General features: G+C 65.9%; 96 protein-coding genes and 2 pseudogenes (1 of these 98 only partly in view). 59 read left to right on the top strand and 39 right to left on the bottom strand.

Features of this window, described 5'->3' with window-relative positions:
- Positions 1–6: 6 nt before the first annotated feature.
- The 10 genes from WJ35_RS17600 to WJ35_RS17565 form a co-directional block, all read right to left on the bottom strand.
- Complete coding sequence (locus tag WJ35_RS17600) at positions 7–933, bottom strand: 3-oxoacyl-ACP synthase (protein ID WP_011879895.1); 927 nt, start codon at positions 931–933, stop codon at positions 7–9.
- Positions 930–1970: a hypothetical protein gene (locus tag WJ35_RS30425; RefSeq protein ID WP_080484373.1), complete on the bottom strand. Its 1041-nt coding sequence runs from the start codon at positions 1968–1970 to the stop codon at positions 930–932. Before WJ35_RS30425 ends, WJ35_RS17600 begins: the two co-directional genes overlap by 4 nt.
- Positions 1967–2560 (bottom strand): GNAT family N-acetyltransferase, encoded by a 594-nt coding sequence (locus WJ35_RS30420; protein WP_011879897.1) that lies wholly within the window; start codon positions 2558–2560, stop codon positions 1967–1969. The genes WJ35_RS30425 and WJ35_RS30420 overlap by 4 nt, the downstream gene beginning before the upstream one ends.
- Entirely contained in the window at positions 2557–3666 is a 1110-nt protein-coding gene (locus WJ35_RS17590) for an acyl-CoA dehydrogenase family protein (protein WP_069239802.1), read from the bottom strand. Before WJ35_RS17590 ends, WJ35_RS30420 begins: the two co-directional genes overlap by 4 nt.
- Positions 3667–3694: 28 nt before the next feature.
- Complete coding sequence (locus WJ35_RS17585; RefSeq protein ID WP_059460734.1) at positions 3695–4903, bottom strand: pyridoxal-dependent decarboxylase, exosortase A system-associated; 1209 nt, start codon at positions 4901–4903, stop codon at positions 3695–3697.
- Complete coding sequence (locus tag WJ35_RS17580) at positions 4900–6519, bottom strand: acyl-CoA ligase (AMP-forming), exosortase A system-associated (RefSeq protein WP_069239592.1); 1620 nt, start codon at positions 6517–6519, stop codon at positions 4900–4902. Before WJ35_RS17580 ends, WJ35_RS17585 begins: the two co-directional genes overlap by 4 nt.
- A 50-nt stretch (positions 6520–6569) precedes the next feature.
- Entirely contained in the window at positions 6570–7517 is a 948-nt protein-coding gene (locus WJ35_RS17575) for a 3-oxoacyl-ACP synthase (protein ID WP_069239591.1), read from the bottom strand.
- Entirely contained in the window at positions 7514–8413 is a 900-nt protein-coding gene (locus WJ35_RS30415; RefSeq protein WP_224020415.1) for a 3-oxoacyl-[acyl-carrier-protein] synthase III C-terminal domain-containing protein, read from the bottom strand. The genes WJ35_RS17575 and WJ35_RS30415 overlap by 4 nt, the downstream gene beginning before the upstream one ends.
- Before the next feature lie 121 nt (positions 8414–8534).
- Positions 8535–8813, bottom strand: a complete 279-nt coding sequence (locus WJ35_RS17570) for an acyl carrier protein (protein ID WP_011879903.1) — start codon at positions 8811–8813, stop codon at positions 8535–8537.
- Between the two features lie 49 nt (positions 8814–8862).
- Positions 8863–10104, bottom strand: coding sequence for an acyl-CoA dehydrogenase family protein (locus WJ35_RS17565; protein WP_011879904.1), 1242 nt, complete (start codon positions 10102–10104; stop codon positions 8863–8865).
- 232 nt (positions 10105–10336) lie between these two features.
- On the opposite strand from WJ35_RS17565, the gene WJ35_RS17560 reads away from it, so the two are divergent.
- The gene (locus tag WJ35_RS17560; protein WP_011879905.1) at positions 10337–11176 is read left to right on the top strand and encodes a FadR/GntR family transcriptional regulator; all 840 of its coding nucleotides are present in this window, start codon (positions 10337–10339) and stop codon (positions 11174–11176) included.
- A gap of 32 nt (positions 11177–11208) precedes the next feature.
- On the opposite strand, the gene WJ35_RS32230 is transcribed toward WJ35_RS17560, so the two are convergent.
- Both WJ35_RS32230 and WJ35_RS17550 read right to left on the bottom strand, forming a co-directional pair.
- Positions 11209–11673: an amidase family protein gene (locus tag WJ35_RS32230; RefSeq protein ID WP_045579577.1), complete on the bottom strand. Its 465-nt coding sequence runs from the start codon at positions 11671–11673 to the stop codon at positions 11209–11211.
- A 1064-nt stretch (positions 11674–12737) separates the two neighbouring features.
- On the bottom strand, positions 12738–13118 hold the full coding sequence (locus WJ35_RS17550; RefSeq protein WP_059862328.1) for a helix-turn-helix domain-containing protein: 381 nt from the start codon (positions 13116–13118) through the stop codon (positions 12738–12740).
- Positions 13119–13480: 362 nt separating this feature from the next.
- On the opposite strand from WJ35_RS17550, the gene WJ35_RS17545 reads away from it, so the two are divergent.
- From WJ35_RS17545 to WJ35_RS30370, 27 genes are all read left to right on the top strand, one after another.
- Entirely contained in the window at positions 13481–14356 is an 876-nt protein-coding gene (locus WJ35_RS17545) for a branched-chain amino acid ABC transporter permease (protein WP_045579578.1), read from the top strand.
- 3 nt (positions 14357–14359) lie between these two features.
- Positions 14360–15433 carry a branched-chain amino acid ABC transporter permease gene (locus tag WJ35_RS17540; protein ID WP_045579579.1) on the top strand — a complete coding sequence of 358 codons (1074 nt, stop codon included), beginning with the start codon at positions 14360–14362 and terminating at the stop codon, positions 15431–15433.
- Entirely contained in the window at positions 15433–16167 is a 735-nt protein-coding gene (locus tag WJ35_RS17535; protein ID WP_045579580.1) for an ABC transporter ATP-binding protein, read from the top strand. The genes WJ35_RS17540 and WJ35_RS17535 overlap by 1 nt, the downstream gene beginning before the upstream one ends.
- Positions 16154–16924 carry an ABC transporter ATP-binding protein gene (locus tag WJ35_RS17530; protein WP_011879911.1) on the top strand — a complete coding sequence of 257 codons (771 nt, stop codon included), beginning with the start codon at positions 16154–16156 and terminating at the stop codon, positions 16922–16924. Before WJ35_RS17535 ends, WJ35_RS17530 begins: the two co-directional genes overlap by 14 nt.
- A gap of 8 nt (positions 16925–16932) precedes the next feature.
- Complete coding sequence (locus WJ35_RS17525) at positions 16933–18111, top strand: ABC transporter substrate-binding protein (protein ID WP_045579935.1); 1179 nt, start codon at positions 16933–16935, stop codon at positions 18109–18111.
- 52 nt (positions 18112–18163) lie between these two features.
- Positions 18164–19576: an amidase family protein gene (locus WJ35_RS17520; protein ID WP_045579581.1), complete on the top strand. Its 1413-nt coding sequence runs from the start codon at positions 18164–18166 to the stop codon at positions 19574–19576.
- Positions 19573–20127 carry an amino acid synthesis family protein gene (locus tag WJ35_RS17515; RefSeq protein WP_045579582.1) on the top strand — a complete coding sequence of 185 codons (555 nt, stop codon included), beginning with the start codon at positions 19573–19575 and terminating at the stop codon, positions 20125–20127. Before WJ35_RS17520 ends, WJ35_RS17515 begins: the two co-directional genes overlap by 4 nt.
- Positions 20128–20188: 61 nt before the next feature.
- Positions 20189–21226, top strand: a complete 1038-nt coding sequence (locus WJ35_RS17510) for a porin (protein ID WP_011879915.1) — start codon at positions 20189–20191, stop codon at positions 21224–21226.
- A 204-nt stretch (positions 21227–21430) separates the two neighbouring features.
- Positions 21431–21832, top strand: a complete 402-nt coding sequence (locus WJ35_RS17505; protein ID WP_224020417.1) for a hypothetical protein — start codon at positions 21431–21433, stop codon at positions 21830–21832.
- Between the two features lie 281 nt (positions 21833–22113).
- A complete protein-coding gene (locus WJ35_RS30405) occupies positions 22114–22365 on the top strand; it encodes a helix-turn-helix transcriptional regulator (protein ID WP_011879917.1) in 252 nt (83 codons plus the stop codon).
- Positions 22366–23117: 752 nt separating this feature from the next.
- Complete coding sequence (locus WJ35_RS17495) at positions 23118–23963, top strand: ParA family protein (RefSeq protein WP_045579937.1); 846 nt, start codon at positions 23118–23120, stop codon at positions 23961–23963.
- Between the two features lie 357 nt (positions 23964–24320).
- Positions 24321–24998: a lytic transglycosylase domain-containing protein gene (locus tag WJ35_RS17490; RefSeq protein WP_045579583.1), complete on the top strand. Its 678-nt coding sequence runs from the start codon at positions 24321–24323 to the stop codon at positions 24996–24998.
- Positions 24999–25045: 47 nt separating this feature from the next.
- Entirely contained in the window at positions 25046–25387 is a 342-nt protein-coding gene (locus tag WJ35_RS17485) for a TrbC/VirB2 family protein (protein ID WP_045579584.1), read from the top strand.
- Between the two features lie 16 nt (positions 25388–25403).
- Positions 25404–25724: a type IV secretion system protein VirB3 gene (locus tag WJ35_RS17480; RefSeq protein ID WP_011879923.1), complete on the top strand. Its 321-nt coding sequence runs from the start codon at positions 25404–25406 to the stop codon at positions 25722–25724.
- A 1-nt stretch (position 25725) separates the two neighbouring features.
- Complete coding sequence (locus tag WJ35_RS17475) at positions 25726–28194, top strand: VirB4 family type IV secretion/conjugal transfer ATPase (RefSeq protein ID WP_059475159.1); 2469 nt, start codon at positions 25726–25728, stop codon at positions 28192–28194.
- Positions 28191–29354, top strand: a complete 1164-nt coding sequence (locus tag WJ35_RS17470; protein WP_045579586.1) for a type IV secretion system protein — start codon at positions 28191–28193, stop codon at positions 29352–29354. Before WJ35_RS17475 ends, WJ35_RS17470 begins: the two co-directional genes overlap by 4 nt.
- Positions 29355–29370: 16 nt before the next feature.
- The gene (virB5, locus tag WJ35_RS17465; protein WP_011879926.1) at positions 29371–30066 is read left to right on the top strand and encodes a P-type DNA transfer protein VirB5; all 696 of its coding nucleotides are present in this window, start codon (positions 29371–29373) and stop codon (positions 30064–30066) included.
- A 209-nt stretch (positions 30067–30275) separates the two neighbouring features.
- Complete coding sequence (locus WJ35_RS17460; RefSeq protein WP_045579587.1) at positions 30276–30971, top strand: virB8 family protein; 696 nt, start codon at positions 30276–30278, stop codon at positions 30969–30971.
- Entirely contained in the window at positions 30968–31792 is an 825-nt protein-coding gene (locus tag WJ35_RS17455) for a TrbG/VirB9 family P-type conjugative transfer protein (protein WP_045579588.1), read from the top strand. The genes WJ35_RS17460 and WJ35_RS17455 overlap by 4 nt, the downstream gene beginning before the upstream one ends.
- Positions 31785–33011: a type IV secretion system protein VirB10 gene (gene virB10, locus WJ35_RS17450; RefSeq protein WP_045579589.1), complete on the top strand. Its 1227-nt coding sequence runs from the start codon at positions 31785–31787 to the stop codon at positions 33009–33011. Before WJ35_RS17455 ends, virB10 begins: the two co-directional genes overlap by 8 nt.
- The gene (gene virB11 / locus WJ35_RS17445) at positions 33008–34126 is read left to right on the top strand and encodes a P-type DNA transfer ATPase VirB11 (protein WP_011879930.1); all 1119 of its coding nucleotides are present in this window, start codon (positions 33008–33010) and stop codon (positions 34124–34126) included. Before virB10 ends, virB11 begins: the two co-directional genes overlap by 4 nt.
- Positions 34127–34135: 9 nt before the next feature.
- Positions 34136–34510 (top strand): hypothetical protein, encoded by a 375-nt coding sequence (locus tag WJ35_RS30385; RefSeq protein WP_011879931.1) that lies wholly within the window; start codon positions 34136–34138, stop codon positions 34508–34510.
- Complete coding sequence (locus tag WJ35_RS17440; RefSeq protein ID WP_045579590.1) at positions 34507–36225, top strand: type IV secretory system conjugative DNA transfer family protein; 1719 nt, start codon at positions 34507–34509, stop codon at positions 36223–36225. Before WJ35_RS30385 ends, WJ35_RS17440 begins: the two co-directional genes overlap by 4 nt.
- Positions 36222–38084: a PriCT-2 domain-containing protein gene (locus WJ35_RS17435; protein WP_045579591.1), complete on the top strand. Its 1863-nt coding sequence runs from the start codon at positions 36222–36224 to the stop codon at positions 38082–38084. The genes WJ35_RS17440 and WJ35_RS17435 overlap by 4 nt, the downstream gene beginning before the upstream one ends.
- 56 nt (positions 38085–38140) lie before the next feature.
- Positions 38141–39664 carry an LPD7 domain-containing protein gene (locus tag WJ35_RS30380; protein WP_080484368.1) on the top strand — a complete coding sequence of 508 codons (1524 nt, stop codon included), beginning with the start codon at positions 38141–38143 and terminating at the stop codon, positions 39662–39664.
- A gap of 8 nt (positions 39665–39672) precedes the next feature.
- Complete coding sequence (locus tag WJ35_RS30375) at positions 39673–40209, top strand: plasmid stabilization protein (protein ID WP_080484367.1); 537 nt, start codon at positions 39673–39675, stop codon at positions 40207–40209.
- Between the two features lies 1 nt (position 40210).
- Entirely contained in the window at positions 40211–41215 is a 1005-nt protein-coding gene (locus tag WJ35_RS30370; RefSeq protein WP_059475157.1) for a relaxase/mobilization nuclease domain-containing protein, read from the top strand.
- A gap of 249 nt (positions 41216–41464) precedes the next feature.
- On the opposite strand, the gene WJ35_RS17415 is transcribed toward WJ35_RS30370, so the two are convergent.
- Positions 41465–41896 (bottom strand): hypothetical protein, encoded by a 432-nt coding sequence (locus WJ35_RS17415; protein WP_011879938.1) that lies wholly within the window; start codon positions 41894–41896, stop codon positions 41465–41467.
- Between the two features lie 268 nt (positions 41897–42164).
- The gene (locus WJ35_RS31380) at positions 42165–42629 is read right to left on the bottom strand and encodes a hypothetical protein (protein ID WP_155121939.1); all 465 of its coding nucleotides are present in this window, start codon (positions 42627–42629) and stop codon (positions 42165–42167) included.
- A gap of 267 nt (positions 42630–42896) precedes the next feature.
- On the opposite strand from WJ35_RS31380, the gene WJ35_RS17410 reads away from it, so the two are divergent.
- Genes WJ35_RS17410 through WJ35_RS31375 form a run of 4 tightly spaced genes read left to right on the top strand, consistent with a single transcriptional unit; the run spans position 42897 to position 45382 of the window.
- Positions 42897–43358, top strand: a complete 462-nt coding sequence (locus WJ35_RS17410) for a hypothetical protein (protein WP_011879940.1) — start codon at positions 42897–42899, stop codon at positions 43356–43358.
- 9 nt (positions 43359–43367) lie between these two features.
- Complete coding sequence (locus WJ35_RS17405) at positions 43368–44060, top strand: protein mobD (protein WP_045579595.1); 693 nt, start codon at positions 43368–43370, stop codon at positions 44058–44060.
- Positions 44053–44727 carry a hypothetical protein gene (locus tag WJ35_RS17400; protein WP_011879942.1) on the top strand — a complete coding sequence of 225 codons (675 nt, stop codon included), beginning with the start codon at positions 44053–44055 and terminating at the stop codon, positions 44725–44727. Before WJ35_RS17405 ends, WJ35_RS17400 begins: the two co-directional genes overlap by 8 nt.
- Positions 44717–45382 (top strand): hypothetical protein, encoded by a 666-nt coding sequence (locus tag WJ35_RS31375; RefSeq protein ID WP_126221078.1) that lies wholly within the window; start codon positions 44717–44719, stop codon positions 45380–45382. Before WJ35_RS17400 ends, WJ35_RS31375 begins: the two co-directional genes overlap by 11 nt.
- A 189-nt stretch (positions 45383–45571) precedes the next feature.
- Here WJ35_RS31375 and WJ35_RS17395 read toward each other — a convergent pair whose 3' ends face one another.
- From WJ35_RS17395 to WJ35_RS17330, 14 genes and pseudogenes are all read right to left on the bottom strand, one after another.
- A complete protein-coding gene (locus WJ35_RS17395) occupies positions 45572–46405 on the bottom strand; it encodes a DUF932 domain-containing protein (protein ID WP_011879943.1) in 834 nt (277 codons plus the stop codon).
- Between the two features lie 582 nt (positions 46406–46987).
- A complete protein-coding gene (locus tag WJ35_RS17390; RefSeq protein WP_045579596.1) occupies positions 46988–48109 on the bottom strand; it encodes a sensor histidine kinase in 1122 nt (373 codons plus the stop codon).
- A 230-nt stretch (positions 48110–48339) separates the two neighbouring features.
- Entirely contained in the window at positions 48340–51105 is a 2766-nt protein-coding gene (gene treY, locus WJ35_RS17385) for a malto-oligosyltrehalose synthase (RefSeq protein WP_069239589.1), read from the bottom strand.
- Positions 51102–53339 (bottom strand): 4-alpha-glucanotransferase, encoded by a 2238-nt coding sequence (gene malQ / locus WJ35_RS17380; protein WP_069239588.1) that lies wholly within the window; start codon positions 53337–53339, stop codon positions 51102–51104. The genes treY and malQ overlap by 4 nt, the downstream gene beginning before the upstream one ends.
- Positions 53340–53349: 10 nt before the next feature.
- Entirely contained in the window at positions 53350–55503 is a 2154-nt protein-coding gene (gene treZ / locus WJ35_RS17375; protein ID WP_069239587.1) for a malto-oligosyltrehalose trehalohydrolase, read from the bottom strand.
- A complete protein-coding gene (gene glgX, locus WJ35_RS17370) occupies positions 55500–57626 on the bottom strand; it encodes a glycogen debranching protein GlgX (protein ID WP_069239586.1) in 2127 nt (708 codons plus the stop codon). The genes treZ and glgX overlap by 4 nt, the downstream gene beginning before the upstream one ends.
- 32 nt (positions 57627–57658) lie before the next feature.
- Positions 57659–59860, bottom strand: a complete 2202-nt coding sequence (gene glgB, locus WJ35_RS17365; RefSeq protein ID WP_069239585.1) for a 1,4-alpha-glucan branching protein GlgB — start codon at positions 59858–59860, stop codon at positions 57659–57661.
- Positions 59857–63265 (bottom strand): annotated as a pseudogene (treS, locus tag WJ35_RS17360) (maltose alpha-D-glucosyltransferase). Before treS ends, glgB begins: the two are co-directional and overlap by 4 nt.
- Entirely contained in the window at positions 63265–66666 is a 3402-nt protein-coding gene (locus tag WJ35_RS17355) for an alpha-1,4-glucan--maltose-1-phosphate maltosyltransferase (RefSeq protein WP_069239584.1), read from the bottom strand. Before WJ35_RS17355 ends, treS begins: the two are co-directional and overlap by 1 nt.
- Positions 66667–66864: 198 nt before the next feature.
- Positions 66865–67353, bottom strand: a complete 489-nt coding sequence (locus WJ35_RS17350; protein WP_045579604.1) for a phage protein NinX family protein — start codon at positions 67351–67353, stop codon at positions 66865–66867.
- 37 nt (positions 67354–67390) lie between these two features.
- Positions 67391–68182: an endonuclease/exonuclease/phosphatase family protein gene (locus WJ35_RS17345; protein ID WP_069239583.1), complete on the bottom strand. Its 792-nt coding sequence runs from the start codon at positions 68180–68182 to the stop codon at positions 67391–67393.
- Entirely contained in the window at positions 68173–70392 is a 2220-nt protein-coding gene (locus tag WJ35_RS17340) for a VTT domain-containing protein (protein WP_069239582.1), read from the bottom strand. Before WJ35_RS17340 ends, WJ35_RS17345 begins: the two co-directional genes overlap by 10 nt.
- Entirely contained in the window at positions 70389–70727 is a 339-nt protein-coding gene (locus tag WJ35_RS17335; RefSeq protein ID WP_069239581.1) for a hypothetical protein, read from the bottom strand. The genes WJ35_RS17340 and WJ35_RS17335 overlap by 4 nt, the downstream gene beginning before the upstream one ends.
- Positions 70724–71425: an MgtC/SapB family protein gene (locus WJ35_RS17330; protein WP_011879956.1), complete on the bottom strand. Its 702-nt coding sequence runs from the start codon at positions 71423–71425 to the stop codon at positions 70724–70726. Before WJ35_RS17330 ends, WJ35_RS17335 begins: the two co-directional genes overlap by 4 nt.
- Before the next feature lie 177 nt (positions 71426–71602).
- On the opposite strand from WJ35_RS17330, the gene WJ35_RS17325 reads away from it, so the two are divergent.
- Positions 71603–71845: a DUF6566 family protein gene (locus WJ35_RS17325; protein ID WP_011879957.1), complete on the top strand. Its 243-nt coding sequence runs from the start codon at positions 71603–71605 to the stop codon at positions 71843–71845.
- Between the two features lie 103 nt (positions 71846–71948).
- On the top strand, positions 71949–72656 hold the full coding sequence (locus WJ35_RS17320) for a succinate dehydrogenase/fumarate reductase iron-sulfur subunit (RefSeq protein WP_045579608.1): 708 nt from the start codon (positions 71949–71951) through the stop codon (positions 72654–72656).
- 286 nt (positions 72657–72942) lie between these two features.
- Here the strand turns inward: WJ35_RS17320 and WJ35_RS17315 are convergent, their stop codons facing one another.
- The gene (locus WJ35_RS17315; RefSeq protein WP_011879959.1) at positions 72943–73617 is read right to left on the bottom strand and encodes an HAD family hydrolase; all 675 of its coding nucleotides are present in this window, start codon (positions 73615–73617) and stop codon (positions 72943–72945) included.
- 227 nt (positions 73618–73844) lie between these two features.
- Between WJ35_RS17315 and WJ35_RS17310 the strand changes: the two genes are divergently transcribed.
- From WJ35_RS17310 to WJ35_RS17280, 7 genes are all read left to right on the top strand, one after another.
- On the top strand, positions 73845–75029 hold the full coding sequence (locus WJ35_RS17310; RefSeq protein ID WP_069239580.1) for a sugar transporter: 1185 nt from the start codon (positions 73845–73847) through the stop codon (positions 75027–75029).
- 895 nt (positions 75030–75924) lie between these two features.
- Positions 75925–76869, top strand: coding sequence for a catechol 1,2-dioxygenase (catA, locus tag WJ35_RS17305; RefSeq protein ID WP_011879961.1), 945 nt, complete (start codon positions 75925–75927; stop codon positions 76867–76869).
- A gap of 110 nt (positions 76870–76979) precedes the next feature.
- Positions 76980–78338 carry a Rieske 2Fe-2S domain-containing protein gene (locus tag WJ35_RS17300; RefSeq protein ID WP_069239579.1) on the top strand — a complete coding sequence of 453 codons (1359 nt, stop codon included), beginning with the start codon at positions 76980–76982 and terminating at the stop codon, positions 78336–78338.
- A complete protein-coding gene (gene benB, locus WJ35_RS17295; RefSeq protein WP_011879963.1) occupies positions 78335–78823 on the top strand; it encodes a benzoate 1,2-dioxygenase small subunit in 489 nt (162 codons plus the stop codon). Before WJ35_RS17300 ends, benB begins: the two co-directional genes overlap by 4 nt.
- A gap of 38 nt (positions 78824–78861) precedes the next feature.
- A complete protein-coding gene (gene benC, locus WJ35_RS17290) occupies positions 78862–79884 on the top strand; it encodes a benzoate 1,2-dioxygenase electron transfer component BenC (protein ID WP_069239578.1) in 1023 nt (340 codons plus the stop codon).
- A complete protein-coding gene (locus tag WJ35_RS17285) occupies positions 79881–80657 on the top strand; it encodes a 1,6-dihydroxycyclohexa-2,4-diene-1-carboxylate dehydrogenase (protein WP_069239577.1) in 777 nt (258 codons plus the stop codon). Before benC ends, WJ35_RS17285 begins: the two co-directional genes overlap by 4 nt.
- Positions 80658–80760: 103 nt before the next feature.
- Positions 80761–81171 (top strand): RidA family protein, encoded by a 411-nt coding sequence (locus WJ35_RS17280; protein ID WP_046426902.1) that lies wholly within the window; start codon positions 80761–80763, stop codon positions 81169–81171.
- A 345-nt stretch (positions 81172–81516) separates the two neighbouring features.
- Here the strand turns inward: WJ35_RS17280 and WJ35_RS17275 are convergent, their stop codons facing one another.
- The 4 genes from WJ35_RS17275 to coxB are packed head-to-tail and all read right to left on the bottom strand — an operon-like array spanning position 81517 to position 87254.
- Positions 81517–83187 (bottom strand): c-type cytochrome, encoded by a 1671-nt coding sequence (locus WJ35_RS17275; RefSeq protein ID WP_069239576.1) that lies wholly within the window; start codon positions 83185–83187, stop codon positions 81517–81519.
- Positions 83178–83579, bottom strand: a complete 402-nt coding sequence (locus tag WJ35_RS17270; RefSeq protein ID WP_043292611.1) for a hypothetical protein — start codon at positions 83577–83579, stop codon at positions 83178–83180. The genes WJ35_RS17275 and WJ35_RS17270 overlap by 10 nt, the downstream gene beginning before the upstream one ends.
- Positions 83576–86215 (bottom strand): cytochrome c oxidase subunit I, encoded by a 2640-nt coding sequence (gene ctaD, locus WJ35_RS17265; RefSeq protein ID WP_069239801.1) that lies wholly within the window; start codon positions 86213–86215, stop codon positions 83576–83578. The genes WJ35_RS17270 and ctaD overlap by 4 nt, the downstream gene beginning before the upstream one ends.
- 13 nt (positions 86216–86228) lie before the next feature.
- Positions 86229–87254 carry a cytochrome c oxidase subunit II gene (gene coxB / locus WJ35_RS17260; protein WP_043292754.1) on the bottom strand — a complete coding sequence of 342 codons (1026 nt, stop codon included), beginning with the start codon at positions 87252–87254 and terminating at the stop codon, positions 86229–86231.
- A 275-nt stretch (positions 87255–87529) separates the two neighbouring features.
- On the opposite strand from coxB, the gene WJ35_RS17255 reads away from it, so the two are divergent.
- Together WJ35_RS17255 and WJ35_RS17250 are read left to right on the top strand one after the other, a co-directional pair.
- Positions 87530–88513, top strand: coding sequence for an SDR family oxidoreductase (locus WJ35_RS17255; RefSeq protein ID WP_043292755.1), 984 nt, complete (start codon positions 87530–87532; stop codon positions 88511–88513).
- A complete protein-coding gene (locus tag WJ35_RS17250; RefSeq protein WP_069239575.1) occupies positions 88510–90309 on the top strand; it encodes a glycoside hydrolase family 15 protein in 1800 nt (599 codons plus the stop codon). Before WJ35_RS17255 ends, WJ35_RS17250 begins: the two co-directional genes overlap by 4 nt.
- A 48-nt stretch (positions 90310–90357) precedes the next feature.
- On the opposite strand, the gene WJ35_RS17245 is transcribed toward WJ35_RS17250, so the two are convergent.
- On the bottom strand, positions 90358–92184 hold the full coding sequence (locus WJ35_RS17245; protein WP_045579613.1) for a thiamine pyrophosphate-requiring protein: 1827 nt from the start codon (positions 92182–92184) through the stop codon (positions 90358–90360).
- Positions 92185–92386: 202 nt separating this feature from the next.
- Between WJ35_RS17245 and WJ35_RS17240 the strand changes: the two genes are divergently transcribed.
- The 10 genes from WJ35_RS17240 to WJ35_RS17195 all read left to right on the top strand — a co-directional run bounded on the left by WJ35_RS17240 (position 92387) and on the right by WJ35_RS17195 (position 102111).
- Entirely contained in the window at positions 92387–93487 is a 1101-nt protein-coding gene (locus WJ35_RS17240; protein WP_069239574.1) for an enolase C-terminal domain-like protein, read from the top strand.
- 42 nt (positions 93488–93529) lie between these two features.
- A complete protein-coding gene (locus tag WJ35_RS17235; protein ID WP_011879975.1) occupies positions 93530–94381 on the top strand; it encodes a hypothetical protein in 852 nt (283 codons plus the stop codon).
- Between the two features lie 17 nt (positions 94382–94398).
- The gene (locus tag WJ35_RS17230; RefSeq protein ID WP_155121949.1) at positions 94399–95070 is read left to right on the top strand and encodes a gluconate 2-dehydrogenase subunit 3 family protein; all 672 of its coding nucleotides are present in this window, start codon (positions 94399–94401) and stop codon (positions 95068–95070) included.
- Entirely contained in the window at positions 95060–96730 is a 1671-nt protein-coding gene (locus WJ35_RS17225) for a GMC family oxidoreductase (RefSeq protein ID WP_059461174.1), read from the top strand. The genes WJ35_RS17230 and WJ35_RS17225 overlap by 11 nt, the downstream gene beginning before the upstream one ends.
- A 43-nt stretch (positions 96731–96773) precedes the next feature.
- Complete coding sequence (locus WJ35_RS17220) at positions 96774–97166, top strand: DUF305 domain-containing protein (RefSeq protein ID WP_011879978.1); 393 nt, start codon at positions 96774–96776, stop codon at positions 97164–97166.
- Between the two features lie 107 nt (positions 97167–97273).
- Complete coding sequence (locus WJ35_RS17215) at positions 97274–98704, top strand: cytochrome ubiquinol oxidase subunit I (RefSeq protein ID WP_069239572.1); 1431 nt, start codon at positions 97274–97276, stop codon at positions 98702–98704.
- Complete coding sequence (gene cydB / locus WJ35_RS17210; RefSeq protein WP_069239571.1) at positions 98691–99704, top strand: cytochrome d ubiquinol oxidase subunit II; 1014 nt, start codon at positions 98691–98693, stop codon at positions 99702–99704. The genes WJ35_RS17215 and cydB overlap by 14 nt, the downstream gene beginning before the upstream one ends.
- Positions 99705–99727: 23 nt before the next feature.
- On the top strand, positions 99728–100468 hold the full coding sequence (locus tag WJ35_RS17205) for an FRG domain-containing protein (protein ID WP_011879981.1): 741 nt from the start codon (positions 99728–99730) through the stop codon (positions 100466–100468).
- A gap of 560 nt (positions 100469–101028) precedes the next feature.
- Positions 101029–101511, top strand: a complete 483-nt coding sequence (locus tag WJ35_RS17200) for a BON domain-containing protein (RefSeq protein ID WP_011879982.1) — start codon at positions 101029–101031, stop codon at positions 101509–101511.
- A gap of 108 nt (positions 101512–101619) precedes the next feature.
- Positions 101620–102111 carry a DUF1641 domain-containing protein gene (locus WJ35_RS17195; RefSeq protein WP_011879983.1) on the top strand — a complete coding sequence of 164 codons (492 nt, stop codon included), beginning with the start codon at positions 101620–101622 and terminating at the stop codon, positions 102109–102111.
- Here WJ35_RS17195 and WJ35_RS17190 read toward each other — a convergent pair.
- The 3 genes from WJ35_RS17190 to WJ35_RS17180 all read right to left on the bottom strand — a co-directional run bounded on the left by WJ35_RS17190 (position 102086) and on the right by WJ35_RS17180 (position 104460).
- Positions 102086–102598, bottom strand: coding sequence for an NUDIX hydrolase (locus tag WJ35_RS17190; RefSeq protein WP_418219607.1), 513 nt, complete (start codon positions 102596–102598; stop codon positions 102086–102088). The genes WJ35_RS17195 and WJ35_RS17190 overlap by 26 nt on opposite strands.
- Before the next feature lie 251 nt (positions 102599–102849).
- Positions 102850–103281, bottom strand: a complete 432-nt coding sequence (locus tag WJ35_RS17185) for a short-chain dehydrogenase (RefSeq protein WP_226092245.1) — start codon at positions 103279–103281, stop codon at positions 102850–102852.
- A gap of 255 nt (positions 103282–103536) precedes the next feature.
- Entirely contained in the window at positions 103537–104460 is a 924-nt protein-coding gene (locus WJ35_RS17180) for an NmrA family NAD(P)-binding protein (protein ID WP_011879986.1), read from the bottom strand.
- A 120-nt stretch (positions 104461–104580) separates the two neighbouring features.
- On the opposite strand from WJ35_RS17180, the gene WJ35_RS17175 reads away from it, so the two are divergent.
- Entirely contained in the window at positions 104581–105522 is a 942-nt protein-coding gene (locus WJ35_RS17175; RefSeq protein WP_069239569.1) for a LysR family transcriptional regulator, read from the top strand.
- 543 nt (positions 105523–106065) lie between these two features.
- On the opposite strand, the gene WJ35_RS17165 is transcribed toward WJ35_RS17175, so the two are convergent.
- Positions 106066–107517, bottom strand: coding sequence for an IS1182 family transposase (locus WJ35_RS17165; RefSeq protein ID WP_059464014.1), 1452 nt, complete (start codon positions 107515–107517; stop codon positions 106066–106068).
- 123 nt (positions 107518–107640) lie between these two features.
- On the opposite strand from WJ35_RS17165, the gene WJ35_RS17160 reads away from it, so the two are divergent.
- Both WJ35_RS17160 and WJ35_RS17155 read left to right on the top strand, forming a co-directional pair.
- On the top strand, positions 107641–108633 hold the full coding sequence (locus WJ35_RS17160; RefSeq protein ID WP_060044281.1) for an IS5 family transposase: 993 nt from the start codon (positions 107641–107643) through the stop codon (positions 108631–108633).
- Between the two features lie 689 nt (positions 108634–109322).
- Entirely contained in the window at positions 109323–110621 is a 1299-nt protein-coding gene (locus WJ35_RS17155; protein WP_069239568.1) for a sensor domain-containing diguanylate cyclase, read from the top strand.
- A 92-nt stretch (positions 110622–110713) separates the two neighbouring features.
- On the opposite strand, the pseudogene WJ35_RS17150 reads toward WJ35_RS17155, so the two are convergent.
- Positions 110714–111343: pseudogene (locus WJ35_RS17150) on the bottom strand (IS3 family transposase); the annotation flags it as partial.
- A gap of 865 nt (positions 111344–112208) precedes the next feature.
- Between WJ35_RS17150 and WJ35_RS17145 the strand changes: the two are divergent.
- The 3 genes from WJ35_RS17145 to WJ35_RS31365 form a co-directional block, all read left to right on the top strand.
- A complete protein-coding gene (locus WJ35_RS17145; protein ID WP_011879992.1) occupies positions 112209–113477 on the top strand; it encodes a M20 family metallopeptidase in 1269 nt (422 codons plus the stop codon).
- On the top strand, positions 113474–114118 hold the full coding sequence (locus WJ35_RS17140; protein ID WP_011879993.1) for a trimeric intracellular cation channel family protein: 645 nt from the start codon (positions 113474–113476) through the stop codon (positions 114116–114118). The genes WJ35_RS17145 and WJ35_RS17140 overlap by 4 nt, the downstream gene beginning before the upstream one ends.
- A 613-nt stretch (positions 114119–114731) precedes the next feature.
- Positions 114732–115343: the 5' portion of a hypothetical protein gene (locus WJ35_RS31365; RefSeq protein WP_155121938.1), read on the top strand. The gene runs 171 nt beyond the window's last position; 612 of the gene's 783 nt are visible here — the first part of the coding sequence; it begins with the start codon at positions 114732–114734; its stop codon lies beyond the right edge, outside the window.

Below are 115343 nucleotides of genomic sequence, written 5' to 3'. Positions count from 1 at the left end.
ATCCTATTAGCGAACGAAGAGCGCCGCCGCAGAAAATCCTCCCACTCCGCGGGCGCATAGCAGGAAAGGCTTACCGGGAACCAGGTCACCGCAGTCGGCGAGATTGATGAATGGATCGCAGACCGTCACATGCGCGATGCGGACAAAGTTATCAGCAAACAGGTGTCGTGCGGGAAGGCCGAGCGATGCGACCGTTCGGCGCCAGGTGGGTAGATCAAGATGGCACGGCAAGATTCGCTGAATCTCGGCGAGGGGCACATTCGCCTCGGCGCTCGCTTGCATCGCGAGTCGACGCGCCGCAAAGAAGTACTGCGCCGCGAAACGCGATTCATCTTGTTCCAGTGTGCCGCGCCAGCCTTCTCCGCTCGCGTGAAACGCCAGCGAAACCAAGCGATTGATCGAGGCGTCGCGTTCGACCAGCACGGCACACGCGCCGTCGCTGAGCAATCCGGCCCCGGCTATTGACCGTTCGCTTGCAAGGGGCATGACGTCTGCCCCGACCAGCAGGCCGCGATTGATCGCTGGACGGGCCGCAAACATCGCGCGAATGATCCGCAGCGCCCCCAGTGATGAGGCGCAATGCTGTTGCGCAAACGAGAATGCCTCTGCCCGCTCGAAGCCAAAGTGTTCGCATAGCAGACGTGGCAAGGATAGTGGCGGAGGGGCGACGCTGCCCTGAAGCGTATGAACATAGACGAGAAAGTCGATCGTGTCCGGCCCAAGCCGGGTCGCACAAACGAGGGACTGGATGGCGTTTGCGGCGAGCGAAAGTGCAGTCTGTCCCCGAGCGTTATAGAACAGTCGCACCCCGGCTTTTTCGAGGCGTTTGACGGTCTCGACGGACTGCTTGGTTCGTTGGGCCCAGCCGCGGACGTCCTCGGCCGGCTCGGGCAGATAGTAAGCGGTATGGACGATCCCGATAGAAGCGCTCATGGAGGATTGCGATATAAGAGCGGCCTGCCATACGATTCGAACAGTGTGCAACCAACGAAACCGCCCAGGCCGATGCCCCACGTCAGGATTCGTTCGCGCACTGGCAGGTCGTGAGATTCCAGGGCATCGGCGAGCTGCACGATAGGTTCGGCTGCGCCTAGATGGGCGCGGCAGCGCTCGGGAAATTCAACGACACGGCGACTGAGATGTCGGCAAACAGCTTCTTCAAGTTGCGGATCGATTCCCGCTCCCACGACGGTACCGAGGTCGTTCGGTTGAAGCGCGTGTCGGAGCAGCATCGCGTCGATCGTCAATCGCAGCGCCGGAACCCAATCTGTCGGGATATCTTGGCTTGACAGCGGGGTGTGTGTTCGGAACCTGTCGAGGCGGCTGGCGCATGCGTCGATCACAAGCAGTCCGTAAGATGCGGGTCCGGCGCGCTCCACCAAGATGGCACCGGCTGCGTCGCCCTGCACGATTCCCTGATCCGTCCATCGTGAGAATGGTGGGCACCACTTTTCTGCAGCGACGATCAAGATAGTGTGGATTTCGGGCTCTGCAATCAGCAGATTATCCGCCAACTGGAGTGCTGTGAACGTGGAAGCCCCCTGCTGTTGCGAGACCGAGAATGGAAAGCATGGAGTGCCGACTACCGTACGCAGGCGTCCAGCGGTCGTTGTGGACATGTGCTCGTTGAGACTACTGTGGCAGAACATTGCAATATCGATCGGCGCTGCATTGGCTGGCCGCGCGGCACATATTGTCTGCGCCACTTTGGCGGCGAGCCCGGATAGATCGGTATCGCCCTCAACAGGGACACAACGAAATTCGTCTGGCGCTGCGCCGATTGCAGCGCTTCCGGCCGAAGCCGCCTTCTTCGTGGAGTAGCGGACGTAGTCCGCTTGCCACGACGCGACCCACGCGTGCCAACCGGAGCGCATCGGAGCACCGAGCGTCGGCTCGATTCCGGGCTCACGATGTACAGCGACTGTACGCGGCACATAGCTGGCCAGTGCCGTGATCACGGCTGTATTCATGGTGCGCGTAGTAGTGGGAGGTTCTCGGGCAGCAGGTCGTAAAGGAGTCGCCCGACGCGCCTGCCATCGACGAGATGACAGGCGCGTTGCTGTCCGATCAGACGAAAACCCAGGCGCGCGAGCAGACGTTGCGACGGAACATTGCAGTCGACAGCCCATGCGGCGATGCACTGCAGCCGATCACGAACGAACGCTTCATGAAGGAGGGCTGTCGCTGCGTTGCAAGCCATATTGATGCAGGTTGGTCGCAACCGGTCGCGAAGGATCCAGAATGAGCCCGTCGCGAAGCGATGTGCGACATCACTGACGGCGACCACACCGCTCGGCACTGTATAGCCAGCCGAACCGAATACGCGTATTCGATGCTGTCTGCTATGGACCATCGCTTGTACCGCCAATGCGGGCAGGGTTTGGCGGCCAAGCCCGAAGTCGAACCACCGGCTAATAGTCGGCTGTGCGAGCCAGGCGACGATGTCGTCGATGTCATTCAGCCCTGGTTCGCGTAGCCAGACAGTGGAGGACGTTGCAGGCGATGCTGCGTTGTCCATCGAGGGCTGAGGGGTGCCATCCGTAGGGGCGCAGCCATTCATCTGTCGACCTCCTCTTTTGCCACCCGTGGCGGCGCGAGCCAGCCGAGCGCTGTGTCGATGTGCTGCAGTAGGAAGGCAACCCAGTGGCCCGTCTGGAAGCGGGCTGCGGGCGGGAGACCTTCAACATAACCATGGCCGCCGCAAAGCTGCACGAATTCGCGACTGACGTTGACCGACTCGGCCGCGACGTGTCGCAGCAGCTGACGGACCAGCGAGACCGGTGCCGACGGGCAAGCCGTACCTACTGCCTGCAGAAAGAGATGGGTACCAATGGTGGCGATCATCATGTCGGACAATCGCGTCGCGACGAGTTGATGGCTTGCCAACGGCTTTCGGAACGCTTGCCGAGTCGTCGCGTAATCGAACGCGAACCGGATACTATGTTGCATGGCACCCATCAAGAGCGCAGCGAGATAGAGGCCGATTTCCGTCATGTACGTCTGCGCGGGAGGAACGCTATCGCTGTCGGCCCGTGCAATCACGGCGAGCGGCGTTTCGGCCGCGACCTCATCTGAATGCAATTGCTCCAACACGAGCGCGCCGAGCGTGGCGATGCCTGTCGATCTTGAAGATCGCCGATCGCGTGGGCGCTCGGTGAGGACGAGGCGCTGCTGGTCATCTATGCGCATGGCAAGGCTCACCTCGCTGCCCAGTGGACCAAGTTGCCATATTGCCCCGCTGTCGATACCGGGCACGGACAGCGCGATCGCTGTTGTGCCGTCGAAGTACGCTTGAACAGGCCGAGCCAGAACCGAACCGAGCGCTTTGTGCGTCCGGAGCACCATGAGCGCGGGCGCTGTCAGCGTTAGCTCCACCGCACGCTCAAGCGGCCCGGCGGCGAGCGCTTCGATAACCACTGCCAGACCGTGACGATCGATTCCCAATCCGCCGTGTTCTTCGGGTAAAACCATTGTTCCAAGATCAAGTGTTGCGGCTGCGAGTCTGACGGTTTCTCGCCATGCTGCTGCACTGGGTGAACCCGCAAGCAAGGGCTCCAGTCGGTCGCGCGCGAAGCGTTGGCTCGCGATATAGAGGTTGCGTTGATCGTCGGTCAGTATCCACGGCGCTAGCGCCAGTCCCGGCGGGAAGGAATCAGGGGAGAACATCACCATCCTCCACAAAGAAAGAGCTTGATCAGACGAGCATCTCGATCGCATCAGGGTGGCCAAGAAAGTCCCTGGGGCTGGCCGAGCGTCCATACGCACCCGATTGGAAGACAACCACAAAGTCTCCGATCTGAGCTTCGGGAAGCAGCACGTCGTCGGCGATCCGGTCGAGCGGCGTGCACAGACATCCGACGATGTGGCAACGCTCCGTGGGGGCTTGAGTCTGGCGATTCCCGATCGTGACTGGAAAATTGCGGCGCAGAATCTGCCCGAAGTTCCCCGATGCCGCCAGATGGTGGTGCAGGCCGCCATCCGTGATCAGGAACGTTCTGTCTCGGGATATCTTGCGATCGATAATGCGGCACACATAGATGCCGGCTTCCCCGACCAAATATCGTCCAAATTCCAGGACCGTGCGTGTGCCCGGTAAACGACCGCGCAATACGCCGAGCCAATCGTGCATGGCGTCGGCGACCGCAGCGAGGTCCAGCGGTGTTTCCCCCGCGAAATAGGGGATACCGAAACCGCCTCCGAAGTTCACGTATTGCGGCGCGACTGGCAGGCCGCCGGCCAATCGCACGACGAGATCCGCGCTTTTCCGTTGCGCGTGGATGACGGTCGGGGCGTGCAGACACTGGGATCCCCAAAAAATGTGGAAACCGGCCAACGTCACGTCTCTAGCATCGAGCTCGCGCAGTAGCTCAGGCACCTGCTCCGCATCGAGCCCAAAAGGGCTGGCTCCGCCACCCATGCGCATGCCGCTGTGATCGACGTGAAAGTCCGGGTTGACTCGAATGGCGACCTTCGGCTGCACACCGAGCTCCCAGCCGAGTGCTGTGACGAGGCGCAGCTGGGTGACCGATTCGAGGTGAATGTTGACACCGCTTGCGACGGCGCGACGCAAGTCGTCGCGGCTCTTGCCTGGGCCGGCAAAGCCAATCAGTTCTGCGGGCATGCCCGCATTCAGCGCAACTGCCATCTCGTTGGCCGATGCGACGTCGAACCCGTCCATCTGAGGCGCGAGGTGATGGACGACCGCAGGCAATGGGTTGGCCTTGACCGAGTAATGCAGGTCGATACCGGTTGGCAGCGTCTCGCGCAACATGCATACACGCGCATCGAGCGTTGCCCGATCGTAGACGAAGAAGGGTGTGCGCCCGGCGCGATCGGCCAGGCGATTGATCGCGACGCCCCCGACGGTGAGGATGCCTTCACGCTCGCTAAACTGCGCGTTCATGATGGTCTCACTTCGTGGCCGGCGTCAGGAGCGGCGAAGGCAGCGCGCAATCCGGCTCGATCGAATTTCCCGTTGGGGTTGCGCGGAACGGTCTCACGGACCACGATGCGATGCGGCACCATGTAGCGCGGCAAATGCTCGACGCACCAGCCTTGAAGCACTTGAGCATCGAAGCCATTGGCGATCGGCACGACCACCAGGGCGATCGCTTCGCCGAGTTCATCGTCAGCCACGCCGAAGGCAACCGCTTCTGTGACAAGGCCACTGCAATGAACGACTTCTTCGACCTCTTCAGGGCTGATGCGATAACCGGAGCTCTTGATCTGCGCGTCGTTGCGTGCGACGAAGTACAGGAATCCTTCTGGATCGCGCCGTACCAGATCGCCTGACCACACAGCGCGCTCTCGCGGCGCGCCGCCGGGCTTCGGCTCGGGCGAAGGTCGATAGCGCTGGGCCGTGCGCGTCGCGTCATTCCAATAACCGAGCGTGACGCAAGCTCCAACATGGACCAGTTCACCGGTTTCGTTAGCTCCACACGGCGAGCCATCATCGCGAACGACCAGAATTCGGGCGTTAGGTACGGCTTTCCCGATGGAGTCGGGGCGACGATCGACCTCTGAAGGGTCGAGAAACGTGGAGCGAAATGCCTCGGTCAGGCCATACATGAGATAGGGTTTGGCCTGCGGAAATAATGCCCGGAGTTGCTGCAAGACCGGCGCCGGCAGCTTGCCGCCGGTGTTGGCGAAGTAGCGCAGCGTCGAGCGTGCCGTTTCGGGCCAATTCGCACGGGCCAGTTGCATCCACAAGGGGGGGACGCCCGTGATCGCCGTAATGCGTTCGCTCGCGCAGGCATCAATGATGTCTCGCGGTACCAGATAGTTGATGAGCATGGCGGTGGCTCCCGCCGCCCAGGCCGATGTAAGCTGACTCAGGCCGGCATCGAAGCTGAGCGGCAGGGCAGCGAGGATTCGATCGGATGAGACGTAGTTCAGATAGTGAGCAACGCTCCAGGCACCTTCGAGCAGGTTGCGGTGGCTCAGCATCACGCCTTTCGGCAATCCGGTCGAGCCTGATGTATAGAGGATGGCGGCCAGATCGGTGTCGACATTGGCCGACCCCGGCGATTGTGGTGGATTCTCACTATCGCGTTCCGAGCGATTTCCGTTTGCGGACTCGGGCCAGCTTTGGACGCGCGCTGTTGTTCGGAGTTGGCGGCTTGCGGAGCCGGCATCGTCCACGATGATGGTGTTGGAAACACTGGTAAGGCCGTGTTCGTCAAGGACCCGCGCGCGCAGCGCGCTGGTAATCAGGCAGTCGGCCCCGCAGTCGAGCAGGATGTGAGCGACCTGCTTGGGTTTGAGGAGCGGATTGATGGGAACGAACACGTATTGCGCGGCAGCGGCACCCAGTATCGACACGACGGTTTCGACACGTTTGTCCAAATAGATCGCAATGCGCGCGCCGGCCGTGAATCCAAGTGCGTCGAGTGCATTGCCCATGCCGCGCGCGCGGTGAACCAAGTTCTGATAGGTTACGCGGGCGGCGCCGCAGATGAGCGCTTCCGCGTCGGGCGTGCGGTTTGCTGCAGCTTGTACGAGGTCGAGGACGTTTCTCATGGCAGTATCCGGATCGAATGTCGAGCGTTGAAAGGAGGTCGTTCAGGCGATCAGTGACGGACCACCATGGCACCGAAGCAGCCAGCGAGGCCGCAGGAGAACAGCAGCGACCAGCCGCCCGGTTCCCGGGTCGAACATGTCTGGAAGTTAATGAAGGGATCCGCGCCAAAGACGTGACCGATTGGTGCGAAGTTCGCCGTGAAAAGTCGCTCGTGAGGAATGGCAAGCATTGTCATCAGTCTGAACCAGCCCGGCAGACTGGCGTGATGAGGCAGTACGTGTGTAATCTCGCGTGTCGTGATGCCTGCTTGTTGAATGGCGGCCCGCATGGTCGTGAATGCAGACCAGTAGTACCGATCGTCTGGAACCGGCTGCAGATCCTCGTCGGTGCCACGGTAAGATCGTCCGTCTGTATACATGTGCAGGCCCGCAATGGCGTTTCGATGACCGTCTCGTTCGAGCAATAGCGCACAGGCACCGTCGCTATGGAGCGCAAGATCCTGGATGGCTCGCAGTCGGTCGCAGTGGGAGCCGATCACATCGGCGCAGACCACAATTGCACGCCGGAATGCGGGCCGTCGCAAAGCGAGCGCCTGCAACACGCGGATCGCGGCTATGGGCGAGACGCAGTGCTGCTGCGTGACTGAAAATGCGAGCGCGCGGTTCAGATTCAGTTGGGACTGGATCTGTTGCGCAGTACTCGCGGGCGGTGCGATCACGCTGGTCTGAATTGTGTGCGTGTACACCAATGCATCGATCGTTTCAGGCGCTGTTCCGGTGTCGCGTAGCAGGGACAAGATAGCGTCAACGGCGAGCGCCACGGGTGATTCACCAGCCGCGTCGTGGAACTGCGTTACGCCGTTTTCGATCAGTGCGCGCGCGCGAGTCGACGGCTGACCACAGCGCTGCGCCCAGCGATGTGCGTCCACAGTTCGATCTGGCAGACTGAATGCGATGCCAGCGAGTGCAAGCGAGCTAGCCTGTTGCGACGCAATCATGATCGACCTCCACGAAATTCAAGGAGAGCGCAACCGGCCTGCCCTTGGAAGCCGGCGGACCAAGCAAGGGCATGTTGTCCCTCGTTAGGGTGGATCGACCGCAGCAGCGCGTCGAGCCGTGCCGGCGTGTCGGCGGCGCAAAATTGGCCGGGCGCGTCCATGCGTAGGTGGCAGGCACGTTCGTGCCGCAATCCACATCGCCTGTGGATTGCGCGAGCCACATGAGCGTCGATTGGCGCCGGAAGGATCCAGTCGACATTGGCAGGTTGCACACCTGCGCTTGCGCACGTCTCGCCGATGACCTCCGTGAGCGTCGATATGTAGACGGGTTCGCGTTCACTTGCGAGAGGTGGGATTCCGGGCGTCCGGACGGTGAGCCCCCTCACGCGCCATCCCGGGCCGGGGTGTCGCGCGATCAGTACGGCAGCTGCCCCGTCACCCATGTCGACCAATGCACCGATCCGACGTGAGAACGGCTGACGCCAGCGTTCAGCAGCGACAATCACGACGGTATTCAGTCGGATATCAGTTGCCATCATTGCCACGGCAATGTCCAATGCCATCAGGAACGATACGCCCTGAAGCTGACCGACCGCGAGCGGGGCTCGGCTTGATCCGAGTTCGCTGTGGAGACGGCAGGCACACGATAATGCTAGATCATGCTCGAAGCTCGTTGTGCATACGATGAACTGATCGAGCGGGTACGCAGCGTTCTGATGCGATGAATCGAGTAGCATTCGCGCCGTGGCAAGTGCCATGTCGGATAATGTCAGGTCAGACTCCACAGCGACCCGGTGATTCGTCGCTCGTGATGTGTGCGGCAATGGAATACCGGCCACGCCGAATGGGGCTCCGCTGTCGCGCCACCGCAGCGTGTCGGCATACACGGCTTGCATTACAGCCTCTCGTGCGGACCCACCCGAATCCATGAATGGTTCGAGATGTGCATCGGCCGGGACATCGCGCTGTGGGATATATCTTGCCGTGGCGACAATGTGCGGCTCGACGACCGTGAAGTTAGCCGAAGGACGCATGGGATTCGACGAACGAGACGAGATTGCCGAAACGCAGGAACAGATTGGCGGATAGATCCTCGGGGGCCAGGGTGAAGCCGAAGCGCTGTTCGAGTTGCAGCAGCAAGTCCGTCATATTCATCGAATCCACACCGATGTCGAAGAGGTTGGTGTCGTCTACGATGAGATCGGCGCTCAGGGTGCTGCCGAGTACCGATAGCAAACAGGTTTTTACTGTCTCGGACACGCTGGCGGAGTTGGGGGAAACGGGATGGGTTGCCATGAACGATCTCCAGTGCGAATGTCGAATGGATTCAGGATGGGTGGGCTTCTCAGGAGCGGTGCGACCCGGAAGAGGTGGCCTCCCAGGGGAGTGATACCGAGCGGAGTGCGAAGCGAGCAATCATGAGCCGCTGCAGGTCCCCGGTGCCTTCCATGATGTCGAAGGCCTTTGCATCGCGATAGCTTTGCTCAAGCGATGGAAAGGCAGTGACGCCATCAAGGCCGGCGAAATCGATTGCAGTTCGGGTGACGCGGGCGGCTATTTGTGATGCATATGCCTTGGCCATTGACGAATCCATCGGCGTCGCAATGCCTTGATCGGTTTTCCACGCCGCGTGTCTGCAGAGCAGCTGGGCCGTAGTGATTTGCCGATCGATATCGAGCAGAGCTGCGTTCACATCGGCAGTGCACTGGCGTTGATTCACCGGATGTCTGCCTGCTTCGAAGTAGGTCGCGAGATCGTCGCGTACTCGTCGACATGCGCCGACCATGACTGCGGAAAGCAGGGGGCGGAAGTAGTTCCATGCGTGTTGTGCGCCCGAAAACGCGTCGTTGAGGGATTTTTCGTCACCGCGTCTGAGAAGCGCGTCGTCAGGTACTTCGCAATCGGTGTAAGAGAGAACCGCAAGCTGACTGGCGCGCAGGCCGACCATGTTTTCGATGCGAACGACAGAGAACCCCGGGATATTGCGATCGACGTGGAACGCTCGAACGCCGAAACGACCAGCGTGCCGATTGATGGTGGCGAACGTGATCACGTCATCCGCGCGTGCGCCGTTGGTGATGAAGCACTTGGTACCGTTCAGCACCCAGCCGCGTGCTGTCTTGCGAGCGGTGGTCCGCATCGCGGTCGCATCCGAGCCGCAGTCGGGTTCGGTAATTGCAAACGCGCCCCAGCGTGGTGTGTCACTGCGAAATCGTTGGAAAAAGCGGGTCTGTTGCTCGCCGCTGGCGAGTGCGAGGACGGGTGGCATGGCAAGGCCAGGGCCGGGCAGCGCGAGCGCGAGCGCCGCGTCGGCGTACCCGAGATATTCCATCAGTGTGGTGCGCGACATCAGTGATTGCACGTCCGTGCTACCGCCGTATGCGGCCGGAACGAGATTCAAGTTCAGCGCAGTTACGTCAGAGGGGGCACAAACTGCATCTGGAATCTGCCGTGTCCGGTCGGCTTCGGGGCCGTGCAACCGCATGCGTGCAGCAAGCTGATCCAGTTCCAGCCCGTCGGCCAAGAGGTTGGCCCGGATGGTCGCAAGCGTGGATTGCGCCTGAGACGACTTCACCCACTGTGACATGAGGGATTCCCTCCTGATGGCAATCGACATCGAGTGACCGACATGCAAGCAAGTGACGGTTACGTGGCGCATGGCGTTCGGATTGCAGCGTAGGTCCTGGTCGCGATCCCGGCTACTCCTAACGTTGGGAGGGACGCCTGCATCGAGTCGGAAATCTGACCGTGTCGGTTGCGGATGCCTGATAATGGCGCCGGGATACAGCAGTGAATGGCCAACGACGGACGTGACCGATATGGCAGGGCGAAAACCGACAACCGAAAAGAAGTTGCCGCGGATGCTGCGGGATAACCGAGGTTCGCGCGCAATCAAGCGCGGCGACCAGGTGGCCGAGCAGATCAAGCGCCGGATCAATGATGGGCAGGCACGACCGGGGAAACGACTTGACAAGGAAGCGGAGCTTCAGCAGCAGTTCAATGTCAGCCGAGGCTCAATTCGCGAGGCGCTCAAGGCCTTGGAAGTGCAAGGGCTCGTAAGCTTGAGCACCGGTCCGGACGGCGGAGCGACGATCACACGTGTGCCGCTTGCCCGCGCGTTCCAGTCACTGCAGAACTATCTGTTCTTCGAAAGCATCACGCTCGAGGATATCTATGCGGTGCGCCGGACGCTGGAACCCATGGTAGCGGCCGGTGCGGTTCCCTATCTCAGCGACGCGGACTTCGAGGCGCTCGAGCGCAGCGTATCGGTTTGCGAGCCGTTCGAAGCGTGTCACGACGAGGTGCTCGATCAGCGCCACGAAGACATTCATTTCCATGACGTGCTCGCTGCCGCGCACCCGAATGCGTTCCTGCGCAGCCTGTGCCAGATTATCAATCAGATGTTGCACACGTTGGTGATCGTGGCGGGGAACGTGACGCAGAAGGACTATCAGGCATTCGGGCAGCACACGGTTGACGCGCACCGCGCGATAGTGGACGCCGCGAGGCGCCGGGATGCCGAGGCGGTCGCGCAACTGATGACGGCGCACATGGACGAAGCCGAGGCGCAACTGCGTAAGGTTCACGCAGCGCTGCAGCAGAAGCTGGTGCTCGATTCTGAACTGGACCTGCGCGCGTACCGCGTACGCTCAGAATGACTCGATGGCGGCTCGCTTGCGCGTGGGCACGATCAGGACGCACATCGGGCAGATGTCATGTCGGCGGCCGTGGTGGGCATAGAGAGCACACGTGCGAGTTCGGCAAACGGGGCGGACCCAAACGCGCGTTCAAGCATATGGCTCGCCCACAGTACCAGTGCATCGGCATGACGGCCGCCTGCAATTTGAATCCCGATGGGCAGGCGTGAGGCAGTCAGCCCGGCATAGAGGCTCGCCGCCGGCAGGCTCAACTGATGGCACCATGCGGTGAAATGCGGAAACAGCGCGTTGCTCGAATTCACCTCGGCAAGTGACGGTGCCACGTGCGGATACACGGGACAGATGAGGAGGTCGTGTTGTTCGAAGAACGCGTTCACGGCAGCCCCCAGCTCGCCTCGTTCGATTAGTGCGCCGAGCAATGCTTCCCGCGAGATGCCGTTACCGGCTTGTGCATATGCCTGCAGCGACGGATCGAGCTCGGCCCAACGGTCGGTCATGCCGTCCGAAAGTTGATGGCAGCAGGCATGCCAGAGGATTGTGTAGACCGCATTGCATTGCGCGACGCCCGGGGGATCGGTGACCTGAACGAGCGCCCCCCCATTCGCGAAACATCGCGGCAGCCCGGGTGTCGGCGATCGTGGATCGCTGCGTCGACGGTGACCGACAATCCGAGCGTAGGACTGCTGGCAAAACGGACGCCACCCGGTACGGGTGGGCACGGCAGTCCGCGCACGTAGTCGGCGCCATCGAATCGCAACGTGTACCAGTCGCGGCTGTCTGGCCGGCTGATGATTGTCAGCGTCTGCGCGGCATCTTCCACGCGACGCGTCATCGGACCGACGTGACAAGCGGCGCATCGCGCCGCCATCGTAATTCGGACGCGCCCGCGAAGTCGAGTGCGTCATCGGCGATCCGGCAGAACGCATTCACCGACGGACCGAGCGACTGGACGCGCGAGGCTCGCATGCATCAAGTCTACTGGCGACGCATGCCCAGTCGCATAGATTGCGTTCAGTTCGCGCGCCGTCAGATCAAAAGATCGCTGCTCATGGTGCCTCCCCATTAATCATTATTAATTAGCGGTAGACGCGATCGATGTGCCTGTCAAGCTTAGCGTGGCACTGGCGTAAAAAGAAGATTGCGGGTTAACGCTCGATAGCGACACATTGACGCCGTACCTCGGTCAGCGTACATTTAATGATGATAAATAGGTGCTGGGCGCGCCGAGGCTGATCCCGGGCCGAAGCGCAGTATTCGCCGTGCGTTGTGCATTTCACGCTGTCACGGTGCTTGCAGCGTGATGGGCGACGCATCGGTCCCACGAAAGCGTGGGGAGCTCTGTGCGCGTAGATCATATCCGTGGCGACCGTGTTGTCAGTGGCAAGTCCGACGGGAGCGGGTTTGTGCGTAAGCGTGGCGGCGTTGCCAAGCATGCCGCGGAGTCGATCTCTTTTCTCGGGAGAGGCGGCGTGTGAAGGTCAGCGCCACACGACTGTTTTATGCCGCGCACGCGAGCGTTATCCGAGGAAGATGGAAGGCGTCGAACCGACGCGTGCTTACATTATCTTGCTTTGCGGCGGGGTTCAGTGCGTGAATTGGTCGCCAACTTGATCGCTTCGTCCAGCAGGCGCTCAAGCGCTTCCTGCTGGGCCGGCGCGAGTGCAGACAGTTTTTCGTGAATGCGCGTCGCCCGGTCCCCAGGCGTAGTGCCTGCTTCGGCGAGCAGATCAGCGAGTCGGCAGTGTAGTAGCGCCGCGAGTTGAGCGAGCCGATCAAGGCTCGGTAGAACCTGTCCGCGTTCGATATGGGACAGCGACGCCTGAGCAATTCCGGCTGCTTCAGACAGCTGCTCTTGCGTGAGCTCCATGCGCTTGCGTCTGTTTGCAATTGCTTTTCCGACGGTCCTGGCGAGTTCCCCGTCTTCAAAATCGTCAGCTGCCACCGACATCCCCACACGAAGTAGAGACGCGAGTGTGCTTTTTCACGAATACTTGCAGAAGGACTTTATACCTTATAATATGTGTAATACGTCATATTATCACGGATGCTCATTCGGGCCAGATCCGTAGGCGGCACCCCGACAGAGGTTAGCGCACGCGCGCTGACCCTTATCACTGCGCGCGTCGCTTGAGCGCTCAGGCGACGGAGAAGACTTCAATCGTTGTCTTAGGGCGTGCCTTTAAAGGCACGAAGCAGTAGGCATTGGGCGCGACGCGATGGGTTTGAAATCGACGAAGAAAGGCTAGCTTCGCCGGAAAAATAGGCGGGTATTTTCAACTTCTCAATAAGGCAGGACTGCGAATAATGATGGTATTCCTCAATATCGTGAGTTACGTCAGCATTCTGACGCTAGTCGCGTTAGGCCTCGCGATCATCTTCGGGCTGATGGACATCGTGAACCTCGCGCATGCCGAGTGGGTCACGATCGGCGCCTACACGCTGGCCGTAGCGCAATCATTGGGCGGGGCGCATGCGTTCTGGTTCGCATTGTTCGCGGCGCCTGCAGTGGGAGCGGTGCTCGGTTGGTGCCTAGAGCGACTTGTGATCCGGCTCCTGTATGAACGGCCGCTTGATACGCTGCTCGCGACCTACGCGGTCAGCCTGATCGTCCAGAAAGCCCTCGAACTCGTTTTCGGCACACATCCGATGCTGGTGTATGCGCCTGTAGACGGCGCGATTCCCGTGCCGGGCGGTAGTTATCCAGCGTACCGGCTCGTGGTGATCGGCGTAGCGCTCGCAGTGACGGGAGGATGCTGGCTGGTGTTTGCTCGCACGCGCTTTGGCACACAGCTGCGCGCGGTGATCCAGCATCCGGCGATGGCCGAGGCGGTGGGTATCGATACGCGGCGCCTGAACCGGCTCGCTTTCTGCGGCGGCGCTGCGCTCGCATCGCTCGCCGGTGTGCTCGTGGCACCGATGGTCTCGGTGGAGTCCCATCTCGGTGTCGCCTATCTCGCCAAGGCGTTTTTTGTGATCGTGCTGGGCGGGATTGGCTCGATCGCCGGGAGCCTGTTCGGTAGCGCCTTTGTCGGCACTGCCGAGACGCTGCTCAGCTATCGGGTGGATCCGTCGCTCGCCTCGGCGATTGTGCTGGTCCTTTCCATCGTTCTGATTCGTTTCCGCCCACAAGGTCTGTTGCCCGGCTTTAGCGCCGCGCATCAGCTTCACGGTAAAGGTTAAGTCATGCTCCAACCACCTATTGCACACGTGCGCCGCTGGTTGTGGCAGCCGGCAATGAACATCGAAGACATTTCCCCGATGGCAGTCGGCGTCGCTATCGTTGCTGCTGCGTTGATCCTGCCGTTTTGCCTGGGACCATACCTGCTCTCGACCGTGCGCGACGCGCTGATCATGGGATTGCTCGCACTGAGTTATGACCTGCTGTGGGGCAGAGCGGGTGTGCTCACGCTTGGGCACACCACGTTTTTCGGACTGGGCGCGTACGGCTTTGCGGTCGCCACCGTGCAGTTCGGGCAGACGCCTGTCATCGGATTCATCGTTGGACTGTTCGGTGCGATGGCGGTGGCGGTCGTACTGGGTTACTTCTTGCTGTTCGCAGGGGTCCGGCTGCACTTCTTCGCCATTATCAGCATGGCCGTGCTGATCGTCGTTCAGCAACTGGCGACGAGTTGGCAATCGGTCACGGGTGGCGACACGGGCCTTCTGGGCATACCGGGACTGTCCTTTTCACTGATCGGGCACACGGTCGATTTGAGCGGAGCGAGTGGGGCCTGGTACATGGTAGCGGCCGTGCTTGCCATGTTGCTCCTGACGACCTGGCTCGTGTGCCGCAGCCGATACGGCAAGGTTCTGTCGGCGATTGCGACCAACGAATGGCGCGCGAAAGCGTGCGGTTATCACACGTCGGCGCATCTGCTGCTCGTGTTTACCGCGTCCGCGGGGCTTGCCGCGGTCGCTGGTGTGCTGATGGCCGCCTGCTCGGGTGTCGTGGCGCCGGACGTGTTCTCACCGGTGCTGGCCACCGAAGTCATTCTCTGGGTCGCGATTGGTGGCCGCGGCACGCTCGGCGGTCCGGTGCTCGCGGCGGTCGCGCTCACGCTGCTCAAACAGGCCGTGTCGAGCGTCAGTACCGACGGATGGCCGCTGCTGCTCGGGGGGTTGTTCCTCGGTTGCGTGCTGTTCCTGCCGAACGGGGTCCAGCCGAGCGGTTTGATCACCGGGGTGCGTCGAATCGGCCGGATCCGCCTTTGGAGAACCGCCGTGCGCGGCACCGAACGCGTCGAAGGAGGGCGGTGATGAGCGCTCCGTTGATGAAGGGCGAGGGGCTGCAGCGGGCATTCGGTGGCATTCACGCCGTCGAGAACGTCAACGTGACGATTGGCCCACGCGATCTTCTGTGCGTAATTGGCCCGAATGGTGCGGGCAAGAGCACGCTGGTCGGGCTGTTGTCCGGAGCAATCCCCCCCGGCGCCGGAGAGTTGTATCTCGCTGGCGAGCGCGTGACGGGCCGGCCGATGCACCAGTTTTGCCGACGGGGCGTGGTGCGCAAGTTTCAGGGTACCAACACGTTTCTCTCGATGAGCGTGCGCGAGAACCTCGTCGTCGCGGGCCTCGGCGTTGCGGCGTACCGGAACACGCCGATGCCGGACCCAGACGCTGTTCTGGACGAGATAGGGCTGTCGGAGCAGGCCAACTTGCGGGCGATGATCCTGCCGCATGGGGAACGCCAGTGGTTGGAGATCGGTATGGCGATGATGTGCCAACCAGCACTGCTGCTGCTCGACGAACCCGCCGCCGGCCTGTCAGCTCCAGATGCGCAGCGGCTCGTACGCCTGATCCACCGTTTGCGCGAGCGCTGCGCGGTGCTCGCGATCGAGCACGATTTGAGCTTTGTCGAGGCGCTGCGGTGTGAGACATGGGTCATGCATCGCGGGCAGATCGTCCGCCAGGGCAGCTATGCCGACATCGCACGTGATGACGAAATCCGACGCATCTATCTCGGTCAGGGGGCGGGGCATGTTGCACATTGAAAAGCTATCTGCGGGCTACGGCGACTCCGCGGTGCTGCACCGGATCGACCTCGAGGTTGGACCCAACGAAGTGGTCGGCGTGCTTGGCTGCAATGGCGCGGGCAAGACGACGCTGGTCAAGGCGATCATGGGACTGCTGCCGTGCGTAAGTGGCAACGTCGTGTTTCAGGGGCAGTCCATCACCGGCCTGCGTACCCATGCGATTGCCCGGCGCGGCATTGGACTGGTACCGCAGGGGCGCTGGATTTTTCCGAAACTGACTGTGCGCGAGAACCTCATCATGGGCACGCAGGCCGCGGGCGGGGGGGCGATCCTTGATGAGGTGTTCGAGTATTTCCCTATTCTCAAGTCCAGACTCTCGCAGAACGGCGGCACGCTTTCGGGTGGCGAACAGCAGGTGTTGGCGATCGCCCGTGCGCTGTGCGGCCGGCCGAAGCTGCTGTTGCTGGACGAACCGTCCGACGGTGTGCAGCCGAATATGGTCGAACTGATCGGCGAGGTTATTCCCACCCTGTGCCGCCGCTCGCAGCTCGCCGTGCTCCTGGTCGAGCAGAACCTCGATCTCGTGCTGCGCAGCGCACAGCGCTGCATCGTGCTCAAGAACGGGCGACTTGCCCATACCGGCCACGTCGAGCCGCGAAGCGGTGCCGCGGGGGCTCATCCGTTGGCGCAATACCTGTCGCCGGCCGCCGAGTCTGCCACGTCTTCAGTCTCGTCACCACATTCAACGCATTCCAACCGGACTTCCACCCAATGAAGAACATGATGAACCGCCGTGCCTTTACCCGAACCACCTTATTCAGTGCCCTCGGCGCACTCACCACGTCCGCTATGCCATCGTTGGTACGGGCCACCACGCCGCTCAAGATTGGCTTGCTTGCACCGCTGAGTGGTCCGCTCACCCGCGTGGGCGAGACCAATCGCAACTGCGCGCAGTTGGTCGTCGACGAAATCAACGCCGCCGGCGGATTGCTGGGACGCCCGTTGCAACTGAGCGTCGAGGATACCCAGATGTCCACCGCCGTGACGCTGCAGAAGGCCCGGCAACTGCTGATGCGCGATGAAGTCTCGGTCCTGACCGGCATGGTGCTACCGTCCGAGCGCGAAGCCGCGTTGCAGGCCGCCAAGTCCGCTGGGCGGCTCGTGATCTACCCGAACTTCGACGAAGGGCGCTGCGATCCGAATCTGTTCACTACGGGTCTGACTGTCAACCAGCGCGTCGACCCGCTGATCGATTGGCTGATGCGCAAGGGGGGGCGCACCATGTGTGCGGTGATCTCGGACATCGGCAGCAACCGCAAGGTGCTGGTGCCTGCACTGCAGGCGGCGGTGAAGCGCCACGGTGGACAGTTTCTCAACGTGTATTGGCTGCCGTTCGGCACGCGCGACTATGGGGCGGTGTTGCAGCAGATCGCCAGCGCGCACCCTCAGATCGTCTGGCACAGCATCGGCGACGATCCGGTGACCTTCGTCAAGCAGTACCGCTCGTTCGGCATGAAGCCGCAGCTCGTGACCGACATCGCACATGAGTCGCTGTCGATCGCGACCACCGGCGCGTCGACCGGGGTCATCGGCGTGTCCTCGTATTTCATGAGCGTCGACAACCCGGAGAACCGAGATTTTCTCGCCCGCTATACGGCGCATGAAGCAGGTTCGCACGACCCTCGCTTAGGGCAGACGGCCGTGGTGCTCCCGCACGGCGAGTGCACGTATGCCGGGCTTCGCCTGTTTGCAGCGGCTGTCCGGGCGGTCGGCAGCGTCGACGTCGCCCGCGTGAAAGCCGCGCTGCCGCGTGTTTCATTGAATCTACCGCGTGGCAAGGCGGGCGTGAGCTCGGATGGCGACCATGTGTTGTGTCAAACCCGTATCGGCCGCGCACTGTCGGACAACAGCTTCGCCGTGTTGGACTCGGCCGGACCGATTGCGCCGCAGTGCGAGGGATAGGCCTGAGGTCTTCAAACACGTCCAAATTTCTTTAAATTATTAAGGTGTGCATATGAATGATGTATTGGGAGTGAATGCCGAGCAGCTCATGGCTGGCTACCGACGCCGCTCGTTCTCGCCGGTGGAGGTTATTTGCGCTGTGTTGGACCGGGTCGCGCTCTTCAATCCCCTTGTCAACGGCGTGTGCAGTCTCGACGAGGACAGCGCGCTGGCCGCCGCTCGCGAGTCCGAGCGGCGCTGGATGCGCGGGGAGCCATGTGGATTACTGGATGGCGTGCCGGTCTCGGTCAAAGACCTCGTCGCCGTGCGTGGGCTGCCGACACGATACGGATCGCTTACGTCACCTAGCGCGCCGGAGGCCGATGACGCACCCGCGGTCGCGCGACTGCGACAGGCCGGCGCGCTGCTGTTCGGCAAGACTACGACCTCGGAGTTTGGCAACAAGATCGTCACGGACAGCCTGCTCACCGGCATTACCCGTAACCCATGGGATCGGCGTCTGACGTCCGGCGGGAGCAGCGGTGGATCAGCCGTAGCGGTTGCGCTCGGCATGGGACCGTTGTCACTGGCCACCGACGGCGGCGGTTCGATCCGCGTTCCAGCTTGCTGGAGCGGGGTGGTCGGAATGAAACCGTCGTTCAACCGAGTGCCTGCCGGCGCGGCGGTGAGTTGGACCCACCTGTCGACGCTTGGTCCGATCGCTCGCTGCGTTAGCGACGCGGCGCTGATGCTTACCGTGATGGCTCGCCAGAGCGATGCGCGAAGTCAGGCCTTTGTTTGTCCCGATCTGCGTATCGGTCTGGATGATGGCATCGCCGGGTTGCGCATTGCCTATTGCCCGGCACCTGCGGGGGTACAGGTCGAGCCCGACATCACCTTGAGCGTCCGTCAGGCGGTGAGCCTGTTCGAGGCGCTTGGGGCACAGGTCGAGGAAACCGCCGTGAAGCCGCTCGACGGCTATCTGGAGAGCGGCATGCACGCCATCCAGTGGGCCGTCTTCTTTGCGCAACGAGCACGGCAGCTTTCTCCTTCCGCGCGGCGCCAGCTCGATCCGGATGTGTGTGCGCTGGCCGAGGCGGGCGATAGCGTCCCCACTTCGACCTTCGTCGACGCGCTTCAGGCGCGCCACACGCTTACGGTGGCGATGGCCGCGTTCTTTGAAGACTACGACCTACTGCTCACACCGACATTCCATTGTGCGCCGCCGCTCGCGCAGGGGCGGCCCGAGCACTCGCGCATGGCGCCGCCGTTGACGTCGTGGTGCAACCAGACTGGCTTGCCGGCGGCGAGTGTGCCCTGTGGATTGCCGGGTGGGTTGCCGACGGGCCTACAGATCATCGGCCCGTCAGGCAGCGATGCGCTGGTGCTGCGCGCGGCACGGGCGTACGAGTGCGCACGTGGTCCGTTTCCGGCTCCACCTGAGGCGCTCCGGGATCGGACTGAGGACTCGGAGGTGTGCAGATGAGTCCGCCTATCGCGAAGATCCTGGTTCAACTGGTCGAGCGACTGGCAGAACTAGATGTACCGGTTGACCCGCCTCATCGACAAGTCATCGTGGCGGCGGTGCTGCGACTAGAGGGCTGGCGAGCGGATGAGTCGCTTGCGGCGCTTGAGCCGCTCTATGAACTGGGCGCTGAGCTTGGCACGTTGCTCACAGGCCGTGCGCGATGGGCGCTGGATCTTCCGCCGTCGGCAATTCAGGCCTACGGCAAGGCCGCGCTCGTGGGCAGCGAGGTACCGCTCGAATGCGCGGCGGCGATCTTGCATCCCCGCATGGGCAAGGCCATGCGCGAGAGCTTGCCCGGCGCCACGTCGCTGATCCCGTCAGTGACCAAGCGCGGCGCGCCGGGGACGTGCATGGACATTCCATTGCACGGCAGCACCGACATGTGGAGCTTCGACCACTTCGACACGGTCTCGCTGACGCTCGCCGATGCGCCGGCGCCGAACGAGATCGTGGTGGCGGTCGCGCTGGCCGATAGCGGTAGACCGCTCGCGCGTGTGCGACCGGACTGAACCGTGCCGATGCCAAGACGGCACGACACGAACAAACAATCACAAAGAGGAAGGAGACGTCATGCAGACAAGAAGATTTCGGGGAAGCGTGGGTAAGTTGGCTGTCGTGTTGGGCGTGTGCACCTGTACCGGGATCGCGCATGCGCAGTCATCGGTCTCGTTGTATGGGCTAGCGGACGCGTTCGTTGGCGAAGTGCATCCCGCCGGTGCTGCCGGCAATGCGTGGCAAGTCGGTTCTGGCGGGATGACGACTTCGTACTGGGGGATGTCCGGTACAGAGGAGCTGGGCGGGGGTATGAAAGCTGTCTTCACGCTGGAGAGTTTTTATCGCATCAACGGCGGCCAGGTCGGCTCGTTTCCTGGACAGTCATTTTTCGGGCGAAACGCCTTCGTTGGCCTGAGCGGCCATTTCGGGGAGTTGACGCTGGGGCGCAATACGGCGCCGCTGTTCGTGTCGACGCTGCTGTTCAATCCGTTCGGCAATTCGTTCGTCTTCTCGCCGATCGTCGTGCACAGTTTCCTTGGCTCGGCAATGGGGGCTGCGTCACTCCAGAGCGATACGGCGATCGACAATTCGCTCCTTTATCAGACGCCCGAGGTGGCCGGTCTGTCGGGAAGCGTTCTTTACAGCAACGCAGGCGTTGCCGGCCATGCCGGGCAAGCTAACTATAGCGCGAACGTGTTGTACTTCGCCGGCCCGTTTTCCGCAACGGCCGCGGTGCAGAGTCTGCACACGGCATCGCTGTTTCTTAACGGCGCAACCGTACAGACCGCCTGGATGGCAGGTGGCGCGTATCGGTTGCGTGGGGCGAAGCTGTTCGCACAATACGAACGCGTGGACAACAACAATCATGTCACGGACGACACGGTGCAACTCGGAGCAAGCGTTCGGATAGGGTTAGGAAACGTACTGATGTCGTGGGCGGGAACGCGGCGGCGACCGTCGGTGGGCGATCATATCCGTTGGTCGACGGTCGCATTGGGTTACGACTACCCGTTGTCGAAGCGAACCGATGTGTATGCAGCTTGGCGTTATGACACGATCACAGGTGTGTCGACGGGCAATAGCGTGGGTGCCGGGATGCGGGTCAGATTCTGAGCAGCCAGACCTCGGTAGGCTAGAACACGGCCGGATCGGGTGTCCGGCCTTTAGTGCCGCGCTTGCTTGGGCTCGAGACCAGGATGCATTCGGCTGGATATGCGGCGCGCGGTATTATGTCCCAACATCATCACGACTTCATGTCTCATAGTTTCGCCCAAAGTCCGACGCTCGGGTCGCAAGCCGCTTACGAAAGGCGAGTTCGTGACATTGCCGAGCGCGAAGGTCCGTGCGCTGTCCGTTGAACATTATATGGCGCTGGGCACTGTGCGGGCTGGTCATGGGCGAGAAGAGCAAATCAGTGCTCTGCTACGAGTGGTCTGCCTCACGTCTTATATGCGCAACGAGACCGGCGCAGGTGCGGATTTGAGTATGTATCGGCAAGCCGAAGCTGCGCTGGACGCGTGCGTTGCATGCGCGGAGCAGGGCGCGGCGGGGCTGTTGCTCAATTGCGAGCCGTGCATGATCGAGCAGATACTGGTCGTTCATGACGATCAGTTGGCGGTCGTGCCGATGCACCGGTACTGCGCAGCCTGGGAAAACCTCCAACAATTGATGACCGGACGGCTCGCGTCACCCATCGAGAGGCTGAGCGTGGTGTCGTGAAACCGGCAAGGCTCCCATAAAAGCACCGTGCGACCATCGTCCGGGTTTGTCGGGGAAGGTGCGACGTCAGCTGCTGCGGGAACGTTGCATCAACGCGGGATGGCCTGCTACCGCGCCTCGTGCAGCCGGGCTGCGGCCACGCCATATGTGACTTCCGAGGAGGTGCCGTTTTGAACTGACGGAATGTCCCGTCGATCAGACGGGTTTGGCTGTTCGTCGTGTTCGCTGCTTGAATGCCTTTCAGTTCCGGCCACGTTCGTGCCGGGTGCGGAGGGCGAATCATGTCTTGGAATGATGACGGAGCGCGGACAATCTTGCGCCGACGACAGGTCGAGCAGTGCACCGGTCTATCGAGGTCGACGATCTACAAGCGCATGCAAGAGGGGACGTTTCCCCCCGCCATTGCGCTTGGTGGCCGAATGGTAGGGTGGCGGGCGGCCGATATCGAACAGTTCTTGGCAGATCCCGCGCGATATCGAGCGTCGCTGGCGCGCGCGCGAGAAGAGCAGGGTGGTCGCGGTGAAAAACGATAAGTCGCTGCCCTCGCTCGAGGAGCGTCTTCGCAACTGGGGGCAGTCGAATCGTGGTGCCCACGATCCCGTGGATGCCGAATATGTGACCCGAGCATGGCGAACACTACCGCCCCGAAATCGGGAGCTTCTGCGCATGGTCTATCTTTGGCATGCGAGTCGAGAAGTCGTGTGTCGACGGCTGAAGATTGCTCGCCATCCACGTCAACATTTCGATCTGGAACTCCATGCGGCACGATCCGCCCTTGTCCGCGCGCTTGTAGAAGGCGAGAACCAGCAGTGACATTCGCGGGATGAATGTTGGACGACGTCAATAATGCGCTGCTCGCGCGGCGGCAATCGCAGTTGCTTGGCGTTGGTGTGTTGTGGAAGTATCCCGTTCACTCCGAGCACAAAATAAATATAGGAATAACGAGGAGCTTCACGGCGCGATAAGGCGCTCGTCTCATTTCGTCGACGCATGTCGGCTCTTGAATCGGCGTGGCGGCTGACCTACAGTGAAGCCAACAATCTGATCCGGTCAACGTGCGTAGCACGACCGAGTACGCGTTAGCGGCCCCGCAGCATTGACGTCTGTGTGATGGCGTAGTGGGCCTTAACGCGCGTGAGAAAGCCTGCAATCGCAGGCTTTTCTGTTTTGTGACGTGCTCTCGAGAATGCACGTTGAACTCGTCGCGCCTTTCCCTCGCACCGAGACTGTCTCACTTCCATGAAAAGACGTCACTGCTCGGAGCCCCAGCCGAGGAATGACGACCATGAAATCGCTGCTGATGGCTTCGGCCCGTGGTGGAACAGGCAGAACGACATTGGTGTGTCAGTTCGCCCATTATCTTCGTCGCGTACGTGGATATCGGGTGTTGGTGCTTGATCTGGCCGAGCCGGCGTGTAGTGCCATTTCGCTTACACGTGGTGTCCGTGCACGCTCGGTGACGCACACGACGCTCGATATTCGGTGCGACCAGCGACCTGATGTGACTGGACCATGCATTTGCGTGCTTGCGGCGAACACCACTGCCGGCAGTGCATATCGATCCGATCCGGCTGGCGTGCGTTGCTACGCCAACGTGCGACACCTGTTGACCCAGGTCGCTCCCTTGTTTGACGTTTGTTTGATCGATAGCCCGCCGTGGCCTGACTCGCGTGCGATTTGTGCGGCGGCGCTCGCCGACGCGCTGATCAGCCCCGTTCTGTTGTCGCCGGACATGCTTGAGCAGGTCGCCGATTTCGTCAATGGCGGCAATGGGGTGCGCAATGTCCGAGCTCGGCTCAATCCGTCGCTGTGCTTTATCGGTATCGTCCCCAACTGCGTCGAGATGACTCCGCGGCAGCAGGCCCGATTCAAGCCGTTCGAGGTGTGCATGGCCACCTGGCTGGTTCCGGATGATCAAAGCCCAAGCGGCTATTTATTGCTTCCCCGGATTGACGCCATCTCGCAGGCGCAGGCGATTGGGACCTCGGTCATGGATCTCACTCCAGCCGATCGGGCGGCCAATCGCGAATGGCAGGCCATGAGCGCGTGTTTCGACGTGCTCGCGCGGCGACTCGACTCTGCAAAAGAGGTGGCTTTGCCTTCTGAAACGGTCGAGGCATGCCATGCATAATTCAGCGTCTACTCCTGATGTGCGGCAAAACGTGTGGCGCGGTGTGGTGTCGCTTGCGGTCGTGTTTGGAACGTCGATGGCGTGGCCCGATGTTGCACGAGCGGACGATTGGGGCTGTCAGGTGATGTTGTGTCTGTCTAACCTCGGTGGCCCGGAGCAGTATGCCGAATGCGTGTCGCCCATCGAAAGGCTATGGGCCGCGCTGCGAGACGGCGATCCCTTTCCAACCTGTGATCTCGCTACGGTTGGCACGCTGAACCGAGCAGCGCACAACAATGCACGGTCCGCCCAATATCCCGCGACGTCGGTAGGGTACCCCCTGCAGCAGATCGTTCGCCTAGGAGAGGGGAATCGCTAATGCCGCTCGATTTCTTGTCGCTCGTGCACGACTGCGCGCCGCAGATCGCCCCGGCCACGATGGCGGCGATCGTGCGTACCGAATCAGGATTCAATCCCTACGCGATCGGCGTCGTTCGCGGGCGGCTGCGTCGACAGCCGTCGAATATGGCCGAAGCGGTCGCGACGGTACGCGCGCTGGAGGCCGGCGGCTGGAATTTCAGTGTCGGGCTCGCGCAGGTGAATCGAGCGAACTGGCTGGCCTATGGCCTGTCCGCCGAGAACGCGCTTGAGCCTTGTCGCAACCTAGCTGTCGGTGCTGCCATTCTCCATCGCTGTTATACAGCGGCGGTGACGATCCAAAAGTCCCAAGCGAGGACCGATTATCAGGCGGATGTACAGGCCGCACTACGCGCGAGTCTGTCTTGCTATGCGAGCGGCAATTTCTCGACCGGCTACCGAACGGGCTACGTCCAGCGAGTCGAGGAGAGCGCAGCGGCACAAGCTTCCTCAGATTCGCACGTTCCGGCCATTGCGCCCATTGCGGTGGTACCGATTGGTTCTGCAGTGCCGGTTCGTGCCGCCCGCTCTGAACCTGCGGTTCGGCAGCTATCGCGCAGCGATCGCGATGGGATGAACACGGCTTCACCTGTTACCGAGCAGCGTTTCAAACCGGACGGTAGTGCAGTGGTGTTCTAAGTCCACATTGACGAATCAGATATAGATATATCGGAAAGGAGTCGATCATGCATTTAGGAATGCGATATAAATCGTCGATGCGCGCCAAGCGGATGATGCGATTTCTATCCGATCGAAAGACGGCGCTGGAAATCATTCTTGGCGCTTCGTCCTTGATGTTCACTGCACCGGCGCGCGCGCAGCTATCGCAGGTCAATACGCTGCTCGATACGATCCAGGCGACGTTGTTGAGCGTCGGGGGCGTGATTTGTTCAATTTCCATCATTTGGGCGGGTTTTCGGATGATGTTCCAGCATGCCCGGTTCGGTGATATCGCGAACGTGTTTATCGGCGGCTTGTTCGTCGGTTGCGCGACCGTTATCGCTGGCATGCTGATTCCTTCGAGCTGATCCGGGGCGCCGAACCATGCATTCGCTCAAGGATCCTGTCTTCAAAGGCTGCACGCGGCCCGCGATGCTCTGGGGTGTGCCGCTGGTGCCCTTGCTGATGATCGGCGGCAGCATGCTGATTCCCGCGATCTGGGCATTGCTGGCCAGCCCTGCGCTGGGTGTCGGGATCCTCCTTTTGATGATTCCGGTGTTCGTCGCGATGCGGATGACGACGCGCCACGACGATCAACGGCTTGCGCAGCATGCGCGGCGCGCTCGCATGGCGTTGCGTCAGGGCAACCGCCGCTTCTGGGGCGCACACGCCTATGTGCCGGTGCGCCTGAAGAGGAGGGCATGAGATGGCGCGCCTATCGTACGTCGGAGCCGTCGCGAGCCGGGAAGTGCCGCTTGCCAGCTGTATCCCGTACTCGACGCATGTGACCGACCACGTCATCAAGACCCGCGAAGGCGACTACCTGCAAATCTGGAAGATCGCCGGCATCGCGTTTGAGGCAGCCGATCCCACCGACATCCTCGTGCGACACGAGGGATTCAGCCAATTTGTGCGCGGACTGGCGGGAGGCCATGTGGCGCTGTGGTCGCATCGTCTGCGCCGACGGGTATCGGACCGATTCTCGACGCAGTACGACGACCACTTCTGCGAGGAACTGGCGACGCGCTACTACGCGAGTTTCTCGGGCTACCGGATGATGGCCAACGAGTTGTATCTGACGGTGGTCTACCGGCCAAACCGCACCCGCCTCGGCGGTGTCTTCAGCCGTGCGGCGCGCCGTACGCGCGACGATATCCGGCGCGATCAGCTTGACGCACTGAAGATGATGTCGGAGCTTGCTGCCCAGCTCGAATCGAGCCTGAAACCCTATGAGCCGGTCGCGCTCGGTGTCTATCGCCGGCCGAGTCCCGCCGTGGCCGCTTCGTTCCGCTATTCGTCAGCGTTGGAACTGCTCGGCTATCTGGTCAATGGCGTCTGGGAACCTGTGCCCGTGCCAGCTGGCGCGATCCGCGAGGCGCTGCCAGTTTCGAGACTCTTTGTGGGTGCCGAGAAAATCGAGATTCGCATGCCGACGGCAACGCGGTTCGCGGCGATGCTCGACATCAAGGATTATCCGGAAGACACCGAACCGGGCATGCTCAATGGTCTGCTGTACGGCGACTGTGAATATATCGAGACGCAAAGCTTCACGATTCTGGATAAACCCACGGCGAAGGAGACATTGGAGCGGCAGCGCAATCAGCTTATCGCCGGAGAGGACGTCTCCCTGTCCCAGGTCGACGCAATCGACCATGCGCTCGACGACCTGATCAACGGGAATTTCGTTCTTGGTGAGTATCACTACTCGCTGGCGGTGCTCGGCGATTCACTCAATGAAGTGTCGTCCAGCGTCGCGAAGGCACGAACGCAGCTGGCCGATGCCGGATTCCAGACGGCATTGATCGATCTCGTGGCTGATGCAGCCTGGTTTGCGCAACTACCGGCCAACTGGCGCTACCGACCCCGCGAAGCGAAGCTCACATCGCGCAATTTTTGCGGTCTGGCAAGCCTGCACAACTTCGCGGCCGGCAAGCGCGACGGCAATCCGTGGGGCGAGGCGATCACGATCGTCAAGACACCCAGTGGTCAGCCGCTTTATCTGAACTTCCACGCGACACCGGATAAGCACGACTCACTCGACGAGAAGGCACTGGCCAATACGCAGATCATCGGCCGGGCGGGAGCGGGCAAGACGGTGCTCGAGCTGTTCTTGCTCGCGATGGCGACCAAGTATGACCTGACGGCGGTGCTGTTCGACAAGGATCGCGGCACGGAAATCGCGATTCGTGCGATGGGCGGCACCTATACCGTGTTCCGCCACGGAGAGCCCACCGGCCTGAACCCGTTCCAGATGGCGCCGGATGAGCCGATGATCGATTTTTGGGAGCGCCTCGTGCGCAAGCTCGTCAACGTCGGCGAGCCGTTGTCCGCAAAGGACGAACTTGACCTTTCACGTGCCGTGCGAGAGGTGGCACGTATGGATAAGCCCCTGCGGCGTTTGTCGATGGTGTGGCAACTTCTCCCGAACGTTGGCGAAAACAGCTTGCATGCGCGACTGGCCAAATGGTGTGTGGGTGGACGTCTGGGGTGGGTACTCGATAATCCGACAGATCGGATCGACCTGGCGCACGCGAAACTGTTCGGCTTCGATGACACAGAACTGCTGGACGATCCCGAGGTGTCGACGCCCGTGACGATGTACCTGCTGCATCGGACCGAAAACCTGATCGATGGGCGACGCTTCATCTATGTGATGACCGAGTTCTGGAAGCGGCTCGGGGACCAGGTCTTCACGGATTTTGCGAGGAACAAGCAGAAAACAATCCGCAAGCAGAACGGGCTGGGGATTTTTGATACCCAGTCACCGGCCGACGTATTGCGAAGCGAAATAGCCAGTGCGCTGATCGAGCAGTGTGCGACGTTTTTCTTCCTGCCGAATCCGCGTGCCGACTACGACGATTACGTGCATGGTTTCAAGCTGACCGAAGCCGAATTCAATATCGTGCGCAACCTGGGCGAGAGCAGCCGCTTGTTCCTCGTCAAGCAGGGCCATCGCTCCGCGATCGGCCGACTCGATCTCGCCGGGCTTGGCGATGTGCTCGATGTCCTGTCCGGTACGACCGATAACGTCGAGTTGCTCGATGCGATTCGTGCCGAAGTCGGGGATATGCCTAAAGACTGGTTGCCTGTTTTTCATGAGCGACTAGCGAAGCGCCGAGCGGCTCAGGCGAGCTCGCGCTTGTCGCCAGCTCCCGCGTCGGGAGGTGCTCGATGAGCGGTCTCTTTGCTGCCTTGGGGGGCACCCTCGACGACGGCATGTCGACCTACGTGACGACCGTATCGTCGGCGCTTTCCGGAGCACTCGTGCCGGTCGTGACTACGGGCATCACGATCTGGGTGCTGGCCTTTGGTCTCGCGGTGGTACGCGGCGAAGCCCACGAGGCGGTGCCGGCGTTTGCCTGGCGCGGGCTGAAAGTGTCGATCACGCTGGCGTTTGCGCTGAGCGCCGGGATCTACCAGCAGCAGGTCGTCACCGCCGTCAACGGCGCGACGGCCGGGCTGGCCCAGACCATCCAGAACGCGGCGAACACGACGGGCGGGGGCAATCCGGGATGCGGCTCTGCCAACGGTGGCAGCGTGACGGGACAGAGCGCTGCGAGCAGCATTTATCAGACGCTCGACTGCTACGACCAGCAGGTCGACCTCGTGATGGACGCCTACTTCAACAAGGCGACGCATGAGGGAATCAGTCCGAGCGGTCTGGCCGCCGCGATTGGAGATTTCCTCTGCGGCCTCGTCGCGGCGCTCGGCGGGTCCATCTTTTTGATCGTGCTGGTCTTCGAGGTCGTGATGGCGAGGACGCTGCTCGATCTCGTGCTCGGACTGGGCCCGATCTTCATCGCGTGCGCCGCGTTTGCGCCGACGGCGCGATTTTTCGAAGCGTGGACCGCGAAGGTTGCCAATTACGCGTTGCTACAGGTGCTGGTGGCTGCCTTCCTTGGCATGGCGCTCACGGCGTTCTCGACCGATCTCACTGCGTTCCACGCGACGGGCCGCGCCCCCGGTGCCGATTCGTCAGCCCTGATGCAAGCCGTTTCCGCCGCACTCGACGACGCCGCCGCAGCGGCTGCCGCGCTTGGGCTCTTTGCGACCGGGGTGTTCCTCGCGATGATCGGTTGGCAACTGCCTGCGGTTGCAGCGGGCCTGTCTGGCGGCGCCACGCTGTCAGGGTTCGGCGCGTTTGTGGCCGGCATCGCGTCGCGAAGCCTCGTCGCGGCGATCGGGCGGGCATTCAACCGTAACGGGCGAGGCCCGACCTCCGGTGGCGAAATTCGTGACCGGACGGGTTCGGCCGGGCGATCTCGGTCGGGCGGTGGCGGGCCCCCCGCTTACCAGCGCGCTGCACGCGCGAATTTGGGCCAGCACGACGGCTGACCAGGAGGCAATGACCATGATCGGACGAAGCAAATGGATCACTGTCGCGTTCGTGTGTGCGGCGCATTCCACCGGCACTCACGCGCAAGGGATCCCGGTTTACGACGCGCAGAGCGTTGCGCAGGCCATTGCCACCGTGGGCCAGCTCAAGCAGCAAGTGCAGCAAGAAATGCAGATCTATCAGTCGACGATCGGCACACGCGGTTTCGGCGCGCTTCTGAACAATCGGGTCGTCGCCAACTCGTTGCCGTCGAACTGGCAGAGCGTCTATACCGCGATTCAGAATGGCGGCTACGCGGGCCTGACGGGCAGTGCGCAGGCATTGCGCCTGGCCAGCCGCATCTACGACTGCGAGGACCAGACTGGGGTGGACCAGCAGGTGTGCAGGCGCACGCTCAACAAGCCGTACCAGGATAAGGCGTTCGGGCTGCAGGCATATCAGACCGAGCTGCAGGAATTGGACCAGATACAAAGTCTCGGACAACAAATCAACGCGACGCAGGACCCGAAGGGCGTCGCGGAGTTGCAAGCGCGTATTCAGACCGAATCTACCGCGGTCGGCAACGAGATGACCAAACTGCAGCTCTTTCGCATGCTGGCCGAGACGGAGGACAAGCTCGTCGCCGAGCAGCAAAGTGAACTGGTGCTGAGCCGAGCGGCTAAGACCAACCGGCTCCAGGACCAGATGGTGCCCGCGTCATTCGGCAACTGAGGCGACACCATGTCCATCCTGAGTTCGTTGACGTTCGCCGGGTGCCTCGCGTGGAGTCTTGCTGCCTGCAGCAGTGGACCACCCAAGCCCGTACTGCCGGACGGCCTGCACCGCGTGCCGGTCAATCGTGTCCCGCCAGTGCCTGACGTGCCAACGACAGTGCCGGCTGCTCCCGACCAGCCCGCGTTGCAGGATGCTGGAGACCACTCATGAGCTCGCACGGTTATGGCCGCGTACTTGACATCGAGGCGTCGTTGACTCACCTGCAGGAGCGCTCGGAACGGCGCGCGTGGCACGTTGCTTACGCGGCAGTTGGCATTGCCGTGCTGAGCACGGGAGCGCTCGCTGTGATGGTGCCGTTCTATCGCGTCGTGCCTCTGCCCATCGAGGTCGATCGCCTGACAGGGGAATCCCAGGTGATCGACGTGCTCGACGCCCGCCACGTGCACACGAAGGAAATCCAGGACAAGCACTGGGTCGAGACATATGTGCGCGCACGCGAGCGCTACGACTGGGGACTGCTGCAGATGGACTACGACAGCGTACTTTCGATGAGTGACGACGTGGTCGCTCGCGATTACCGTGGCCTCTACAGCGGTCCCGAGCCACTGGATCGGCAGCTGGGTGCGGGTGTTGAGCGGCGGATCCGGATTCTCTCGGTCACGCTGCCGCCTGACGAACCCGGCCATGCGGTTGTGCACGTCGAACGGACGTCGTTCAAGAATGGCGAAGCGCATGCCGAGCCAACCCAGCGCTTCGTGATCACGCTGGCTTATACCTACCGGCCGCCCGTATTCACACGTGAGAGCGTGGCGATCGCCAATCCATTCGGCTTCAAGGTCACCGCCTATAGCCGGGATACGGAATATACGCCGTCGGCGTCGGCAGCCGGAGGCACACCATGAGAGTGCTTCCGATCGGCATCGCGCTGGCAAGCCTGCTATTCGCAGGGGGGGCGCGAGCGGTTGACCTGCCCGGCTGGAACGGCGACTCGCGCGTTCGCCAGGTAATCTATCGAGCCGACGAGGTGGTGCGCGTGCAGGCGCAACGCGGCTTCGCGACGCACATCGCGCTGGGTTCCCACGAGCACATTCAGGTAGTCGCGCCAGGAGATCGAGACGGCTGGCAGGTGGTAGCGAACAAGGGCGATCACGATGTGTACCTGAAGCCGCAGCTTGCCGCCCACGATTCGAATCTTGAAATTCGCACCGACCGGCATAGCTACAGTTTTGATCTCGTGGTGCTTCCGCTGAAGTCGAAGTTCGGCAATGACCGCGTGATGTATCGCGTGACTTTCGTTTATCCGGACGAGTTGGCGAAGCGGGCGTCGGGGGAATCGGACGGCGAGTTGGTTGCGAAGCGCCTGGCGCGGCCGGCGGCCGTGCGTAATGCACACTATTCGATGCAGGTGATGCCGAACTCCGACGACATCGCGCCGACTGCGGCATGGGACGACGGACGTTTTACGTATCTGCGTGTTCCGAACAACCGGCGCATGCCGGCGATTTTCCGCGTGGCCGACGACGGTACGGAAAGCGTGGTCGACAAGCACATCCACGGTGACACGATCGTCGTGCACGAGGTGGCGAAGCGATTTGTGTTGCGGCTCGCACGAGAGGTCGTTGGAATTTGGAATGACGCTTACGACATCGACGGCGTGCCGGCGCATGACGGCACGACGGTCAACGGGGTGAAGCGCATTCTGCGGAGCCATCGCGATGAATGACGATAGCCCGCGCAACGTGATCGGACCCGACGATAGTTCGGAGCATAGGCATGAAGGCAGCCTGAACGCGGGAGCATCAAATGTTTCCGCTGATCGAGGTATGCCAGCGTTGGGGCAATACCGAGGCGCGCGTCCACGCGCCTGGTGGCTCACACCTGTCGCAATCGTACTGATCGTCGGTGTCGGCGCCGTTTGGACCGTGCACGGATTTCTCGCGCGGCACGATGCCGCGGCGAAGGCGCGGCGCGATTCGATGACAGGTACGTCTTCCCAGGGGCGCATGTTCAACGATCTGCCCGCGTCGTCGGTTGGTAGCGCAGCCTCCGAACCGGTACCAGCAAGCGCAGTCGCCGTGCGCCTGGCATCGAGTGCGGGCGTGGCCACGCCTGCTCGTATTGCACATGCTGCGACACCCCGCAGCTACTACGATGCGCCGCTGCTGGAAACGGGCGGTGGGCAGGAACTCGCGGGCGTAGCGCCCCGCGTTGGGCGGGCGGGTAGTGTACCTTTCCCGCTTACCGCGGGCGTTAGCGGCGGTGCAGGCGTGTCAGCTCGAGATCCAGGGCAGATGGGGGGCGGGCTCGGCCAGGCGCTGATACCGACCGTGACACCGCGTGTTCAGGCCGGGATGCTCGGCAATCGGAGCCTGGTGCTTGCGCAGGGCGCCAAGATCGACTGTGCCGGCGATACGGCATTTGATTCGACCGAGGCCGGCTTGTCGACCTGCACGGTGACCAAGAACGTGTATTCCGACGATGGCAACGTCGTGCTGATTGAACGGGGTTCGCAGATTAACAGCCAGTATCGCGCGAACATGTCGCCGGGACAGAAGCGGGTATTCGTGCTGTCGGCCCGTATCAAGACACCCAACGGTGTCACGGTCGAGGTCGACTCGCCGGCGGCCGACGCACTCGGCCGCATGGGCATTGACGGCTACGTGGACAACCATTGGAGTCAACGCATCGGTGCCGCAATGCTGCTTGGCGTTACCCAGGACGCGATCGGCTATCTGTCGACGCGCGGCGGCAGCGCCAACGGATCGGTGATGTTTCAAAGCACACAACAGCAGGGCAACGACATGGCCACGCGCGTGCTCGACAGCACGATCGGTATCCCGCCAACGCTCACCCAGAACCAGGGCGCGGAGTTCACAATCGTGATTGCGCGCGATTTGGATTTCGGATCGGTGTATGCCCTGCAGCCAGAGGGCACGCGATGATGACTCACTCGCCCCCGTTGGATGCAACACGCAACGCCGTGCTGGCTCGGTTACCCGACGACGCCTCCGTGCGCGAACTGATGCGACCGTTTGCGCGGCTGCTCGACGATCCCGAGGTGACTGAATTGGTGATCAATCGGCCGCAGCGTGTGTTGACCGAGAACTCGGTCGGTTGGCACGGCCACGACTACGCCGATCTCGATTTCGACCGGCTGATGTCATTCGCGGTGTCGGTCGCCACCCTGACTAACCAGGAAGTATCGTCGCGGTATCCGATTCTGTCGGCGCTGTTGCCGGACGACGCACGGATCCAGATTGTGGTTCCGCCGGTCGTACCGGCGCGCACGGTGTCGGTCACGATTCGCCGTCCGTCCCCGGACGAGAAGACGCTCAACGCGTGTCGGGACGAGGGATTGTTCGACGCGACGGTATGGCGCAGGCCAGACGGGCTCGACTCAGCTTGGGCGGACTTGTCCGCAGAAGACCGCGATCTCGTCCAATGCCTGGAAGAGCATGATTGGGTTACCTTATTCGAGCATGCTGTCAGGGGACGACGCAACATCGCGGTGGTCGGTAATACGGGGTCCGGCAAGACCAGTTTCATGAAGACCTTGTGCCGCTCGATTCCTGCGACCGAGCGGATCGTGACGATCGAGGACGTGCGGGAGCTAGTCATTCGGCACGTCGAGAACTGCGTGCATCTTCTCTACAGCAAGGGCGGGCATGGTCACGCGCAGGTGACGCCAGCAGACCTGATTGCAAGCGCGATGCGCATGCGACCGGATCGCGTGCTGTTGGCCGAACTGCGTGGTGCCGAAGCCTACGACTTCCTGAAGCTGCTGACGACCGGACACGCGGGGTCGATCACGAGCTATCACGCGCCCAATGTGACCGTCGCGATTGAGCGATTCGCGCTGATGGCAAAGGAACATCCGGAGGCCGCAGCTTGGGATGATGCCGCACTCAAGCGGTTGCTGTTCCTGACAGTCGATCTCGTCGCGCACATGGAGTCACGCGCGGTGTTCGACGCAGAGGACAAACAGACCGGCAGGCGTTGGGGCATGACCGAAGTTTGGTTCGATCCGGTGCGCAAGGCGCGCACCGCGTTTGTATAGGGGGCGCGCGTGGATCATCCGTCTTTGCCTTTGCGCCAACATATTCGGACGGCTGTCGTGACGTTGGCCGCACTAGCTTGCCTGATGGCTGGACTAGCCGTATCGCTCTGGCTCGCATCGTTCATCTTCTATGCCAGCCTGCGCATGAATCCGCTGCATGCGGGAGTGTGGGGCTGGTTCGACGCAGTACTGATGTGGCGAGACGGAATGATGCCGAACGTCGGGCGTAAGCTCGTGGGGGCGGCGTTGTTTGCTGTACTCGTGTCCGCGGGTGGTCCGGTAGTGGGCTTTCATGCGCTATGGGCGAGCTCGCATCGGCGTCGTCTCTATGGCAGTGCGCGCTTTGCGAATGAATCGGAAATCCGGCAGGCGGGGTTGCTATGACGACGCATGGCCGCCTTGATACGCCACCTGCGATTGTCGTTGGAATATGGCGCGGCCGCTACCTGCGATTTGGAGGTCAGCAGTTCGTGCTACTTGCCGCACCTGCCCGCTCCGGCAAGGGAGTTGGCGTAGTGATCCCGAATCTGCTCACCTTTCCCGATTCGGTCGTGGTGCTCGACATCAAGCAGGAAAACTATGCGACCACATCCGGCTTTCGCCGCGCACATGGACAAGATGTGTATCTGTTCAATCCGTTTGCCGAAGATGGCCGGACACACCGCTACAACCCACTGTCGGCGATCTCAGATGGCTTGTTCCGGGTGGGCGACATTCTCACGATCGGCTATGCACTGTATCCACCCGGAGGTCACGACGATTTCTGGAAAGATCAGGCGCGAAATCTGTTCCTCGGCATCGTGCTCCTGCTGTGCGAATGGCGCGATGCGCACCGGGCTGGCAAGGACGCGTCGAGTCCCGATTTTCCCGTCACGATGGGCGAAGTGCTGCGGCAGTCGTCGGGCAATGGCATGCCAGTCAAAACCTATTTGCAGCGAGCGCTGGTCCGGCATCGTGGCTTGCTCTCGCAACAATGCGTGGATGCACTGAATCGCTTCCTGTCTAATGACGACAAGGTGCTGGCGAGCGTGTTGGCGACCTTCAATGCGCCGCTGACGATCTGGGCCAACCCGATTGTCGACGCAGCAACGAGCGCGGACGATTTCGATCTGCGCGATCTGCGGCGCCGACGTATTTCCATCTATATCGGTGTCACGCCAGATCATCTGGCGGAAGCAGCCTTGATCGTGAACCTGCTCTTTTCGCAGATTATCAACTTGAACACGAAGCAACTGCCCGAAGCCGATCCTACACTCAAGTTCCAATGCCTGCTTGTGTTCGATGAGATGACGGCAATCGGAAAGATCCACATTCTTCCGCGCGCGATTGCCTATATGCCGGGTTTCAACCTGCGTGTGCTGTCGATCGTGCAGTCGATCGCGCAATTCGAATCCGTTTACGGGCGATCCGATGCCCGTACCATCATCACGAACCACGCGATGCAGATCCTCTATGCACCGCGCGAGCAGAAGGACGCGAACGAATACTCGGAAATGCTCGGTACGTTTACCGACCAATCGCGCAGTGTGAGCCGCCCCAACGCATTTTTTGGCGGCCGGGGTGGTTCAAGCGAAAGCGTATCTGAACAGCGCCGGCCGTTGCTGTTGCCGCAGGAATTGAAGGAACTGGAGCGCGACAAGGAAATCATCTTGCTCGAAAACACCAAGCCGATTTTGGCCGACAAGATCTGCTATTGGCGCGATCCCGAGTTTGCGGCCCGCGTCATGCCGGCACCGTCCGTGCCCACCCTGAACATGGAGCATTTCTCCGCGGTGGTCCAGCGTCGCTTGCGCGACTTGCATCCCGATGAGCTCGACCCGCAGGACGCGGGGCTCGTTCATGTGCCGCACGAGTACCTTGAAGTACTGCAGGCATGGAATCCGCGCGATCTGCCGCCGAACCTCGCAGACCTCAGCGAGGAGGAGGCTGTGGCTTATGTCGAGCGGCATTTCGTGCTGCTGGGTATGCCGGCCGGTAAGGTTGAGCAGGTGAGACGTTGCCTGAGCGCAAGCGATCTTGATGTGGCTGAGCTCGATTTTGTTGAACCGGCGCGCCAGGCAGCCGTGAGCGGTGCGCCAGTCGGGGAAGTCCGGCAATGACGACGCCCTATGTACACGATGTGGATCGTGCACGTGCAGCGCTTGCCGTCATTCCGGCCGACGACTATGGGACCTGGGTCGATATGGCGTTCGCGCTCAAGCAGGGCTTCGGCGACGAAGGTTTTGAAATCTGGGACGCGTGGAGTCGGACGGCACCCAACTATAACGAGCGTGCAGCTCGGACTACATGGCGCTCGGCCAGCGCATCCGGTGGCAAGACGCTCGCTACGCTTTTCTGGCAGGCGCGTCAGCACGGCTTCGATCTGAAGCGGGCGAATTATCCGAATCGCATGACCACCGTATTGGCGGCGTCACCCGAGGTATTGGCTCAGCGCGCACGGGAGGAGGTGCAACTTCAAGCACGTCACGCAGCTGTTGCTCAAGAGGCCGCATCGATCTGGCAGTGGGCGAGGCCAGTCGGCCCAGCGCATCCCTATCTTGTACGTAAACACCTTGAGCCGCCATACACGCTGCGCGAGCTCGATGCACTTGAACTGCGTGCGCTGCTTGGCTACCTGCCGGCCAGCGAGGAAGTACCGCTGCATGGACGTGTTTTGATCGTGCCTGTTGGGAATGGGTTGATCTCGACGCTCGAACTGATCGACGAACACGGGCGCAAATCATCTCTGGCTGGCGGCGCGAAAAGAGGCGGCTACTGGACGACGGAGCCGAGATGGATTCCGGCCAGTGCTCCGTCGCGGGTTTTGGTCGCAGAGGGTATGGCGACTGCCCTGGCGGCCTCCAGAGCCACAGGTTGGTTCGCGACGGCGGCGCTGTCCAGCGGGAACCTGGGGCTGGTAGCGAAGAGTTTGCGTGAACAGTATCCCGCCGCGGAGCTGATCGTGCTAGGTGAACTGGGTCGTGGCGAGCCGCAGGCACGGGCGCGGCGTGCGGCGGAAGATGCGAGTGCGCATCTGGTTTGGCCACGATTCGCCGCAGATGCGCGTATCCGCGACATGGTACCGAATGACTTCAGTGACATGGTGGTGCTGAGCGGATATGAAGCGGTCGGCGAATACCTGCGCGCTGTGGTCCGTACTGTTGTCAGGGCAGATGGCCAATCGGAAATCTTCGCCGAATCCGGTGTGACCGTGGTTGATGTCAATGAGCATGAGGAGGACGGAAAAGTGAGCAACGTCAAGGAAACGCTGTTGACAGGAGATGACGGTACGTCGCGTCTCCGGTCCTCAAAGCGCGGTGCACCGAAGCAGGCTACGCCGGATGTGCCGGCAACGGAGCGTGCATCCGGCTCCGCGTCACCCTCGGTGGATGCTCCATCTGACACTCTGCCTGTTGCGGCGCCATCGGCTACCGATCCGACTCGACTTGCGTCGACGCGTCCACCAATCGGCGAGGCGCTGTTTGGCCTTGCTGACGTTCCGAACGAGGTCAAGGCGCTCGCGGAGCATCGGTTTGGCTCACCGCTGAGGCTGGGCACGCCGCGCGAAAACGGTGGCCCCTATCGGGGTGAGGTCTTCAACACGGAGCGCTATCTAATCCAGCAGGTCGCGACACGCAGTGTCGTGTTCCACCGCAAAGATCGAATGACATTTGTGTCTGACCGTCTGAAATGGATGGATGAAAACTCCCGTTTGAATGGATCCGAGTTGCAAGTGGGCTATGACGGCGATCAGGCGAAGGTTTATCCGTGGGACCGGGCGCGCGATCTGCTGGAACGTATGGTCGGTTCACTGAAGAAGTCGGTCCGTGAGTTGAACTACAGCCCCAATCTTGAGGCGATGCTCGATCAGTTGCAGGCGAGATCCTGGACGCGCATCCGTGAAGCGCGTGCGGCCGCACTCGAGAAGTCGCGGGAACATGATGTGTCTCGCAAAGCCGGTTCAATGCCTGACCGATAAGGCATACCAGCATCGAGCCGACATTCAACGTCGATCTTTAGAATGCGAGGTGCCACATGGCTCTGAGGACTTTCGCGAACGACGCCGATCCAGTTATCAACGTGATCGAACAGGATTTGACGGCCAGCGGTGGAGGACCGGCTGCGTTGGACGAACGCCAGGGCAGGCTGGAATCAGCTGCGCTAGCAGCCGTATCGGCCCGGCGCAGACGTGAGTTTGATGCCGCCCGGGCGAGATTGCGGGAGCAAGCGATCCGCGACGATGCGACCACACGGTCGAGGGCTCAGACTCGCCCGCCGAGCGGGACTCAGGCCGACATGAGTTTGACGAGTGCGCCGCTTGACCAGTTGCCCGAACGTGTGCGCAAGCGTTACCTGCGCGCGGGCAACCAGTATTTCCTAAAGGAGGCGCCGTATCAGCTTGCATTTGAAGATTTAGGGTCATACCTCGTAACTGAGCACAACCGGCCGGATGTGGTCGAGTCGATGATTGACATGGCGCATGCAAAATCGTGGCGGCGCATTCGTGTGTCGGGCCACGAAATGTTTCGTAGCGAGGCGTGGTTCCAGGGCACGCTGCTCGGCATTGACGTGAACGGCTACGCGCCCAAAGCGGCAGATCTGGCGCGCCTGACGGAGGCGCGGCAAGCGCGGTTGGACAACCGCATCGAGGTGGTCGAGCAAATCGACGCGCCGACGGCCGCGAGCGCGGCGGCTCGTACAGATAATCCGCCTGTGATTTCAACTGTACCCCGAGCCGGCGTAGGCACGAATAGCGACCGAAAATCTCCATCCACATCGGTCCTTGCGTCGATGTCTGAACTGCCTATTCGCGATGGCGGCCGTACCGCTGAAAACGACGAGGCCGATATCCCTCGGAAATACGTCGGAGAGCTGCTCGAGCATGGCGCGGCCCCATATCAGCACAATCCCGCGCGCAGCGGCTCGTACTACGTGGTATTTCGCGACGAGGCGGCCGTCGATCAGGTCGTGTGGGGTGTCGATCTCGAGCGTGCGGTGCGGGAGGCGAATGCCCAGATCGGGCAGCAGGTGACACTCGAAAATCTCGGCAAACGCCTCGTCACCGTGCGATTGCCGATTTTGAATGACGAAGGGAGCGTGATAGGTGAAGAGGAGAAGCTCGTTCATCGAAATACTTGGCAGGTAGAGAGCGTGCAGCGGGACCATGACGTTGCAGTCTCGAACAAGCCGGACTATCCGCAGGTTGAGCAAGCTGGATCTACAGATTCACTCGGTGTTCCAGTCGACGAGACAGCACCGCACAATATCCGCGATGCGCGCTATTGGTCCAGGCAACGGGCATTGCATGTAGCCGTGCTCACGGCGGCCATGCGAGAACAGGGTTTTAGCGAGCGCTCCGTTACCCGAGTTCGGCAGCACGCTGAACGCATGCTCGAGGCATTCCGGCGCGAGGGCATTCCGGTGCCTACGCCGAAAGTATTCGATCCGAACGCGCCGTCGGGCCGGGATCGGCGTAAGCATCAGGTGCCGGAGCGCATGCCTGCCAGCGAGCTCGAGCGCACACCAGCCGAGCCGCCGCAATCAGCACCGTCTCGCTGAGGCTAGTCGTGGTCGTGCGCGAGCGCTTGTGCGTCGAACTCGGGGAAATCAGGGTGCGCTGGGAATACTGGTGTGCTCGCCGAGGTGTGACGGCGGGCGAGGGCGTGCGTCAGTTGATCGCAACGGCTGTACGTGACAATGCGGCAGACGGATCCGGCACGACCATATGGCGCTTGCCTCGACCGGTGGTTGGAGAGCCGCGTCATCGCATCGAAATCCGACTGACCAATGCGGAGCTGAATGCGGTCGAGCGGTGCGCCGCAGCAATAGGTCTGCGCAGTAATCGCTGGATCGTGTCGTTGGTTCGGGCGCAATTGACCCGGGAACCGCAATTGGGCGTGTCCGAATTGAATGCGCTCTCCATATCGAACCAACGACTTGCTGAGATCAGCCGTTTGTTGGGCGAACTTGCACGTGCCGACGAAAACGAACTTGTGCGTCGAGATCTGGTGTCCGAATCGGCAGAATTGCAAAAGCGTATTGACGAACACCTGCGTACGGCAGCTGCGATCATGCGCGCGAACCTCGATCGATGGAGCCGCTGACATGTCATATCCGAAAATCTACATCGATGCGATGCTCGTGAACTGGGGCGACCGCCTGTTTCATGATCCGCTGCGACATGCGCAGGCATCGCGACTCTCACATGTGGGCATTCGCGACGCTGCCGCTCGCATGCGTGCGCAGATCGCCCGCACGCTCAGACGCGCTCCGGAAGTCATGGTCAAGATTACCAACCAGGCGGCGAGTGCACAGGGCATGGGAGCTGTACGTCGACATCTGCGCTATATCTCTCGCAACGGCCGGATCGAACTGGAGGATCAAAACGGTGCCTGTATTGAAGGCAAGGATGCGCTAAGCGATCTCGCGAAGACCTGGCAATTCGGCGGTTGGGGTATCCCCGAGGCCAGCACGCGCCGCGAGACTTTCAACATCCTGCTGTCGATGCCACCCGGAACGGATCGGAAGGCAGTTCGCGATGCGGCTCGGGATTTCGCGGCGCTTGAGTTCGGTGATGGCCGGGCGTACGTTTTCGCTGCGCACAATGACGAAGCTCATCCGCACGTGCATCTGAGCGTACAGGTACGTGGTCCGAATGGGCATCGTCTGAATCCACGCCATAAGGATCTTCAGCGATGGCGGGAGCGTTTTGCGGAGAAACTGCGTCAGCACGGTGTCGAGGCGAATGCGACGCCTCGACGTGTGCGCGGCGTGACGCAGCGCTACCCGAAGCAGCCCGTCGTCCATATGGTCGAGCGTGGAGAAATGCCGAGGTACTGGAGATCGATGCCGACCGATGCTCAGCGCGATGCAGTATGGGTCGCGCAAGGTGGCGCATTTACCGCCTGGCGATCAATGGCCTATGCAATGGCGAGGTCGGGTGTCCGTGAGGATCGGGCAATGGCCGTTGAGATGGCGTACTTCGTCGGGTCCATGCCGGTGCAACGAGATCGAACAATGGCAGGGCGTGCGAGGCGCGAGATGCCGGATCGACAGATGCCAGATACTGTCGAGCGTTCCGGTGGCGCCAGGCACGATGTGGAACGCTAATGGCCAGAGCGCATGATGGCTGTCGTTATCATGGTGCGACTCGGCAGCAATCATATTTACAAGCCGAGTCCCGGATGTTTGGAAACTTGGTGCCTGGTTGGGTACGCGGCCCGTTGTCCCCACATGCGAAGCGGTCTTCTACGCTGGCCTGCGGATGATCCGTCGGCCCTTGGTTGCCGGTAATCTCGAACAGTGCCCAGTCTTGCCCGTTGTGTTGCGACTTGAGCCCACAGTTTCGAGCCGCTAGGCTCATTCCCGATCGGAAAGCCATGCTGGCCCGGCCTTGAATGTCGCGACGAGCAGAAACAGGAATGTGATCGCGAGAAGCGGGATGCCGTAGATCGCCACCGGGAAAAACAGCACGAGCTGCAGGACCGATCCGGGAACACCGTACATCAGCGCTGTGTTTCTGATGTTTTCGTACATCAATCGGATGACTGCCGCAAGCCCCATTGCTATGAGCACGAGACCCGCCCTTGTTGGTTCGTGATGCAGTAGTGCGAATCCCCATCCGACATATCCCCACCATATGAGATTGATACCGACTGCGGCAAGCCAAAACCCACGCGCCGTGAAGAAACTGTAACCGTACCGGTGTCGCGAGTGACGATCAAAAAGCTGAATGCTTTTTGCAATCGCGATGACGGTACCAAGGATGATCGCGAGTTTGAGATATTCCACGGAACGTTCCTCCAGAGTGTGGCGCCTGATCGGGGCGCCTCCTTTGGCGACATGAACGGCTCCTCAGCGAAATGTGACGAGTCGGTTGCCCTGCCTTCCAATATAGACGGACAGACCGAGAGCAGAAAGTTTGGACATCTGAAATATCAGCGAGTCATATTTCTGCGAATCTCCGTATGTGGAAGAGAACAGGTCTTGCTATGAGCGAAACTGTGGACGAATGCGAAGAACATTGGAGCTCTTGGTAGCGCGCGCTGCAGGCGTTGATCTAGATGGCACGCGCAACATCGGACCAGCCTTGGTTTTCGAGGAGCGTCGCAATGGCGTCAAAAACCGGCGCAAGCCTATCCTGCCATGCCTCGATTCCCGTGTTGTTTTCTATACCGCGTGTGACTTTCTGGCGCTCAATGTGTAAGCCATGTACAACGCGAATTCGCATCCATGTAATTGCAGTGCGCGCCGCGTTTGACGTAGTGATGCGAAGAAGCAATCGGCACACGAGCGCCCGATCAATCCCTGTCGAGATAGACGCAGAGGTGCCGAGGACGTCCTGCAGTGCCCAGTGAGTGGATGGTGCGCTCGGCGTATCGCGCATGTCGTGCGGGTGATACTTTTGTTTGATCCGCAGTCCCGCCGCGATGAAAATTATCGCGAAGCGCACTCGCGTGTATGGCATATGCGTGGCAATGGCGGGTCGAGACGGGTGAGCGTCGCGTTCGTGTACCTGAGACATGAGTTGCGTCGTGGCGTATCTTCGGTGCGAATCCGCGAGCGCATTATGTTCACCGCGATTACGCTGGTGTGCACGAGTGGGAGAGCAGGTGAAAGGCCCGTGAAAATCGAGGACCGCTTTGGCAATCGGCAAAAAATATTTCTCGTTCCGTCAATGTCATCTGCATTCCGATGTATTCCGTCGTCGTCGAAGCACGCACGAAGCAGGTGTTGACGGCGAGTGAGTGTGTGCGCAATATGGAGCGAAGCTTGTGTATCGGAGTGAGTCATGTCAGACGTCAGGAACTTCACGCGAGGGCAGTGGGAAGCGTTTGGACGCAGACTGAATGCGCTGCCGGAAAAGGCGAAACACGACCAGCCGGTCAAGGTGGGCGATGGCGTGAAATCCATATGGACACAGATCGTTGCGGCGCGGGAGAAGGGATACACGATGCCTGAGCTGATCGAGCAGGCCGCGCAGGAGGGCATTGACGTGAGTCTCAATTCCTTGAGATATGCGATGCGTTGCGCTGACGGAAGGGGGCGAATGCGGCGGGGTAGTCGGGACGCGTCGCGGGAGCCGGTGACACCGCCACCGAGGGGCAGGAAGTCCGCCCAAGCCGAAGCGCCACTTGAGGAGCCGCTACGCGCCGGAATACACCCAAAGGGAGACAAGGAGGTGACCAAACCGGAGCAACAGGTACAGGGCTTTCTCGGGTTCCCGATCAGCTCCGATACCGAGAACTTGTAGAGGTTACGCATGGCGACGGAAAATCCCCCTATCTATATGGTCGGCGGCAGCAAGGGCGGTGTTGGTAAGAGTTTCGTGACGCTGGCGCTGGTCGATTATCTTCGACGCACGGAGGTCAATGTCGTGCTGGTAGAAACGGACACGTCCAACCCCGATGTCATGAAGGCGGTCCACGACGAGATCGTATGCGGGTCGTGTGATCTGGACGACGTTAGCGGCTGGATTGACTTCGTCAATTTTTGCGATGCGCACCGGGATGCGACGGTTGTCGTCAACACGGCGGCTCGGAGCCAGGCGGGCGTTGCGCAGTACGGCGGGACGCTCGCCAGCACACTTGATGAACTGGCCCGGCGTCTCGTTGTGTTGTGGGTCATCAACCGGCAGCGCGACAGCCTTGAATTGCTTCTCAGGTTCGGTGCGACGTTTCCGAATGCGCTCACGCACGTCGTACGCAACGGCTATTTTGGGCCGCCCGAGAAATTCACTCTGTACCGGGATTCGCAATTGAGAAAGGCGGTCGAGGCTCAGGGCCAGTCACTGGATTTTCCCGATCTTGCCGATCGCGTCGCGGACGAACTGCGCAGCCAGCGTCTGTCGGTACACAAGGCGGCGGAAACGATGCATATTGGCGAGCGGGCGGAACTGCTGCGCTGGCGCGCAGTGTGCAGCACGATGTTCGCCAGGGTGACGACTCATGCGTAAGAGGCGGGCTGGGTCGCCTGACGCGCTTGCCCGCCTGTTTCTCGAGGCCACGGGCGAATTGCCCGATGACGGTAGTCTGCTGCGGATGCGCCGGGTTTCCGGTGCGTTGAACCTGCGGGACAACGATGCTCTGTGGTCAATGATCGTGGCGCTTGAATACTACGCACGGCTGTACGAGGCGATGCCTGATCGTATCCGCAGGGCCGGGGAAGGAGGTTTCGACGCTGTGCGTCGAGAAGTCGATGAGGCGACCGGGGCCTTGATGCGCCAGCACCGCGACGCGCTCGCGCGCTGCAAGGCGACGATCCAGCTGGCGGAGGACATGACGCGTGAGCACGAAGCGGGGTATCGGGCTGCGCTCGCCTCGCTCAATGAGGCATCAATAGTCGCGTTCGCCGACCGGCTGGCCAACCGGGCTGCGAAGATCGCAGGCAACCGAATGGTCGGCGCAGTCGCTGTGGCGGCGCGGGATCAGCGGGCGCGAATGGATGAGGCGGTGGGCGTGTTGGGGAGCGCGATGGCCGATGCCCTGAAACGGATACAGACGGGTATCGAGTTGACTGAACGGCGTTTGACCCGCGCGCTGGCTCGCCTGCTGTTCGCCGCGGCCAGCCTTTTTGTGACGTTTCTCGCTGTCGCATTCTGGCTAGGTGAGCATGTCCGATGAACAGTATCGGGTTCGGCTCTTGGGTGGGAGTTTGCCCGATCGTCGCGGCACCCGTGTCGCGCGCGGCCTTCCTGTCATGGCGCGCCAGCCCGCACTCGATAGCGAGGTCGGCTTGCGAGTCGACGATGATGAACGCACCGGCTTCGCCCATTTGCTGCGTGCTCCATGCTGGTGTGTGCATTTCGGCCACCCGAATCGCAGCGGTGACGATGTCCAGTTCGGTTTCGATCCGTTCGCATTCCTCCCGGGCATTTCGTCGTCCTCCGACAGCGCGTCGTACTGGTCCCGCAAGCTTGTCCTGCGGGGCGGTCAGGACATTCATTTCGCATTGCTCGTCTCCGGTACACGGGGGCGCAGTCGGAGCGAGCCTGTCGTAGTGGTTCAGTTCGAGTACGTCACGCTCGATGCGCATTTCGGTCCAGTTCCACGCTCGGCACGAATGTCCCCTGCTACCGTTTCGAGTTTTTCGCCCCGAAGACGTTGCAAGTGCTGTGTCAACGATGAATCCGGTGTTTTCAGCGTCGCTGAACAGGTCCCGCCGGACAAGGCCGTCCACAGTCTGGTAGGCGGCAGCGGCTGCGTGCGCGTATTGAGTGGTGAGCGTCGGAGGCTGGAATACGGTACGGTCACGATGGCTTGTTCGTTGCCGAAGTAGGTTTCGAGCATGGCGGTCGATTGGGCAGCGCCAGGATCGGGGGTTTCGGTTTGGGTTTATGCGGCTGACTCTAGAAAATGGAAAGAAACGTTCCGGGTCGCGCTTCTTCCTGAACCTGTTAGGACATGGCCCGGATAGGACGTCTGACAGATTGGGACGCTTGAGGCGACATGGCGTCGCCCCAAGCGCTTACGCCTTCATTTGGCGCATGGCGTCGGCCAGCATCCAGAGGGCGCGATTGAGCTTCACGTTCTGATCGATGCCTGTGACGGGGCGGGTGGACATTGCCCGGCCGGTTCGCGAGCGCCCGTGCAGCCCGCCTTTGGTGAGGTTCTCCTGCACCCGGTTGAACACCGTCCAGAGATCGTCGCGGCGATCCTCGAAACGGCGCGGGGCAAGCAATTGGCTCTCGGTGACAGGGGAGGGGGCCTCCGTGTCAGTCGGGTCGTAGCGCAGTGCAAGGGCGGAACGGGCGAACGCGTGCTGTTCAGCGCGGTCCAGTTCGACGCCGCGCATGCTGTCGGTCTGCTCGCGGATCAGGTCGAAGGTGTCGAGCACGTCGAACGCGCCATCGATGACGTTCCGTGCGATGTTGCCTTTGTGTGGTATGCGGATATCGCGCACGCTGTCGCCAGCGACCATGCCGTTCTGGCAGACGAAACGCAGCACACCAGCCAGCATCTGGTAGCTGCTCGTGCCGTCGTGCGAGTTCAGCAGCACGACCTCGTTGGCTTCTTCCCCGACGATCTGGGTGGCGTGACGAAGCCGGAGCATGTGTTTCGTGTACTCGCGCTTGCCTGGATCACGCACGCGGCTCTGGCAGACCATGAACGGCTGGAAGCCTTCATTGCGCAGACCGCGCAGCACATCGATGGTGGGAATGTAGGTGTAGCGTTCGGAGCGGCTTGCGTGCTTGCCGTCCGCGAAGATTGACGGCGCGACGCTACGGATCTGGTCGTCCGAGAGGGGCGAGTCGGCGCGCAGTATCGGCGAGCCGTAACGGAATGAGGAAGCGAGTTGCATGGCAGTCTCCACAGTCAAGGTTGAGGGCTGAGATGGGGCGGAGGAATGCGCTGTACCGTTGAGGCTGGACACCTTCCGGTGGAACTCGGGGTCGGCCTCGCTGCCGCGAGGCGCCCGGGTTTCCGCCCGTGCGACTGATGGAGCCGATAGCGCGCGGGCGTCAAGGAAAAAGGCGAGGGAGGGGGGCGGGTAACACGGTCCCTCGCCCCTTGATGCCCGCGCGCTATCGGCTACTGTCGCGGGTCGAGGGCGGGAACCTGGGTGCCACGTGCAGCACGTGCCTCGAGTTGACCGGACAGGGTCGAGGCTGAAAGGCTGGCGGATGAGCGGGTTGACTGCTATGCCAGGGATTGATCCCCGTTAGGGGCGACACGCGGAACTGGGCTCGACTCGCAGCACGAAAGCCTGGTCACGACGCGTGAGCGGCGGCAGGCATCCGACGTTGGCCTAGGTGGTATGGCGCGCGCAGGCTACAACGGCAACGCGTTGTCAGCGGGCTTGGCCGAAGGTCTGAAATCGTTTTTCAGGACGATTCACGTGCGGCGCGCGGTGCGATGTGCGGCACCGCCACGCCGCGGCATGTCACGCGCGTCGCGGCAGCCGCACCGCGAATACCGTTTCCGACGCGTCGGAGCGCGCGTCGATCCGCCCGCGATGCGCGTGGGCGATTTCGCTAGCGATGTACAGGCCGAGGCCCAGTCCGACGTCCTCGCCGCTTTTCTCTGATGGACTGGTGCCGCGTTGCAGCGGATCGAAGATGCGCTCCAGCAGATCCGGCGCGACGGGCGGACCGCTGTTGCCGATCTCGATCGTCACTTCGTCGTCGCTCGCGATCGCGCTGGCGCGAACCGGCGTATTGGCCGTTCCGTACTTCAGCGCGTTGGTCAACAGATTGCTGAGCAACTGCTGCATCCGCTGATCGTCCCAGTTGCCGCGGAGGTCGCCGCGCACGTCGACATTGATTTCGCGGTCCGGATGCGCGGCCCGCAACTCATCGACCACATTGGCCACGACATGGGCGAGATCCGCGTCGCGGCGAATCACGTTGATGCCGAGCCCGAGCTGCGTCCGGCTGAAATCACACAGGTCGTCGAGCAGCGACTGCATGCGACCGCCGCTTCTGATCAGCCTGGCGGCGGCTTCCGACACCTTTTCGCCCGCATTGAGCGCCGACAGATAGCTTGCCGTCAGGCGTATCGTTTGCAACGGCGTGCGCATGTCGTGCCCGAGCATGCCGAGCAACAGGTTGCGCGCCTGCTCGACCTGCTCGGTAAAGAACGCGACCGATTCGGCGAGCGCCTGATCGATCGCTTCGTTGAAGCGGATCATGTCGTCGAGATCGGGCGGGCTCGGCCGACACTCGTCGATCCACATCCCCAGCACGCTGGCGCGCAGCGCGCGATACTCGGCCGCCAGCTGGTTGATGTCGAAGCCGCGCCGCGCGCGCAGCACGGCATGCGTCTGGGCGGCCGTTTCCGAGGCATTCGTCGGCTTGGGTGCGCGGCCGAGCGATTTTTCCCGCTGTTCTTCCCGCGTTTGTGGGGTTGCGATGTCCTTGGCAATCGCCTCCAGGATCTGGCGAGCATGATCGCGCAGCCCGTGGGAGTCGATGGTTCTCGCGGCCGGGAGCAGCGTTGCAGCGAACGCCTCCCACTGCACGAGGATCGGTTCCATGTTGCGCGTGATGAATTCGGCTAGACGCATGTCGCCCCTCATGACGGAATGAATGGTGGACGCTTCTGTCGATGCGCACGATATCACGTCAATGCCGGGAAACGGGATGATCCGCGGGCTGGCGCGGGAGCGAGCGGCTCCCCGGGCGCCCGGGATCGCGCACGGCGGGGGCGGTTCGATCGCGAGCGGTGGGTCGGGCGCGAGGGTAGTCGACCGGTCGGCGGTTGCCGTCGCCGGGGGAGTGCGGGCCGCCCCCCGCTTCAGCCCCGACCGCGCGTCGCGACGACCACGGCCACCGGCAGCGCCGACAAACACCGGTCGAGCCGCAGCATGCCGTCATGCGTCTCGACCGCGCCGCCGCCGTTCAGGCAGTCGAGCCACGGCCCGCCCGCCACCGGCGGCAGCACGACCGCCGTATCGCCCCATTCCCGAGGCTCGATGCGCGGCAAGCCCGGCATGTCGCCGAGCAGGCGGCACGCGAGCCGCATCACGACGACCACGACGGTCGCCGTGTCGTCGCGGCGGGCGAACGCCACCGCATGCCGCCCGAGCGGACCGCGCACGCGCAGCGGCACGTACGCGCCGTCCGCGAACGTCGTCCGCCGGTGCGCGCGCAGCGCGAGCATCCGCTCGATCAGTGCGCGCTTCACGCGCGCGTCCGGCCAGTCGCGTAGATACGCGGCGACCGGCCGATCGACCGGCTCGGCCGCGAGCTGCGCGAACGGCACCTCGCGCCGGTTGTCGGGATCGACGAGCGAGTGATCCCATAACTCGGTACCTTGATACAGATCGGGCACGCCTGGCGACGCGATGCGCAGTGCCACCTGCGCGAGACTGTTGACGACGCCGGCCGGGGCGATCCGCGCGACGAACGCATGCAGCCGATGCAGAAAATCGCCCGCACCGCGCGGCGTGAGGATCGCGCGCACGAACTGCTCGCTCGCGCGTTCGTAGTCCGCATCGGGCGCGAGCCAGTCGGTGTGCTGCTTCGCTTCGCGCAACGCCTTGGTCTGCCAGCCCACCACACGCTCGGCCAGCGCGGCGACGCCCGCCGCGTCGTCGGGCGCGAGCGTCGGCGGCCAGCAGCCCACCAGCGTCTGATACAGCATGGCCTCGGCCGCCGGCCCCGGCGTCCACGCCAGATCGCGATGCGCGGCGCCGCGATGCGGCTGGTTCAGCGCCGACCAGTCGAGCGACACCGCGCGCCACGCGTCCGGCACTTCGCTCAGCACGGCCAGGCGCGCACGCACGTCTTCGCCGCGCTTGTGATCGTGCGTCGCGGTGGCGACGAGCGTGCGCGGCACGCTGCGCGCGCGACGCCGGTTGCGCGCGTGGAACGCGCCGCGCGACAGGCTGAAGTCGCCCGCGTCGGCGCCGACCTCGTTGCGCGACAGCAGCCGGCCGTAGCGGTAGTTCGCCGTATCCTCGACGCCCTTCGCGGCAAGCGGCGCGCTCAGCTGTGCGAACGCGACGCGCACCGCGAGCAGCGCGGCCGGATCGGCGCGCGGCACGCGGATGCCGGGCAGCCCGAGCCAGGCGGCGGCGCGCTCGAGCGCATAGCGGTCGGACGGATCGATCGCCGCGCGGGCCGCGTCGTACGCGCGTTCGAGCACGCGGCGATCGGCGTCGCCCGGTTCGTCGCCGAGCGCCGGATACATGCGGTACACGGGCAGGTGCACGGCGAGTTCGCCCAGCACGCGGTGCAGCGCGTTGCGGCTGATGTCGCGGGTCGCCGGCGCGGCGCGCGCGATGCGGTGCAGCGCCCGCGCGAGCCGCGCATGCTCGCCCGCGAGCTGGCGCGCGAGCACGCGCCGCTTGCCGGCGGTCGCCTCGTCGGCGAAGGTGCGCGTCGAGCCCGACACGGCGGCCCAGTGCGCGGCGAGCGGCGCGGCGCCGGCCGGGTCGTGCAGCAACGCGGCGACGTCGTTCATGAAATCGTAGCCGGTCGTGCCGTCGGCGTGCCAGTCGTCGGGCAGCGTCTCGCCCGGCGCGAGAATCTTCTCGACGACGAGGAACGGCCGCTCGTCGCGCTGCGCGGCGAGCCGCGCATGCAGACGCCGGCAATACGCGCCCGGATCGGCCAGGCCGTCGACGTGATCGATGCGCACGCCGTCGACGAGGCCCGCCGCATGGAGCGCCAGCGGCAGCGCATGCACTGCATCGAACACCGCTTCGTCCTCGACGCGCACGGCCGCGAGCGTGGTGATGTCGAAGAACCGCCGCCAGTTCAGTTCGTCGGCGGCGGTGCGCCACCACGCGAGCCGATAGTGCTGGCCTTCGAGCAGATGGTGCAGGCAGGCGCGCGAGCGCGCGCGCCGCGGATCGACGCCGCGCAGCACCGCGTCGAACGCGTGCGCGCCGTGCTCGGCCGCGTAGTCGCGCAATGCCGCGTGCGCCTGCGCGAGCCGCGCGCTGCCGCGCAGCGGCGCGGCGGCGAAGCGTTCGGCCAGCGCGTTCAGGTCCGCGCGGTTCGCGATGCGCAGGATCTCCGCATAGGTCGCGGCCGCGACCGGCAGCGTGCGGCCCGGGCATGCGAAGAAGAAGCGCCCCGTCTGCGGATCGACGTCGAGCGTGATGTCGCCGGCCGCGAGCGCGTCGCCGTACGGCGCGCCGAGGCAGGGCAGCAGCACCTTGCCGTCGAGCGCCGCATCGGGCGGATGCCAGTCGATGTCGAAGTAGTGCGCGTAGGGGCTTGCCGGCCCCCATTCGAGCACGTCGCGCCACCAGTGGTTCGATGCGCCGCCGATGCCCATATGGTTCGGCACGATGTCGACGATGACGCCGAGGCCGCGCGCGCGCAGCGCCTCGACCAGTCGCTTGAAGCCGGCTTCGCCGCCGAGCTCCGCGCTGATCGCGCGATGGTCGACGGTGTCGTAGCCGTGCAGCGAGCCGGGCTCGGCCGTCGTGATCGGCGACAGGTACAGATGGCTCACGCCGAGCCGCGCGAAATAGTCCGCGTGCGCGGCCGCATCGCCGAACGTGAAGCCCGCGTGCAGTTGCACGCGCAGGGTCGCGCGCGGCGTCATGCGTCCTCCCGGCGCGCAGTGCGTGCGCGTTCGATCGCGGCGATGCGCTCGCGCACCGGTGCGTCGAACAGCGCGTCGATCGCGCGCGGCAGCCGCCGCAGCCAGTTCGGATGGCCGCACGGCGGGCCGGGAAGGTTCGGCTGTGCGTCGAGGCCGAGCAGGTCTTCGAGCGGCACGATCGCGAGCGGCGACGGGCTGCGCGCGACGTAGGCGACGACTGCGTCGACCGGCGGCGCATCGGGCGGCGGCATGGCCTGATCGGCCGGCGCACAGCCGGCGCGCTGCAGCGCACGCCACAGCGCCGTGCGTTCGGCCGCGCGCTCGGTTTCCGCGCTGGCGGCAGCCGCCGCGAGGTCGGGATCGGGCGGCGATGGATCGCGGCCGGCGTCATCGGCGTCGTCGCGCAAGCACGGCGCGTTGCGTTCATCGCCATCCGCGCCATCCGCCCCATGTGCGGCCGCGGCCAGCCCGACGTCGTCGCCCGCGCCGTGTGCGGGCCCGTCGTCCCGCTGCGCGTGCGCGCCGCGCCGCCATTCGAGATCGACGCCGCGCCACCAGCCGGCAACGGTCGGCAGATCGTGCGTCGACGTCATCGCGACCGTGTCGCGATCCCAGTCCGACGGCGGCCGGAATGCGCCGTCGGCGTCGCGCTCGAACCACAGCACGCGCATGCCGGCGATGCCCTGCGCGGCGATCCGCTCGCGAAAGCCGGCCGGCACCGTGCCGAGATCCTCGCCGATCGCAATCGCGCGATGCCGGGCCGCCTCCAGCGCGACGATGCGCAGCAGATCGTCGAGCGGATAGCGCAGGTACGCGCCGTCGCGCGGCGAGCGGCCGTGCGGCACGATCCACAGGCGCGCGAAGCCGAGCACGTGATCGATGCGCACGCCGCCCGCATGCGCGAACGCCGCGCGCAGCAGCTCGATGAACGGCGCGAAGCCGGTCGCGCGCAGCGCGTCCGGCGTCCAGGTCGTCACGCCCCACGCCTGGCCGTCGGTGTTGAACAGGTCCGGCGGCGCGCCGACCGACACGCCGCGCAACAGCGTCGTGCCGTGCGCCCATGCATCGCTGCCCGCGCAATCGGAGCCGACCGCCAGATCGGCGATCAACCCGAGCGCCATCCCTGCATCGCGCGCCGTCGCCTGCGCGCGGCCGAGCGCGTCGGACGCGCACCATTGCAGGAACGTGTGGAAGGCGATCGTGTCCGCGTGGGCCTGCGCGAACGCGTCGACCTCGGGCGACGTCGGGTCTCGCCACTGCGCGGGCCATTGCCGCCAGTCCGCGCCGATCCCGTTCTCGATGCAGAACGCCTGCAGCGCGTCGAAGCGCGCATGCGCGTCGAGCGCCGCGCCGCCGGCCGCGCGGAATCGTTCGAATGCGTCGCGCGCCGGCTCGCCGTTTTCGCGCCAGGCGTCGAAGCACGCACGCAGGCGCCGCAGTCGCAGCGGCAGCACGTGCGGCCAGTCGATCAGCGGCGTGTCGGGCGCGCGGCCGTCGTCGTGGGCCGGCTCGCGCGTGCATCGCACGAAGTCCGCGCCCGGCACCGCCTCGCAGTCGAGATAGGCGACGTTGTGCCAGCGCCGCGACGACGGCGAATACGGGCTGTCGTGCTCGGGCAGCGCCGGATAGCCGGCGTGCGTCGGGCTGATCGCGACCGCGTGCGCGCCATGCCTTGCCGCGTGCGCGGCGAGTTCGGCGAGCGCCGAGTAGTCGCCGGCGCCGTCGTCGTTGGTGCGGCGCAGCCCGTACAGTTGCGCCGCGATTCCCCAGCGGCCGTCAATCTGCGGCATGCGCTCGCCGGCGAACGGGCGCGCGCGCGGCGGCGCGATCGCGAGCGCAACGCGTCGTGCGCCGAGGTCGAGCGTGTGATAACCGGGCTCGTCGATCGGCGCCAGCGTGCCGGATTCGCCGCCGGCGGTGACGCGCCCGTCGACGTGCGCGCCCGATTCGAGCGTGATCCGGTAGCGCGTGCCGGCCGGCGCGACGGCGTGTGGCAGCGCGAGCGGCGCACCGGCGTCGCCGGTGACGAGCTGCGGCGGCGCGTTGCGCGCATCGGCAAGCGCGGCCGCGCTGTCGACGCGCTCGATCGGCGTGCCGCAGGGCCAGCCGAGTGCGTCGACCAGCGCGACGAGCGCGTCGTCGTCCACCCGACGCGCGACACCGCCCGCGTCGGTCCAGTCCGGTTCGAGCCCCGCGGCGCGCGCGAGCTCGGCGATCGATACGTCGGTCGTCATGTGTTAGCCGTCATGTGTTGGCCGTCGGTGCGTTCGCGCGATGCATCAGCGCGTCGTGGTTGACCGCGCCATCGCGCCAGACGATGCAGCTGCGCGCCGGCAGGCGCCGGTCAGCGAGCCGGTCGCGCGCGCGCGGTGGCGTCTCGAACACGACCTTGCCGACCGGCAGCGTGTCGAGCACCGCATCGTGCGAGCCGGGATTGAAGGCGATCGTCAGCGTGCTGCCGTCGCCGAGCCGCCAGCGGGCGGCGAGGGCGATGGGGGTGTCGTTGGGGTTGCCGTTGCCGTGGCTGTCACCGGCGTCGCCACTGTCGTCTCTAGCAGCACTAGCGCCGTCAGCGCCGGCGTCGCCGGTACCGCCAGCTTCACCAGCGCCGCTCCCAGCAGCACCGGCAGCAGCACCAGCAGCACCAGCAGCACCAGCAGCACCAGCAGCACCAGCAGCACCAGCAGCACCAGCAGCACCAGCAGCACCAGCACCGGCACCAGCACCAGCACCACCAGCACCGCCGTTACCCACGCCCTCCACATGCGCCCCCAACAACTCGACCCCCAACGCCCGCGCTCCCGGCAAATGCGGCGTCACCAGCGCTGCCCGCACCGTCAGCGCGCTGCGGTAGAACCGCCGCCACGTATCGGCATCCTGATGCGCGTTCTCGTGCGCGTGCGCCGGCGACGACCGCACGAACGTCCCGAGGTCGTTCGGATCGGGAATCGCGTCGCGATGCGCGGGGTCTGCAAAAGCCGGGAACGCGGCGAACTCGCGGCGGCGGCCGTCGCGCACCGCATCGGCGAGCTCGCCGCGATAGTCGGTGAAGAACTGGAACGGCTGCGTGCTGCCGTCTTCCTCGCCCATGAACAGCAACGGGATCTGCGGCGACAGGAGCAGCAGCGCGGTCGCCGCGCGCACCGCGTCGTCGTTCGCGAGCGCGCGCAGCCGTTCGCCGAACGCGCGGTTGCCCACCTGATCGTGGTTCTGCAAAAACGCGACGAAGCTCGTCGGCGCGAGATGCGCGCTCGATTCGCCGCGCGGCGCGCCGTCGTGCAGCGGCGACGGCTCGCCCTGATACGCAAAGCCTTCGCCGAGCGTGCGCGCGAGCCGGCGCAGCGGCGCGTCGGCGTACGCGCGGTAATAGCCGTCATGCTCGCCCGTCAGCAGCACGTGCGCGCTGTTGTGGAAATCGTCGTTCCACTGCGCGTCGAAGCCGTCCGGCCCCAGCAGGCTCGCGGTATTGCGCTCGTTCTCCAGCACCAGATGCACGTGGCGCGCGTCGCCGACATGGGCGCGCACGCGGCGCGCCAGCTCGCGCAGCCACGCGTCGTCGTCGATGGCATGCGCGGCGTCGATCCGCAGCCCGTCGAAGCGATACTCGTCGAGCCAGTACAACGCGTTCTCGATGAAGAACGTGCTCGGCTGCGCGCGCGAGAAGTCGATGGCCGGCCCCCACGCGGTCTTGCGGTCCGCGCGGAAGAATTCCGGTGCGTAGCGCGGCAGGAAATTCCCGTCCGGGCCGAAATGGTTGTAGACGACGTCGAGGAACACCATCAGGCCGAGACCATGCGCGTCGTCGATCAGCGCCTTCAGTTCTTCGGGCCGGCCGTACGACGCATCGGGCGCGAACGGCAGCACGCCGTCGTAACCCCAGTTGCGCGCGCCGGGGAACGCGTTGATGGGCATCAGCTCGATCGCCGTGACGCCAAGCGCGGCCAGCGCCGGCAGCCGCCGCTCGACGTTCGCGTAGCCGCCGCACGCGCCGGCGTGCAGCTCGTACAGGACCGTTTCGTGCCAGGGCCGGCCCCGCCATGCGTCGTTGCGCCAGCGGTACGCGGCCGGATCGACGACCTGGCTCGGGCCGTGCACGTCGTACGGCTGGAAGCGCGACGCCGGGTCCGGCACCGCGAAGCCGTCGTCGAGCACGTAGCGGTACAGCACACCGGCGCCGCACGCGGCGACCACCTCGAACCAGCCGTCGCCGGCGGGCTGCATGTCGATGCGTTGTTCGCCCGGGCGCTTGCCCTCGAAATCGCCCTGCAGCTCGAGCGCGGCGCTGCGGCTTGCCGGCGCCCATAGCCGGAAGCGCGTGTGTCCGGCGTCGACGCAGGTCGCGCCGAACGACGACGCATACGCGTGCGTGCCGGGCGGAAGGTCGGAACGTGACGTCATGACGGCTCCTTGGTGGACAGGTCGGGCGGCACGGCCGCCACCGCGATCACGGCGGCGTGCGCGGCGACCTCGACGCCGCTGTCGGGCCACGAGCGCGGGCCGGCGTCGGGCGTCGCGGTATCGAGCAGCACGCGGTACTCGAGCGCGGGCGCGGGCTGCTGGAACGTGATCGTGTCGGCCGACGCATTGAGCATCACGAGCAGCGCCTCGGTGCGGCCGGTGCGGCCGGTGCCGACGCGCCGCATCGTCAGCGCGCGGCGCTCGCCGTCTTCCCACGCGGGCACGCTCAGCACCTCGCCGCGCTCGTCGAACCATTCGATCTCGCGCATGCCGGGCGCGCCGTCGCGGTCGCCCGACGGGTAGTGCGGCGCGGACATCACCGGATACATGCGCCGCATCGCCGCGAGCCGCGACACGAAGCGGATCATCTGCGTGCCTTCGTCGCCGTGCGCGAGCTCCCAGTCCAGCCACGACAGCGGATTGTCCTGGCAGTACGCGTTGTTGTTGCCGGCCTGCGTGCGGCCGAACTCGTCTCCGGACAACAGCATCGGCGTGCCGAGCGCGGTGAATAGCGTCGCGAGCATCGAGCGCGCGACGCGCGCGCGCAGGTCGCGGATCGCCGGATCGTCCGTCGGCCCTTCGGCGCCCCAGTTCGCGCTGCAGTTGTCGTCGCGGCCGTCGCGGTTGTTCTCGCCGTTTGCTTCGTTGTGCTTGTGCTCGTAAGCCACCAGGTCCGCCAGCGTGAAACCGTCATGCGCGGTGACGAAATTGATCGACGCCCAGGTCCGGCGGCGCTGATGATTGAACAGATCGGCCGACCCGGCGAGCCGCGCCGCCAGCTCCGGGCGCTGGCCGGCGTCGCCGCGCCAGAAGCGCCGCACCGTGTCGCGAAAGCGCCCGTTCCATTCGGCGAAGCCGGGCGGATGGTTGCCGAGCTGGTAGCCGCCCGGTCCGACGTCCCACGGTTCGGAGATCAGCTTGCGCTGCGCGAGGATCGGGTCCTGCCGCAACGCGTCGAAAAATCCCGAGCCGGGCTCGAAGCCGTGATCCTCGCGACCGAGCGTGACGCCGAGATCGAAGCGGAATCCGTCGAGGTGGAGCGCTTCGACCCAGTAGCGCATCGAATCCATCACCATTTGCAGCACGCGCGGATGCGACAGGTTGAGCGTGTTGCCGCAGCCGGTCTCGTCGACGTGATAACGCGGATCGTCCTGCCGCAGCCGGTAGTAGCTCGCATTGTCGAGGCCGCGCCACGAGATGGTCGGCCCGAGCTCGTTGCCTTCGCAGGTGTGGTTGTACACGACGTCGAAGATCACCTCGATGCCGGCCGCATGGAGGCTGCGCACCGCGTGGCGCATTTCGTCGAGCCTGCCGCTGGCGAGGTACGCCGGCTCGGGCGCGAAGAAGGCCATCGTGTTGTAGCCCCAGTAGTTGCGCAGGCCGCGGTTCACGAGCGCGCGCTGCTGGAGGAACGCATGCACGGGCAGCAGCTCGACGGTCGTCACGCCGATCGACAGCAGATGATCGATGAACGCCGGATGCGCGAGCGAGGCGAACGTGCCGCGCTCCGGCGCGCGCAGGCCGGCGCGCCGCATCGACGCGCCGCGCACGTGGGTTTCGTAGATCACGGTATTGCGCCACGGCACGTCCGGGCGCCGGTCGGTGCTCCAGTCGAACGCCTCGTCGACCACCACGGCCTTCGGCATCGCGGGCGCCGAGTCGCGGCGGTCCATCGACAGGTCGGAGCGGTTCGAATGCACGCGGTAGCCGAACAGCGCGTCGGACCAGCGGAAATGACCGACCAGCTTGCGCGCGTACGGGTCCAGCAGCAGCTTGGTCGGATTGAAGCGATGGCCCTGCTGCGGCTGATACGGCCCGTCCGCGCGAAAGCCGTACACGGTGCCCGGATGCGCGTTCGGCAGGTAGCCGTGCCAGATCTCGTCGGTGCACTCGGGCAGGTCGAGCCGCGCGAGTTCCTTGCGGCCGGTCGGATCGAACACGCACAGCTGGATGCGATGCGCATGCGCGGAAAACACCGCGAAGTTGGTGCCGAGCCCGTCCCAGGTCGCGCCGAGCGGATAGCAGCGGCCGGGTTCGAGGCGGGCAGGCAGTGCAGACGGCATGGGGAGCGTCTCCGTGTTGAAAGCGTGATGGGTCATGCGGGGGTCAGCCACAGCGTCGCGAGCGGCGGCAGGCGCAACGTCGCTGACCACGGCTGGCCGTGCGCGGGCACGTCCTGCGCCCACGCAGCGCCGTCGTTGCCGGCGTTGGTGCCGCCGTACACGGCCGCGTCGGTGTTCATCAGTTCGCGCCACTGTCCGGGCGCGGGCAAGCCGACGCGATAGCCGACGCGCGGCACCGGCGTGAAGTTGCAGATCGCAACCACTACGCGGCCGCTGTCGTCGCGGCGCGCGAACGCGAGCACGCTGTTGTCGCGATCGTCGCCGATCAGCCACGTGAAGCCGGCCGCATCGCAGTCGAGCGCATGCAGCGCCGGCTCGGACGCGTACGCGCGGTTCAGGTCGCGCACGAAGCGCTGCACGCCCCGGTGCGCGGGCGCGTCGAGCAGATCCCAGTGCGGCGTCCCGTCGTGCGCGAACTCCGACCACTGCGCGAACTCGCCGCCCATGAACAGCAGCTTCTTGCCCGGATGCGCCCACATGAAGCCCAGGTAGGCGCGCAGGCCGGCGAAGCGCTGCCAGCGGTCGCCGGGCATGCGGCGGAGCAGCGAGCGCTTGCCGTGCACGACCTCGTCATGCGACAGCGGCAGCACGAAGCGCTCGGAAAACGCGTAGATGAGGCCGAAGGTCATCTCGTCATGGTGATAGCGCCGGTAGATCGGGTCGCGCGACATGTACTGCAGCGTGTCGTGCATCCAGCCCATGTTCCATTTGTAGCTGAAACCGAGCCCGCCGGCGGCGACCGGCGCGCTCACGCCGGGCCACGCGGTCGATTCCTCGGCGATCGTGACGACGCCCGCCGGCGCGGCCGCGCCGTGCAGCGCGTCGTTGAGCGTGCGCAGGAACGCGACCGATTCGAGGTTCTCGCGCCCGCCGTACACGTTCGGCACCCATTCGCCTTCCTTGCGCGAATAGTCGCGGTACAGCAATGACGCGACGGCGTCCACGCGCAGGCCGTCGACGTGATAGCGGCGCGCCCACGCGAGCGCCGACGCGATCAGGAACGCGCTGACCTCGTTGCGCCCGAGGTTGAACACGCAGGTGTTCCAGTCCGGATGCATGCCTTCGCGCGGATCGGCGTGCTCGTAGAGCGCGGTGCCGTCGAACTGCATCAGGCCGTGCGGATCGGTCGGGAAGTGCGCCGGCACCCAGTCGAGAATCACGCCGATGCCGGCCGCATGCGCGCGGTCGACGAAGCGCGCGAAGCCGTCGACCGGCCCGAAGCGCGCGGAAGGCGCGAACTGCGCGAGCGGCTGGTAGCCCCACGAACCGGCGAACGGATGCTCGGTGACCGGCAGGAATTCGACGTGCGTGAACCCCATGCCCTTCACGTACGGAATCAGCCGCTCCGCGAGCTCGTCCCACGTCGCGCTGCGGTCCATCTCCTCGGGCACGCGCTGCCACGACTCGGCATGCACCTCGTAGATCGACCACGGCACCCGGAACCGCCGCCCGGCGTCGGGCCGCGCGTCGATCCAGCCCGCGTCGTGCCATCCGAAGCCGTCGAGCGCGGCCGTATCGGCGACCACCGACGCGGTGCGTGGCGGCGCCTCGGTCGCGCGCGCGCACGGGTCGGCCTTGTGCGGCAGCAGGCTGCCATCGGCTGCGCACAGCTCGTACTTGTAGTGCTCGCCCGGGCCGATGCCGGGCACGAACAGCTCCCACACGCCCCACGGGCGCCGCAATCGCATCGGATGACGCCGGCCGTCCCAGCTGTTGAAGTCGCCCACCACCGACACGCGCCGCGCGTTCGGCGCCCATACCGCGAAGCGCACGCCGTCGACGCCGTCCACGCGAATGGGCGTCGCGCCGAGGCAGTCGAGCACGGCGGCCGGGTCGCCGGCCGCGAAGCGTGCGAGCGCGGCGTCGTCCAGCAGCGTGCCGAACGCATAGGCGTCGTCGGTCACCTGCTGCGCGTCGGGCCAGTCGATCGCGAGCCGGTAGCGGCCGTCGTGCGTGATCGTGCCGGCGAAGCAGCCGGCCTCGTCGACGCACGCGAGCGCGCCGAGCTCGTCGCCGCCGGGCGTCACGGCGCGCACGCGCAGCGCGCCGGGCAGCAGCGCGCGCACCACCGTGCGCCCGGCCTCGCCGTGCGGGCCGAGGCACGCGAACGGATCGGGATGGCGGCCGCCGAGCAGGGCGTCGATATCGCGGCGGTCGAACAGCGTGTCGGTCATCGGGTGCCTCCGTGGTCGGACGCGGCGTGCGCGTCCAGCAGGCGTTCGACGAGCGCGGCGAGCCCGCCGACCGGCACGCCGAGCCAGTCGGGGCGGTTCGCGGCTTCATAGCAGAGCTCGTACGACGCCTTGTCGATCAGGAACAGCGCGAGCAGGCGATCGGCGTAGCGCGGATCGACGAAGCGTTCCGGCGCATGCTCGGCCGCCGCGCGATAGCACTCGACGAAGCGGTCCGCGGCTGCCTGCCCGAAGCGGTCGAACAACGCGCGCTTGCGGCCGGCCGCCTGCGGCGGCACCTTCTCGATCGCGAACTGCGCGGTCGCGCTCACGTACGACAGCGAACGCAGCAAGCCGGCGACGTCGCGCAGCGGATGCGACTTCGCGCGGCGGCGCTCGAGCGCGCGCGCCGGCTCGCCTTCGAAATCGATCAGCAGCGCGTCGCCCTGCACGTCGAGCACCTGGCCGAGATGGAAGTCGCCGTGGATGCGCGTGCAGACCGCGTCGAGCGTGCGCGGCACCAGCGCGCCGAGCGCCTGCACGGCCGCGTCGCGCGACGCGAGCAGCGTCTCGGCCGCGTCGCGGGCGCTCGGGTCGAGCGCGTCGAGCCGCGTGGCCAGCACGTCGAGCGCATGGCCGAACGAGGCAATCGCGTCGACGCACCAGCCGTCGACGTGCTCGGGCGTCGCGCGCTCCGGCGCGAACGCGGCGTCGTCCGACGGCTGCGCGAGCGCGACGTGCAACTCGCCGAGCCGCGTGCCGACGACGCCCGCGAACGCCGCGTAGCCGAGCAGCGCATCGGGCTCGCCGTCGCGCTCCGCGGGCTCGCCGTCGCCGACGGCCGGCAGCGCCAGCTCGTCGATCGCGCGCTTGAGGAAGTCGAACGAGCGCGTCCACGCGTCGCCCTGGTTGTCGACGTAGCGTTGCAGGATCGCGACCGTGTGCGGCGTGCCGTCGGGATCGACGTGCACGACCTCGCCGGCGAGCGTCGCGGTGTTCGCATAGCCGATCCGCGTCAGGTAACGGCTCATCTCCGCTTCCGGATGCACGCCGTGCGCGACCTTGCGCACCAGCTTCAGCACGATCGCATCGCCGATCACGAGCGAGCTGTTGCTCTGCTCGGCGGCGAGCCAGCGCACTTCGGCATCGTCGCCGGGATCGAGCGCGGCGAGCGCCTGCTCGGGCAGGAACTCGAGGCGGCCGCCGTCGGAAGTCGGCACGGTCGCGCCGTCGCGCAGCATCCGCAACATCCCGCGCCCGAAGGCCGGCAGCGCGAACGCGTCGGTCAGATAGCCGACCGTGTGGCCGCGCCGCACGCGCGCGAGCGCGAGCTGCGCGAACAGCGGGTTCGACGTTTCGCCGCCCCATGCGGCCGCGAGCGGCACCACGTAGCGTTCGACGTCGCCGCCGTGGGTCGTCACCCATGCCTCCGCGTACTGGAACGGCTCGTCAGGCATCGGCGTGACGACGTTCAGCCGCGCGTCGCCGATCTTGCGGTCCTTCGACGCGAACCAGCGGCGCCGCGTGAGCCACGACGACAGCGCGTCGTGCGCGAGCGTATGCAGCTGGCCGACGTCGGGCCGCTGCTCGCCGCGCCGCATCACGATCGTCACGTATTCGGGCAGCGGCTCGGCCTGCGGCTGCCGCCACGACGGCTCGCGGCCGTGCTCGGACAGCACGAACCACAGGAAGCCGTACGGCGGCAGCGTCAGCAGGTAGGTCAGCTGGCCGATCGGCGGGAACGGCGAGTCCGACGTCATCTCGATCGGCACGCGGCCCGCGAATTCGGACAGATCGAGCTCGACCGCCTGCGAGGCGCGCGATAGGTTCGCGACGCACAGCACCGGCTCGTGGCCGTCCAGCTCGCGCAGGTAGGCGAGCACCTTGCGGTTCTCGGGGCGCAGGAAGCGGATCGTGCCGCGGCCGAACACCTGGGTCGCGCGGCGCGTCGCGAGAATGCGGCGGGTCCAGTTCAGCAGCGAGTGCGGATCGCGCGTCTGCGCCTCGACGTTGATCGCGTCATAGCCGTACAGCGAGCCCATCACGGGCGGCAGCACCAGCAATTCCGGATCGGCGCGCGAAAACCCGCCGTTGCGGTCGAACGACCATTGCATCGGCGTGCGCACGCCGTCCCGGTCGCCGAGGTGAATGTTGTCGCCCATGCCGATCTCGTCGCCGTAGTAGATCACGGGCGTGCCGGGCATCGACAGCAGCAGGCTGTTCATCAGCTCGATGCGGCGACGGTCGCGCTCGAGCAGCGGCGCCAGGCGGCGCCGGATGCCGAGATTGAGCCGCGCGCGCCGGTCGCTCGCGTAGACCTCCCACAGATAGTCGCGCTCGCTGTCGGTCACCATCTCGAGCGTCAGCTCGTCGTGATTGCGCAGGAAGATCGCCCATTGGCACGTGGACGGGATCTGCGGCGTCTGCCACAGGATGTCGGTGATCGGGAAGCGGTCCTCGCGCGCAATCGCCATGTACATGCGCGGCATCAACGGGAAATGGAACGCCATGTGGCATTCGTCGCCGCTGCCGAAATACTGCTGCACGTCCTCGGGCCACTGGTTGGCCTCGGCGAGCAGCATGCGGTTCCGGTATCGCGCGTCGAGATCGGCGCGGATGCGGCGCAGGATCTCGTGCGTCTCGGGCAGGTTCTCGTTCGACGTGCCTTCGCGCACGACCAGGTAAGGCACCGCGTCGAGGCGCAGCCCGTCGACGCCGAGGTCGAGCCAGAAGCGCATCACCTGGATCACCTCGCGCACGACGGCCGGGTTGTCGAAGTTGAGGTCGGGCTGGTGCGAGTAGAAGCGATGCCAGAAGTACGCGCCGGCGACCTCGTCATAGGACCAGTTCGAGACCTCGGTGTCGAGGAAGATCACGCGCGTGCCCGCATACTCGCGGCCGGTGTCGGACCAGACGTAGTAGTTGCGATGCGACGAGCCGGGCTTGGCGCGGCGCGCGCGCTGGAACCATGGATGCTCGTCGGACGTGTGGTTGATGACGAGCTCGGTGATCACGCGGATGCCGCGCGCGTGCGCGGCGGCGATCAGGCGCTTGATGTCGCCGAGCTTGCCGTAGTCGGCGTGCACGTCGCGATAGGCGGAGATGTCGTAGCCGTCGTCGCGGCGCGGCGACGGGTAGAACGGCAGCAGCCAGATCGCGTCGACGCCGAGCTCGGCGATGTAGTCGAGCTTCCTGCAGCCCCGCGAAATCGCCGATGCCGTCGTTGTTGGCGTCGAAGAACGACTTGACGTGCAGCTGATAGATCACCGCGTCCTTGTACCAGAGCGGATCGTCCGTGCTCAGTGCGGGCTCGCGGCGCCGCGCACGGCGCGCGCGCGCGGTGCCGGCCGGTGCGACGGACGCGAACTGCGCGCGGCGCACGTCGTCGAGGGAATCTTCGCGTTTCATCATCCGTGTGCTCCCGAAAGGCGCCGGGCCTCGCCCGGCTCGGGCGCCGCCGCTCGCGCGGCGCCGGGCGACGGCGCGAGCCGCCAGATCGCGTACGGCCGCACATGCGGGTCGAGCGATACGTATTGACGATGGCCGCGCCAGGTCTCGGCATGGGCGGCGTCCTGTTCGAGCGCATCGAGCGGCTCGCCGTCGACCAGCCCGAAGCCGCGCCACAGCGACGCGTCCAGCGTGAAGTCGGTGGCCTGCGGATGCCACGGGTCGAGGCTGATCGCCACCACCACGACGCTGTCGTGGGCGGGCGTCGCCTTCACGAACACGAGCACCTGATCGTTGTCCGCAGGGACGAACGTGAGGCCGAGATGGGTTTGCAGCGCCGGATGGTCGCGCCGCGCGCGGTTCAGCCGCGCGACTTCGCCGCCGATATGCGCGGCCTTGCTCCAGTCGCGCGCGCGCAGCTCGTACTTCTCGGCGTCCGCATATTCCTCGCTGTCGGGCAGCGGCGCGGACTCGCCGATCTCGAAGCCCGAATACATGCCCCACGAGCCGGCGAGCGTCGCCGCGAGCGCCGCGCGGATCACGAACTGGGAGCGCGGCGCGTTCTGCAGGTGGCGCGGATTGATGTCGGGCGTATTGACGAAGAAGTTCGGCCGGAAGAATTCGCGCGGCGGCCCGGCCGTCAGCTCGGTCAGATACTCGATGAACTCGTGCTTCGTCTCGCGCCACGTGAAATAGGTGTACGACTGCGAGAAGCCGATCTTGGCGAGCCGGTACATCATCTTCGGCCGCGTGAACGCCTCCGACAGGAACACGACGTCCGGATGCCTGCCGCGCACGTCCGCGATCATCCACGCCCAGAACGGCAGCGGCTTGGTATGCGGGTTGTCGACGCGGAAGATCCGCACGCCGGCTTCGACCCAGAACAGCACGATGTCGCGCAGCGCGAGCCACAGGCCGGGCAGCGCATCGGGCGCGTAGAAGTCGGGGTTCACGATGTCCTGATAGCGCTTCGGCGGGTTCTCCGCATAGTGCAGCGAGCCGTCGGGGCGCCAGTCGAACCAGCCGGGATGCGCGGCGAGCCACGGATGATCGGGCGAGCACTGGATCGCGAAATCGAGCGCGATCTCGAGCCCCTGCGCGCGCGCCGCGTCGACCAGCGTGCGGAATGACTCGAGCGTGCCGAGCTGCGGATGCACGGCCGTGTGGCCGCCGTCGGGCGAGCCGATCGCATACGGGCTGCCGGGGTCGTCGGGGCCGGCGCTCAGCGTGTTGTTGCGGCCCTTGCGCGCGGTCGTGCCGATCGGATGGACCGGCGGAAAGTAGAGCACGTCGAAGCCCATCGCGCGGATCGCCGGCAGGCGCGCGATCACGTCGTCGAACGTGCCGTGCCGGGACGGATCGTTGCTCTGCGAACGCGGGAACAGCTCGTACCAGCTCGCGAAGCGCGCGGCGCGGCGCTCGACCTCGACCGGGTATACCGTCTCGTCGTGCGTGACGAACGGCCGGTAGCGCAGCGCCGCGTATGCGTCGGCGAGCGCCGGTGCGCCGAGCATCGCGAGCCGCGCTTCGGGCGACGCGTCGCCGAATTCGTCGGCGAGCCGCTGCATCTGCGCGATCGCGCGACGGTCGGCCGGCGCGGCCTGTTTCAGCGCGGTCGCGAGCAGCAGTTGCGCTTCGCGCAGCTCCAGCATCACGTCCTGGCCGGCTGCGCGCTTCTTCGCGACGTTGGTGACGAGCGACGCCCAGTCGTCGCGCCATGCGACCACGCGGAACGCGTGACGGCCGAGCCGGTCGAGCACGACGCTCGCGTGCCAGCGATCGTTCGGCTCGGCGACGAACGGCACCTCGCGCCAGTCGTCCTCGTCGTCGGCGCGCCATTGCAGCACGGCTGACAGATGCGCATGGCCGTCCGTGAAGATCGATGCGTGTACAACCAGCGTGTCGCCGATCACGCGCTTGATCGCGAAGCGCCCGCCGTCGACGGCCGGCTCGACGCGCTCGATCGCGATCCGGTCGGCCGCGAGCGCCGCCGATAGCGCGGTGCGCTCGCGGGCCGCGTCGGCGCGCGTCGTCGCGGGCGGGGCGCGCCGGGCGTCGAGCACCGCATAGCCGCCCGGCTCCAGCGTGAACGCCTCGAGCGCGGCCGAGCCGCGCTTGCGCGTGCCGCCGGGCGCGGCGACATGCGTGAAGCCGCCCGGCACGCCGGGCAGGATCGCCGCCGGGTCGACGCGTGCGGGCGCGTCCAGATCGGGATTCAGCGCGACGACGAGCGCCGTGTCGTCGTGTTCGAGCGACGGGCCGCTGCCGCGCAGCAGTACGGTCGCGGTCGCGCCGGGCGCGCTCAGTTGCGCGATCTCGCCGCGTTGCGCCGCCAGCGGCGTCGCGCGGCGCCACGCGTTCGCATCGGCCAGCGCGCCCGACAGATCGAAGCGCGCGCCGTCGAACGCGGCGCGATAGCGCGCGGCGTCCGCGTCGCGCGTCATCAGCGGCAACGCGACGCCGCGCTCGAAGCCCATCGGCACGAGCCAGCCGGTGCCGAGCGCCGCCGCGGTCCACATGGCGCGGTGGTACGCGCGCACCAGCACCTCGTCCGGCGCGCCATGCCAGTCTTCCGCGATGCGCGGGCCGTCGAACGCATCGGGGCACGCGATCGGCGACGCGATGCGGCGCAGCAGCCGGTGCTCGTCGACGAACCACGGCGCGCGCAGATCCCACCAGCGCGCCGACGAGAACACGCCGTCGAAGCCGGCCGCCTCCAACTGCACGAGCGCGTCGCGCGCATGGCCGGGCACGCCCGCGAGCACCGCGACGTCGGGGCGCGCGCGGCGCAGCGCCGCGCGCCACGCGGGCCACCATGCGGCCGGCAGACGCTGCGGCGCGTCGATCAGGAAGCCGGCCGCGCAGGCATCCGCGTACGTGACGAGATGTTTGCACCACCATGCGCCGAGTCCGTCGTGCGCGTCGTGCGGCGCATCGTCGCCGAGCTGCGCGTGCGCGACGTCCATCTCGTGCGCGGCGCTGCGCGGGTCGATCAGGGCGTCGTCGTGCGCGCGCTCGACGTACCAGTCAGGATGCTCGCTGCGCAGCGGGTTGACGCGCGCGATGCGGTCCGGCACGACTTCGAGCATCACGCGCAAGCCGTGACCGTGCGCGAGCTGCGCGAGCCGCGAGAAGGTTTCGAGCGCGCCGGCGCGCGTCGCGAACGCCGCGGCCGGCCGATGGAAATCGGCGACGTGACGCGGAAAGCCCGCGGCGCTGGCGGCCCAGAAGCTGCCGATCAGCACGTGGTCGAAGCCCATTCCCGCGATGTGCGCGAACGTGGCGGGCCATGCGTCGAGCGGGCCGACGAGGCGCGCGTCGCAGAAGTAGACATGCGGGGCGAAGGGCGATGTGACGTTCATGAGGTGCGGATGAGGATCGTGACGAAGGGCGGACGGCGGTTTGCGTCGCAACCGGCGTGCCTGCTCCGTTTTGCGCTTGGGGCCGCGCGCCGCAACGGGCGCTCGCGGCGCTGCGGCCGTCACGCTGTCGTTTTTACATGCGGGTGGCACGACATCTGCATCGCGTGAGCGGCGACGACGGGCCGGCGTCGCGCTGCGTCACATGCGCGGGATCGAGCGGATATCCGAGCTTTCGCCCGTGGCCGGATCGTGGTCGGTGGAAGGAATCGGCACGCCGACGTCGTGCCGCACCGGCATGCCGCGCTCCATCCGGTGCGCGAACGCCGGCGGCGTGTCGACTTCGTCGCCGAAGCGCGCGCGCACGAACGCGCGCAGCAGTGCGACGCGCAGGTTCGGCGCGCGGGCCGCGCAGGTCGACGGGCCGTCGTCGAAGCGCGCATCGCATTCGACGCCGTCCGCGCGCCGCACCACGCGCAGTTCGACCGCGTGCTCGAGCACCGCGCCCGCATCGGCCCACGACGCCGACGGCGCGAACTGCGCGTCGAGCCGCCGCAGCGCGTCGCATGCGGCGGTCACGATCACCTGCGGCTCGACGGCCGTGAAGCTCAGCGTGTCTTCGTCGTCCGCGCACAATGCGCGTGCGCACCAGTAATCGAGGGCCGTTCCGGTGAGTTCGTCGGTTCGCATGGGCAAGGCTCCGTGAGGCTCCATGAAGGGAATGCGCTCAGCCCGCAAGCGGTGTGCCCGCGCCCGGTTCCACGCGCATCTGCGCGACCAGCGGATAGTGATCGGATGCGTGGCGCGCGAGCATGCTGCGATGCACGGCGACGTCGACCAGCAGTTCGCCGGGATGGATCCAGATCCGGTCGAGCGCGAACAGCGGATAGAGGGTCGGGAAGGTGCGCGGCGCGGGCGCGCGCCGGAAGCGCGTCACCAACGTGCGCAGTGCGCGGCCGCGCATCAGCCATTCGTTGATGTCGCCCAGCAGGATCACGGGCATCGCTCCCGTGTCGAACGCAGCGAGCAGGCGCTGCACCTGCTCGCTGCGTTCGGCGGCCGACAGCCCCAGATGGGTCGCCACCACGCGTATCAGGCCGGCGCCGCAATCGATGTCGGCGTCGAGCGCGCCGCGCGGTTCGCGATGGCGGAACGACAGGTCGAGCGTGCGCGCCGCGCGGATCGGGCAGCGCGACAACACCGCGTTGCCGTAGCGCCGCTCGGTGGTGTCGATCGTCACGCCGGCCGCCGCGTTCAGGCCGGTGGCCGCGCGCAGGTGCGCGAGCACGTCGGCGCCCCGCGAGCCGCCGAGCGGCACTTCCTGCAGCGCGATCACGTCCGCGTCGAGCTCGCGGATCACCGCGACGATGCGCTCGACCGCGCGCGCGGGCCATGCGCCGTAGCCGCCGTGGATGTTGTACGTCGCGATCCGCAGGTTGTGCCCGCGCGGCGCGCCGGCCGGCGCGGCGTCCGACGTGACGATGTCCGGCGGCGGCGCCGCTTGCGTGCTCAGCGCCATCGTCGCAGCGCCCGGACGAGCAGCACCGAGAGGCCGACCAGCGCGATGCCGATCGCCGTGAGCCACGCGAACGCGCCGGGATCCGGGTGGCTCAACGCGGCGGTCAGCTGGTGGGCGAACGTCACGGTCAGCGCGATGCCGGGCAGCATCCCGATCGCGGTGCCGACCAGGTAATCGCGCAGCCCGATGTGCGAAGCGCCCGCAACGAGGTTCACGACCGTAAACGGCGCGATCGGCAGCAGCCGCAGCAAGGTCATCGCGACGATGCCGCTCCTGCCGAGATGCCGGCTCAGCCGGTTCGCGCGCGCGCCGGCAAGCCGGCGCACCGCGTCGCGCCCGAGCCAGCGGCCAAGGCCGTAGGTGGCGGCGGCCGCCGCCATCGTGCCCGCGGCCGCATACGCGAAACCGGGCCACGCGCCGAACACGAGGCCCGTGACGGTGATCAGCAGCGTGATCGGCACCGACAGCGTCGCCGCGACCACGTAGCCGGCGAGCAGCAGCGCGGGCGCGCCCGGCAGTTGCGCGGCGCGCATCGCCGCGCGCGCGAGCGACGCGACATTCAGCTCGTGGCCGAGCGGCGAAAAACGCCACGCGGCCGCGAGCGCGGCGATCAGCAGCACGCATGCGCCGAGCACGACGAGACGCGCGCTCAGCGAGCGGCGCTGTTCCAGCGGCACGAATTCGCGCACGAGCCGCTCGGGCTCGATCGGCCGCTCGGGGTCGAGCCGCGCGCTGACGGGCACGAGCGCGTCGAGCTGCGGCGCGACGGCCGGGTCCAGCGTGCGCAGCGTGCGTCCGTCCTTCGCGCGCAGCCGGTCGAGCGCGGCATTCGGCCGTTCCGGCTGCGCGAACGCGTCGGCGACGGCCGCGGGCGTCGTGCCGAGATGCTCGGCGAGCAGCCGGTCGCGCATGTGCGCGATCGCCGCGCGGATGCGCGCGTCGCCCGCGGCGACGAGCGCGATGTCGCATTCGGTGTCGAGCAGCATCGAGCGATTGTTGAGATTCGCGCTGCCGATCACGAGGCACTCGTCGTCGACGATCATCACCTTGCTGTGGACGTTCACCCAATCGCGGTCGAGACCGTCGACGTGCGGATACAGCAGCCGGTAGCGATCGAAGCGGTCGGCCGCGACGAGCGCGGCATGCAGGCGCGCGCGCAGCACGCCCATCGTCGCTTCCTGCAGCCAGCCGCTGTGGGCGGGCGGCGCGACGACGGTCACATCCGGCGCGCACGCGTCGGCGAGGCGCGGCGACAGCGTTTCGCGCACGACGGCCGCCGTGAAGTACTGGTTCTCGATATACAGATGCCGCCGGGCCGCGCGGATCGTGTCCTCCACCAGCGCGCGCACCTGCGACACCGGTTCGCGGTCGCGATGCCGCGGCGCCGTATAGGCGATGCCGAGTTGCACGTCGCGCACGTCGACCGGTACGCCGGGCGGCCAGGGATCGACGTCGTCCTCGCGATCGAGATGGCGATGCGCGCGGATCGCGACGCGGCGCCCGCATGCGTAACGCCAGCGCTGGCGCGCCTGCTCGCCGATCGCCGCCGCCGCGTCGCCGTCGAACATCGCCTGGACGTCGTGAAACGGCCGGTATGACGCGCCGTCCGCGTCGCGGCGGCGCGGCTCGTCGGCCGCATGCGACGGCGTGTCCCAGCGCGCGCGCGTCAGGTCGAGCCCGCCGACGAATGCGACGCGGTCGTCGATCACGACCAGCTTCTGGTGATGCGATGCGCCGCGCGGATGCGCGCCGTCGAGCTGGAACACGATCCCGCGATGGGATTGCCACGCCGTGCGGTACACCGGCGGCCAGTCGCGCTCGAGCGCGTAGATCATCGCGAAGTCCCACGCGAGCACGTAGATGCGCAGGCGCGGACGGGCCGCCGCGAGCGCGCACAGAAACGCGCCGAGCGGCTCCGGAAAGCCGTCGTTCGCGCCGTCGGGCACGAGCCGCATCCGGCTGTCGATGTCCCACCCGACGATGAACACGGTGTGGCTCGCGCGGATCAGTGCCGCGCGCAGCGTCGCGAAATAGGCGGCGCCGTCGATGAGGATGGTGAAGCGGTCCGCATGACGGATCTCGTCGCAGTTCCGGCCGCATTCGAGCATGCCGTGGCGCGTGGGCTCGTCCGCGGGCGACCAGGCCGGTACGGCGTCGTCGCGCGCGTTGACCGCGAACGGCCGGTGCGTCGTCTGGTCGGGCGTGCTCATCGGGCGCCGGCGTCGCGGTTGCCGTCGATACGTTGCAGCAGCACGTCGCAGCGTGCGCGCAACGCCTTCAGCTCGGGCGACGCGAGGTCGATGCGAATCCGCTCGACGCCTTCCGGGTCGCCGTACGCGCATGCGATCTCGTAGATGCCCTGCGCAATCAGCAGCGACGCGTGCGCGATCCTGATCCGGTCGAGCCAGTCGCATTCGGCGTGATGGCAGGCGAGCCACGCGCGCAGCGCGCCGACGACCTGGCTGACGGTGAGCGACTCGCCGCCGCGCATGCGCGCCGCGAGCTGGCTCGTCACGAGGTAGGAGAGCAGGTCCGTCTGGGTCACGCGAAACTCCTTGACGAGTTGTCGTTGTCGGGGCAACAGGTGCGCACGCCGGTGATACCTTTCAGCGTCCGGCAGATCGCCGCAAATTCCGCTCCGCTCGTGCGCGAGAACGACACCGAGATGTCGTCGGTATCGGGGTCGTCGTCGGATTGCTGGACGATGAAGCGCTTCACGCGCACGCGGCCGTTGCCGAGCGCGTCGTGCAGCGTCGCGAGCGTGAGGCCGCCGCGCTCGACGACGAGGCGCAGCGTGCGCTGCTGCCGTTGCGCGATGAAGCGGCGCTCGAGCGGCTTCACGCCGGCGAGGATCACGAGCACGATCGCGGTTGCGCCCAGCGCCGCGACATACATGCCGCCGCCCGCGGCGAGGCCGATGCCGGCCACGGCCCACAGGCTCGCGGCCGTCGTCAGCCCGCGCACCACTTCGCCGCGCAGCAGGATCGAGCCGGCGCCGAGAAAGCCGATGCCCGACACCACCTGCGCGGCGACCCGCGACGGATCGAGCACGACGCCTGCCTGCCCGTGCACGTCGGCGAAGCCGAAGATCGAGACGAGCATCACGAGCGCGGAGCCGACGCACACCAGCATGTGCGTGCGCAGGCCCGCGGCCCAGTTGAGTCGCTCGCGCTCGAGCCCGACCACGCTGCCGAGCAGCGCGGCGAGCAGCAGGCGTCCGAGAAGTTCGATATGGCCGATCATCGTGGCCTCCCTTTTTATCTGGCGTACCGGAGCGGTGCGATGTGCAATGGGGACGCAAGGGGCGTGCCGGGCGCGGAGGCGCGGGCATGTCGTATGCGCGCGGGCAGCGCGGCGTGCGCGCCGATCATGCGGCGCGCATTTTTTTCATGTCATCGCAGATAAGCACAGGGGGCCAGCATGGAGCATCAACCCGATGCACAGGTGCGCGATCCGTATCGCGGCCACGAGATACGCGTGTGGGCGCGCCGCAACGAACGCGGCGCGTGGGCGGACGAGGTGCAGGTGTACGTCGACGGCGCGCGCATCGAGCTGTTCGTGCCGGAGCCGGCGAATCCGGAGTGGGCGTCGGAAGAGGAGGCGCTGCGCGCGGGCGTCGAGCGTGGACGTTATCTGATCGACAAGCGGCTCGATGACGATTGAGTCACGTTGATGCCCGTCGATGCGCGGTCGGTCGGTATGGCGTTTGCGTACCGGCCGGCCGCGCGCCTTGTCACCCGATGCCGGCGCCGTGCCGGGAGGAACCATGAACGATCCGCGTACGCTACACATCTACCGTTACGATCCCGACCGCGACGCCGCGCCGTACATGCAGCGCTACGAGATCGACGTGAGCGCCGACGACCGCATGCTGCTCGACGTGCTCGGACGCCTGAAGCACGACGACGAGACGCTGTCGTACCGGCGCTCGTGCCGCGAGGGGATTTGCGGCTCCGATGCGATGAACATCAACGGCAAGAACGGGCTCGCGTGCCTGACCAACATGAAGACGCTGCCGCGCGAGATCGTGCTCAGGCCGCTGCCCGGGTTGCCGGTGGTGCGCGATCTGATCGTCGACATGACGGACTTCTTCAACCAGTATCACTCGATACGGCCTTACCTGATCAATGACACGACGCCGCCTGAACGCGAGCGGTTGCAGACGCCGGAGGAGCGCGATCAGCTCGACGGGCTGTATGAGTGCATTTTGTGTGCGTGCTGTTCGACGTCGTGCCCGAGCTATTGGTGGAACCCGGACAAGTTCGTCGGGCCGGCGGGGTTGCTGCAGGCGTACCGGTTCATTGCCGATTCACGCGATATGGCGACGGCCGAGCGGCTCGATAATCTCGAGGATCCGTATCGGCTGTTCCGGTGCCGGACGATCATGAATTGCACGGATGTGTGCCCGAAGGGGTTGAATCCGACGAAGGCGATTTCGGAGATTCGGACGATGTTGGTCAGGAGGACGGTTTAGGGGGCGGGGGGCTCAGCGATCCGGGCGAACGCGACGCGCGTACCGTATTTTTGCTGGAAACTACGGTCGCGATTTCGTCGAGACGCTGAAACTTGGCGCCGAGTTCGTGCGCGGGGAACCGGGTCTTGTCTGCATCACCTCGTTGCCATGAATACGGGCTGCGTTTGCCCGTGGATTCGTGTAACGCCGGGAAGCCCGTGATGGATTGTCCCGTCTCGTTACGGGATTCGGGTTCGCGGCAATACGACGCCCCGTCCCACGAACCCCGCACGCATCCGAATTGACCTCACGGCCGCGCGGCCACCTCGTCGAGATGCCGCAGCAAATCGGCCGGATCGTCATACACGCGCAGCGCGCCGGCGCGCTCCAGTTCGTCGCTGCCGTAGCCGCCCGACAACAGCCCGACGCCTAGCGCGCGACAGCGGCTCGCCGCGAGCATGTCCCAGATGCTGTCGCCGACCACGACGCTATGCTCGATCTGCACGTTCAACTTCGCCGCGGCGGTGAGGAACAGATCGGGGTCCGGCTTCGCATACTTGACCTGATCGCGCGTGACGACCACGTTCTTCGCCGGATCGACGCCGAGCGCCTCCAGATTGATGGCCGCGGTTTCCATGCGTCCGCTGGTCGCGATCGCCCAGCGGATGCCGGCGTTCGACAGCGCGGCCAGCAGCTCGCGCGCACCGGGCAGCGGCCGCACCTGCGCGCGCAGCCGCTGGTAGGCGGCCGCATGCAGCCGGGCGAGCCGCTCGACGCGGTCGGCGTCGATGTCGCCGGACGTTTCGCGCAGCAGCTGGTTGAGGAACAGCCCGCCGCTCATCCCGATCTTGCGGTGGATGCGCCATACCGACAGCTCGATGCCTTCTGCATCGAGCGCTTCCTTCCACGCGAGCACGTGCTGGTAGACGCTGTCGACGAGCGTGCCGTCGAGATCGAACAGAAATGACGTTTCAATGCGCATGTGAATCTCCTGGCCTGGTGACATTCGGGCGAATCGTTCGCGAAGGGTTGCGCACATTATCGGCCCGCCGACGTGTCGGCGCCATGTCGCCATGCCGCCATGTCGCCCTCGCGCCGCGGCGGCATGGCGGGCGCCGCTGTACAATCGGCGCGATGCGCGGGGCGGCACTGCCCGGCACGCTCCGTTACGGCCCGCGCACGCGTGCCCAACCTTCGTCGAATTCCCGTATGGCAACTCCGGACGCCGTCAGTTCCGAGCAGTCGTGGTGGGGCGTCCTGGCCCTCGCGCTCACTGCCTTCATTTTCAACACCACCGAATTCGTCCCCGTCGCCCTGCTCGGCGCGATCGGCGACAGCCTTCACATGCAGCCGACCGACGTCGGCCTGATGCTGACGATCTATGCGTGGACCGTGGCCGTCGTGTCGCTGCCGCTCACCTTCGTCACGCGTCACGTCGAGCGCCGCAAGCTGCTCAGTTGCGCGCTGCTCGTGTTCGTCGCCAGTCACGTCGTGACCGGCGTCGCGTGGAATTTCACGGTGCTGATAATCGGGCGGCTCGGCGTCGCGTGCGCGCATGCGATCTTCTGGTCGATCTCGGTGCCGCTCGCGGTGCGCCTCGCGCCGAGCGACCGCAAGAGCCGCGCGCTGAGCCTGCTCGCGATGGGCACCGCGATCGCGATGGTCGCCGGCATTCCGCTCGGGCGCGTGATCGGCGAAGCGCTCGGCTGGCGCGTCACGTTCCTCGTGATCGGCGCGGCGGCGGCCGTCGCCTTGCTGCTGCTGCGCGCGACGCTGCCGACGCTCGCGAGCCAGGGCGCCGGCTCGCTCGCCAGCATCGGCACGTTCCTGCGCAAGCCGGCGCTGGTGTCGCTGTACGCGATCACGGTGCTGGTCGTGTCGGCTCACTTCACGTCGTACACGTACATCGAACCGTTCGTGCAGACCGTCAATCATGCGAGCAGCAGCCGGATCACCTACGTGCTGATCCTGTTCGGCGTCGCGGGGATGCCCGCGGCCATCTGCTTCAACCGCGTGTTCCCGGAGCGGCCGGCCGACTTCCTGCTCGCGTCGATCGTGGCGTTGTCCGCGTGTCTGCTGGTGCTGTTTCCGAGCGCGCTGAACATCGTCACGCTGTCCGTGCACACGCTGGTGTGGGGCGGCGCGATCATCTGCTTCGGCCTTGCAATGCAGGCATGGGTGCTGAAACTGGCGCCGGACGCGACCGATCTCGCCGTCTCGATCTTTTCCGCGCTCTACAACGTCGGGATCGGCGCAGGGGCGCTGCTGGGCAACCACATCGCGCGCGACTTCGGACTCGCGTGGATCGGCACGTTCGGCGGCGTGGTCGGTATCGTGTCGGCCGCGATCGCGTGGGCCGCGTTGCGGCTGCATGAGCGACGCGCGTCAGCGTAGGGCGGCGCTGTGCCGGCTGCCGGTGAGGGCGCAGTAGGCGATTTGGTGATGTGCTGGTGTGCCGACGCCCGACGCCCGGTGTGTCGACACACCGATGTACCAATGCATCAATCGGCCCATCCGCCGCATCCCCATCCGCCGAGACGCTGATGCGCCGACGTGCCGGTTTGTCGATACGTCAATCGTCTATGCACCGACGCACCGACGCACCGGTGCGCCGCTGCACCTACGCGCCTCGCGCGATGGTCAGCCTGCGATGGCCCGAGATCTTCGCGGGTCGCCGACTCCCTATACCGGCGCGATGCCATCGGCGCGCGCCCCAGTCCCGCCGACGTCATCCCGGCGAACGGATAAGCCGCCGCATTTCCACTAGCGCCACGGTAAATCCTTCCATTCCGCCGTCAGGAAAACCCTGACCGCCCCCAGCCGACCGCTGCCTTCTGCCCAGTTTTCACGACCGCAGCCTGCGCCGCCGCACGCCTATACCCGCGCTGCCCCCAAACCTCCTCCGACCGCGCTCCAGCAAGCGTCCCGGCACGCTCGACTTCCCATTCAAGGTATCGTGCGCCGCGAAATGTCCGTTCGTACGATGTATTTCGATACCTGGTGGGTATTAAATAGCCAGGACAAAAGTATTGGACGCAGCATTTCCCCGCCGCGTATAAATCCGTTCCATGAACTCGCCACACGCAACGTGCGACCTGCCGCGCAACGTCGAGCCGCACGACATCGCAACCGCACCACCGGCGTTGCCGTACTGGAAGTTTTCGGCGACACCGTCGCGTCGCCGCCCGCCGTTGCAATCCGACGGCGACGTTTGATTCGAGCAGCCGTCGTGTTGCGCGTGCCGCACCCGCCGATCGCTTTTTCCAAAACTACACGTGGAGACACCATCATGAGCATCAAGGTTTTCGAAACCAGGGAAGTGCAGGATCTGCTGAAGGCCGCATCGAGTGCGAACGCCAACGGCGCGAGCACCGGCGACGCGCGCACGCAGCAGATCGTGCTGCGGCTGCTCGGCGACCTTTTCAAGGCGATCGACGACCTCGACATCACGCCCGATGAAGTCTGGGCCGGCGTGAACTACCTGAACAAGCTCGGTCAGGACGGCGAAGCTGCGCTGCTCGCGGCCGGCCTCGGGCTCGAGAAGTATCTCGACATCCGCATGGACGCCGCCGACGCCGCGCTCGGCCTCGACGGCGGCACGCCGCGCACGATCGAAGGCCCGCTGTACGTCGCGGGCGCACCGGTGCGCGACGGCGTCGCGAAGATCGACCTCGACGCCGACGCAGGCGCCGGCCCGCTCGTGATCCACGGCACGGTCAAGGACCTCGACGGCAAGCCGGTGGCCGGCGCGCTGGTCGAATGCTGGCACGCGAACTCGCACGGCTTCTATTCGCATTTCGATCCGACCGGCGCGCAGCGCGACTTCAACCTGCGCGGCGCAGTCAGGACCGGCGCCGACGGCACCTACGCATTCCGCACGCTGATGCCGGTCGGCTACGGCTGCCCGCCGCAGGGCGCGACGCAGCAACTGCTGGACCGCCTCGGCCGCCACGGCAACCGTCCGGCGCACGTGCACTTCTTCGTGACGAGCGACGGCCATCGCAAGCTGACGACGCAGTTCAACATCGAAGGCGATCCGCTGATCTGGGATGACTTCGCGTATGCGACGCGCGAGGAACTGATCCCGCCCGTCACGACGAAGACCGGCGGCGCGGCGCTCGGGCTGAAGGCCGACGCGTACCAGGACATCACGTTCGACTTCGTGCTGACGCCGCGCGTCGGCGGCGCCGACAACCAGATCGTCGAACGCCCGCGCGCGAGCGTCGCCGCCTGAACACCCGACCGCACGGCCGCGCAAATACGCGGCCGCCGTCTCCCCAGGATTCAATCGACACCGATGCGAGCGTGCTTGCAGGACCCGGCACGCGCACAGGAGGAACCAACATGTCCGCGACGATCGACCCCACCACCGAACTGGACCACCTGCTCGCCACCGCGGTGCAGGACGACAAGGACGCCGGCATCTTCCGCTGCCGCCGCGACATCTTCACTAACGAGGCGCTGTACGCGCTCGAGATGAAGCACATCTTCGAAGGCAACTGGATCTACCTCGCGCACGAGAGCCAGATTCCGAACGTCAACGATTACTACACGACGCACATCGGCCGCCAGCCGGTCTTCATCGCGCGCAACAGCCAGGGCGAGCTGAACGCGTTCGTCAACGCCTGCACGCACCGCGGCGCGATGCTGTGCCGCCACAAGCGCGGCAACAAGGCGACCTACACGTGCCCGTTCCACGGCTGGACCTTCAACAACAGCGGCAAGCTGCTGAAGGTGAAGGACCCGGAAGACGCCGGCTATCCGGAGTGCTTCAACAAGGAAGGCTCGCACGACCTGAAGAAGGTCGCGCGCTTCGAAAGCTATCGCGGCTTCCTGTTCGGCAGCCTCAGCGACGACGTCCTGCCGCTCGAGGACTACCTCGGTGACGCGCGCGTGATCATCGACATGATCGTCGACCAGTCCACCGACGGGCTCGAAGTGCTGCGCGGCAACTCCTCCTACATCTACGAAGGCAACTGGAAGATGCAGATGGAGAACGGCTGCGACGGCTATCACGTGAGCACCGTGCACTGGAACTATGCGGCGACGATGGGCCGCCGCAAGGAAGACGGCACGAAGGCCGTCGATGCGAACGGCTGGAGCAAGTCGGTTGCGGGCGTCTACGGCTTCGATCACGGCCACATCCTGCTGTGGACCAAGACGATGAACCCGGAAGTGCGGCCCGTGTACCGGCATCGCGACGAGATCGCCGCGCGCGTCGGCGCGGTACAGGCCGACTTCATCGTGAACCAGACGCGCAACCTGTGCCTGTATCCGAACGTGTACCTGATGGACCAGTTCGGCTCGCAGATCCGCGTGCTGCGCCCGCTCGCCGTCGACAAGACCGAGGTCAGCATCTTCTGCTTCGCGCCGAAGGGCGAGAGCGACGCCGATCGCGCGACGCGGATCCGCCAGTACGAGGACTTCTTCAACGTGTCCGGGATGGGCACCGCCGACGATCTCGAGGAATTCCGCGCATGCCAGGCCGGCTACGCGGGCAGCACGGCGATGTGGAACGACCTGTCGCGCGGCGCGCCGCTGTGGATCGACGGGCCGGACGAGAACGCCGCGAAGATGGGGCTGAACCCGCGCGTGTCGGGCGAGCGCAGCGAGGACGAAGGGCTGTTCGTGTGTCAGCACGAATACTGGGTGCGCGTGATGCGCGATGCGTTGCAGCAGGAACGCGGGGAGGCACAGGCATGAACATCGACTACCAGACCATTTGCGCGGCGCTGTATCGCGAAGCGCGCCTGCTCGACGATCGCGAGTGGGACGCGTGGCTCACGTGCTACGCCGAGGACGTCACGTACTGGATGCCCGCGTGGGACGACGACGATCGGCCGACCGAGGATCCGCAACGCCAGATCTCGCTGATGTACTACGCCGATCGCGGCGGCCTCGAGGATCGCGTGTTCCGCATCAAGACCGAGCGCAGCGGCGCATCGACGCCCGAGCCGCGCACCAGCCACAACGTGACGAACGTCGAGGTGCTGGCGCAGCGCGACGGCGAGGTGGACGTGCGCTACAACTTCCACACGCTGAACCACCGCTACCGCGTGACCGATCATTTCTTCGGCACGGCGTTCGTCACGCTGCGTCGCGCGGGCGATGCGTGGCTGATCTCGAACAAGAAGATCGTGCTGAAGAACGACTACATCCGGCAGGTGCTCGACGTGTATCACGTCTGACGCCGATCGACCGACAGTAACCAGACGGAGACGAAGCGATGTCCACCTACCAGATCGCACTGAACTTCGAGGACGGGGTCACCCGCTTCATCGACTGCAAGGCCGGCGAGAAAGTGCTCGATGCGGCATTCCGCGCGAAGATCAACCTGCCGATGGACTGCTCCGACGGCGTGTGCGGCACCTGCAAGTGCCGCGCGGAAAGCGGCCGCTACGACCTCGGCGACGACTATCTCGACGATGCACTGAGCGACGACGAGAAGGCGGCCGGCGTCGTGCTGACCTGCCAGATGGTGCCGCAAAGCGATTGCGTGATCGCGGTGCCGGCGTCGTCGCTCGCGTGCAAGACTGGCCACGGCGCGTTCGCCGCGACGGTCGCGAAGGTCGAGCCGCACAACGACGCGGCGATCGTGCTCGAACTCGACGTCGGCGCCGCCGCGCCGGTCTTTCTGCCGGGGCAGTACGTGAACATCGGCGTGCCGGGAAGCGGCCAGCACCGGTCGTATTCGTTCTCGTCCGCGCCGGGCGACGCGAAGCTCGCCTTCCTGATCAAGAAGATTCCGGGCGGCGTGATGAGCACGTGGCTCGAGACGGCTCGCGCGGGCGACACACTCGAACTCGACGGGCCGCTCGGCAGCTTCTACCTGCGCGACGCGGCGCGGCCCGCGCTGTTCCTCGCGGGCGGCACCGGCATCGCACCGTTCCTGTCGATGCTCGAGGTGCTCGCGCGCAGCGGCTCGCAGCAGCAGGTGCATCTCGTCTACGGCGTGACGCGCGATCTCGATCTGGTGTGCGTGGAGGCGCTCGACGCGTACGCGGCGCGGCTGCCGAACTTCACGTTCGCGACGGTGGTTGCGGATGCGGCGTCGAACCACGCGCGCAAGGGCTGGGTCACGCAGCACATTCCGGCCGATGCGCTGAACGACGGCGACGTCGACATCTATCTGTGCGGCCCCGTGCCGATGGTCGAAGCGGTGCGCGGGTATTTCGACGAGCAGCGCGTGACGCCGCGCAGTTTCCATTACGAGAAGTTCACGCCGAACGTGACGGCGAAGGCGGCATGATGATGCAACGATTCTCGGGCAAGATCGTCGTCGTCACCGGCGCCGGCCAGGGAATCGGCCGCGGCGTCGCATTGCGCGCGGCGGCCGAGGGCGGCAGCGTGCTGCTGGTCGATCGTGCCGAATTCGTCGCCGAGGTGGCCGCCGAAGCGCCGGAGGGCAGCGCGGCCGCATGCGTCGCCGATCTGGAAACCTACGACGGCGCGCGCGCGGCGATCGCGTGTGCGATCGCGGCGTTCGGCCGGATCGACGTGCTGGTCAACAACGTCGGCGGCACGATCTGGGCGAAGCCGTTCGACGCGTACGAGCCGCGCCAGATCGACGCGGAGATCCGCCGCTCGCTGTTCCCGACGCTGTGGTGCTGCCACGCGGTGCTGCCGCATATGGTCGAGGCGGGCGGCGGCGCGATCGTCAACGTGTCGTCGATCGCGACGCGCGGGATTCGCCGCGTGCCGTATTCGGCCGCGAAGGGCGGCGTCAACGCGCTGACGGCGGCGCTCGCGATGGAATACGCGGAACACGGGATCCGCGTGGTCGCGACCGCGCCGGGCGGCACCACGGCGCCGCCGCGCCGCGTGCCGCGCAATGCGGCCGGCGACAGCGCGCAGGAACAGGCGTGGATGGCCGAGGCGGTGCGGCAGGTGACCGATTCGACTTTCTTCAAGCGCTACGGCACGATCGACGAGCAGATCGCGCCGATCCTGTTCCTCGCTTCGGACGAAGCGAGTTACATCACCGGCACCGTGCTGCCGGTCGCCGGCGGCGATACGGGCTGAGCGGCGCCCGGTTAGGCGAGGCCGCGGCGCGCGTGTAGGCGCGCCGTGTTGCACTTCAACAGGAGGAGCGGCCGGCGCTGTGCGCCCGGCCACGGAGACACCGATGCGCAACCGCGAAGCGATCATCCCGGCCGGGATGGAAAGCGTGTACGACAGGATCGGCTACGCGCCGGCGATCAAGGTCGGCGATACCGTTTACGTGTCGGGGCAGATCGGACGCGACGCGGCGATGCAGCTGGTCGAAGGTCGTGAAGCGCAGATCGTGCAGGCGTTCGAAAACCTCAAGCGCGTGCTCGAGGCGGGCGGCGCGACGCTCGCCGACGTGGTCGACCTGACGACGTTCCATACCGACATGCGCGACCTGCCGCTGTTCATGCAGGTGCGCGACCGTTATTTCCATGCGCATCCGCGGCCGGCGTGGACGGCCGTCGGCGCGCACATGCTTGGCGGCGCGCCGGGTTACATCGTGGAGATCAAGGCGGTGGCGGTGGCGGTGGCGGTGGTGGAGCGGTGAGCGTGAGGGTCGCGACGTGGGAGGTCGTCGGCTGCTTGTATGTACGATTGCGCGCGACGCTGGCCAGTCGCGCGATGGAACCGAAGTAGCTGGCACGTCGGGCCGCGACGACGCAATGAGTCCGTTCGACTGCGTCACCGCGAGCAAGGCGATCGGAGATGGGCGTGAGTGAAGGTGAGCCGGCCTTGTGTCGACCCTTTCTCTCCCGCACGGCATCGCGGACGATGGATCGCCGCGCGTAACGCCTGACGTCCTGTTGCGAAGTCGAAGTCGAAGCCGACACCGACACCGACACCGACACCGACACCGACCTTGGCGCCACCCGATTCACCCCCCGCGCCGCCCCTAGCGATGAATCGCCGCACGCAATCGCCGGACGTCCTGTTCGGACACCGGCGCCGCGCGATTCCCCCACGCGCCGCGCACGTAGCTGACGACCGCGGCGATCTGGCTGCTCGTCAGCGCGTCGCGCATCGCCGGCATCCGCTCGACGGGGCCGTTCTTGCCGGGCACCGGCTGCGCGCCTTCGACGACGATGCGGATCGTGCTGGTCGGATCTGCCGCCAGCACGACGGAGTTCCCTGCGAGCGCCGGTCCGCGATCCGCGGCGCCCATGCCGTCCGCGCCGTGGCACCGGGCGCAGAAGCCCGCGTACACGCCCGCGCCCGGCGCCAACTGGCCGCCTTCGGGGCGCGGTCCGGCCGCGGTCAGCCGCGGCACGCCGACGCCGAGCGGGTTCGTCGCGGCCGTCGATTGCGCGGGCAACGACTTGAGGTACACGGCGATCGCATGACGATCGCCGTCGGTCAGCAGCGTGGTGCTCTCGCCGACGACCGGCGCCATCGCGCCGAACACCGCGCCGCGCGCGGCGTGGCCGCTGCGCAGGAACGCGGCGACGTCGTCGGCCGACCAGCGGCCGAGGCCGTCCGGCGCCGCGCCGGTCAGGTTCGGCGCGAACCAGTGATCGTTGATGCCGCCGGTCAGGAACGCCGGGCTGCGCTCGTCGTAGCCGCGCTCGTTGTAGGCCGGCCCGCGCGGCGTATGACACGCGCCGCAGTGGCCGAGCCCCTGCACCAGATACGCGCCGCGATTCCATTCCGCCGATTTCGACGGCTGCGGCGTGAAGCGGTCGCGGTTCGCGAACACCAGGCTCCATAGCGACAGCGCCCAGCGCTGGTTGAACGGAAACGGCAGCTCCGTACGCTTTGCCGTATTCGCGGACGGCGCGACGCCGCGCATGAAATACGCGTACAGCGCACGCACGTCGGCGTCGCTCAGGTGCGCGAAGGACGGGTAGGGCATCGCCGGATACAGCCGACTGCCGTCCGCGCGCACGCCGCGCCGCAGCGCGTCGTCGAACTGTCGCAGCGTGTAGTTGCCGATGCCGTGCGTCGTGTCGGGTGTGATGTTCGGCGCGTAGATCGGGCCGAACGGCGAATTGACCGGCTGCCCGCCCGCGTACGGCGTGTGGTCGGCCGCGTCGTGGCACGCGGAGCAATCGCCGGCGAGCGCGAGGTAACGGCCGCGCGCGATCGTCGCGGCGTCGGCGCTCGCGGCGGCCGCGGCGACGATCGGGCGGCGCGACGAGGAAGTGGGGGATGCGGCGGAAGCAGCCGATGCGATTGAGGCGGACGATGCAGACGGCGCGGACGAAGGGGACAAAGAGGCCGAAGCGCGCGACGTAGAAGAAGCAGAAGAAGCAAAGGAAGCAGCAGACAACGCCACCCCACCCGAAGCCCCCACCACCGCCCGCTGTCGCTGCGCAAGCCGCGAATCTTCTTCCACCCGCGCCGACATTGACGCCCCGGCATCCGCCGCCGCCGCGATTCGCACGAAGCGCCAGCCCGACGCGGGCTCGGGCGCTTCGACAGCCGACGCCGCGTCGGCCGCCTCACCGCCGGACAGCGCGCGGTCGTGCTGTTGCATGTCGCATGCGGCGAGCGTCGCGCACAGTGCGGCGGCGAGCGCGGCACGGCGTCGCCGCAGCAGAAACGAAGCGTACGAGATCAGCGCCATGGACTGCACGGCCCCAGGAAAGCGGTGACGATGCCGGTGAACACGAGGCCCACCACGAACCCGAGCGCGGCGAGCATCGCGCAGCGCGCGAGGAAGCGCGTGCTGTCGTCGCGCGTCTCGGGCTGAGCCGCGCGATCGTGCGCGCGCCGCCACGCGCGCGCTGCCCACGCCGCGCACGCCGCCGCGAGCGCGAACGCAGCGGCCGCGATCAGCGCGAGCCACACGCCGACGTGCGCCCAGCGCGGCGCGGCCTGCGCGACGCCGAGCGGATAGCACGCCGTCGACGCGAGCGTCTCGGACACGAGCATCTGCGCGAACCACAGCGCCGGCGCGCCGACCAGGCCGGCCGCGATCGCGAGCAGCGGTGTCCATGCACGTCGCATGCCGTTCATCCCGGCCTCCGCAGCCAGTACGGCGATACGTACAGCGCAGTGAAGATGAACAGCCACACGACGTCGACGAAGTGCCAGTAGAGGCCGCCGACCGTCAGCGCGACGCGTCGCTCGAGGCCGAAGAAGCCTGCGGCCGTCCAGCCGGTCAGCAGCGCCAGGATCACGAGGCCGGCCACCACGTGCGCGAGGTGAAAGCCCGTGATCGTGAAGTACAGGCTGCCGTACAGATGCGCGGTCGGCCCGTAAGGATGGGTGCGCCACTCGTGCAGCTGCACGAGCGCGAACGCGATGCCGAGCGCCAGCGCGACCGCGAGCGCCGCCACCGCGCGCGGCCGCTTGCCCGCGCGCACGTCGCGCTCGGCGAGCCACACGAACGCGCTGCTCGACAGCAGCACGACCGTGTTGCCGGCCGCGAGGCCGAGCTTCGGCATTCCTTCGGGCGGCCAGGGCGCGGCCCATTGCGATTGTAGGTAGAAGTAGCAGAACAGCAGGTAGCCGAACAGCGCGGCCTCGGTCGCGACCAGCGTCAGCACACCCCACCAGCCACCCGCGCGCGTGCCGCAACTGCCGACCGGCAGCGGTGCGGCGCAGGCGGCGGGCGCGCCGGGCGGCAACCGCACCGAAGGCGGATCATCGGGATGCGCCCCGGCCGCTGCGGCCGGCACCGGCGTCGCGTCGCGCGCCGCCGCGCGTGCGCGTTGTCCGAGCGTGTCGCGCGGCCACAGCCATGCGGCGGTCGCGATCGCGCAGCCGGCCGTCGCCGCGCACACGAGCGCGGGCGAGCGCGCGAGCATCGCCGCGAAGACGGCGCTGGACAGCAGCGCGAGCACGAACGGCACGCAGCTGTCATCGGGCATCTTGAGGATCGCGCTCGGCTTCGCCGCGAGCGGCGTGACCGCCAGCGCCTCGCGGCCGTGCGCGAGCCGATAGCCGACCCGCATGCTGCTGCGCTGCGCGGCGTCGCGCGTTTCCCACAGCGGATGCCGCGACGCGACGAGCGGCAGCACCGCGAAGTTGTACGCCGGCGCGGGCGATGCGACCGACCATTCGAGCCCGGCCGCGCCCCACGGGTTCGCGCCGGCGCGCTGGCCGCGCCGCGCGCTGACGAGCGCGTTGACGACGAACATCACGATGCCGATGCCGAACACGAACGAGCCGATCGTGGTCAGCAGGTTCGACGTGTCCCAGCCCATCCCGGACGGGTACGTGTAGACGCGCCGCGGCATGCCGAGCAGCCCCGACACGTGCATCGGGAAGAAGCCGAGATTGAAGCCGACCAGCACGACCCAGAACGTCAGCCGGCCGAAGCGCTCGTTCATCATCCGGCCCGTGAACTTCGGGAACCAGTACGTCACGCCGCCGAGCACGGGAAACACGTTGATCCCGAGCAGCACGTAATGCAGGTGCGCGACGACGAAATACGTGTCGGTGAGCTGCCAGTCGAGCGGCACCGCGGCCGTCATCACGCCCGACACGCCGCCGATCACGAACATGAGCACGAAGCTCGCGAGATAGAGGAACGGCGTGCGGAACACCGGTCGTCCGGTCCAGATCGTCGCGATCCACGCGAACACGGCGACCGCGCTCGGGATCGAGATCAGCATGCTGGCCGCGCCGAAGAACGCGAGCGCGAGCGGCGCGATGCCGGTCGCGAACATGTGATGCACCCAGACCTCGAAGCCGATCAGCATCGTCGCGACCGTTGATACCGCGACGGCTTCGTACGCGACGAGCGGGCGGCGGCAGAACGTCGGCAGCGCGTCCGACACGATACCCATCGCCGGCAGCACGACGACGTACACCCACGGGTGCGCGAACATCCAGAACAGGTGCTGCCACAGCAGCGGCCGGCCGCCGTGCGCGACGTCGAAGAAATGCGTGCCGGCATTGCGGTCGAGCCACAGCAGCAGGAACGCGAGGCTCACCGAGGGCACCGCCACGAGGTTCGCGACCGACGCGGTCAGCGTGCCCCAGACGATGATCGGCAGCCGGTCGATCGACATGCCGTGCGCACGCATGCGCAACAGCGTGACGACGAAGTTCGCGGCGCCCCCCGTCGTCGAGATGCCGAGCAGGATCATCCCGAGCGCGTAGATGTCGATGTTCGCGCCCGCGCTGTAGTCGAGCGACGTGAGCGGCACGTAGTTGAACCAGCCGCCGTCGGGCACCGCGCCGAGCGGAAAGCTCGCGTACAGGAACAGCCCGGCGAACAGGAACACCCAGTACGAGAACGCGTTGAGCCGCGGGAACGCCATGTCGCGCGAGCCGAGCATCAGCGGCCACAGGTAGTTCGCGAAGCCGGACAGCACCGGCAGCGCGTACAGGAAGATCATCGTGACGCCGTGCATCGTGAACAGCGAGTCGTACTGCGCCGGGGTGAGCACCGTCGCGTTCGGCCGCGCGAGCTGGATGCGCATCACGAGCGCCTCGACGCCGCCGAGCAACAGGAACGCGAACGCGGTGACGATGTAGCGGATGCCGATGCGCTTGTGGTCCACCGTGCCGAGCCAGCCGCGCCAGCCGGGCGCCGACTCCCACAGCTCGGCGAGCGCCCGCTCGTGCTCGGAGCCCGGCGGCGCGTCGCCGAGGTCGGGCACGCGGCTGAGCGCGGAGCGCGTGTCGCGGGCAGCGGCCATCGTCATCCTCCGTTCAGTGCAGGGTTGCGAGATAGGCGGCGAGATCGTCGGCGTCGCGCGGCGCGAGCGCGAACGACGGCATCAGCGTTTGCGGCTTGCGCTGCTGCGCATGGGCGATCCAGTCGCGCAGGTTGGCCGGCGTGTTCTCCAGCGTGCCGGCCGCGAGCAGCCGGCGCGAGCCGACGTGCGTCAGGTCGGGGCCCGCATCGCCGGTCGCATCGGTGCCGCGCACCGCGTGGCAGCCGGCGCAGCGTTCGGTAAACAGGCGCCGGCCGCGCAATTCTGGGCCGGCGGCGTCAGCCGGCGCCGGCTGACGCTGCGCGGCGAGCCACGCGCGAAACGCGGCGGGCGGCTCGGCCACGACCTCGAACGCCATGTGCGCATGCTGCGCGCCGCAGTACTGCGAGCACTGCCCGCGATAGACGCCCGGCCGGTCGGCCTGCAGCCACTGGCGATTGGTCTGGCCGGGGATCGTCTGCGTCTTGCCGGCGAGTTGCGGTACCCAGAACGCGTGGATCACGTCGGCGCTCGTCAGTTCGACGAGCACCGGTTCGCCGACCGGGATGTGTATCTCGTTCGCGGTGACGAACGCCGCGCCGTCCGCGTCGGCCAGATAGCGGACGGCCCACCACCAGTCGTGCGCGGTCACGCCGATCGTCAGCGCGGGCGGCCGCGGCGGCGCGGCCACCACCGCGAGCACGCGCAGCATGTAGACGAGCGAGCCGAACAGCAGCACGATCGAAACGGCCGTGCCGACCGTCACGATGGTCAGCCCGCTGCGCGGGCCGGCCGCGCGCGGGCGGCGTCGGAAGATCGCGAGCGCCAGCAGCACGGCGATCGTCACGCACACCAACGTGCACAGCGCCAGCAACGCCCAGCCGAGCACCAGCACCGGCCGCGCGGCCGGCCCGGCCGCATGCGCGACGTACGCGAGCGGCAACGGGCCGGCCGGCGCGGCTGCCGCGCCGGCGGCATGCGCGAGCGACGGCGCGAGCGCGCACGCGGTCGAGCCGATGCGGGCGATACGGCACACGTTCATGAACGGCGGCACGAACAATGGCGGCTCCTGGTGTGATGCGGCGGCCCTTGCCGCACGCGTGTCGCGGCGAAGCAATTCCCGTGCGCGCGCCCGGCGCACGCCGACGGGCCGCGTGTTGCGTGCGCAACGTCCGCCGCGTTACAGCGCGCTTGTAAAACGGGCGTCGACCTCGCGGCCACGCGCGTGCGCGCCGCGTTCGGCGCGGCGCGCGGCACGTCGCTTGCTGCGCCAGCCCGGACACCATGAACCGACGGGAGGACCTCATCGTGAAGACGGTGAAGACGGTTGCGATCACCGGCGCGAGCGCCGGCGTGGGCCGCGCGTGCGCGCACGCATTCGCGCGGCGCGGCGCCAACGTCGCGCTGCTGGCGCGCGATCCGCGCGCGCTGCACGACACCGCGTGCGAAGTGCGTGCGTATGGCGTCGAGGCGCTGCCGATCGCCGTCGACGTCAGCGACGCCGCCGCGCTCGACGCCGCCGCCGAGCGCATCGAAAACGAACTCGGGCCGCTCGACGTGTGGGTCAACAACGCGATGGTCACGGTGTTCGCGCCATTCGACGAGATCGCCCCCGACGACTATGCGCGCGTGACGGCGGTCACCTATCTCGGCTGCGTGTACGGCACGCGCGCGGCGCTCGCGCGGATGACGCCGCGCAACCGCGGCACGATCGTGCAGGTCGGCTCCGCGCTTGCCTACCGGTCGATTCCGCTGCAGGCGCCGTACTGCGGCGCGAAACACGCGATCCGCGGCTTCACCGACGCATTGCGCTGCGAGCTGCTGAATGCGCGCAGCCGCGTGCGTGTGACGATGGTGCAGTTGCCGGCGATCGACACGCCGCAGTTCGACTGGGCCGCCTCCACGCTGCCGCACGAGCCGCGCCCGGTGGCACCCGTCTATGCGCCCGAAGTTGCGGCCGACGCGATCGTGCGCGCCGCGCGCCATCCGGGCCGCGAGCGCTGGGTCGGCTGGTCGTCGCTGGCCGCGATCGTCGCGAACGCGCTCGCGCCCGGCTGCTTCGACCGCTATCTGGCCCATACGGCCGTGCGCGGCCAGCAACGCGATACGCCGGCCGGCCCGCGCGAATCGAACCTGTGGCATACGGTGCCCGGCCGTCACGGGACGCGCGGCGCCTTCGGCGCCGAAGCGCGCCGCAGCGGCGCCAACGCCGGGCTCGGCACGTCGCGCGCGCTCGCGTACGGCGCGGTGGGCGCGCTGCTGGCAGCGGGCTTCGTCGCCGCGCGCCGGCTCAAACGGTGAGCGCGGTGCGCATCGAGGACTACGCGTTGATCGGCGACGGCCGCAGCGCCGCGCTCGTCGCGCGCGACGGCAGCATCGACTGGCTGTGCTGGCCCGACTTCGATTCGCCGCCGTGCTTCGCCGCGCTCGTCGGCACGCCGGCGAACGGCCGCTTGCGCATCGCGCCGTACGAGCCGCCCGCCAGTGTCACGCGTCGCTATCTGCCCGGCACCGCGATACTCGAGACGACCTTCGACACGTCGACCGGCTGCGTGCGCGTGCTCGACTGGATGAGCTGGGCCGCGCGCGACCCGTGCCTGATCCGCAGCGTGCGCGGCGAGCGCGGCACCGTAACGCTCGACGTCGATCTCGGCGTGCGCTTCGACTACGGCCGTGCGTTGCCGTGGTGCCAACGCGTCGGCCGGCGCTGGCGGATGATGACGGGCGGCGACGCGATGTGGGTCGACAGCGACGTGCGGCTCGACGTGCGGGCCGACCGGCTGGTCGGCACGCAGCGCATCGCGGCGGGCGAGCGCGCGCAGCTGTGCATCAGCTACGCGCGCTCGTACGACCGGCCGCCGGCGGTGCCCGACGCGTACGCGTCGTTGGGCGACACGCATGCGTTCTGGCGCGACTGGTCGGCCTGCAACGCGGCGCAGGGCCCGTATCGCGACGCGATCGAGCGCGCGCTGATCACGGTGAAGCTGCTGTCGAGCGTGCGCACCGGCGGCATCGTCGCGGCGCCGACCAGCTCGCTGCCCGAGCGCCTGGGCGGCGCGCGCAACTGGGATTACCGGTTCTGCTGGCTGCGCGACGCGAGCTTCACGTTGCGCGCGTTCGCGCGCTGCGGCTATCGCGCCGAAGCCGCGCGCTGGCGCGACTGGCTGGTGCGTGCGATCGCCGATCACCCGGCGCAATTGCGCGTGCTGTACGGGGCGGACGGCAGCCGGCGCGCGGACGAGTGGCAGGCCGCGCATCTGGCCGGCTACGAAGGCGCGCAGCCGGTGCGCTTCGGCAACGCGGCGGCCGGGCAGTTGCAGCTCGACGTGTACGGCGAGGTGCTCGGCGCGCTGTACCATGCGCGCCGGCACGGACTGCCGCCCGACGACGACGCGTGGCTGCTCGAACGGCGGCTGCTCGAGCATCTCGCGACGATCTGGCGCGAGCCCGACGAAGGGATCTGGGAGGTGCGCAGCGGCCGGCACCGCTTCACGTCGTCGAAGGTGATGGTGTGGGCGGCCATCGAAAGCGCATCCAACTCGGCGTGCGCGTTCGGCCATCGCGCGCCGCTCGACGCATGGCGGCGCTGGGCCGACGAAGTACGCGCCGACGTGCTCGCGCACGGCTACCATGCGCGGCTCGGCCGCTTCGTCGATCGCTACGACGGCGACGGCCTCGACGCCAGCCTGTTGCTGATTCCGCTAACCGGCATGCTCGACGCGTCGGATCCGCGGGTCGCGGCGACCGTCGCCGCGATCGAGCGCGAGCTGCTGGTCGACGGCCTGCCGCTGCGCTACCGGTCGTCGCATTTCGCCGATGGTTGCGAGGGCGACGAGGGCGCGTTCGTTGCCGCCGGCTTCTGGCTCGCGCAGGTGTATGGGATGCAGCGCCGCGACGCCGACGCGCGCGCCTTGTTCGAACGCCTGCTCGCACTGCGCAACGACGTGGGCTTGCTTGCCGAGGAATACGACGTCGACGCACGGCGCATGTGCGGCAATTTTCCGTTCACGCTCGCGCACGTCGGGCTCGTGAACGCGGCGCTCGCGTTGCAGCGCGACGAAGGCGACGACGGCAGCGGCAGCTGCGATCGTCGCTGACGCTGCCGCGTCGATCCGCCGTCGCGCGCCGTCGGCCGCCGCGTACGCCTACGACTCTCCCTTGTGCCCGTCGCCGCCGCGCTCGCCGTTGCCCGGCAGCACGGCCGACAACACCTGCCGCGCGGTTTCGACGATCACGTTCGCTTCGCGCGGGTCGCCCTTCACGAGCGCCTGCGCGAAGTGCTTCGCCTGCTGCAGCGTGACGTGCGGCGGCAGCGGCGGCACTTCCGGGTCGCTCTTCACTTCGAGCACGACCGGCCGGTCGGACGCGAGCGCCTCTTCCCACGCGGCGCCGAGCTGTTCCGGATCGTCGACGTAGATGCCCTTGAGCCCCACCAGCGTCGCGAAGCGGTAGTAGGGCACGTTCGGAATCTGCTGCGACGTGTCGAACTTCGGATCGCCTTCCATCACGCGCTGCTCCCACGTGACCTGGTTCAGGTCCTCGTTGTTCAGCACCATGCAGATCCAGCACGGGTCGGCCCATTGCCGCCAGTATTTCGCGACGGTGATCAGCTCGGCCATGTTGTTCATCTGCATCGCGCCGTCGCCGACCATCGCGATCACCGGGCGCAGCGGATACGCGAACTTCGCGGCGATCGCATACGGCACGGCCGCGCCCATCGACGCCAGGCCGCCCGACAGCGAGCCCATCATCCCGCGCCGGATCATCAGGTCGCGCGCATACCAGTTCGCGCAGGAGCCCGAATCGCTCGTCAGGATCACGTCGGCGGGCAGGCGCGGGGACAGCTCGGTGAACGCGCGCTGCGGGTTCACGCCGCGGCCCGCGCTCGCCTTCGCGGCCGCGCGCGCGGCGAGCGTGTCGTGCCAGTCGGCATTCCATTTGGCGATCCGGTCGCGCCACGCGGTGTCCTGCCGCTCCTTCAGCAGCGGCAGCAGTGCGCGCAGCGTCTCGGCGCTGTCGCCGACGAGGTTTACTTCCATCGGATAGCGCAGGCTCAGCATGTCGGCCTTCAGGTCGATCTGCACGCCGCGCGCCTGGCCCTCCTTGGGCAGAAACTCCGAGTAGGGGAAGCCGGAGCCGACCACCAGCAGCGTGTCGCATTCGTTCATCAGCTCGTAGCTCGGCTTGGTGCCGAGCAGCCCGATCGAGCCGGTCACCCACGGCAGGTCGTCCGGCAACGCGGCCTTGCCGAGCAACGCCTTCGCGGCGCCCGCGCCGAGCCGGTCGGCCACCGCGATCACGTCGTCGGTCGCGTGCAGCGCGCCGGCGCCCACCAGCATCGCGACCTTCTTGCCGGCGTTGAGCACGTCGGCCGCGCGCTGCAGGTCGTCCGCGTACGGCACGACCTTTGGCCGCGTATAGCCGACGCCCGAATGGACGGTGCCGTGCGCGCGCTTCGGCGGCGCGTAGTCGAGCTCCTGCAGATCGTTCGGTAGCACCAGCGCCGTGACCGTGCGCGCGCCGAGCGCGGTGCGCACCGCGCGGTCGACGAGATGGCGCACCTGGCCGGGCACCACTGCAAGCTGCACGAAAGCACCGGCGACGTCCTTGAACAGCGCCGGCAGATCGACCTCCTGCTGATAGTGGCCGCCGAGCGCGGTGCGCGCCTGCTGGCCGACGATCGCGAGCACCGGCATGTGATCGAGCCGCGCATCGTACAGCCCGGTCACCAGATGCGCGGCGCCGGGGCCGGAGGTCGCGACGCATACGCCGAGCTCGCCTGTAAATTTTGCATGCGCCGATGCCATGAAGGCCGCCATCTCCTCGTGACGCGCCTGGATGAATTCGATCTTGCCGCCGGCTCGCGCGAGCGCGCCGAAAAAGCCGTTGATGCCGTCGCCGGGGTAGCCGTACACGCGCCGCACGCCCCAGTCGTACAGCCGTTCGACGATGAAATCCGCCACTGTCGCCATGCCGATTCTCCTTCGTTCCGGATGAGCCGATGCGTCGCGCGAACCGACCTCGCCGCACGCCGCGCTGCAGGGCGGCGCGCAAGCGCCGTGCCGTGCCGTGCGGCCCGCGGCCGCTTGCGCCGGGCACGCGCGTTGCACGCCGTCGTTACAGACAACCCGCAGATCAACTGCAAGCAAACCGCAAGCGTTCCGGAGCGCAACGATGGCACTTTCCGCGGCACCGACGATCGACGACGTGCGAGCCCGCGCATACCGCGTGCCGACCGATCGGCCCGAGGCCGACGGCACCTATGCGTGGACGGCGACGACGATCGTCGTCGTCGAGATCGACGCCGCGGGCGTCACCGGCCTCGGCTACACGTACAGCGACGCGAGCGCCGCGACGCTCGCGACGTCACTCATTGCAGGCGTGTTGCGCCACCGGCCGCTCGTCGACATTCCGGCCGCCGTCGACGCGATGTGGCGCGCGGTGCGCAACGTCGGGCGGGCCGGCATCGCGGCCACCGCGATTTCCGCGCTCGACACGGCGCTGTGGGACGCGAAGGCGAAGCTCGCGGGCGTGCCGCTGGCGATGCTGCTCGGCCGTGCGCGCGAGCGCGTGCCGGTGTACGGCAGCGGCGGCTTCACCACCTACGACGACGCGACGCTCGCGTCGCAGCTCGACGGCTGGCGCAGCGACGGCGTGCATGCATGCAAGGTCAAGATCGGCACGGACGATGCGCGCGACCCGTCGCGCGTGCGGCTCGCGCGCGCCGCGCTCGGCCCCGACGTCGACCTGTTCGTCGACGCGAACGGCGCGTATGCGCCGCGCACGGCGCTCGCGTTCGCGGACGCGGCGGCCGACTGCGCGATCCGCTGGTTCGAGGAGCCGGTCAGCAGCGACGACGTCGACGGGCTGCGCTTCGTGCGCGAGCACGTCGGCGCGCAGATCGACGTCGCGGCGGGCGAATACGCGTACACGCCCGACGACTTCCGGCGCCTGCTCGAAGGCCGCGCGGTCGACGTGCTGCAAGCCGATGCGACGCGCTGCGGCGGCGTCAGCGGTTTTCTGGCGGCCGGCGCGCTGGCCGCGGCGCACCACGTCGACCTGTCGGCCCACTGCGCGCCCGCGCTGCACCGGCACGTCGGTTGCGTCGCGCCGCGGATGCGTCACGTCGAGTGGTTTCACGATCACGTGCGGATCGAGCGAATGATGTTCGACGGTGCGCCGCAGCTGGTCGACGGCGCACTCGAAATCGATGCGACGCGCGCGGGGCTCGGCCTCGAACTGCGCGAAGCCGACGTCGCCGGCTTCGCGCTCTGACGAACCCGCGCGACCCACCACCGCCACGAGCGAGGAGGACGAATGCAACATCGCCGACAGCGCAAAGCCGAGCCCGACCGGTTGCTGACCGATGCCGCGCGGCTGCTCAATCGCAGCGCGCTGCTGCTGGCCGGATCGGTGCTCGCCGACAGCGGCGTCGAGCACTATCGCGGCACGTTGCACAACCGCGCGATGGTCGCGCCGCTGATCGCGTCGACGCTGTCGGTGCTCGCGAGCGTGCACGGCCATGCCGACGACACGCCCGAGCGCCACCGGCTGCGCGATGCGGTGCATGTCGCGTCGGCCGCGGTCGGCGTGGCTGGCTCGGCGTTCCACGTCTACAACGTGACGAAGCGGCCGGGCGGCTTCAGCTGGCACAACCTGTTCTACGGCGCGCCGCTCGGTGCGCCGTTCGCGCTGCTGCTGTCGGGCATGCTCGGCGCCGCGGGCGAGCGGCTGCGTGCGTGTCCGGCCGACGCGCCGCGCCTGGCCGGCCTGCCGGGCGGGCGCGCGCTCGCCGGGCTGGTCGCGGCCGGCCTCGTCGGGACGCTCGGCGAAGTCGGCTTGCTGCATTTTCGCGGGGCGTTCCAGCATCGCGCGATGTTCGTGCCGCTCGTCGTGCCGCCGGTGGCCGCGCTCGCGGCCGCGCAGATCGCGCTGTCGCGCCCGCGCGGCGAGCGGCCGTTCTGTCGATGGTGGATGCGCGCGACGGCCGTGCTCGGCTGCGTCGGCGTCGCGTTTCATGCGCGCGGCATCGCGCGCCAGATGGGCGGCTGGCGCAACTGGTCGCAGAACGTGTTGTCGGGGCCGCCGCTGCCGGCGCCGCCGAGCTTCACGGCGCTGGCGATCGCCGGGCTTGCGGCGACCGCGCTCGCCGAACGGGAGGCGCGATGAAGCCGGCCGACGAGCGGATGAATGCATCCGCACATACCGACGCAGCGGCGCTGCCCAGCTATCGCGGCTACGACGTGCTCGCGAAGCGCGACACGCCGTCGTGGAACGACGCGACACGTCGCGCGATCGATGCGCGCCTGCAGGTCGCCGCCACGGCGCCGCGTCATCACGATGCCGCGCAGTTCGCGACGCTCGGCGCCGTGTGCGCGCGCATCGTGCCGCAACGCCAGGGCGACGCCGGCGGCGTGCCGACCGCCGCGCTGATCGATGCGCGGCTCGCGAGCGACGAAGGCGACGGCTTCCGCGACGCGCGGCTGCCGTCGTTGCGCGCCGCGTGGCGCATCGGCCTCGCCGCGCTCGACACGATGGCGCGCCACGCGCACGCGCGCCCGTTCGCGGCGCTCGACGCGCTCGACGCGCACGCCGCCGATGCGCTGCTGCGCGCCGTGCAGCAAGGCCGCATCGACGCGCAGAGCGAGGCCGCGTGGGCCGGCATGGATCCGCGCACGTTCTTCGCGAAGCGCGTGCTGGTCGACATCTGCGGCGCGTATTACAGCCATCCGTTCGCGTGGAACGAGATCGGCTTCGGCGGCCCCGCGAGCCCGCGCGGCTACGTGCGGATGGATTTCAACCGGCGCGATCCGTGGGAAGCGCAGGTGGACGCGGAGGGCGCACGCGATGAGCACTGACGCGCGCGGCGCCGCCGACGCACCGCGCGGCCGCGACGGCCGCGCGCCCGACCCGTTGCGGGTGGGCGGCTGGTCGCCGATGCGGATGTTCCGCGACGACGAGCCGGTCGACTTCGTGATCGTCGGCACCGGCGCGGGCGGCGGCACGCTCGCGTGCCGGCTCGCCGAGCACGGCTACTCGGTCGTCGCGCTCGATGCGGGCGCGTGGTGGCGGCCGCTGGAGGAATTCGCGTCCGACGAGTCGCACCAGCGCAAGCTGTTCTGGACCGACGAGCGCATCTGCGACGGCGCGAACCCGCTGACGCTCGGCACCAACAACAGCGGCCGCGCGATCGGCGGCAGCACCGTGCACTTCGCGATGGTGTCGCTGCGGTTCCGGCCCGAGTGGTTCCGCTCGCGCAGCGCGCTCGGCTACGGCGTCGACTGGCCGCTCGACTGGCGCGAGATGTGGCGTTACTACCGCGAGGTCGAGCAGGCGCTGAAGATCAGCGGGCCGGTCCGCTACCCGTGGGGGCCGGCGCGGCCTCGCTATCCGTACCGTGCGCACGAGCTGAACGCGGCCGCGCTGGTGCTCGCGCGCGGCGCGGAGGCCATGGGCATCGACTGGACGCCGACGCCGCTCGCGACGCTGTCCGCGCCGCGCGGCCGCGCGCATCCGTGCGTGTATCGCGGCTTCTGCATCGCCGGCTGCGCGACCAATGCGAAACAGAGCGCGCTCGTCACGTGGATACCGCGCGCGGTCGCGGCGGGCGCCGAAGTGCGCGATCTCGCGATGGCGCTGCGGATCGAGGCCGCGGGCGATCGGGTCACCGGCGTGCATTACCAGCGCGACGGCCGTACGCACTTCCAGCGCGCGCGCAACGTGGTCGTCGCCGGCTATGCGATCGAGACGCCGCGGCTGCTGTTGCTGTCCGCGAACGGCCGTCATCCGCAGGGGCTCGCGAACAGCTCGGGCCTCGTCGGCCGCTATCTGATGGCGCAGCTGAACCAGGCGTCGTGGGGGACGATGGACGACGAGGTGCGCTGGTACAAGGGCCCGCCGTCGCTCGCGCTCACCGAACACTGGAACTACGCGGACGACGGCAAGGACTTCTTCGGCGGCTACTGCTGGATGAGCCAGGGGCCGCTGCCGATCGAATGGGCGAGAAAGCTCGCTGCGCGCGGGCTGTGGGGCGACGCGCTGAAGCGCGAGATGGCGCGTTACAACTTCCAGGCTGGATTGAAGATCGTCGGCGAGACGCTGCCGCGCGCCGACAACCGCGTGACGCTCGCCGACGAGCGCGACGCGTTCGGGCTGCCGGTCGCGCGCGTCACCTATGCATATGACGACAACGACCGCAGGATGATCCGTCACGCGTTCGCGCAGATGGACCGCTCGCTGGAAGCCGCCGGCGCGCGCGACATCTGGCACGAGGACGACGACACCTGCCATCTCGCGGGCACCGCGCGGATGGGCAGCGATCCGGCCACGAGCGTCGTCGATGCCGACTGCCGCAGCTGGGACATCCCGAACCTGTGGATCTGCGACGGCTCGGTGTTTCCGACCGTCGGCGGCGTGAACCCGTCGCTGACGATCCAGGCGATCGCGTGCCGCACCGCCGATCGCATCCGCACGCTGGTGGCGCGCGGCGACGCGCATGCGCGTGCGCGCTGGCGATGAGCGCCGCCGCCGCTCGTTCAACCCTTCGTCGAGGAGCCGACTTATGCATGCAGCCATTCTCCGCAGCACCCGCCCGATCTGGCAGCGCGCCGCCTGCGCGCTGCTGGCCGTGTCCGCCGTCGCGTCGCCGGCATGGGGCCAGTTGCGTCCGCCCGCTTCGGCGACGACGCCCGATTCGTCGACGGCCGCCTACAAGCGCGCCGACCGCAAGATGATGGACGCGATGGAAGGCGCGCCCTACACCGGCGACGCCGATCGCGATTTCGTGTCGCACATGGCCCCGCACCACCAGGGCGCGATCGACATGGCGCAGGTCGAGCTGAAATACGGCAAGGACCCGACGCTGCGCAAGCTCGCGAGCCGGATCATCGCCGCGCAGCGCGACGAGATCGCGCTGATGGAACGCTGGCAGAAGGAACACGGCGCGACGCGCTGATCGCCACCGCGCCGCGGCGGCGCGGCGGCACTCGCGCGGCGCGCGCGCCCGTCGCCGCGGCATCGCGCTGGCTCGCTGCCGCGCATCGAGACCGGGGGAAGCACCGCATGGAAATCGATGCATTGCTGTTGTCGCGCTTCCAGTTCGCCTGGGTGATCGCGCTGCATATCCTGTTGCCCGCGTTCACCGTCGGGCTGTCGTGCTTCATCGCGACGCTCGAGGTGCTGCGCTGGGCCACCGGGCGCGACGTCTATGCGCGGCTGTCGACGTTCTGGCTGCGGATCTTCGCGGTGTCGTTCGGAATGGGCGTCGTGTCCGGCATCGTGATGCCGTTCCAGTTCGGCACGAACTGGAGCCGGTTCGTCGCGGCGACGTCGAACGTCGTCGGCGGCTTCATGGCGTACGAGGTGCTGACCGCGTTCTTTCTCGAATCGGCGTTTCTCGGCGTGCTGCTGTTCGGCCGCTCGCGCGTGCCGCAGTGGGCGCATGCGCTGTCCGCGGTGATGGTCGCGCTCGGCACGTTGCTGTCGTCGTTCTGGATTCTCGCCGTGAACAGCTGGATGCAGACGCCGACCGGCTACCGGCTCGTCGACGGCCGCTTTTATCCGGACAGCCTGTTGTCGGTGCTGCTGAGCCCGTCGTTTCCGTATCGTCTCGCGCATACCGTCACCGCGTTCCTCGTGACGACCGCGTTCGTCGTGCTCGGCGTCGGCGCGCATTACCTGCTGCAGCGGCGCGCGCCCGACGAAAGCCGCGTGATGGTGAAGATGGCGCTGCTGTTTCTCGCGATCATGGTGCCGGTGCAGATCGTGCTCGGCGACGCGCACGGCTTGAACACGCTCGAGCATCAGCCGACCAAGCTCGCGGCGATGGAAGGGCTGTGGGACACCGGCCGCGGCGTGCCCGCGACGCTGTTCGCGCTGCCGGACGAAGCGAGCGAAACCAATCGCTTCGAGGTGTCGATTCCGAAGCTCGGCAGCCTGTACCTGACGCACGACTGGAACGGCCTCGTGCACGGGCTCAAGGACTGGCCGCGCGATCGTCGCCCGCCGGTGGCGGTCGTGTTCTTCGCGTTCCATCTGATGGTCGGGCTCGGCGTCGTGATGCTTGCCATCATCGTGCGCGGGCTCACGCTGCTGCGCGGCGGCCGGCTGTACGAGCGGCGCGGCTGGCTGGGCGCATGCCGGGCGGCGATCCCGATCGGCTTCGTCGCGCTGCTCGCCGGCTGGATCACGACCGAGGTCGGCCGGCAGCCGTGGACGGTCTACGGGCTGATGCGCACCGCCGATTCGGTCACGCCGTCGCTGACGACCGCTGACGTCGCGCTGTCGCTCGCGCTCTACGTGGTCAGCTACATCGTGATTTTCGGCTCGGGCTTCGTGCTGCTGCGCAGGCTCGTGCGCATCGGGCCGAGCGCGCCGGTCCGCGCGCATGCGGCGGCGCCCGAAGACGATGCGTCCGCGCGCGCCGCGCGCCCGCTGTCGGCCGTGTCGGGCAGCGGCGCCGCGCAACAGGAGGCGAACCATGACAGGGCTTGACCTCGTACCGTTGTGGGCCGGCGTGCTCGCGTTGTCGGTGCTGATGTACGTGGTGCTGGACGGCTTCGATCTCGGCGTCGGGATGCTGTTCTTCTGGCGCACCGACGAAGCCGAGCGCGACGTGATGATCGCGTCGGTGTCGCCGGTGTGGGACTTCAACGAGACGTGGCTGGTGCTCGGCGGCACGCTGCTGCTCGCGGCGTTCCCCGGCGCGTTTTCGGTGGTCGTGCCGGGCGTCTACTTTCCGGTGCTGCTGATGCTGCTCGGGCTGCTGTTTCGCGGTGTCGCGTTCGAGTTTCGCGGCGTGACGGGCGCGCGCAAGCGGCTCTGGCGCGGCGCGTTCGCGTACGGCTCGCTGGTGGCGACCGCCGCGCAGGGCGCGGTGCTCGGGATGTTCGTGCAGGGCTTCAAGGTCGTCGACGGGCGCTTCGCCGGCACCAGCTGGGACTGGGTCGCGCCGTTCCCGCTGCTCACCGCGGCCGGCCTCGTGGCCGGTTATCTGCTGCTCGGCTCCACGTGGCTCGTGATGAAGGGCGAAGGGCCGTTGCGGGCGGCCGCGCAGCGCAGCGCGCGCCATGCGCTCGTCGGCGTGATCGTGTTCATCGTCGTGGTCAGCGTCTGGACGCCGCTCGCCGATCGCGGCATCGCCGCGCGCTGGTTCGCGTGGCCGAACCTGCTGGTGTTCTCGCCGGTGCCGGTGCTGACCGCGTGGCTTGCGTGGCTCGCCGCGCGCGCGTTGCGGCGCGGCCGCGACGTGCTGCCGTTCGTCGCGTCGATCGGGCTGTTCTTTCTCGGCTTCTCGGGGCTGACCATCAGCCTGTGGCCGCACGTCGCGCCGCCGTCGGTGACGTTGTGGTCGGCCGCGTCGGCGCAGGTGTCGCAGGAATTTCTGATGATCGGCACCGCGTTCATGCTGCCCGTGCTGCTGCTGTACGTGTGCTGGTCGTACTGGGTGTTTCGCGGCAAGGTGCGCGGCGACGTCGGCTATGAGCACATGTGACCGTAATGAACCGGGGGCGCGCGATGGGGCGTGATGCGGGCAAGGCGGGGCCGACGATCGACAGCATCGCGAGCTACATCACCGCGCTCGGCGCGGCGCGGGACGGGACGCCGTCGCGGCTGTTTCGCGGGCAATGCAACGCCGGCTGGCCGCTCGTGCCGAGCATCGCGCGCCAGTGCGCGTCGCCCGACCTCGAGGCGCGGATGCTCGACGAGTTCACGCGGCGCGCGCTGCCGCATCTCGATCCTGCGCCGAACCTCGACGCCTGCGACTGGCTCGCGCTCGCGCAGCAGCACGGGATGCGCACGCGACTGCTCGACTGGTCGGGCAACGCGCTGGCCGCGCTGTGGTTCGCGGTCAGGACCGCCAACGGCACGGGCGGCGACGGCGCGGTGTGGTGCCTGTCGCACGACGCCGACGACATCGCGACGGCCGCCGAGCGGCGCGCGCCGCTGGCGGTGACGCGCACCACGGTATTCCGGCCGCGTCACGTGATGCCGCGCATCACCGCGCAGGACGGCTGGTTCACGATCCATCGCTACGACGCCGACGCGCGGTGCTGCACGCCGCTCGACGAAGATCGGGCGCTTGCCGGGCGCCTCACGCGGATCGTCGTGCCCGGCGAATGCTTCGCCGCGATCCGGCGCGAGCTGGCGGGCGTGGGCGTGAGCATCGGGACGATCTTTCCGGACCTCGACGGCATCGCGCAACTAACGGACATTCGCTTCTTTCCCGCCGATGAGGATACGCATGCGCCGCGGTGAGGGGGACGCGCGGGGCAGGAGGGCGTGCAGGGGGCGCGGGGTTCGCGGCGTTCCCCGTTGCTTAGCGCCGTTTTGGGCGTTGGGGTGGGGGCGTCCGGCTGGGACGATCGATGGGGCGGAGGGGCGGGCGGGCGCATAGAGCGACCCAGGGGGAGCGGGCATGGACGAGCCGCTGGAGGAGCCCGTCGGAGTAGGCCCCATGGAAGCGCCACTCGGAGGAGTCGGTTGACGGGGCCGCGTGGCGGGGTGAGCGCACCACGCCTGCCGCCCGCACGTTCGCCGCGGCCGCAAGCCGTGCAGTGATCGCGGAATTTTCAAGCGCTTGTCATTTGGGGCGTACCGCCGGCGCCTCGGCAGCGCTGCCTTGCCCGGTTGTCCGCCGCGGCTCGGCCCCGTCGCAACCGCGCGCGGCGCCAGTACGCCGCGGCTGCACCTGCTGCTGCGCCGCCGATCGGCTGCCCGCCAGGCCCGCGACGGCCCGTGCGCTCGCACGAGGAACGGCCGATGCTGCGCGTGACGACGAAGCCCGGCGGTTCCGGGTATCGACCTACGGTGCAGATATGACCTCCAGAACACGTTCCACTCATCCATTGTTGAATCTGGTCGCGGCCGTCGCATGCGGCGCGGCGGCGATGTACTTTCTCGATCCGGCGTCGGGCCGGCGGCGGCGCGCGTACGTGCGCGACAAGGCCGCTGCGGGCCGGGACGGCGTCGCCGACTATGCGAGCGCTCAGGCGCGGCGCGCGGCCGATCATGCGCGTGGCGCGATCGCCGGGCTGCATGCCGACTGGTTCGCCGGCGAAGCCGACGACGTGCAGATCGCCGAGCGCGTACGCGCCGCATTGGGCCATCTGGTCGCACATCCGCGCGACGTCGACGTGAGCGTCGAGCACGGGCACGTGCGCCTGAGCGGGCAGGTCGAGGAAACCGAGCGGCATGCGCTGGTCGACGGCATCGCCGGGCTGCGCGGCGTGCAGACCGTCGAGGACGCGATGGGCGCGCGCAGCGAATACAAGGCGCCGCCCGCCGGCCCCATGCACTGACGCCGCATGGCTCGCGTCGCCGCATGCGGCCGGCGCGGGCCGACCCGAACCCGCGCACGCGCGGCGCGCGTAACGGCGGCTGCGCGGCGCTTCACCGGAGCCTTGCCGATGTCCGATCGTCCGTTCTCCGACACGACGCCTGCGACACCCGAACCCGGCGCGCACAACGCGCTGGAGAGCCTGCTGGGCAGCCTGCACCGGCACGGTTTTCTGAACTTCGCGAACGAAGTCGTCAGCGCGAACGCGCAGATGGCGCAGCGGCTCGTCGACGCGTTCGACAAGCCCGGCATGCAATCCGGCGTACAGAACCTGATGACGCTGCTGATGGCGCTGTCGCGGATTCCGCCCGAGCAGTTCGGCAAGGTCGCCTTCGCGGCTGCCGACGCGCTGCATCACGTCGGCGCGTGGAAATCGGCCGAGCACGAGCACGTCGCGCCGGGCGTGCGCGGCGCGTATCGGCTGCTGCACGACGAGGCGCTGTGGGATGCGCTGACGCCGCTGCTCGAAGGGTTGAAGGTGTTCGCGCAGGGGCTCGAGCGCGAGCCGCCTGATCCGGCTTCGGCCGCGGCGGGCGTCAGCGCGACCCGCGAAGGGCGCTGAGCGCGACGCAGGCGCCGACATGCTGCTCGCAGAGCGTCGCGAGCTGACGTGCGATGCGTTGCGTGGGTGCGCTGGTCGGCCAGTGCGACACCGCGTCGAGGCGAACCCAGCGGCACAGCGCGATCTCGCGACCCGCGCGCGCGTGCTTGCCCGGCGGCAGCTTCGCGACGAATACGTGGTGACGTTTCGCGCTGCCGTCCACGTAGAAGAAATACGCGAGGTCGAGACCGACGAGGCCCGTCTCCTCCTGCAGTTCGCGATGCGCGGCCTCGAGCGCCGACTCGCCGCGCCGGATCATGCCGCCCGGCAACGTCCAGCGCAGCGCTTGCCGGCGCGCGACCAGCAGGACGCGGCCGTTGCGATGGCAGACGATCGTCGCGCGCTCCTTCGTCAACGGTGCGAGCGGCACCGCGCGCACCGGAAAATCGGACGGGTCGGGGAGCGTCATGCGAGGCGGGTAGGTGATGAGGGCGAGGTCCATGACCATACGCAGCAACGGGTGTGCCCGAAGCGGTGCGAGCGGTGGGCGGCGACGAAGTTGCGGCGGCGTGGTCGTGACGCGTATAGGCTGGACTCGACCAAACAGACCGCGTCAGATTGGCTGACTCAGTTCGGCACGTTGGAGACGTTCGCCGCATCGCGCCGGATCATTGACGATCCGGCGCGTCAGCGGCGAGAGCCGGCGGGCACGTGGTCGACGGTGCCAGTGAGCACGGCGTAACCGTGGCTACCCGGCCGCTAGTCCGGCAGCACGACGCCCGACAGCCGGCGGCATTCGTCGATCAGCCGGTCCTGCACTTCGGGATCGTGCGCGTCCGGATGCGTCGGCCGCGGCATCAGATGATAGAAGTACTGCCCGCTGACGCGCGCCGCGGGATCGTCGCTGGCCGCGAGCGAGACCTGGGTGCGCGGCGCCGCATCGAGATCGTCGGGCGCGCCGGGGCCGCCCTTCTTCGTCGCGACCCAGCCCGGTTCGAGCGCATTCGACAGCACGTCCGGCCAGCGCCGCGCAATCGCGAACGCGAGCAGCACGTCATGCAGCTTCGAGTCCGAATACGCGGCCGTGCCGTCCCATCGGCGTGTGCGCCATTCGAGATCGTCGAGGCTCGCGTCGCCGCTGCGATGCAGACCCGAACTCAGATAGATCAGCCGCCGCGGTTTATCTATCAATGCGGTCAGTAACCGGCATGATATAGCCGGTGCCTCGCGTTCCCGCGCCGAGCGGTTTGAGCGTATGGTGTGACCATCCGGGACATGGGGCACTGGGGAGCACTTCGGGTGGGCAGGCCGTTCCTATACGATGAGCCGCGAGCTCGTGTTAGTAGTTGGCCGCCCCTGCGACCCGCCCGGTTGCGCTGCGAGCGCGAATCCGTAGTTGTCGTGCTGTCCCACCGGCTCCCAACAGTGATCTGAAACGGGAGACGGTTATGCGAATCGTAGGGTTAGATGTACGGCGCGAGCGTGTTGATCGCTAAGACGTGCGGCAAGCCGTCGACCGTTTCGATCCGCCGCGGCTCGCGATACCCGAGCGCCGCGTTGTGGATGATCGAATCGAAACGTCCCAGCCGGTTCGCCTGCGCGGCGACGTCGGCCATTTCGCGCAGGCATGCCAGATCGCCGGACAGCGCAGCGCGACCTGAACAGGTCTTCCCAGGTCTCGCGCGGCACCGCCTGCGCGCGCACGTCCTTGCCGAGCAGGTGCGACAGGGTCGCGGCGATGTCGTTCGGCGACACGCGGCGCGGCCCTTCGAACTCGACGATGCGGCTGCCGGTCCAGGTATCGCGCAGCAGGTCGGCGGCGACGCGGCCGACGTCCGCGGTCGCGACCATCGGCACCGGCCGGTCGAGCGGCGTCAGGAACGACGGGATCGTGCCGGTGTCGCGTGCGGGCGCGATGTCCCACGCCGCGTTCTCGATGAACCAGGCCGCGCGCAGGAATGCGACCGGCATCGGCAGCGCGGCGAACTCGCGCTCCATGGCGCCGAGTTGCTGCAGCAGATTGTCCTCCGTGGCCTGCGCGCCGATCGTCGACAGACAGACGACCCGCGCCGGCCGCGCCGCGAGCAGCGCATCGCGCAACGCGGAAATCGCGGCGCGCGACTCCGGATAGCCGGGCGACGGATCGAAGTTCGGCGGCAGCAGCACGAACACGCCCTCCGTACCGGCGAACGCGCGCGACAGCGCGGCGGCGTCGTCCATCTGCGCAATCGCGACGTCGCAGCCCTGCTGCGCCCACTGCGCGCCCTTCGCCGGATCGCGGACCACCGCCCGAACGTCCCGCTCCGCCGCAAGCAGCACCCGCGCGACGACTCCGCCCACCTGCCCTGTAATTCCCGTGATCGCAAACATGACGTTTCCCCTGTTCGATGTGTTTCACGTGTCTTGCGTTTCGACAGGTGCCATTCTGGGCGCCGGCAATTCGCTTCGCGATAACATCGGTGTCATTTGATCCATGACGGGAGGGCATCAATGGCCGGCTTTGACGAACGTATGCTGAACGGCATGGGCGTGTTGGCCGCGATCGTCGATACCGGCAGCTTTGCTGGCGCGGGCGAAATACTCGACATGTCGCAGTCGGGCGTGAGCCGGGCGATCGCGCGGCTGGAAGGCCGGCTCGGCGTGCGCCTGCTGGAGCGCACGACGCGCTCCGTCACGCTCACCGACGAAGGCCGCCGTTTCTACGAGCAGGTGATGCCGCTGCTGGGGGCGCTCGAAGAAGCGACGACCCATGCGACGCAGGGCGCGACGGCGGTGCGCGGCCGCCTGCGCGTGAACGTCGATCCGTTTTTCTCGCGGTTCGTGCTCGGTCCGCAGTTGGGTTCGTTCATCGAGGAATATCCGGAGCTCAGGGTCGAACTGGTGACGCGCGATCAGCTTGGCGACATGATCGCGGACGGCTTCGAGCTGGCGGTGCGTTTCGGGCATCCGCAGCCGTCGACGCTCGTCGCGCGCAAGCTGCTGGAGACGCGCATTCTCACGGTCGCCGCGCCGTCGTATCTGAAGCGGCATGGGCGGCCACTGCAACCCGCCGGTCTGGAGCGCGACACGCATGCGTGCATCCGCTATCGCGATCCGGCCACCGGGCATCCGTTCGACTGGGAGTTTCATCGCGGGCGCAAGAAGCTCGTCGTCGATGTCGCGGGCCGGTTGACGGTGAACGACGTCGGGACGATGCACAGCGTCTGTCTCGCCGGCCACGCGATCGCGCAGGTGATGGAACTGGGCGTCGAAGCGCCACTCGCGGACGGCCGGCTCGTCGACCTGTTTTCCGACTGGCCCGATGACCGTTTCCCGCTGTATGCGCTGTATCCGTCGCGGCGCTACGTGCCGGCGAAGGTGCGTGCTTTTCTCGACTTCATCGTCTCGCTTGCGGCGCCGGCCGCTCATGCGCCGGCCCGCAAGGCTCGTTGACGAGCGACCCGCGCGTTTGCGTCGCGAGGAGTTCGTTCAGTGCCATTGCGAGCGTCGTCGAGCCCGCTCGGTGCTCGATGCTAGCGGCGCCTTCGACGTCGATTCAGCCTTCGTTGAAGTCGTGGAGAGCGTTGAGCTGGGGAATGTGATTGCCCACCGGCGGGGGCTGCGCATCTGATCAGCACGCCGATGCGTGGTGGGAAAAGTCCGGTTTCTGAAAATTCGAAGGGCGCCTTGGGGGCGGGTGCGGCCGACTACGTTGGGCGGCAGTCGGCCGAGGCTATGTTAAAACGCGAAAGAACCCGGTTTTCGAGTGTCGCTTTACCCTTCCCGAGTTGCTGCCAAGCCAATACAGCGCGATCTGAAGGGTCGATCTGTGAGGAAACCATGTTCAGCGTGCGTTTTCACACAGTCTTGGCCGAGGCTGTGTAAAAACGTCATAACCAACCAACGGGGTGCGGGTATGAGCGCGTTTGCAGGGCGCCGGTTTGCGAGCGGCGGATCTGATCGTGCAATGCCAGTTAGGGGCGTCAACGCGTGAGATCATACGCCTGCCAACCTCATCGCTTGCATCGCCTTGGAGAACCCCAGAATCCTGATGACGCGCTTGAGGTTGTATGCCAGCACATGCAAGCTCATTTCTGCCGCGACGCATCCAAGCCCGCGTGTCTGGAAGTGAGTCGCGCCCATCCAGTGCTTGAGCGTGCCGAACACATGTTCGACTGTACGGCGTCGTATCGTCATGGCGTTGAGCTGGTGATCCAGCCTTTGCTGCATCGCCTCAAGCACCGCTTCGTGCTCCCACCGCCGGATTCGTCGGTAATCAGCCGGCGTACACTGGCTCTTGATCGGGCATCGCGGACACGCACTGCTCCAGTAGGTACGCAGGGTCATCAGGTTGCCGCCCTCAACTGAACTGTATCGGTAAATCGCCCGTTGACCGGCCGGGCACTGATACTGATCATCCTCGACGATATAGACGAAGTCAGCCCGGTCGAACCGCCCGTCGGCCTTGGCGCTGGATGTCTGCGATTTGGGCACCAATGCAGCAATGCCAGCGTCATCGCACGCCTTGATTTCGGGTGCACTGAAGTATCCACGGTCTGCCAGTGCCTTCATCTTCTTCTTGCCCATGGCATCGCGCGCGGCCTTGGCCATCGGGCTCAACTGCGCCCGATCGCTGCCGACGTTCGTCACTTCGTGCGTCACGATGAGGTGATGCCGGGTGTCGACGGCTACCTGAACGTTGTAGCCAACCACGCCCGTGCCTTTGGCCTGCGAGATCATCGAGCGTGAGTCGGGATCGGTTAGCGAGACCTGCTTTTCGGGGAGGCCTTTCAGGATTTCTGCTGCACGATTCAGATCTCGCATCTGTTCGCGCAGCATGTCGATCTTCTCCTGTAGTCGCTCGGTCTTCGCCTCTACCTCGACCGGTTGAGTGCGATCAGCCGTCTCCAATGCATCCAGGTACCGCTGAATGCTTTGCTCGATCTGCTCGAGGCGCTTCTCAATCTTGTTGGGCGTGAAGTTCCGGTCGCGGCTGTTGACCGCTTTGAACTTGCTGCTGTCGATCGCCACGACCGCTTGCGTGAACAGCTTCAGGTCACGGCACAACATCACGAAGCGTCGGCATACGTTGCGAATGCCTTCTCCATTGCTTCGCCTGAACTCGGCAATGGTCTTGAAGTCCGGCGCAAGCCGGCCAGTCAACCACATCAGTTCGACATTGCGCTGGCACTCTCGCTCCAGGCGACGGCTCGACTGCACACGATTGAGATAGCCGTAGATGTAGATCTTGAGCAGCACAGTCGGGTGGTAAGACGGCCGGCCTGTGGCCGCAGGCGTGGCCCCTTCAAATCCCAGGGAAACCAGTTCGAGCTCTTCGACGAATGCGTCGATAATCCTGACCGGATTGTCCTCGGCGATGAAGTCATCGAGGCATTCCGGCAGCAGCACGGCCTGATTACGGTCTGCACCTTCGACAAATCGCCCCATCTTCGCCTCGCGCCCCAACAGGTTGATTCAGTCTAGGGAAACACTGATTTATCCAGCTCGGCGGTCATCGCTGACGTAGCCGAGAACGTTGTAGAAGGCAGTTCACGGAACGGATCCTCGATGATGAAGCGGCAGATGAGCTTTGCGGAAGCGGAAAGTGCGGGCAAGAAGCGCGTGACCCGGCGTCAGCGTTTCCTGGACGAGATGGAGAAGCTCGTGCCGTGGCCGCGGTTGCTGACGGCGATCGAGCCGTACTATCCGAAGGGTGAGCGCGGCCGTCGGCCGATAGGTCTGGAGCGGATGCTTCGAATCTATTTCCTGCAGCAGTGGTACGGCCTGTCGGACGAAGGGCTGGAAGACGCGCTGTACGACAGCATCGCGATGCGTGCCTTCGCGGGAATCGATCTGGCTGTCGAGAATGTGCCGGATGCGACCACGCTGCTGAAGTTCCGGCGCCTGCTGCTCGAGCATGACCTGACGCGCAAGCTGTTCGATGAGATCGGTATCTCGCTGTGCGAACGCGGGCTGATGATGAAGGAAGGTACCTTGGTCGACGCGACGATCATCGAAGCGCCGTCGTCGACCAAGAACGCCGAGAAGAGCCGCGACCCGGAGATGCATCAGACGAAGAAAGGAAACGCCTGGCACTTTGGGATGAAGGCCCATCTCGGGGTCGACGCCGATTCGGGGCTGGTTCACAGCGTGGTGGGCACGGCGGCCAACGTGTCGGACGTTTCGCAGGCTCACGCCCTGCTGCACGGGCATGAAGAGGAAGCGTTCGGCGACGCGGGCTACATCGGCGTGGACAAACGCGACGAAATGAACGGCAAGCTGGTGAAATGGCGTGTGGCGGCCAAGCGCGGAAAGATCAAGGCGATGCAGGATGGCCCGCTGAAGGATCTGGAGACCACGGTCGAGCGAACCAAGGCGCAAATCCGCGCGCGGGTCGAGCATCCGTTTCATATCGTCAAGAACCTGTTCCGTTATCGCAAGGTGCGCTACAAGGGACTGGCCAAGAACACGGCGCAGCTGTTCAGTCTGTTCGCCCTGGCGAACCTGGTGATCGTACGAAACCGGCTGCGTTCGGCTCATGGGAGCAGTCCGTCATGCGCGTGAAAAATGCGAGCAGGGAGGCTCGTTTACGAGCCAACTGCACCGAAATGAGCGCCGATTCGATTCGTTATCCGGAAAGTTCGACGTCGTCTCACCTGAAACGTCGGCAGTTGGCCCATTAATCAGCATTTCCCTAGGCGATCACCGGCGTTTTGACACAGCCTCGGCCATTTTCGGCCCATCGAGAACGATGCACAAATCGACAACAAACTCGCTCAACGCACCTGCGCACGTTTGAACGGGGCGCCATGCGCGAGCAGCATATCTTTTTTGACTTCGGTATCGAAATGCTCCGTCGCGACGATCGCTACTTTCTGCGCTATGACTCGGGCGAACTCGTTATTTGAATGAGGGCTTGAAATCTCTACGGATGATGCCGCGCTGGCCGCACACAGCGAGAAATTTGCCCACGAGGTAATCCTGAAAGTGGATCTGAAACGAAGTCGATCTCGCGGTGAGAGTGGCGTCCATTCAGCCATGTCTTGATGTCTGGCAAGCGATCAGATCGATCACGTTATGCACCGGGACGGATTGCCTTCGTCGCTGAACCGGAAGAACCCTGATCCTTTCCTATCGCCTTTCACCCTCAAGACTCCCGGCGCCTTGCCGATATCAATAGTCGATGCGGCGGTTTCAGCAAAATCATTCACTACCTGAGTTAGTGCCGAATCAAAGTGTCGCAAGGTAAGGCTATGTCGGATTTGAGTAACAGATCACAAGATTACGTGGACGGCGAGATGGTCAGCTTCGCTGTCGTCGGGCGCGATGCTCACGGCGAATTCGTCATCAATGCCTGCAACGCCCGGTTCATCCAAATGGCGGGTGGGATAGCTGCGGATTGGAACACGTTCCCCATCTCATTCGACGCTCTGATTCTGAATCAAGTGGGACTCGAGTTGTGCGAAAAGCTTCGGGCATGCTTCACGTCCGGAGCGGCGCAGGAACTGCGGCAGTCTTTCGCGCTTCATGACGGCGTACACCCGTGGCACCTCTCGCTTAAACCCCTCAGACATACGAGCAGTGGAACGGCCGTGCACGAAGTCCTCGTGACAGGTTTCGATACTGCCTCGGAAACGCGGCTGACACATGAACTCGAAGTGAGTGCTTCCCGTTTTCGGGCGGTGGTCGACTCCGCTTACGACGCGATTGTAACGATCAACGAACAGCACAACATCACGTTCTTCAATCGCGCGGCAGAGAACCTGTTCGGCTACAAGTCCGCCGAGGTGCTGGGACAGCGGATCGAAGTCCTGTTGCCGGAAAAGTTTCGCGCGAATCATTCCCGGAACGTCGGGCGGTTCGCAGACTCCGTACAGATGAGCCTGCGGTCGATTACACCGCCCCGCATGGACGAAAGCAACAGCGTGTATGGACGGCATCGGGATGGCACGGTCATCCCCGTTGAAATCGCCATTTCAAAAATAGAAGTGAACGGCGTCATCGAATTCACGGCAGTCGTTCGCGATATCAGAGAACGCGCTGAGCTCATCGCTCTGCTGAAGAAGCAGGCCGTGACCGACGCGCTGACCGGCCTGGCGAACCGCCGCGAGTTTCTGAATTTTGTCGAAAAGGTGCTCGGCACCGACGACCTCCTGTCTGTGTTTATTCTGGACATCGACTACTTCAAGAAGATCAACGACGGCTACGGCCACGATATCGGCGACGAAGTGCTGCGGGTGCTGGCGAAGGTCGGTATGTCGATTCCGCACGAGTCTGGGTTGTTCGCGCGCTGGGGAGGGGAGGAATTCGTCGCGGCATTGCCGGGCGCAGACGCCGCAGACGTGCGTCTGATCGCGGAGACGCTGCGTCGCCGCTTCGAGGAACAGGATTTCGAGCACGCGTGGCGCGTAAAGCCGATCCAATTTACCGTCAGTATCGGTGTCGTCACACGGGAAGCGGGCGAGCGTGATGTCGATGCGTTGATGCGGCGGGCAGACCGGGCGCTCTATGCGGCGAAAGAGTCGGGCCGTAATCGTATCGAGGTCGGTTAAGCGTATCAGGCTTACTGTATGAAGCGAACCTTCGCGGAAGCACGCTGACCTGCCCCCTTTAATAGAGCCAATGGGCTTCTAGCAAAGTCCCTTTAAACCAACTCCTGGAAAGCGGCAGGAGCATCCGCGGTTGCCCGATGTTTCGCCGCAAACTCCGACGGCGCAAGGTAGTTCAGTGCACTGTGCGGCCTTTGCTCGTTGTAGTCCTGACGCCATGCCGCGATGACAGCCCGAGCGTGCGCGAGCGTCGTGAACCAGTGCTCGTTAAGGCATTCGTCGCGGAACATGCCGTTGAACGATTCGATGTACGCATTCTGCGTTGGCTTGCCCGCCTGAATCAACTTCAGCGTGACGCCGTTCGCATATGCCCGCTGGTCAAGCGCGCGGCTCGTAAATTCGGGCCCCTGGTCGGTTCGCACCGCCTTGGGATAGCCACGGAAGCGAGCTGCACGGTCCAATACCCGAGCGACATACAAACCTGAGATGCCATGATCGACGACGATGTCGACAGCCTCGTTCGTGAAGTCGTCGACGACGGTCAGGCACTTCACGCGCGGGCCGTTGGAAAGCGCATCCATCAAGAAATCGATTGACCACACCTCGTTGGGCGCGCCCGGCAATGCCAGTTGCTCGCGCTCAATCATGACGCCCTGGCGCTTGCGACGGCGCCGCACAGCCAGCCCTGCCTCACGGTACAGGCGATAGATGCGCTTGTCGTCTAATTGCTGTCAATTGATCATCCTCCGGGAAAGGGTTCAGACCAGCCGTTTCCTTGTCGTCTTCGTGGTCGTGTTCACGCCACAACATGCCGTCAGAGAGTCGCTACAACGTTCCGATGTGATTGCCGCGGTTTTCCCGCAAAGCGCGTCAAGGAATCGTTGAGGCGACGTAATCAGCCTGGATGAACCGGTACCGCAGTTGTTGCAGGTAAAGCGACTTGCGACGGCGAGCGTGTGGCTATCCCGAGATGAACTCCTTGCTGCTTCTCCACATTGAAAGCGGCAGCGTCGAGAGTTTGCGAGTGGTTGCAACCAGTGCTTTGCGCAGGCCAATCCGGGGAATCAGTGCCTGCGCCCAACGTCGGAGTGCGCGCAGTCGCGCTTATGACGCAGGAGCAAAGCCGACGCCGCCTCGAACAGCATGTGTCTGGTCAGCCGGCAGCCGGTCTTGGATATTCCCCCCGCCCAGCGGTTCCATCAATCTGTTGCATCGACCGGTTGAATCCGCAGCCAGAAGGAGTCGTACGCGGTCTCGCCGAGCCGGACCTGCGGGCGACCGCTTTGTCTTATGAATCGACGGGAACTTCCGGATTGCCGCTATCGAGACTATGGTTATCTTCTAGTCCTGTCCTGCTTCGGGCAGTAGGCGACTTGATGGCAACGTAATACGAAGTGCCAGAGTAGAGCAGGCTCGCACGGATGTTCCGTGTTTCGCCCTATCGCATGCATCCGACTAGTTGGCGGATTGCGTACCGCGCTCCTGCCGTCGTGTTGCCAGATGGGGCGCAAGCGCTGCCACGCTTCAACGAAGGCCGACGCGTGCGATGCGACATCGGCAACCGCAACGAACCATTTGAAAGGATCGATCATGCCTGCATTGGTGGAAGCGACCAAGGACGCCATCGAAAGCCTCCTACCTGAGCTCGAAGCGATCTACAAGGACCTGCACGAGCATCCCGAACTGTCGATGCAGGAAGTGCGCACCGCACGTATTGCAGCCGATTATCTCGAACATGTCGGTTATGACGTTACGCGGGGTATTGGCATGACCGGCGTCGTGGCGGTGTTACGCAACGGCGACGGTCCGACTGTAATGTTGCGCGCCGACATGGATGCGCTTCCGATGGCAGAGGCGACCGGATTGCCGTATGCCAGCACGGCGAGGGCGAAGGACGAGGATGGCCTCGAAGTGGGCGTCGCGCACTCGTGCGGCCACGACATGCACGTGACCTGGCTGATGGGTGTCGCACACCTGATGGCGGCGCACCGGGACGCCTGGCGCGGAACGCTGATGGCGGTCTTTCAGCCGGGCGAGGAGGTGGCGCGCGGCGCCCGCAGCATGATTGACGACGGCATGGCCGAACGCTTCCCGAAGCCGGACGTCATCCTTGGTCAGCACGTCATGGTTGGCGCGGCGGGCACGGTCGGCTATCGGAGCGGCACGATCCTTTCGGCGGGCGACAGTTTGAAGGTAAGGTTGTTTGGACGCGGTTCGCACGGATCGCAGCCACAAACCTCGATCGATCCGGTCATCATGGCGGCTTCGACGACGCTCCGTCTGCAGACGATCGTATCGCGGGAAATCTCCCCGCGCGATAGCGCGGTGCTGACGATTGGTGCGCTGCAGGCGGGAACGAAAGAGAACATCATCCCGGACGACGCGACGCTCAAGCTCAACATGCGCACATTCGACGAAGACGTGCGCGAATACATGCTGGGTGCGATCCGTCGCATCTGTTGCGCGGAATGCATGGCTTCCAACGCACCACGCGAACCCGAATTCACGACGCTCTCGAGTTATCCGCTGACGATCAACGACGCGCAGGCAAGCGAGCGTCTGAGGGCGGCATTCGAAGCGCACTTTGGCGAGCGCGCCTACGAAACGCCCCCGGCAGCGGCGAGCGAGGACTTCAGCGTATTCGGGCGCGAATGGGGCGTGCCATATGGGTTCTGGTTCATCGGCGGGACCGATCCGGATACGTTTAGAAAGGCGTTGGCGGAGAAAAAGCTCAACGAGATTCCCAGCAACCATTCGCCGAAGTTCGCGCCGGTACTCGACCCGACGCTGCGTACGGGGCTGGAAGCGATGCTATGCGCGGCCGGGGCGTGGCTCGACCAGCGAGATACATCGGCGTGAATTCGCACGCGGCCTACTTCGCCCTCGATCTGGTCGGGACTTTCGTATTCGCCATGAGCGGCGCTATTGCCGCTCGCCAAAAGCGGCTGGACCTGTTCGGCACCTTGTCCATCGCGTTCATGGTGGCATGCGGCGGCGGAATCGTGCGTGACGTCTGCATTGGCGCGATTCCGCCGGCAGGGCTTTCAAACTGGAGGTATCTGGCGGCTTCCGTGCTCGCGACCGCAGTCGCGATTTTCGCGTATGCACCGGTACGCCGTCTACGGCAGCCCGTTCTGTTCTTTGATGCGATTGGGCTCGGCCTGTTCGCCGTTGCGGGTGCGCAAAAGGCGCTGAGTTTCGGACACAATGCGGAGCTCGCCATTTTGCTCGGCATCGTGACTGCGGTCGGCGGCGGTGTCATGCGCGACGTCGTGCTTTCGCGCCTGCCGGTCATTTTGGACCGCGAGGTCTATGCGACGGCTGCGCTCGCCGGTGCGGGCGCACAAGTTCTGTTCTCGTCCGCGCACTGGACGCAGTGGTGGACGCCATGGTTTGCGACAATCCTCTGCGTTGCCATTCGGCTTGCTTCGCTTCGGTTTGGCTGGCGCTTGCCCACCTTCCGTGGGCATCGCGCCAGCGAGCTTCCCGACGACGAATAGTCCTGCGTGGACGTTCGAATTCACCAACACCCACGCCCTCACGATTGCATGTTTTACCGCGTGCAGGTCGGGGTTCGGCCAACTTGAGACATTCGACGCGGCAGCCTACTTCGTCGACAATCGGAAATCCGAGCGCCGAACGATTTGCGAGGCAACCGACGGTCAGCGAGTGGCGCGTCCATGCGACGTGGTGGCCGCGCAAATTAGGGCAGTCGGATAAGTGGTTTGTCCGGGGCCTAAGCCAGCGATAATGCTGGCAAAGGAACCGAGGAAATGACGAAGAGAACCCGACGGACGCACTCAGCGGTGTTCAAAGCGAAGGTAGTGCTGGCAGCGGTCAAGGGCGAGTGGACGTTGGCTGAACTGGCGCAGCAGTTTCGATGTGCAAGCGCCACAACCAAGCGCTCATCGCGCTCGTACGGCGCCGCCACGACGTTCTGTTCGCCATGCTGCGCGACGGTACCAATTACCAACCCAAGTCAGCCCCTAACACTTGGCGAAACACATAGCCCCCCCGGACGGGACGCAATACCTGCTCGAGCGCACGAAGTGGTGCGATTTTTTGTCAAATAATTGACATCGCAAAGCAAACTCACTTCACATTAAAAATGACATGAATCTATCTTTCGATTATTTTTCGGTCAGAATGATGGTTGCAGGAATCATATTGCTTTCAATATCTCAGGCGGCATTTCCTGCCGCGAAAGTAGTAGAATCGACTCATCCAATGTATTACGGCAAGGTGGATGGAGACAGGCTAATATCACTTACAATTCCGCCGCGAGAGCTAATTCTTGATATGAATCCTGTTAACTCCATAAAATCTGAAGCGAATGATTTAAAACAGGCTCGTTATTATTTCCAGAATGCCGACACTCCACTGTCAGTGGTAAAGAATTTAGAGAGAATCTACAGATTCGACCGACGTCGGGATGTTCCTATTGTGTCCTCAAGTCTTGATTGGGTCATCGCAGAATATTTCAAAGCAAACTCTCATGTTCCAATTTGCCGTTTCAGGCTCCTAGGGAAGAGCGTAGAGCGCCAGGAGCAACTTAATTTTTCAGGGAAAGTAGTCAAAATTATTCTGATCGGCTGGGCACCTCGAAATTCAACGGAAGATGAAGAACGGATTCCTGATCTCTCGGTATTGGGTGAGCACCCCGCATGGATTCGCGTATTGCGAGTGACGCCTGACGGAAGAAAAACTCTGGTCGCAGAGGCCTGG

Source organism: Burkholderia ubonensis (assembly GCF_001718695.1).
Lineage (GTDB): Bacteria > Pseudomonadota > Gammaproteobacteria > Burkholderiales > Burkholderiaceae > Burkholderia > Burkholderia ubonensis_B.
Note: the sequence above shows the minus strand (reverse complement) of the source record. Positions and strands in the feature narration are given on the sequence as shown.

Bases quoted from the DNA above. Each gene is read 5' to 3' on its own strand.
- WJ35_RS17600 (WP_011879895.1), bottom strand. From the start codon at position 933: ATGAGCGCTTCTATCGGGATCGTCCATACCGCTTACTATCTGCCCGAG.
- WJ35_RS30425 (WP_080484373.1), bottom strand. From the start codon at position 1,970: ATGAATACAGCCGTGATCACGGCACTGGCCAGCTATGTGCCGCGTACA.
- WJ35_RS30420 (WP_011879897.1), bottom strand. From the start codon at position 2,560: ATGAATGGCTGCGCCCCTACGGATGGCACCCCTCAGCCCTCGATGGAC.
- WJ35_RS17590 (WP_069239802.1), bottom strand. From the start codon at position 3,666: ATGTTCTCCCCTGATTCCTTCCCGCCGGGACTGGCGCTAGCGCCGTGG.
- WJ35_RS17585 (WP_059460734.1), bottom strand. From the start codon at position 4,903: ATGAACGCGCAGTTTAGCGAGCGTGAAGGCATCCTCACCGTCGGGGGC.
- WJ35_RS17580 (WP_069239592.1), bottom strand. From the start codon at position 6,519: ATGAGAAACGTCCTCGACCTCGTACAAGCTGCAGCAAACCGCACGCCC.
- WJ35_RS17575 (WP_069239591.1), bottom strand. From the start codon at position 7,517: ATGATTGCGTCGCAACAGGCTAGCTCGCTTGCACTCGCTGGCATCGCA.
- WJ35_RS30415 (WP_224020415.1), bottom strand. From the start codon at position 8,413: ATGCAAGCCGTGTATGCCGACACGCTGCGGTGGCGCGACAGCGGAGCC.
- WJ35_RS17570 (WP_011879903.1), bottom strand. From the start codon at position 8,813: ATGGCAACCCATCCCGTTTCCCCCAACTCCGCCAGCGTGTCCGAGACA.
- WJ35_RS17565 (WP_011879904.1), bottom strand. From the start codon at position 10,104: ATGTCACAGTGGGTGAAGTCGTCTCAGGCGCAATCCACGCTTGCGACC.
- WJ35_RS17560 (WP_011879905.1), top strand. From the start codon at position 10,337: ATGGCAGGGCGAAAACCGACAACCGAAAAGAAGTTGCCGCGGATGCTG.
- WJ35_RS32230 (WP_045579577.1), bottom strand. From the start codon at position 11,673: ATGACCGACCGTTGGGCCGAGCTCGATCCGTCGCTGCAGGCATATGCA.
- WJ35_RS17545 (WP_045579578.1), top strand. From the start codon at position 13,481: ATGATGGTATTCCTCAATATCGTGAGTTACGTCAGCATTCTGACGCTA.
- WJ35_RS17540 (WP_045579579.1), top strand. From the start codon at position 14,360: ATGCTCCAACCACCTATTGCACACGTGCGCCGCTGGTTGTGGCAGCCG.
- WJ35_RS17535 (WP_045579580.1), top strand. From the start codon at position 15,433: ATGAGCGCTCCGTTGATGAAGGGCGAGGGGCTGCAGCGGGCATTCGGT.
- WJ35_RS17530 (WP_011879911.1), top strand. From the start codon at position 16,154: ATGTTGCACATTGAAAAGCTATCTGCGGGCTACGGCGACTCCGCGGTG.
- WJ35_RS17525 (WP_045579935.1), top strand. From the start codon at position 16,933: ATGAACCGCCGTGCCTTTACCCGAACCACCTTATTCAGTGCCCTCGGC.
- WJ35_RS17520 (WP_045579581.1), top strand. From the start codon at position 18,164: ATGAATGATGTATTGGGAGTGAATGCCGAGCAGCTCATGGCTGGCTAC.
- WJ35_RS17515 (WP_045579582.1), top strand. From the start codon at position 19,573: ATGAGTCCGCCTATCGCGAAGATCCTGGTTCAACTGGTCGAGCGACTG.
- WJ35_RS17510 (WP_011879915.1), top strand. From the start codon at position 20,189: ATGCAGACAAGAAGATTTCGGGGAAGCGTGGGTAAGTTGGCTGTCGTG.
- WJ35_RS30405 (WP_011879917.1), top strand. From the start codon at position 22,114: ATGTCTTGGAATGATGACGGAGCGCGGACAATCTTGCGCCGACGACAG.
- WJ35_RS17495 (WP_045579937.1), top strand. From the start codon at position 23,118: ATGAAATCGCTGCTGATGGCTTCGGCCCGTGGTGGAACAGGCAGAACG.
- WJ35_RS17490 (WP_045579583.1), top strand. From the start codon at position 24,321: ATGCCGCTCGATTTCTTGTCGCTCGTGCACGACTGCGCGCCGCAGATC.
- WJ35_RS17485 (WP_045579584.1), top strand. From the start codon at position 25,046: ATGCATTTAGGAATGCGATATAAATCGTCGATGCGCGCCAAGCGGATG.
- WJ35_RS17480 (WP_011879923.1), top strand. From the start codon at position 25,404: ATGCATTCGCTCAAGGATCCTGTCTTCAAAGGCTGCACGCGGCCCGCG.
- WJ35_RS17475 (WP_059475159.1), top strand. From the start codon at position 25,726: ATGGCGCGCCTATCGTACGTCGGAGCCGTCGCGAGCCGGGAAGTGCCG.
- WJ35_RS17470 (WP_045579586.1), top strand. From the start codon at position 28,191: ATGAGCGGTCTCTTTGCTGCCTTGGGGGGCACCCTCGACGACGGCATG.
- virB5 (WP_011879926.1), top strand. From the start codon at position 29,371: ATGATCGGACGAAGCAAATGGATCACTGTCGCGTTCGTGTGTGCGGCG.
- WJ35_RS17460 (WP_045579587.1), top strand. From the start codon at position 30,276: ATGAGCTCGCACGGTTATGGCCGCGTACTTGACATCGAGGCGTCGTTG.
- WJ35_RS17455 (WP_045579588.1), top strand. From the start codon at position 30,968: ATGAGAGTGCTTCCGATCGGCATCGCGCTGGCAAGCCTGCTATTCGCA.
- virB10 (WP_045579589.1), top strand. From the start codon at position 31,785: ATGAATGACGATAGCCCGCGCAACGTGATCGGACCCGACGATAGTTCG.
- virB11 (WP_011879930.1), top strand. From the start codon at position 33,008: ATGATGACTCACTCGCCCCCGTTGGATGCAACACGCAACGCCGTGCTG.
- WJ35_RS17440 (WP_045579590.1), top strand. From the start codon at position 34,507: ATGACGACGCATGGCCGCCTTGATACGCCACCTGCGATTGTCGTTGGA.
- WJ35_RS17435 (WP_045579591.1), top strand. From the start codon at position 36,222: ATGACGACGCCCTATGTACACGATGTGGATCGTGCACGTGCAGCGCTT.
- WJ35_RS30380 (WP_080484368.1), top strand. From the start codon at position 38,141: ATGGCTCTGAGGACTTTCGCGAACGACGCCGATCCAGTTATCAACGTG.
- WJ35_RS30370 (WP_059475157.1), top strand. From the start codon at position 40,211: ATGTCATATCCGAAAATCTACATCGATGCGATGCTCGTGAACTGGGGC.
- WJ35_RS31380 (WP_155121939.1), bottom strand. From the start codon at position 42,629: ATGTCTCAGGTACACGAACGCGACGCTCACCCGTCTCGACCCGCCATT.
- WJ35_RS17410 (WP_011879940.1), top strand. From the start codon at position 42,897: ATGTCAGACGTCAGGAACTTCACGCGAGGGCAGTGGGAAGCGTTTGGA.
- WJ35_RS17405 (WP_045579595.1), top strand. From the start codon at position 43,368: ATGGCGACGGAAAATCCCCCTATCTATATGGTCGGCGGCAGCAAGGGC.
- WJ35_RS17400 (WP_011879942.1), top strand. From the start codon at position 44,053: ATGCGTAAGAGGCGGGCTGGGTCGCCTGACGCGCTTGCCCGCCTGTTT.
- WJ35_RS31375 (WP_126221078.1), top strand. From the start codon at position 44,717: ATGTCCGATGAACAGTATCGGGTTCGGCTCTTGGGTGGGAGTTTGCCC.
- WJ35_RS17395 (WP_011879943.1), bottom strand. From the start codon at position 46,405: ATGCAACTCGCTTCCTCATTCCGTTACGGCTCGCCGATACTGCGCGCC.
- WJ35_RS17390 (WP_045579596.1), bottom strand. From the start codon at position 48,109: ATGCGTCTAGCCGAATTCATCACGCGCAACATGGAACCGATCCTCGTG.
- treY (WP_069239589.1), bottom strand. From the start codon at position 51,105: ATGACGCCGCGCGCGACCCTGCGCGTGCAACTGCACGCGGGCTTCACG.
- malQ (WP_069239588.1), bottom strand. From the start codon at position 53,339: ATGACGACCGACGTATCGATCGCCGAGCTCGCGCGCGCCGCGGGGCTC.
- treZ (WP_069239587.1), bottom strand. From the start codon at position 55,503: ATGACGTCACGTTCCGACCTTCCGCCCGGCACGCACGCGTATGCGTCG.
- glgX (WP_069239586.1), bottom strand. From the start codon at position 57,626: ATGCCGTCTGCACTGCCTGCCCGCCTCGAACCCGGCCGCTGCTATCCG.
- glgB (WP_069239585.1), bottom strand. From the start codon at position 59,860: ATGACCGACACGCTGTTCGACCGCCGCGATATCGACGCCCTGCTCGGC.
- WJ35_RS17355 (WP_069239584.1), bottom strand. From the start codon at position 66,666: ATGAACGTCACATCGCCCTTCGCCCCGCATGTCTACTTCTGCGACGCG.
- WJ35_RS17350 (WP_045579604.1), bottom strand. From the start codon at position 67,353: ATGCGAACCGACGAACTCACCGGAACGGCCCTCGATTACTGGTGCGCA.
- WJ35_RS17345 (WP_069239583.1), bottom strand. From the start codon at position 68,182: ATGGCGCTGAGCACGCAAGCGGCGCCGCCGCCGGACATCGTCACGTCG.
- WJ35_RS17340 (WP_069239582.1), bottom strand. From the start codon at position 70,392: ATGAGCACGCCCGACCAGACGACGCACCGGCCGTTCGCGGTCAACGCG.
- WJ35_RS17330 (WP_011879956.1), bottom strand. From the start codon at position 71,425: ATGATCGGCCATATCGAACTTCTCGGACGCCTGCTGCTCGCCGCGCTG.
- WJ35_RS17325 (WP_011879957.1), top strand. From the start codon at position 71,603: ATGGAGCATCAACCCGATGCACAGGTGCGCGATCCGTATCGCGGCCAC.
- WJ35_RS17320 (WP_045579608.1), top strand. From the start codon at position 71,949: ATGAACGATCCGCGTACGCTACACATCTACCGTTACGATCCCGACCGC.
- WJ35_RS17315 (WP_011879959.1), bottom strand. From the start codon at position 73,617: ATGCGCATTGAAACGTCATTTCTGTTCGATCTCGACGGCACGCTCGTC.
- WJ35_RS17310 (WP_069239580.1), top strand. From the start codon at position 73,845: ATGGCAACTCCGGACGCCGTCAGTTCCGAGCAGTCGTGGTGGGGCGTC.
- catA (WP_011879961.1), top strand. From the start codon at position 75,925: ATGAGCATCAAGGTTTTCGAAACCAGGGAAGTGCAGGATCTGCTGAAG.
- WJ35_RS17300 (WP_069239579.1), top strand. From the start codon at position 76,980: ATGTCCGCGACGATCGACCCCACCACCGAACTGGACCACCTGCTCGCC.
- benB (WP_011879963.1), top strand. From the start codon at position 78,335: ATGAACATCGACTACCAGACCATTTGCGCGGCGCTGTATCGCGAAGCG.
- benC (WP_069239578.1), top strand. From the start codon at position 78,862: ATGTCCACCTACCAGATCGCACTGAACTTCGAGGACGGGGTCACCCGC.
- WJ35_RS17285 (WP_069239577.1), top strand. From the start codon at position 79,881: ATGATGATGCAACGATTCTCGGGCAAGATCGTCGTCGTCACCGGCGCC.
- WJ35_RS17280 (WP_046426902.1), top strand. From the start codon at position 80,761: ATGCGCAACCGCGAAGCGATCATCCCGGCCGGGATGGAAAGCGTGTAC.
- WJ35_RS17275 (WP_069239576.1), bottom strand. From the start codon at position 83,187: ATGGCGCTGATCTCGTACGCTTCGTTTCTGCTGCGGCGACGCCGTGCC.
- WJ35_RS17270 (WP_043292611.1), bottom strand. From the start codon at position 83,579: ATGAACGGCATGCGACGTGCATGGACACCGCTGCTCGCGATCGCGGCC.
- ctaD (WP_069239801.1), bottom strand. From the start codon at position 86,215: ATGGCCGCTGCCCGCGACACGCGCTCCGCGCTCAGCCGCGTGCCCGAC.
- coxB (WP_043292754.1), bottom strand. From the start codon at position 87,254: ATGAACGTGTGCCGTATCGCCCGCATCGGCTCGACCGCGTGCGCGCTC.
- WJ35_RS17245 (WP_045579613.1), bottom strand. From the start codon at position 92,184: ATGGCGACAGTGGCGGATTTCATCGTCGAACGGCTGTACGACTGGGGC.
- WJ35_RS17240 (WP_069239574.1), top strand. From the start codon at position 92,387: ATGGCACTTTCCGCGGCACCGACGATCGACGACGTGCGAGCCCGCGCA.
- WJ35_RS17235 (WP_011879975.1), top strand. From the start codon at position 93,530: ATGCAACATCGCCGACAGCGCAAAGCCGAGCCCGACCGGTTGCTGACC.
- WJ35_RS17230 (WP_155121949.1), top strand. From the start codon at position 94,399: ATGAATGCATCCGCACATACCGACGCAGCGGCGCTGCCCAGCTATCGC.
- WJ35_RS17225 (WP_059461174.1), top strand. From the start codon at position 95,060: ATGAGCACTGACGCGCGCGGCGCCGCCGACGCACCGCGCGGCCGCGAC.
- WJ35_RS17220 (WP_011879978.1), top strand. From the start codon at position 96,774: ATGCATGCAGCCATTCTCCGCAGCACCCGCCCGATCTGGCAGCGCGCC.
- WJ35_RS17215 (WP_069239572.1), top strand. From the start codon at position 97,274: ATGGAAATCGATGCATTGCTGTTGTCGCGCTTCCAGTTCGCCTGGGTG.
- cydB (WP_069239571.1), top strand. From the start codon at position 98,691: ATGACAGGGCTTGACCTCGTACCGTTGTGGGCCGGCGTGCTCGCGTTG.
- WJ35_RS17205 (WP_011879981.1), top strand. From the start codon at position 99,728: ATGGGGCGTGATGCGGGCAAGGCGGGGCCGACGATCGACAGCATCGCG.
- WJ35_RS17200 (WP_011879982.1), top strand. From the start codon at position 101,029: ATGACCTCCAGAACACGTTCCACTCATCCATTGTTGAATCTGGTCGCG.
- WJ35_RS17195 (WP_011879983.1), top strand. From the start codon at position 101,620: ATGTCCGATCGTCCGTTCTCCGACACGACGCCTGCGACACCCGAACCC.
- WJ35_RS17190 (WP_418219607.1), bottom strand. From the start codon at position 102,598: ATGGTCATGGACCTCGCCCTCATCACCTACCCGCCTCGCATGACGCTC.
- WJ35_RS17180 (WP_011879986.1), bottom strand. From the start codon at position 104,460: ATGTTTGCGATCACGGGAATTACAGGGCAGGTGGGCGGAGTCGTCGCG.
- WJ35_RS17175 (WP_069239569.1), top strand. From the start codon at position 104,581: ATGGCCGGCTTTGACGAACGTATGCTGAACGGCATGGGCGTGTTGGCC.
- WJ35_RS17165 (WP_059464014.1), bottom strand. From the start codon at position 107,517: ATGGGGCGATTTGTCGAAGGTGCAGACCGTAATCAGGCCGTGCTGCTG.
- WJ35_RS17160 (WP_060044281.1), top strand. From the start codon at position 107,641: ATGAAGCGGCAGATGAGCTTTGCGGAAGCGGAAAGTGCGGGCAAGAAG.
- WJ35_RS17155 (WP_069239568.1), top strand. From the start codon at position 109,323: ATGTCGGATTTGAGTAACAGATCACAAGATTACGTGGACGGCGAGATG.
- WJ35_RS17145 (WP_011879992.1), top strand. From the start codon at position 112,209: ATGCCTGCATTGGTGGAAGCGACCAAGGACGCCATCGAAAGCCTCCTA.